100 protein-coding genes and 2 pseudogenes (2 of these 102 cut by a window edge) are annotated in these 115,343 nt (G+C 57.6%); 54 read left to right on the top strand and 48 right to left on the bottom strand.

Going from position 1 to position 115,343, the window contains the following annotated elements:
- The 3 genes in view from ACR0DJ_RS10600 to ACR0DJ_RS10590 are tightly spaced (at most 57 nt apart) and all read right to left on the bottom strand, a layout consistent with a single transcriptional unit that may run on beyond the window.
- On the bottom strand, positions 1-1,273 hold the 5' portion of the coding sequence (locus tag ACR0DJ_RS10600; RefSeq protein WP_480684895.1) for an ABC transporter permease. 944 nt of this gene lie to the left of the window's left edge; 1,273 of the gene's 2,217 nt are visible here — the first part of the coding sequence; it begins with the start codon at positions 1,271-1,273; its stop codon lies beyond the left edge, outside the window.
- Positions 1,274-2,299, bottom strand: a complete 1,026-nt coding sequence (locus ACR0DJ_RS10595) for an ABC transporter substrate-binding protein (protein WP_425079612.1) — start codon at positions 2,297-2,299, stop codon at positions 1,274-1,276. It lies immediately after the preceding gene.
- A gap of 57 nt (positions 2,300-2,356) precedes the next feature.
- Positions 2,357-2,821: an NUDIX hydrolase gene (locus ACR0DJ_RS10590; protein WP_480684893.1), complete on the bottom strand. Its 465-nt coding sequence runs from the start codon at positions 2,819-2,821 to the stop codon at positions 2,357-2,359.
- Between the two features lie 11 nt (positions 2,822-2,832).
- Between ACR0DJ_RS10590 and ACR0DJ_RS10585 the strand changes: the two genes are divergently transcribed.
- The 6 genes from ACR0DJ_RS10585 to ACR0DJ_RS10560 are packed head-to-tail and all read left to right on the top strand — an operon-like array spanning position 2,833 to position 8,293.
- Positions 2,833-3,876, top strand: coding sequence for a DeoR/GlpR family DNA-binding transcription regulator (locus tag ACR0DJ_RS10585; protein WP_480684892.1), 1,044 nt, complete (start codon positions 2,833-2,835; stop codon positions 3,874-3,876).
- A gap of 58 nt (positions 3,877-3,934) precedes the next feature.
- Positions 3,935-4,909, top strand: a complete 975-nt coding sequence (gene phnD / locus ACR0DJ_RS10580; protein WP_170345390.1) for a phosphate/phosphite/phosphonate ABC transporter substrate-binding protein — start codon at positions 3,935-3,937, stop codon at positions 4,907-4,909.
- 60 nt (positions 4,910-4,969) lie between these two features.
- Positions 4,970-5,764, top strand: a complete 795-nt coding sequence (phnC, locus tag ACR0DJ_RS10575) for a phosphonate ABC transporter ATP-binding protein (RefSeq protein WP_170345391.1) — start codon at positions 4,970-4,972, stop codon at positions 5,762-5,764.
- Positions 5,761-6,576 carry a phosphonate ABC transporter, permease protein PhnE gene (phnE, locus tag ACR0DJ_RS10570; RefSeq protein WP_152457392.1) on the top strand — a complete coding sequence of 272 codons (816 nt, stop codon included), beginning with the start codon at positions 5,761-5,763 and terminating at the stop codon, positions 6,574-6,576. Before phnC ends, phnE (ACR0DJ_RS10570) begins: the two co-directional genes overlap by 4 nt.
- On the top strand, positions 6,576-7,391 hold the full coding sequence (phnE, locus tag ACR0DJ_RS10565) for a phosphonate ABC transporter, permease protein PhnE (RefSeq protein WP_480684891.1): 816 nt from the start codon (positions 6,576-6,578) through the stop codon (positions 7,389-7,391). Before phnE (ACR0DJ_RS10570) ends, phnE (ACR0DJ_RS10565) begins: the two co-directional genes overlap by 1 nt.
- Positions 7,355-8,293, top strand: a complete 939-nt coding sequence (locus tag ACR0DJ_RS10560; RefSeq protein WP_480684890.1) for an HAD-IIA family hydrolase — start codon at positions 7,355-7,357, stop codon at positions 8,291-8,293. Before phnE (ACR0DJ_RS10565) ends, ACR0DJ_RS10560 begins: the two co-directional genes overlap by 37 nt.
- Before the next feature lie 175 nt (positions 8,294-8,468).
- Here ACR0DJ_RS10560 and ACR0DJ_RS10555 read toward each other — a convergent pair whose 3' ends face one another.
- The 3 genes from ACR0DJ_RS10555 to ACR0DJ_RS10545 all read right to left on the bottom strand — a co-directional run bounded on the left by ACR0DJ_RS10555 (position 8,469) and on the right by ACR0DJ_RS10545 (position 11,232).
- Entirely contained in the window at positions 8,469-9,647 is a 1,179-nt protein-coding gene (locus ACR0DJ_RS10555) for an acyl-CoA dehydrogenase family protein (RefSeq protein WP_480684889.1), read from the bottom strand.
- 194 nt (positions 9,648-9,841) lie between these two features.
- Positions 9,842-10,861, bottom strand: coding sequence for an AraC family transcriptional regulator (locus tag ACR0DJ_RS10550; protein WP_480685234.1), 1,020 nt, complete (start codon positions 10,859-10,861; stop codon positions 9,842-9,844).
- Positions 10,862-10,998: 137 nt separating this feature from the next.
- Positions 10,999-11,232 (bottom strand): hypothetical protein, encoded by a 234-nt coding sequence (locus ACR0DJ_RS10545; protein ID WP_480686258.1) that lies wholly within the window; start codon positions 11,230-11,232, stop codon positions 10,999-11,001.
- Between the two features lie 24 nt (positions 11,233-11,256).
- On the opposite strand from ACR0DJ_RS10545, the gene ACR0DJ_RS10540 reads away from it, so the two are divergent.
- The 6 genes from ACR0DJ_RS10540 to ACR0DJ_RS10515 are packed head-to-tail and all read left to right on the top strand — an operon-like array spanning position 11,257 to position 18,444.
- Positions 11,257-12,570, top strand: coding sequence for an amidohydrolase family protein (locus ACR0DJ_RS10540; protein WP_480684887.1), 1,314 nt, complete (start codon positions 11,257-11,259; stop codon positions 12,568-12,570).
- A 27-nt stretch (positions 12,571-12,597) separates the two neighbouring features.
- A complete protein-coding gene (locus ACR0DJ_RS10535; RefSeq protein WP_480684886.1) occupies positions 12,598-13,581 on the top strand; it encodes a BMP family protein in 984 nt (327 codons plus the stop codon).
- A 16-nt stretch (positions 13,582-13,597) separates the two neighbouring features.
- Complete coding sequence (locus ACR0DJ_RS10530) at positions 13,598-14,956, top strand: amidase (protein WP_480684885.1); 1,359 nt, start codon at positions 13,598-13,600, stop codon at positions 14,954-14,956.
- A complete protein-coding gene (locus ACR0DJ_RS10525) occupies positions 14,953-16,473 on the top strand; it encodes an ABC transporter ATP-binding protein (protein WP_480684884.1) in 1,521 nt (506 codons plus the stop codon). Before ACR0DJ_RS10530 ends, ACR0DJ_RS10525 begins: the two co-directional genes overlap by 4 nt.
- Positions 16,463-17,506 carry an ABC transporter permease gene (locus tag ACR0DJ_RS10520; protein ID WP_480684882.1) on the top strand — a complete coding sequence of 348 codons (1,044 nt, stop codon included), beginning with the start codon at positions 16,463-16,465 and terminating at the stop codon, positions 17,504-17,506. The genes ACR0DJ_RS10525 and ACR0DJ_RS10520 overlap by 11 nt, the downstream gene beginning before the upstream one ends.
- Positions 17,503-18,444, top strand: coding sequence for an ABC transporter permease (locus tag ACR0DJ_RS10515; protein ID WP_171205143.1), 942 nt, complete (start codon positions 17,503-17,505; stop codon positions 18,442-18,444). The genes ACR0DJ_RS10520 and ACR0DJ_RS10515 overlap by 4 nt, the downstream gene beginning before the upstream one ends.
- 257 nt (positions 18,445-18,701) lie before the next feature.
- On the opposite strand, the gene ACR0DJ_RS10510 is transcribed toward ACR0DJ_RS10515, so the two are convergent.
- The 4 genes from ACR0DJ_RS10510 to ACR0DJ_RS10495 form a co-directional block, all read right to left on the bottom strand.
- On the bottom strand, positions 18,702-19,538 hold the full coding sequence (locus ACR0DJ_RS10510; RefSeq protein WP_216597847.1) for a hypothetical protein: 837 nt from the start codon (positions 19,536-19,538) through the stop codon (positions 18,702-18,704).
- A 169-nt stretch (positions 19,539-19,707) separates the two neighbouring features.
- Positions 19,708-20,598, bottom strand: coding sequence for a cation diffusion facilitator family transporter (locus ACR0DJ_RS10505; protein ID WP_174818418.1), 891 nt, complete (start codon positions 20,596-20,598; stop codon positions 19,708-19,710).
- Between the two features lie 164 nt (positions 20,599-20,762).
- Complete coding sequence (locus ACR0DJ_RS10500) at positions 20,763-21,671, bottom strand: c-type cytochrome (protein WP_480684880.1); 909 nt, start codon at positions 21,669-21,671, stop codon at positions 20,763-20,765.
- 13 nt (positions 21,672-21,684) lie between these two features.
- Positions 21,685-22,152: a c-type cytochrome gene (locus ACR0DJ_RS10495; protein ID WP_170345402.1), complete on the bottom strand. Its 468-nt coding sequence runs from the start codon at positions 22,150-22,152 to the stop codon at positions 21,685-21,687.
- An 86-nt stretch (positions 22,153-22,238) separates the two neighbouring features.
- Here ACR0DJ_RS10495 and ACR0DJ_RS10490 point away from each other — a divergent pair, with 86 nt between their 5' ends.
- From ACR0DJ_RS10490 to ACR0DJ_RS10480, 3 genes are all read left to right on the top strand, one after another.
- On the top strand, positions 22,239-23,084 hold the full coding sequence (locus ACR0DJ_RS10490; protein WP_480684878.1) for a LysR family transcriptional regulator: 846 nt from the start codon (positions 22,239-22,241) through the stop codon (positions 23,082-23,084).
- Positions 23,085-23,596: 512 nt separating this feature from the next.
- Positions 23,597-24,739 carry a sensor histidine kinase gene (locus ACR0DJ_RS10485; RefSeq protein WP_171615240.1) on the top strand — a complete coding sequence of 381 codons (1,143 nt, stop codon included), beginning with the start codon at positions 23,597-23,599 and terminating at the stop codon, positions 24,737-24,739.
- The gene (locus ACR0DJ_RS10480; protein ID WP_170345405.1) at positions 24,736-25,383 is read left to right on the top strand and encodes a response regulator; all 648 of its coding nucleotides are present in this window, start codon (positions 24,736-24,738) and stop codon (positions 25,381-25,383) included. Before ACR0DJ_RS10485 ends, ACR0DJ_RS10480 begins: the two co-directional genes overlap by 4 nt.
- Positions 25,384-25,623: 240 nt before the next feature.
- Here ACR0DJ_RS10480 and ACR0DJ_RS10475 read toward each other — a convergent pair whose 3' ends face one another.
- On the bottom strand, positions 25,624-26,547 hold the full coding sequence (locus tag ACR0DJ_RS10475; RefSeq protein WP_480684877.1) for a LysR family transcriptional regulator: 924 nt from the start codon (positions 26,545-26,547) through the stop codon (positions 25,624-25,626).
- A 117-nt stretch (positions 26,548-26,664) separates the two neighbouring features.
- On the opposite strand from ACR0DJ_RS10475, the gene ACR0DJ_RS10470 reads away from it, so the two are divergent.
- The 3 genes from ACR0DJ_RS10470 to ACR0DJ_RS10460 are packed head-to-tail and all read left to right on the top strand — an operon-like array spanning position 26,665 to position 29,298.
- The gene (locus ACR0DJ_RS10470) at positions 26,665-27,291 is read left to right on the top strand and encodes a pyridoxamine 5'-phosphate oxidase family protein (RefSeq protein WP_480684876.1); all 627 of its coding nucleotides are present in this window, start codon (positions 26,665-26,667) and stop codon (positions 27,289-27,291) included.
- A 59-nt stretch (positions 27,292-27,350) separates the two neighbouring features.
- The gene (locus tag ACR0DJ_RS10465; protein ID WP_480684875.1) at positions 27,351-28,331 is read left to right on the top strand and encodes an alpha/beta fold hydrolase; all 981 of its coding nucleotides are present in this window, start codon (positions 27,351-27,353) and stop codon (positions 28,329-28,331) included.
- A gap of 55 nt (positions 28,332-28,386) precedes the next feature.
- Positions 28,387-29,298: a PhzF family phenazine biosynthesis protein gene (locus ACR0DJ_RS10460; RefSeq protein ID WP_480684873.1), complete on the top strand. Its 912-nt coding sequence runs from the start codon at positions 28,387-28,389 to the stop codon at positions 29,296-29,298.
- Between the two features lie 227 nt (positions 29,299-29,525).
- Here the strand turns inward: ACR0DJ_RS10460 and ACR0DJ_RS10455 are convergent, their stop codons facing one another.
- The gene (locus tag ACR0DJ_RS10455) at positions 29,526-30,746 is read right to left on the bottom strand and encodes an adenylate/guanylate cyclase domain-containing protein (RefSeq protein WP_480684872.1); all 1,221 of its coding nucleotides are present in this window, start codon (positions 30,744-30,746) and stop codon (positions 29,526-29,528) included.
- Positions 30,747-31,094: 348 nt separating this feature from the next.
- On the opposite strand from ACR0DJ_RS10455, the gene ACR0DJ_RS10450 reads away from it, so the two are divergent.
- The 8 genes from ACR0DJ_RS10450 (at position 31,095) to ACR0DJ_RS10415 (ending at position 42,034) form a co-directional block, all read left to right on the top strand.
- On the top strand, positions 31,095-32,120 hold the full coding sequence (locus ACR0DJ_RS10450; RefSeq protein ID WP_170345410.1) for a LacI family DNA-binding transcriptional regulator: 1,026 nt from the start codon (positions 31,095-31,097) through the stop codon (positions 32,118-32,120).
- Positions 32,121-32,214: 94 nt separating this feature from the next.
- Entirely contained in the window at positions 32,215-33,519 is a 1,305-nt protein-coding gene (locus ACR0DJ_RS10445) for an ABC transporter substrate-binding protein (protein WP_257600941.1), read from the top strand.
- A 107-nt stretch (positions 33,520-33,626) separates the two neighbouring features.
- Complete coding sequence (locus tag ACR0DJ_RS10440; RefSeq protein ID WP_480684870.1) at positions 33,627-34,493, top strand: carbohydrate ABC transporter permease; 867 nt, start codon at positions 33,627-33,629, stop codon at positions 34,491-34,493.
- Positions 34,494-34,505: 12 nt separating this feature from the next.
- Positions 34,506-35,336 carry a carbohydrate ABC transporter permease gene (locus tag ACR0DJ_RS10435; RefSeq protein WP_170345413.1) on the top strand — a complete coding sequence of 277 codons (831 nt, stop codon included), beginning with the start codon at positions 34,506-34,508 and terminating at the stop codon, positions 35,334-35,336.
- A gap of 12 nt (positions 35,337-35,348) precedes the next feature.
- Positions 35,349-36,353: an ABC transporter ATP-binding protein gene (locus ACR0DJ_RS10430; protein WP_170345414.1), complete on the top strand. Its 1,005-nt coding sequence runs from the start codon at positions 35,349-35,351 to the stop codon at positions 36,351-36,353.
- Positions 36,350-37,123: an L-iditol 2-dehydrogenase gene (locus tag ACR0DJ_RS10425; protein ID WP_480684869.1), complete on the top strand. Its 774-nt coding sequence runs from the start codon at positions 36,350-36,352 to the stop codon at positions 37,121-37,123. The genes ACR0DJ_RS10430 and ACR0DJ_RS10425 overlap by 4 nt, the downstream gene beginning before the upstream one ends.
- Positions 37,123-38,628 carry a mannitol dehydrogenase family protein gene (locus ACR0DJ_RS10420; protein WP_480684867.1) on the top strand — a complete coding sequence of 502 codons (1,506 nt, stop codon included), beginning with the start codon at positions 37,123-37,125 and terminating at the stop codon, positions 38,626-38,628. The genes ACR0DJ_RS10425 and ACR0DJ_RS10420 overlap by 1 nt, the downstream gene beginning before the upstream one ends.
- A 490-nt stretch (positions 38,629-39,118) precedes the next feature.
- Positions 39,119-42,034, top strand: a complete 2,916-nt coding sequence (locus tag ACR0DJ_RS10415; protein WP_480684865.1) for a M10 family metallopeptidase C-terminal domain-containing protein — start codon at positions 39,119-39,121, stop codon at positions 42,032-42,034.
- 364 nt (positions 42,035-42,398) lie between these two features.
- Here ACR0DJ_RS10415 and ACR0DJ_RS10410 read toward each other — a convergent pair whose 3' ends face one another.
- Complete coding sequence (locus ACR0DJ_RS10410) at positions 42,399-43,082, bottom strand: GntR family transcriptional regulator (RefSeq protein ID WP_480686257.1); 684 nt, start codon at positions 43,080-43,082, stop codon at positions 42,399-42,401.
- Positions 43,083-43,147: 65 nt separating this feature from the next.
- Between ACR0DJ_RS10410 and ACR0DJ_RS10405 the strand changes: the two genes are divergently transcribed.
- From ACR0DJ_RS10405 to ACR0DJ_RS10395, 3 genes are all read left to right on the top strand, one after another.
- A complete protein-coding gene (locus tag ACR0DJ_RS10405) occupies positions 43,148-44,221 on the top strand; it encodes an AbrB family transcriptional regulator (RefSeq protein WP_480684864.1) in 1,074 nt (357 codons plus the stop codon).
- A gap of 211 nt (positions 44,222-44,432) precedes the next feature.
- Entirely contained in the window at positions 44,433-46,172 is a 1,740-nt protein-coding gene (locus tag ACR0DJ_RS10400; protein WP_425079587.1) for a type I secretion system permease/ATPase, read from the top strand.
- Entirely contained in the window at positions 46,172-47,488 is a 1,317-nt protein-coding gene (locus tag ACR0DJ_RS10395; protein ID WP_425079586.1) for an HlyD family type I secretion periplasmic adaptor subunit, read from the top strand. The genes ACR0DJ_RS10400 and ACR0DJ_RS10395 overlap by 1 nt, the downstream gene beginning before the upstream one ends.
- An 11-nt stretch (positions 47,489-47,499) precedes the next feature.
- Here the strand turns inward: ACR0DJ_RS10395 and ACR0DJ_RS10390 are convergent, their stop codons facing one another.
- From ACR0DJ_RS10390 to ACR0DJ_RS10380, 3 genes are read right to left on the bottom strand one after another with little or no spacing between them, the layout of a single operon-like run.
- The gene (locus ACR0DJ_RS10390) at positions 47,500-48,507 is read right to left on the bottom strand and encodes an ABC transporter substrate-binding protein (protein ID WP_170345420.1); all 1,008 of its coding nucleotides are present in this window, start codon (positions 48,505-48,507) and stop codon (positions 47,500-47,502) included.
- A complete protein-coding gene (locus ACR0DJ_RS10385; protein WP_170345421.1) occupies positions 48,486-49,853 on the bottom strand; it encodes a sensor histidine kinase in 1,368 nt (455 codons plus the stop codon). Before ACR0DJ_RS10385 ends, ACR0DJ_RS10390 begins: the two co-directional genes overlap by 22 nt.
- The gene (locus tag ACR0DJ_RS10380; RefSeq protein ID WP_257600934.1) at positions 49,843-50,511 is read right to left on the bottom strand and encodes a response regulator transcription factor; all 669 of its coding nucleotides are present in this window, start codon (positions 50,509-50,511) and stop codon (positions 49,843-49,845) included. Before ACR0DJ_RS10380 ends, ACR0DJ_RS10385 begins: the two co-directional genes overlap by 11 nt.
- 107 nt (positions 50,512-50,618) lie before the next feature.
- Here ACR0DJ_RS10380 and ACR0DJ_RS10375 point away from each other — a divergent pair, with 107 nt between their 5' ends.
- From ACR0DJ_RS10375 to ACR0DJ_RS10355, 5 genes are all read left to right on the top strand, one after another.
- Complete coding sequence (locus ACR0DJ_RS10375; RefSeq protein ID WP_257600933.1) at positions 50,619-51,602, top strand: Bug family tripartite tricarboxylate transporter substrate binding protein; 984 nt, start codon at positions 50,619-50,621, stop codon at positions 51,600-51,602.
- Between the two features lie 66 nt (positions 51,603-51,668).
- Positions 51,669-52,151 (top strand): tripartite tricarboxylate transporter TctB family protein, encoded by a 483-nt coding sequence (locus ACR0DJ_RS10370; RefSeq protein WP_480684862.1) that lies wholly within the window; start codon positions 51,669-51,671, stop codon positions 52,149-52,151.
- 1 nt (position 52,152) lies between these two features.
- Positions 52,153-53,664, top strand: coding sequence for a tripartite tricarboxylate transporter permease (locus ACR0DJ_RS10365; RefSeq protein WP_480684861.1), 1,512 nt, complete (start codon positions 52,153-52,155; stop codon positions 53,662-53,664).
- Entirely contained in the window at positions 53,657-54,841 is a 1,185-nt protein-coding gene (locus ACR0DJ_RS10360; RefSeq protein WP_480684859.1) for a CaiB/BaiF CoA transferase family protein, read from the top strand. The genes ACR0DJ_RS10365 and ACR0DJ_RS10360 overlap by 8 nt, the downstream gene beginning before the upstream one ends.
- On the top strand, positions 54,838-55,605 hold the full coding sequence (locus ACR0DJ_RS10355; protein ID WP_425079581.1) for a citryl-CoA lyase: 768 nt from the start codon (positions 54,838-54,840) through the stop codon (positions 55,603-55,605). The genes ACR0DJ_RS10360 and ACR0DJ_RS10355 overlap by 4 nt, the downstream gene beginning before the upstream one ends.
- A gap of 4 nt (positions 55,606-55,609) precedes the next feature.
- On the opposite strand, the gene ACR0DJ_RS10350 is transcribed toward ACR0DJ_RS10355, so the two are convergent.
- The 7 genes from ACR0DJ_RS10350 to ACR0DJ_RS10320 all read right to left on the bottom strand — a co-directional run bounded on the left by ACR0DJ_RS10350 (position 55,610) and on the right by ACR0DJ_RS10320 (position 66,024).
- Positions 55,610-56,806 carry an acetate/propionate family kinase gene (locus ACR0DJ_RS10350; RefSeq protein WP_257600928.1) on the bottom strand — a complete coding sequence of 399 codons (1,197 nt, stop codon included), beginning with the start codon at positions 56,804-56,806 and terminating at the stop codon, positions 55,610-55,612.
- Complete coding sequence (locus ACR0DJ_RS10345) at positions 56,803-58,200, bottom strand: bifunctional enoyl-CoA hydratase/phosphate acetyltransferase (protein WP_480684858.1); 1,398 nt, start codon at positions 58,198-58,200, stop codon at positions 56,803-56,805. Before ACR0DJ_RS10345 ends, ACR0DJ_RS10350 begins: the two co-directional genes overlap by 4 nt.
- Before the next feature lie 172 nt (positions 58,201-58,372).
- Entirely contained in the window at positions 58,373-60,550 is a 2,178-nt protein-coding gene (locus tag ACR0DJ_RS10340; RefSeq protein ID WP_480684857.1) for a Tex family protein, read from the bottom strand.
- A gap of 153 nt (positions 60,551-60,703) precedes the next feature.
- Positions 60,704-61,444, bottom strand: a complete 741-nt coding sequence (locus ACR0DJ_RS10335; protein WP_425079579.1) for an aspartate/glutamate racemase family protein — start codon at positions 61,442-61,444, stop codon at positions 60,704-60,706.
- A gap of 39 nt (positions 61,445-61,483) precedes the next feature.
- Complete coding sequence (locus ACR0DJ_RS10330) at positions 61,484-62,722, bottom strand: NAD(P)/FAD-dependent oxidoreductase (RefSeq protein ID WP_425079578.1); 1,239 nt, start codon at positions 62,720-62,722, stop codon at positions 61,484-61,486.
- A gap of 1 nt (position 62,723) precedes the next feature.
- A complete protein-coding gene (locus ACR0DJ_RS10325) occupies positions 62,724-64,937 on the bottom strand; it encodes a TRAP transporter permease (RefSeq protein WP_480684855.1) in 2,214 nt (737 codons plus the stop codon).
- Positions 64,938-65,016: 79 nt separating this feature from the next.
- A complete protein-coding gene (locus ACR0DJ_RS10320; protein WP_171119318.1) occupies positions 65,017-66,024 on the bottom strand; it encodes a TAXI family TRAP transporter solute-binding subunit in 1,008 nt (335 codons plus the stop codon).
- 129 nt (positions 66,025-66,153) lie between these two features.
- Here ACR0DJ_RS10320 and ACR0DJ_RS10315 point away from each other — a divergent pair, with 129 nt between their 5' ends.
- The gene (locus ACR0DJ_RS10315; protein ID WP_170345435.1) at positions 66,154-67,098 is read left to right on the top strand and encodes a LysR family transcriptional regulator; all 945 of its coding nucleotides are present in this window, start codon (positions 66,154-66,156) and stop codon (positions 67,096-67,098) included.
- 44 nt (positions 67,099-67,142) lie between these two features.
- Here the strand turns inward: ACR0DJ_RS10315 and ACR0DJ_RS10310 are convergent, their stop codons facing one another.
- The 6 genes and pseudogenes from ACR0DJ_RS10310 to ACR0DJ_RS10285 all read right to left on the bottom strand — a co-directional run bounded on the left by ACR0DJ_RS10310 (position 67,143) and on the right by ACR0DJ_RS10285 (position 74,838).
- Complete coding sequence (locus ACR0DJ_RS10310) at positions 67,143-69,356, bottom strand: hybrid sensor histidine kinase/response regulator (RefSeq protein ID WP_480684854.1); 2,214 nt, start codon at positions 69,354-69,356, stop codon at positions 67,143-67,145.
- 3 nt (positions 69,357-69,359) lie between these two features.
- Complete coding sequence (locus ACR0DJ_RS10305) at positions 69,360-70,529, bottom strand: FIST N-terminal domain-containing protein (RefSeq protein ID WP_480684853.1); 1,170 nt, start codon at positions 70,527-70,529, stop codon at positions 69,360-69,362.
- Between the two features lie 46 nt (positions 70,530-70,575).
- Positions 70,576-71,259, bottom strand: a complete 684-nt coding sequence (locus ACR0DJ_RS10300) for a response regulator (RefSeq protein WP_425079575.1) — start codon at positions 71,257-71,259, stop codon at positions 70,576-70,578.
- Positions 71,260-71,389: 130 nt separating this feature from the next.
- A pseudogene (locus tag ACR0DJ_RS10295) lies at positions 71,390-72,688 on the bottom strand (outer membrane protein assembly factor BamB family protein).
- Positions 72,689-73,126: 438 nt separating this feature from the next.
- Positions 73,127-73,711, bottom strand: a pseudogene (locus tag ACR0DJ_RS10290) (PQQ-dependent catabolism-associated beta-propeller protein); the annotation flags it as partial.
- 155 nt (positions 73,712-73,866) lie between these two features.
- Complete coding sequence (locus tag ACR0DJ_RS10285; RefSeq protein ID WP_480686256.1) at positions 73,867-74,838, bottom strand: type 1 periplasmic-binding domain-containing protein; 972 nt, start codon at positions 74,836-74,838, stop codon at positions 73,867-73,869.
- Between the two features lie 212 nt (positions 74,839-75,050).
- Between ACR0DJ_RS10285 and pedF the strand changes: the two genes are divergently transcribed.
- The 6 genes from pedF to ACR0DJ_RS10255 all read left to right on the top strand — a co-directional run bounded on the left by pedF (position 75,051) and on the right by ACR0DJ_RS10255 (position 81,074).
- Entirely contained in the window at positions 75,051-75,722 is a 672-nt protein-coding gene (pedF, locus tag ACR0DJ_RS10280; protein ID WP_480685233.1) for a cytochrome c-550 PedF, read from the top strand.
- A gap of 72 nt (positions 75,723-75,794) precedes the next feature.
- Positions 75,795-76,637, top strand: coding sequence for a substrate-binding periplasmic protein (locus tag ACR0DJ_RS10275; RefSeq protein WP_480686255.1), 843 nt, complete (start codon positions 75,795-75,797; stop codon positions 76,635-76,637).
- Between the two features lie 73 nt (positions 76,638-76,710).
- Complete coding sequence (locus tag ACR0DJ_RS10270; protein WP_425079571.1) at positions 76,711-77,235, top strand: SRPBCC family protein; 525 nt, start codon at positions 76,711-76,713, stop codon at positions 77,233-77,235.
- A 28-nt stretch (positions 77,236-77,263) separates the two neighbouring features.
- The gene (locus ACR0DJ_RS10265) at positions 77,264-77,746 is read left to right on the top strand and encodes a (2Fe-2S)-binding protein (RefSeq protein WP_170345443.1); all 483 of its coding nucleotides are present in this window, start codon (positions 77,264-77,266) and stop codon (positions 77,744-77,746) included.
- 80 nt (positions 77,747-77,826) lie between these two features.
- Entirely contained in the window at positions 77,827-80,187 is a 2,361-nt protein-coding gene (locus ACR0DJ_RS10260; protein ID WP_480684849.1) for a xanthine dehydrogenase family protein molybdopterin-binding subunit, read from the top strand.
- Between the two features lie 95 nt (positions 80,188-80,282).
- Entirely contained in the window at positions 80,283-81,074 is a 792-nt protein-coding gene (locus ACR0DJ_RS10255) for an FAD binding domain-containing protein (protein WP_480684848.1), read from the top strand.
- Between the two features lie 6 nt (positions 81,075-81,080).
- Here ACR0DJ_RS10255 and ACR0DJ_RS10250 read toward each other — a convergent pair whose 3' ends face one another.
- From ACR0DJ_RS10250 to ACR0DJ_RS10235, 4 genes are all read right to left on the bottom strand, one after another.
- Positions 81,081-81,506: an FAD:protein FMN transferase gene (locus tag ACR0DJ_RS10250; protein WP_480686254.1), complete on the bottom strand. Its 426-nt coding sequence runs from the start codon at positions 81,504-81,506 to the stop codon at positions 81,081-81,083.
- 16 nt (positions 81,507-81,522) lie between these two features.
- Entirely contained in the window at positions 81,523-82,083 is a 561-nt protein-coding gene (locus ACR0DJ_RS10245) for a hypothetical protein (protein ID WP_425079567.1), read from the bottom strand.
- A gap of 348 nt (positions 82,084-82,431) precedes the next feature.
- On the bottom strand, positions 82,432-84,258 hold the full coding sequence (locus tag ACR0DJ_RS10240) for a BCCT family transporter (protein ID WP_425079566.1): 1,827 nt from the start codon (positions 84,256-84,258) through the stop codon (positions 82,432-82,434).
- Between the two features lie 425 nt (positions 84,259-84,683).
- The gene (locus ACR0DJ_RS10235; RefSeq protein ID WP_480684845.1) at positions 84,684-85,628 is read right to left on the bottom strand and encodes a PDR/VanB family oxidoreductase; all 945 of its coding nucleotides are present in this window, start codon (positions 85,626-85,628) and stop codon (positions 84,684-84,686) included.
- Between the two features lie 99 nt (positions 85,629-85,727).
- Between ACR0DJ_RS10235 and ACR0DJ_RS10230 the strand changes: the two genes are divergently transcribed.
- The 4 genes from ACR0DJ_RS10230 (at position 85,728) to ACR0DJ_RS10215 (ending at position 89,509) form a co-directional block, all read left to right on the top strand.
- Positions 85,728-86,675, top strand: a complete 948-nt coding sequence (locus ACR0DJ_RS10230; protein ID WP_480686253.1) for a LysR substrate-binding domain-containing protein — start codon at positions 85,728-85,730, stop codon at positions 86,673-86,675.
- A gap of 103 nt (positions 86,676-86,778) precedes the next feature.
- Complete coding sequence (locus ACR0DJ_RS10225) at positions 86,779-87,936, top strand: aromatic ring-hydroxylating oxygenase subunit alpha (RefSeq protein WP_480684842.1); 1,158 nt, start codon at positions 86,779-86,781, stop codon at positions 87,934-87,936.
- 256 nt (positions 87,937-88,192) lie between these two features.
- The gene (locus ACR0DJ_RS10220) at positions 88,193-88,432 is read left to right on the top strand and encodes a hypothetical protein (protein ID WP_480684841.1); all 240 of its coding nucleotides are present in this window, start codon (positions 88,193-88,195) and stop codon (positions 88,430-88,432) included.
- Between the two features lie 45 nt (positions 88,433-88,477).
- A complete protein-coding gene (locus ACR0DJ_RS10215) occupies positions 88,478-89,509 on the top strand; it encodes a GlxA family transcriptional regulator (RefSeq protein WP_257601384.1) in 1,032 nt (343 codons plus the stop codon).
- On the opposite strand, the gene ACR0DJ_RS10210 is transcribed toward ACR0DJ_RS10215, so the two are convergent.
- The 9 genes from ACR0DJ_RS10210 to ACR0DJ_RS10170 all read right to left on the bottom strand — a co-directional run bounded on the left by ACR0DJ_RS10210 (position 89,468) and on the right by ACR0DJ_RS10170 (position 99,983).
- Positions 89,468-90,031, bottom strand: coding sequence for a sarcosine oxidase subunit gamma (locus tag ACR0DJ_RS10210; RefSeq protein ID WP_425079561.1), 564 nt, complete (start codon positions 90,029-90,031; stop codon positions 89,468-89,470). The two genes, ACR0DJ_RS10215 and ACR0DJ_RS10210, sit on opposite strands and share 42 nt — an antisense overlap.
- Positions 90,024-92,978: a sarcosine oxidase subunit alpha family protein gene (locus ACR0DJ_RS10205; protein WP_480684839.1), complete on the bottom strand. Its 2,955-nt coding sequence runs from the start codon at positions 92,976-92,978 to the stop codon at positions 90,024-90,026. The genes ACR0DJ_RS10210 and ACR0DJ_RS10205 overlap by 8 nt, the downstream gene beginning before the upstream one ends.
- A complete protein-coding gene (locus ACR0DJ_RS10200; protein WP_171119335.1) occupies positions 92,975-93,262 on the bottom strand; it encodes a sarcosine oxidase subunit delta in 288 nt (95 codons plus the stop codon). Before ACR0DJ_RS10200 ends, ACR0DJ_RS10205 begins: the two co-directional genes overlap by 4 nt.
- 12 nt (positions 93,263-93,274) lie before the next feature.
- A complete protein-coding gene (locus ACR0DJ_RS10195; protein ID WP_170345456.1) occupies positions 93,275-94,525 on the bottom strand; it encodes a sarcosine oxidase subunit beta family protein in 1,251 nt (416 codons plus the stop codon).
- A 284-nt stretch (positions 94,526-94,809) separates the two neighbouring features.
- A complete protein-coding gene (locus tag ACR0DJ_RS10190) occupies positions 94,810-96,054 on the bottom strand; it encodes a molybdopterin molybdotransferase MoeA (protein WP_480684837.1) in 1,245 nt (414 codons plus the stop codon).
- On the bottom strand, positions 96,047-96,394 hold the full coding sequence (locus tag ACR0DJ_RS10185; RefSeq protein WP_480684836.1) for a hypothetical protein: 348 nt from the start codon (positions 96,392-96,394) through the stop codon (positions 96,047-96,049). Before ACR0DJ_RS10185 ends, ACR0DJ_RS10190 begins: the two co-directional genes overlap by 8 nt.
- A 334-nt stretch (positions 96,395-96,728) precedes the next feature.
- Positions 96,729-98,159 (bottom strand): NAD-dependent succinate-semialdehyde dehydrogenase, encoded by a 1,431-nt coding sequence (locus tag ACR0DJ_RS10180; RefSeq protein WP_480684835.1) that lies wholly within the window; start codon positions 98,157-98,159, stop codon positions 96,729-96,731.
- 82 nt (positions 98,160-98,241) lie between these two features.
- The gene (locus ACR0DJ_RS10175; protein WP_480684834.1) at positions 98,242-99,207 is read right to left on the bottom strand and encodes a LysR substrate-binding domain-containing protein; all 966 of its coding nucleotides are present in this window, start codon (positions 99,205-99,207) and stop codon (positions 98,242-98,244) included.
- 2 nt (positions 99,208-99,209) lie between these two features.
- Entirely contained in the window at positions 99,210-99,983 is a 774-nt protein-coding gene (locus ACR0DJ_RS10170; RefSeq protein ID WP_480684833.1) for an aspartate dehydrogenase, read from the bottom strand.
- Between the two features lie 146 nt (positions 99,984-100,129).
- Here ACR0DJ_RS10170 and ACR0DJ_RS10165 point away from each other — a divergent pair, with 146 nt between their 5' ends.
- From ACR0DJ_RS10165 to ACR0DJ_RS10130, 8 genes are all read left to right on the top strand, one after another.
- Positions 100,130-101,083, top strand: a complete 954-nt coding sequence (locus ACR0DJ_RS10165) for a dihydrodipicolinate synthase family protein (protein WP_170345461.1) — start codon at positions 100,130-100,132, stop codon at positions 101,081-101,083.
- A 105-nt stretch (positions 101,084-101,188) separates the two neighbouring features.
- A complete protein-coding gene (locus ACR0DJ_RS10160; protein ID WP_152460347.1) occupies positions 101,189-101,731 on the top strand; it encodes a 3-hydroxyanthranilate 3,4-dioxygenase in 543 nt (180 codons plus the stop codon).
- 23 nt (positions 101,732-101,754) lie between these two features.
- Complete coding sequence (locus ACR0DJ_RS10155) at positions 101,755-102,729, top strand: TRAP transporter substrate-binding protein (RefSeq protein ID WP_170345462.1); 975 nt, start codon at positions 101,755-101,757, stop codon at positions 102,727-102,729.
- 63 nt (positions 102,730-102,792) lie between these two features.
- A complete protein-coding gene (locus ACR0DJ_RS10150) occupies positions 102,793-103,326 on the top strand; it encodes a TRAP transporter small permease (protein ID WP_480684832.1) in 534 nt (177 codons plus the stop codon).
- Positions 103,323-104,582 carry a TRAP transporter large permease gene (locus tag ACR0DJ_RS10145; protein ID WP_480684831.1) on the top strand — a complete coding sequence of 420 codons (1,260 nt, stop codon included), beginning with the start codon at positions 103,323-103,325 and terminating at the stop codon, positions 104,580-104,582. Before ACR0DJ_RS10150 ends, ACR0DJ_RS10145 begins: the two co-directional genes overlap by 4 nt.
- Before the next feature lie 121 nt (positions 104,583-104,703).
- The gene (locus ACR0DJ_RS10140; RefSeq protein WP_480684830.1) at positions 104,704-105,252 is read left to right on the top strand and encodes a thioredoxin family protein; all 549 of its coding nucleotides are present in this window, start codon (positions 104,704-104,706) and stop codon (positions 105,250-105,252) included.
- 3 nt (positions 105,253-105,255) lie between these two features.
- Complete coding sequence (locus tag ACR0DJ_RS10135; RefSeq protein ID WP_480684829.1) at positions 105,256-105,633, top strand: VOC family protein; 378 nt, start codon at positions 105,256-105,258, stop codon at positions 105,631-105,633.
- Between the two features lie 187 nt (positions 105,634-105,820).
- A complete protein-coding gene (locus ACR0DJ_RS10130; RefSeq protein ID WP_480684827.1) occupies positions 105,821-109,141 on the top strand; it encodes an ATP-binding protein in 3,321 nt (1,106 codons plus the stop codon).
- A gap of 85 nt (positions 109,142-109,226) precedes the next feature.
- On the opposite strand, the gene ACR0DJ_RS10125 is transcribed toward ACR0DJ_RS10130, so the two are convergent.
- On the bottom strand, positions 109,227-110,234 hold the full coding sequence (locus ACR0DJ_RS10125) for a D-cysteine desulfhydrase family protein (RefSeq protein ID WP_480686252.1): 1,008 nt from the start codon (positions 110,232-110,234) through the stop codon (positions 109,227-109,229).
- Between the two features lie 173 nt (positions 110,235-110,407).
- Positions 110,408-111,100, bottom strand: coding sequence for a Crp/Fnr family transcriptional regulator (locus tag ACR0DJ_RS10120; RefSeq protein ID WP_480684824.1), 693 nt, complete (start codon positions 111,098-111,100; stop codon positions 110,408-110,410).
- 187 nt (positions 111,101-111,287) lie between these two features.
- Here ACR0DJ_RS10120 and hemA point away from each other — a divergent pair, with 187 nt between their 5' ends.
- Positions 111,288-112,511, top strand: a complete 1,224-nt coding sequence (gene hemA, locus ACR0DJ_RS10115; RefSeq protein ID WP_170345469.1) for a 5-aminolevulinate synthase — start codon at positions 111,288-111,290, stop codon at positions 112,509-112,511.
- Positions 112,512-112,566: 55 nt separating this feature from the next.
- Here hemA and ACR0DJ_RS10110 read toward each other — a convergent pair whose 3' ends face one another.
- The 4 genes in view from ACR0DJ_RS10110 to ACR0DJ_RS10095 are tightly spaced (at most 8 nt apart) and all read right to left on the bottom strand, a layout consistent with a single transcriptional unit that may run on beyond the window.
- Positions 112,567-112,854, bottom strand: a complete 288-nt coding sequence (locus ACR0DJ_RS10110; protein ID WP_170345470.1) for a cytochrome C oxidase subunit IV family protein — start codon at positions 112,852-112,854, stop codon at positions 112,567-112,569.
- A gap of 4 nt (positions 112,855-112,858) precedes the next feature.
- Positions 112,859-113,407 carry a cytochrome c oxidase subunit 3 gene (locus tag ACR0DJ_RS10105; RefSeq protein WP_480684822.1) on the bottom strand — a complete coding sequence of 183 codons (549 nt, stop codon included), beginning with the start codon at positions 113,405-113,407 and terminating at the stop codon, positions 112,859-112,861.
- Positions 113,404-115,326 carry a nitric oxide reductase activation protein NorD gene (locus ACR0DJ_RS10100; RefSeq protein ID WP_480684820.1) on the bottom strand — a complete coding sequence of 641 codons (1,923 nt, stop codon included), beginning with the start codon at positions 115,324-115,326 and terminating at the stop codon, positions 113,404-113,406. Before ACR0DJ_RS10100 ends, ACR0DJ_RS10105 begins: the two co-directional genes overlap by 4 nt.
- A gap of 8 nt (positions 115,327-115,334) precedes the next feature.
- Positions 115,335-115,343: the final stretch of an AAA family ATPase gene (locus ACR0DJ_RS10095; protein ID WP_480684819.1), read on the bottom strand. 801 nt of this gene lie beyond the right edge of the window; the window shows 9 of its 810 coding nt (coding positions 802-810); its start codon lies off the right edge, out of view; it ends in the stop codon at positions 115,335-115,337.

Below are 115,343 nucleotides of genomic sequence, written 5' to 3'. Positions count from 1 at the left end.
ACAGAAGCACCATGGCCAGAACCGCGGCCCTGCCCTGATCGTACTGAGCGCCGACGATGGCAAAGAATATCTCGGTCGAAAGCACGTCGAAATTCCCGCCCAATACAAGCGGATTTCCGAAATCGGCCATGCTTTCGATGAAGCCCAGAAGAAATGCGTTCGCAAGACCCGGCCGCATCAGGGGCAAGGAAACCGTCTTGAATGTCTGCCATCTGCTGGCGCGGAGCGTTTGCGCCGCTTCTTCCATCGACGGAGAGACACCTTCAACCACACCGATCAGAACAAGAAACGCAATTGGCGTAAACGCGAGTGTCTGCGCGATCAGGATGCCCGGCATTCCGTAAAGCCAGCGTGTCGGTTGCGTGCCGAACAGTTCGGCAAAGAACCGGGTGACAGAGCCGGACAGGCCAAAAAGCAGGATCAGCGCCAGGCCGATCACGAATGGCGGGGTGATTATTGGCAGAACGGTCAGAGCCCGCAACGCGCGCTTGTAGCGGAAACCCGAACGCGTCACGACCAACGCGAAACATAGGCCGAGGATCGTTGTGATGAAGCCAACGAGGATGGCAAGGAAAAGTGAGTTCCAGGCCGCACCGCATCGGGCGCCATGAAAACACCCCAGGCCCCACAGTCGATCATCGAAAAACTTCGAGAAGAAAACCGCGATGGAATACGCGCCGTCTTCGGTGATGAAAGCAGCGAAAAGCATCTTGGCGATGGGGAAGAAGACAAACGCGGTAACGATTGTAATCACGCCGCCGATGGCGCTTACGACAAAGACGTCACCGTTAATGGCACCCCTTGCCGCGATCCCCTGAGTCAGCAGGAACAAAAAGCTCGAGGCGCATATCATCGCGCCATAGCCCATGCCGAACTGACGGTCGCCCAGTTCGCCAAACATCGCCTCCAACCAGTTGAAGTTGAAACCTCTGATGCCAATGCTGAACCCCTGAGCGATCAGCCAGCCAAAGCCAAGCGCCCCTGACAGGATCAGTATGCGGGCGTAAACTGGATCAGATTTGGTGCGCTTCAACACCAGAAGCGGCAGGGCCAGTGCGATCAGGAGCGGCGCGAGCCAAAGTTTTTCGCCCTGCCCGATCAAAAATGCAGCGGGCGCGTAATCCTCATCGAATGGGTAGCCGTCCAAAAGCCACTCGAACGACCAAAGGCCGCCGTCGACCATATACCAAGGCAACAGGCAGAATCCGACCCACCCGGCCGTGATCCAGAAGATCAGGACCGGATGGGTCGTTTTTGAAGTCCGGTCAGTCATTTACTGCGGCAGAGTCGAAACCTCTTCATCCCATTTCTGCAACAGACGCTTCCGTTCGTCTGAGGAACCATACTTTTTGAAGTCATAATCAATCAGCTTGATCTGGCTCATGTCTGGCGCGCTCTCCGAAGTTTTTGCGTTCTTGTTCGACGGTACCTGAAACGCGTTGACCTGAAGAGCAAGGTTCTGAGCTTCTGGAGACAGCGCCCAGTCATAGAACTTTTTCGCCTCTTCTTCGTTGCGCGCCCCTTTGATAATCGACATCGAGCCGATTTCGTATCCCGTGCCCTCGCATGGCGCGACGACCTTAATCGGGAATCCTGAAACGGCCTGCTTCACGGCGTCATGCATGAAGACGATACCAATGGTGTTCTCACCCCGACCGGCGGCCTTGATCGGCGCGGACCCGGACTTGGTATATTGGTTGATGTTCGAATGCAGACCTTTCATGAACTCAAAACCTTCATCCTCGCCGAAGATCTGCACCATCGACGCCAGCGTGGTATAGGCCGTACCCGATGAGTTCGGGTTCGCCATCTGAACGTGGCCCTTGTATTCGGGCTTCAGCAGATCTTTCCAGCAGGCCGGTTCGGGCAGGTTGTTGGCAGCGATAAGATCGGAATTGTAGCCGTAGCCAAGTGCGCCCGAATAGATGCCGATCGTTCGGTTTCCCGCGCTTTCTGCCTGGGATATCGCCCAATCATGAAGCTGGTCGCGCATCGGCGAAATGTATTCCATCGTCAGGCCTTCTTCGGCGGACTGCAAATGCGGATCACCCGTACCGCCCCACCAAACGTCCCCTTTCGGGTTCGAGCTTTCGGCGCGTATTTGTGCAAAAGTTTCACCTGACGACTTCCGCGTCATGTTGACGTCGATGCCCGTGGCATCTTCAAAGCTGCGCGCCATCAGTTGGCACCAATCTTCTTGCGCCGAACAGTAAAGTGTCAGTTTATCGGCCTGTGCCGCCGACAGTGACGCAGCCAGAGCGATCACCGATCCAACCGTGGTGGATATCAATTTCCTCATTTTTTCCTCCCTTTGAGCTTGATGCGTCCGGGTTTCCCGGTTCTTTCATGCCCTTCCTCATGCAGCCTTTCGAAGTTTCTTTATGACAACTTTGACTTCTGGATCGTCTGTCAGATTGTTCAGCAAGTCTGACAGGTCTCTTTCTTGAACCAACTTTGCGGCCTTTGCCGGCGAAAACCAGTGACGTGTGCGTTCACTTTCTTCCTTCCAGTGTCGCTTCAGCTTTTCGACGACCAGGGGATAAAGAGTAACGCGGCAGCGAACGCTGCTTCGCCCCTCGTATCGTTTATCATAGTAAAAATGACCGATGGGCTGTTTCGAAATGGTGCCGACAGCGCCTGCTTCTTCTTGCGCTTCGATTTCGGCGGCATGCCATGGTTCTTTACCGTCCATTAGCCATCCTTTCGGGATAACCCACCGGCCGGTATCCCGCGAAGTGACCATAAGAACGCGCAACTTGCCAGTCTTGTCCCAGCGCATCGGAAGCGCCGCAATCTGATCTGCCGTTTCGCTGTCACCCATGCTGCTCCTCAATGCCACACGACCAGAAACCAAAAGAAAGCTGCCTTATTGGCAAATTTGGCCGGTTAACGCTTTGCCTTGGCTCGTATTCTGAATTTGGTCAGTCTGTGCACCTTTGCTTTGCGCTTGGAAATACTTGTGTTCGCTCGAATTCTCACAACCTTCCGTGGGTTATGCAACAAAAAATATTGCATTATGACCGAAAGCCCACAAAAGTAGGTTTCGAAGCCAAGTCGGGTCGTCGGATGTCCAAAACTAAAACGCGCGGCAGAATGTCTGAAAAGAACCAAAGCCGGGTAAAGAAGTCCGACCGGCGCCAACAGATATTGCTGGAACTGAAGCTGCGCCCGCACGTTCGCATCAATGAACTTGCACAGCGGTTCAACGTCTCCACCGAGACGGTACGCAGAGATTTCGATGCGCTGTCGAATGACGGTTTGATAGCGCGGGCACACGGGGGGGCGTCGGCCGCCGCGCAAGGGCACTATCCGGGTCTGGATGAACGAACAAACGCTCAGGTTGAGGAACGCGAACGGATAGGCGCCACAGCGGCGGAACTGATCCAGAGCGGTGAAACGGTCATGATCGATTCCGGCTCGACCACAATCGAAATGGCACGTGAACTGGCTTATATTGATACCCCTTGCACGGTAATCACCAATTCCATTCCCGTAGCTATGACCCTTGGCCATGGGGCTGCACAAGTGCTGTTATGCCCAGGGGAATTTTTGGCTACTGAGTCCGCAACGATCGGAACCGAGACGCTGGAGTTTCTGTCCCGTTTCAACGTCGACAGGTGCATGATCGGTTCCTCGGGGTTTTCGACGGATGGCCCTTCAGAAACAGTGCGGGGCTTTGCGGCAGTAAAAAGGGTGATGCTGACGCGAGCCGAGAAACGGCACCTTCTTGTTGATTCCGGGAAATTCGGCCGGAAAGGCCTGTCTCAGGTAGGAGGCCTTAGTGACCTGGATTCGATAATCACCGACAAAAAACCAACAGGAGAATTGCGTAACGCTATTGAGGGCGCTGGGGTCGACGTTCTCGTTGCCGGGTAGATGTGAAATGACTGATTAACGGCGGACAAAAAGCACCGCACATGACTGGGAGGAAAACATGAAGATTGATATCAAACTATTGCTTGGGGCATCTGCAATCGCGCTCATGTCGATAAGTGGAACGGCGTCGGCGCAGGATTGTCCACGCGGTGACTTGGACGAGCGTTTTTGTGATGCCGACGGTGATTTGATCGCGGATATCCCAACGGACCCTTCCGAGCAGATAGATCCGGACACTTTGATTTTTGCCTATACGCCGGTTGAAGACCCCGCCGTATACAAAACTGCTTGGTCCGACTTTCTTGACCATTTGAAAGCGGAAACTGGCAAGGACGTTGTCTTTTTCCCCGTTCAAAACAACGCGGCCCAGATCGAGGCGATGCGTTCGGGCCGTTTGCATATTGCAGGCTTCAACACCGGGTCCAACCCACTTGCGGTAAACTGCGCCGGGTTCCGTCCGTTCACGATCATGGCTTCGAAGGACGGAAATTTTGGTTACGAGATGGAGATCATCACCTATCCGGGTTCGGGCATCGAAAAGGTCGAAGACATCAAGGGGAAGCAACTGGCTTTCACATCGCCTACATCCAACTCGGGATTCAAAGCGCCCTCGGCGATCCTGAAAAGCGATTTTGATCTTCTGCCCGAACGCGATTTCGAACCTGTCTACTCGGGCAAGCACGACAACTCGATCCTGGGTGTCGCCAACAAGGATTACCTGGCGGCCTCAATTGCGAATTCCGTCAAGTCCCGGATGATCTCGCGCGATGTGATCAAGGAAGATGATGTCATTACGATCTACAAGTCGCAGACCTTCCCGACCACAGGGTTTGGCACCGTCTACAACCTGACGCCCGAGTTGCAGGAAAAGATCCGCAATGCGTTTTTCAGTTTCGACTGGGAAGGCACGACTCTGGAGGCGGAGTTCTCGAAATCGAACGAAGGCCAATTCCTCGAGATGACCTATCAGGAATTCTGGGACGTCATTCGTAAAATTGACGCAGCAAATGGCGTCTCTTACGCCTGCCAGTAACTTCCGGCTCATCCGGCGGGCCTGAAAGGGCCCGCTCTTCACCCTAATCTGGGGCATTTCATGCTGCGTCTTCAAAAGCTGACAAAAACATACAAGACCGGAGATCAGGCGCTGAAGGCGATTGATCTTGAGGTTCCAAAAGGTCAGGTTCTTGCGTTGATCGGGCCCTCGGGCGCGGGCAAATCGACCATGATCCGCTGTGTCAACCGGTTGGTTGAACCGACCAGCGGCGGTGTCCTTCTGGATGACGTAGACGTGACCAAACTCGGCTCGGGTGCGCTGCGGAAAGTGCGCCGCCAAATGGGCATGATCTTTCAGGAATATGCTTTGGTCGAACGCCTTACGGTGATGGAAAACGTATTGTCCGGCAGGCTGGGTTATGTAGGGTTCTGGCGCAGTTTTCTGCGGCGGTATCCGCAGTCGGATGTGGACGAAGCCTTCCGCTTGCTCGACCGGGTGGGGCTGTTGCACATGGCGGATAAACGGGCGGATGAACTGTCGGGTGGTCAACGCCAGAGGGTGGGCATCTGCCGCGCCTTGATACAGAACCCGAAACTGTTGCTGGTCGATGAGCCAACTGCGTCGCTGGACCCAAAGACCAGCCGTCAAATCATGCGGCTGATCACCGAGTTATGTCAGGAACGCGGATTGGCGGCCATCATCAATATCCATGATGTGGCGCTCGCTCAGATGTTTGTTCCCCGCGTCGTGGGACTCCGCTTTGGCGAAATTGTGTATGATGGACTTCCCACCGGCCTTACCCCTGAGAAGCTGACCGAGATCTATGGGGAAGAGGACTGGGAAGCAACCATCGAAAAAGTGGACGAAGATGAAGATGTCGAGGCCGCAGAATGAGCCATCGAGAACTGGACGACATGCTGGGAAAAGGCTGGCGTAAGCCTGCCTTTGTCAAGAACCCAGTGCTCCGCTGGGCATTGCTTCTTGGTTTTTTCGCCTATCTGATCGCAGCCTTTATGACCATCGAAGTCGATTGGGGCCGTGTCTATGAAGGGCTGGATCGGGGTTGGGCGTTTGTGCTTGCATTCACCAGCCCGGACTTCATTTCACGGTGGTCAGATATTTGGAGCGGCCTTCTGGAAAGTATCGTCATGACCGTGGCCGCGTCGGTCGTAGGTATCCTGATATCGATCCCGATTGGGCTGGGGGCTGCACGCAATATCGCGCCATTGCCAATCTACATGATTTGCCGAGGCATTGTTGCGATAAGTCGGGCATTGCAAGAGATTATCGTTGCCATATTGCTTGTGGCGATCTTCGGCTTTGGCCCGCTCGCTGGATTTCTGACGCTTTCCTTCGCCACCATCGGATTTCTCTCGAAACTGCTGGCAGAAGATATCGAAGCCATGGACAAGGTTCAGGCCGAGGCGATCAAGGCCTCTGGAGCGCGTTGGCCACAATGGATCAACTATGGAGTTCAGCCGCAGGTGATGCCGCGACTTGTGGGCCTTTCCATGTATCGGATCGACATCAACTTCCGGGAAAGCGCGATCCTCGGGCTTGTGGGGGCTGGTGGAATTGGCGCGACTTTGAACACCGCATTCGACCGCTATGAATACGACACCGCGGCAGCCATTCTCATTCTTATCATCGGCATCGTGATGGCTCTTGAATACCTTTCGGGAATTATACGAGCGAGGGTTCAGTAATGCCGATACTTGAACGCGACGATGCGCAAATCTGGCGTCGCCGGACAACAGGTCAGAGCTTGGTCCGTTGGTTCGGCTGGCTGTTGGGCGCGGCGATCTTTGTTTACTGCTGGCAGCTGATCTCGGAATCGACCACTTGGTTTTTCGTCTGGGACGCGCCCCGCATCGCCAATGATATATGGACCCGGGCAACGCCTCCTAAATGGGAGTACATCACCCAGTTGGGTCGCCCGATTTGGGACACGCTAAATATCGCCACCCTGGGTACAATCATCGCCCTGTGCATGGCAGTCCCCGTCGCCTTTTTGGCGGCCCGCAACACCACGCCGTCCGCTCTGTTCATCCGGCCGATTGCGCTATTGGTCATTGTCTCGACCCGCTCCATCAACTCGTTGATCTGGGCGCTTCTTCTGATCGCGATTATTGGTCCCGGTGTGTTCGCCGGTGTCATAGCAATCGCCATTCGTTCAATCGGGTTTTGCGCAAAGCTTCTTTACGAAGCGATTGAGGAAATTGATCACGCGCAGGTCGAAGCAATCGCGGCGACCGGTGCTTCACGCTGGCAGGTCATGGCCTATGGGATCGTACCGCAAATCCTGCCCGCGTTTGCAGGCATTGCCGTTTTCCGTTGGGATATCAACATCCGCGAATCCACGGTGCTTGGGCTGGTTGGAGCTGGAGGCATCGGGTTGCAACTTTCAGCTTCGCTCAACGTTCTGGCATGGCCGCAAGTCAGCCTGATCCTGATTGTAATTCTGGGCGCCGTTATGATCAGCGAATGGGTTTCGGCGAAAGTACGAGGGGCCATCATTTGACCGGTTTCTCTGTGCAAGATGCTTTTGACGCCTACGAGGCTGTACGACATCGCTTGCCGCAAACCAGATCTACTGAATTGAGCTATCGCCAGGCGGACACGCTGGAGGACATAGCTCATGAGTTTGAGGTGTTCCTCCTCGATGCTTTCGGGGTTCTCAATATTGGTGATACGGCAATCCCGGGCACGCCGGATCGGGTCAGGTCGCTGAAAGCCGCCGGAAAACGTGTTCTGGTTGTGTCGAATGCCGCTGGGTTTCCCCACGCAACTCTACTGGAGAAGTACACGAGGCTTGGTTACGATTTCGCCCCACAAGACGTGATCACCAGCCGGGTCACATTGTTGTCTGAACTAAACGGCCAAAGTGAGTTGCATTGGGGATTGATGGCGACCCCCAGTGCCGGCCTTCGCGATCTGGAGGGGCTGAAACTATCCTATCTGGAGGACGATCCGAAGCCCTACGAAACCGTCGACGGTTTTTTGCTGATCGGGTCGGCGGTTTGGACTGAATCGCGACAAGCCATGTTGGAGGCCGCTTTGCTGGAGCGCCCCCGCCCGGTATTGGTCGGCAACCCTGACATTGTCGCTCCGCGCGAGTATGGTTTTTCCAAGGAACCCGGTCTTTACGCGCATCGGCTGGCAGACCGGACAGGCGTCGCCCCTCAGTTTTTTGGAAAGCCTTTCGCCAATATCTATGATATTGCTTTCCAACGTCTCGGGCACATCGACAAGCCCCGGGTTCTGATGGTTGGCGACAGCCTTCACACCGACATACTGGGCGCACGAGAAGCCGGCATAGCTTCCGCTCTCATCTCGGGATACGGTTTCTTCGCAGGGCATGATGTTGAAGCAGCGATCATGAAGGCAGGGATAGCGCCGAACTTTGTTTTGAACCGGCCTTGATGTCAGTGTCGTCAGAAAGCAAATCCTCTTACGCTTTGCGCGACATTGCTCAGGGCGAGCTAGCACCACGGTCAACCATTCAGGCAACCGGCCGCACTTATGCGGCTGGCCTTTCGATCTTGCTGAAGTCTGCGCAGAATCTCCGATTGGCGCCGTTCTGCCAGATGTGGGACATTCAGTCGGTCTCGCCAAAGCCTTTAGGTACCGGCAGATCAGGCAGAGTTGCCGCACGTTTTTGCAAGGCTCGCCCGATAACCACGCGGCTGATTTCCGTCGTCCCGTCCACGATCCGCAGCATTTGCGCAAGGCGGGACAAACGATCCAGACCGTAGGGCTGCAACAGCCCCGCACCACCCAACACTTGCGTACAGGTGTTCGCAGCCTTCACGGCGGCATCGGGCACGAACCTTTTCGCATGAGCGGCCATCAATGGACCTTCGGGCGTGCCAAGGGATTCTGCCGCCTTTCGGTAGAGAAGCTTTGAGGCTTCAAGGTCTGTTGCAACCTCGCCCAGCATCCACTGGATCCCGTCCAGATCGAGGTTCTTGCCACCAAACATCTTGCGGTTCTTGGAATAGGACAACGCCGTATCCAGCGCAGCTTGCATCAATCCACAGCATCCTGACGCAATCGAAACGCGGGCAATATCAATCGCCATGAGCGAGCCTTGCAGGCCCTGGCCAATGGGCAGGATGATGTTGTCTTCGCTCACCACCACTTTGTCCATGTACATCTCGGCCAAGGGCAGGAAGTTGTAGGATGGGGTATCATAAAGCGGGCCAAAGCTGAGGCCCGGTGCGTCGGCCGGGATGGCGATCATCGCCATATCCTTGTGGCCGGGAGCGTCACTGGTCTTAACCACGGTGAAATAGATATCAGCCTCGGTCGCCAGGCTGACCCATGCCTTCGCGCCGCGGATCGTCCATGTGCCGTCACCATTGATCACGGCGCGCGAATACATGTTTGTTGCGTCCGACCCCGATTGCGGTTCGGTCAGGGCAAAGTTCGCCAGCTTGCGGCCCGAGGTCAGATCCCGCGCCCACTTTTCCTTGAAGGCATCCGTGCCATAGCCGCAGCCCGCGAAGGTACAGATGTTGTGCATCGACAAGGCAAAGGCATAAGCGCCATCTCCGAGCCCCAGCTGTTCGTAGACCTGAATGCCCTCGGACAGCGGCAAGGCCTGCCCGCCAAACTCTTCGGGGGCGTAGAGCCCCGTCAGGCCAGCGGCCCCGGCCTTGTCAGACGCATCACGGGGCCATGTCTTTGCGGCGTTCCAGGCGTCCACATTGGGCAGGATGACTTGCTCGGCGTGGTCGCGTGCGGCTTGGAGTATGGTGGCGAGTTTGTCTGACATTGGTCGGTCCTTTTGTGAGCGGCTCTTTTCACATGACGCCACACTTCAGCACCTGCTGAGCAGGCAGCCGGTCAAGCTTCCAGAGGAGAGTCAGGTGAGAACGCCATGTATTGAGCAATATTTAGCAGGAGAAACTTCTTTGCTCTATCTCGCGTGGTGACAGGGTATTGTCCAAAAGTGACAAAAAGCGCGTCTCAGATATTCGTCCTGCGATACGAGCTGGGGGTGCTGCCGGTCCAGCGTTGAAAGGCTCGGTGAAAGTTTGCGGCCGAGGAAAATCCGACACCATGGGCGATGGCCTCAACGCTTTTGCGCCCCGCCTGAAGATCACGGATTGCGATGTCACGCCGCAGGGCATCCTTGATGGCCTGAAACGATGTTCCATCCGCATGCAGCCTGCGGATCAGGGTGCGCGGGGTCATGTGCATCGCGGACGCTGTCTGGGTCAGGGTTGCCGCGCCCCAGCCCGTTTGACCCAGATATGTGCGCACCCGCAGCGATTGGGTGTGCTCTCGCGAACTGGTGAAGATCCAGTCTCGGGGCGCGTTTTGCAAAAACCGGTCAAGATCAGATGTGCTGCGCGCCTGCACTGGACCCAGTGCATTCGGATCGAACGAAATCGCGGTGGCGCCTTGGCCAAACCGTAGCGGCGCCGGAAAGATGACCGCGTAATCCTGATCGAAGTCGGGGCGGTCAAACACGAAATCGACGCCCCTGACCGGAACTTCATGCCCCGCCAGCCAAGACATGAGCCCGTGGGCAAGTTTGAGTATCAGCATGTGCCCGAACCGCTGAACTTGAGCCGCGCCCCGTGGCTTCAGGGTAAGCACCAACATGTTATCGGCGTCATCCAGATCAAACTGGTAGTCATCCAGCAACAAGTTCCAGAAGGTCGAAAAGCGATAAAGTGCCGATGAAAGTGACGTGGCTTCCCGGACTGTCGTCAAAAGATGTTGCAGGGCCCTCGGCCGGATTGGGCGGCTCCAAAGCCCCATCATCTCATCACCGGTCTCAACTGCGGCAAGTTGATAGAGACATACGATCTGATCCAGCGTGACGCGACCATGAGGGTGACGCGTATCCGCGACCAAACCCGACCGGCCGAGAAGCGACGTCATCTGCGCCTCGGGGCACAGCGTATGCAGCGCCGTCAGCCAGTCATCGATAAACTGGCTGGAAACCGTGGAAAGGATCGTTGGTGCGACATTGGTCATGACGTGCAAGGAGGTATCACCAATTCCGGTCGAGATAAAACACGGCGCGTGCAGATGGTGGATTGTCGATGTCTTCATCAAACAACGCTCTGCTTGAACTCAATTCAGAGGGCTAGCGCCCCTGTTCGCCGCACCGGTCATCGAATATCGCTGTGCGGTGGCGGGCGGAGCTTTTGTTTGCATCGGCAAACAATCTCGCGGATGAACCGGGCGCTCTTTGGCTCGGGCCGCCACTGCCCCAAATCCCGGGCTATAGATGGCCAAAATTTAATCAGTCGCGCTTTGATAATGAGCAGCTGAGAGGCTGTCAAAGGCGCCGATTCCAAAACATCGCAAAAATAAATGGCAATTTTTTTGAATACTTTTACCATGTGGTCAAATTAGGGGGCAGATGAATGTTTGACATCATCATCAGAAAGGCCAGCTTGCCGGATGGCCGCGAACCGGTGGATATTGCGATCAAGGGCGACAGTGTTGCGGAAATTGCCGCTGACATCTTGGGTGAAGCGCGCGAAGAAATCGATGCAAAGGGCCGCCTGGTTTCACCTCCGTTCGTCGACCCGCACTTCCATATGGACGCCACCCTGAGCCTGGGGACGCCACGTATGAATGTCTCGGGCACGCTTTTGGAGGGCATCGCGCTTTGGGGAGAACTGAAGCCCCTGCTGACGCCCGAAGCGGTGATCGAGCGGGCCATGCGATATTGCGATCTGGCCGTGTCGCAGGGGTTGCTGGCCATCCGTTCGCATGTGGATGTTTCGTCAACTCCGTTGGTGGGTGTCGAAGCTTTGCTGGAAGTGCGCAAGCTGGTTGCCCCGTATATTGATTTGCAATTGGTGGCATTCCCGCAAGATGGACTGTATCGCGCAGAAAATGCAGAGAAAAACCTGATCCGGGCGCTCGATATGGGGGTCGACGTGGTGGGCGGTATCCCGCATTTTGAACGCACGATGTCGGAAGGCGCCCGATCGGTCACGAGGCTGGCCGAGATTGCCGCAGATCGTGGGCTGATGCTGGACCTGCACTGTGATGAAAGCGACGATCCGATGTCGCGCCATGTGGAAACCCTCGCCTATGAAACCACGCGCCTTGGGCTCGGGGGTCGTGTGACTGCAAGCCATGTCACCGCGATGCATTCATACGACAACTACTATGCCTCGAAGCTTGTTCCGCTGATCGCGGAAAGCGGCATGAACGTCGTACCGAACCCGCTTATCAATATCACGCTGCAAGGCCGCTCGGACACTTATCCGCGCCGCCGTGGCCTGACCCGTGTACCAGAATTGCGTGCAGCAGGTGTGAACGTTTCCTTCGGGCAGGATTGCACCATGGATCCATGGTATTCTCTTGGGTCCGCCGACATGCTGGAAGTGGCCCATATGGGCGTGCATGCGGTGCCGATGACATCCCGCGAGGCGATGGAATGGGCTTTCACATCCGTTACCCAGAACGGTGCCAAGACCATGGGTCTGCCTGACCCGACAATTCGCAAAGGTGGCCCGGCCAACATGGTTGTGCTGCAAGCGCGTGACCCGATTGAAGCTGTTCGCATGAAGGCCACACGTCTTGCCGTCATCAAAAACGGCAAGGTGCTGGCGCGTACCGAACCAAGACTGGCCGCGCTTTCTTTGCCCGGCCGCCCCTCGACCCTGGATCCAGCGGATTACGCGCCCAGGCCCAATACTCAGGAAGCTCAAAAACAAGAATAGTTGCCACCAACAGAAGAGGATACTCCGATGAAATTCACCACAACACGTCGTCAACTGATGGTCGGCGCTGCGGCCACGCTGGCCCTGCCGGCTTATGTCCGCCGCGCCAATGCACAATCTGCGATCCGCGTCGCTGGCGTGCATATGTCTCCGGTCGAAAACGCATGGAACAGCCGGATCCATGTGGCGATGCAGGAAGCCGCCGAGGCTGGTCTGATCGAATATGAGTTTTCCGAGGGTGTAGCTCCGACCGACTATCCCCGTGCGATGCGCGAATATGCCGAAGGCGGTGCGCAAATCATTTGGGGCGAGTCCTACGCGGTGGAACGCGAAGCACGCGAAGTGGCGGGTGACTACCCCGATACCGCGTTTCTGATGGGGTCTTCCGGCGGACCGGAGGGCGACAATTTCGGTGTCTTCGGCACCCGCAACCACGAGGCGGCCTATTTGGCCGGAATGCTTGCCGGCCGAATGTCGGAAAGCAATGTCTATGGTTCGGTCGGCGGTTATCCGATCCCCGAGGTGAACCTGCTGATCAATGCTTTCCGGATGGGCGTCAGTGAAGTGAACCCTGACGCCACTTTCCTCAACGGTTTCATCGGAGCATGGTTTGATCCCGCCCGCGCGCAGGAAGCCGCGATTGCCCAGATCGATGCGGGCGCGGACATCCTGTTTGGTGAACGGATCGGTACGGCGGATGCGGCTCAGGCGCGTGGTGTGAAAGCCATCGGTTCACTTATCGATTATACACCGCGCTATCCCGGTACGGTCTTTGCCAACGCGATATGGAACTATGGGCCAACCATCGAAGCCATCGTGGCGGATGTTCAGGCCGGCAAACCCACCGGGCGCAACTATACTGAATATTCCTTCATGGCCCATGGCGGCAATGAGCTGATCTATGTCGCTGACGAAGTGCCAGCCGACGCCATCCCTGCGATGGAGGCCAAACAGGCCGCGATCCAATCCGGCGAATGGGACGTTCCGATCGACGAAAGCGAGCCCTCCTGATCCCGGGGGTTTTGACGTGACCGATGCCACGGCTCTTGCAGCTGCCGTTTCGGCAGGGCAGATCACTGCCGCCGACGCGATGGAAGCAAGCCTTTCCGCCTGCCACGCGCAGGCGGATCTGGGCGCCGTGGTGTTTCTGGACGAAGACATGGCCCGCGCCGGCGCGAGGGCAGCAGATGCAGCGCCATCGGACCAGCGCGGGCCCTTTCACGGGGTTCCGTTCCTGGTCAAAGACCTCGGCGGTTCCGCCAAAGGGCTGCCCGCTGCTGCCGGGTCTGCGGCAATCCGCGCGCAAGGGCGAAAATCCGAAACTGACAGCTGCCTGCTGCATGAATTGCGCCAGACCGGCCTGATCCCTTTTGGCGTGTCGGCAACACCGCCATTCGGCCTTTCCCTGACATGTGAACCAGATGGCATGGTTGCGGCCCGCAATCCGTGGAATCCCGCGTTGACGCCCGGTGGCTCATCTGGCGGCGCCGCGGCTGCGGTTGCAGGCGGCATCGTCGCCATTGCTCATGCCACGGACGCGGCCGGATCTATCAGAGTACCTGCCGCGTGCTGCGGCTTGACCGGGCTCAAGCCGTCACGTGGTGCGGTGCCCGGAGGCCCTGATTTTACCAATCACCTGATGGGGATAGCGTCAGAACTGGTTCTGGCACGGTCCGTTCGCGATGTGGAAACCGCCTTTCAAGCCGTAGCCCAGCCCATGGCCCCGGTATATCCGGCGGACCTCCCCCGCATCGCATTGGCATTGCCCGAGCGTTGCGGAACTGACCAGTGCGAAGCCGCCAAAGATGCGGCTGACGCTCTGCGCGATGCAGGTTGCGAAGTGCATGACATTTGCGCCCCGGACGAGATGGGGGCCGAGGCTCATGCAATTGCCCGCACGATACTGGCTGTTTCGCTGGCCGAGTGGCTCATTGCACTCAGGATCCGCGATGACCAGGTTCCACCGCTTGCCGCCGCCATGGCCGCCGAAGGCCGTGCCACATCTGCCACCGCGCTTTTTGCGGCCTCACGGCAGCTTGCGCGTCTGACATATCGTGCTCGCAAGACTTTAAGTTCTGCCGATGCCGTGCTGATGCCGGTCTTATCGTCTGCGCCGCCCGTTATTGGCACTTTGGATCTGTCTGGCGCCTCCGCAGATGAACACATGGCGCGGCTGGAGGCCTTTGCCCCGAACGCGGCACTTGCCAATGTCGCAGGCTTGCCGGCTTTGGCATTGCCGTTTGGCATGGCAAATGGCCTGCCAATCGGTGTGCAACTGATGGGACCACCCGGTTCGGATGTTGCGCTGCTGAAACTTGGCGCTCTGATCGAGGCGCGTGCGCCCGAACTAACCTTTCCGTCTCCAATCGCAGGCCTGCCCACATGAACAAGGTTCTGGAACTTCACGGCATAACAAAGCGTTTTGGAACGCTTACCGCCAATGATGATGTGACCCTGACACTGGCCGAGGGTGAAATCCTTGCATTGTTGGGTGAAAATGGCGCGGGAAAAACGACGCTGATGAACATCCTGTTCGGTCATTACGCAGCCGATGAAGGCACTGTCAGGGTGTTCGGCGAAGAGCTGCCACCTGGCCTGCCCCGCGCAGCGATCGAGGTGGGTGTGGGCATGGTACACCAGCACTTTACGCTTGCGGGCAACCTCACGGTTCTTGAAAACGTCATGCTTGGTTCAGAACCCCTGACACGCGCACGGTCCGCACGTGGCGAGGCGCGCGCAAAGTTGTTGCAGATCGCAAATCGGTTTGGTCTGCCCGTGAACCCCGACGACAGGATCAAGTCCCTTTCCGTAGGTGAGCGTCAACGCGTCGAAATTCTGAAAGCGCTGTATCGAGACGCGCGCATACTGATCTTGGATGAACCCACGGCCGTTCTGGCCCGGCCCGAGGCAATGCGCCTGTTCGAGACGCTGCGCGACATGACGAAAGAGGGTCTGTCGCTTATCTTCATCAGTCACAAACTGCATGAGGTCATGGCGGCCTCTGACCGTGTGGCCGTTCTTCGTGGCGGCAGGTTGGTTGCGGAACGCAGGACCTCTGAAACAACCCCCGGAGAGTTGGCGGAACTGATGGTTGGCCGCAAAGTGGAACGGCCTGTTCGTCAAGACCACGAGATTGGCGCGCCGGTTCTGGTCGCAAACGATGTGCGCGTGGAAGAAGACGGTGAATTGCGGCTGGATGACGTGTCATTCACCGTCCACGCTGGCGAGATCCTTGGTATCGTTGGCGTATCAGGCAACGGTCAGGCCTCGCTTGGCGGGCTGTTGTCCGGATTGATCCACCCAAGCGCCGGGCAGTTGACACTACTGAATCAGGATATAGGCCATCTGGGCCCGCGTGGCATGATCCGGGCTGGCGCCGGCAGGGTTCCGGAAGACCGCCATGCAGAAGGTGTCGTGGGTGAATTGAGCCTGTGGGAAAATGCAGTTCTTGAACGTCTGCGCACACCGGAGTTTTCGCGCCGAGGCTTTGTCCGACAACGCGCCGCCCGAGAATACACCGCAGGTCTTATCGAACGATTTGACATCCGAGGGGCCAGTCCCGACACGCGAACACGGCTGCTGTCTGGCGGCAACATGCAAAAGCTGATCCTGGGGCGAGTCCTGACCAACGGACCGCGTTTTGTACTCGCCAACCAGCCGACGCGGGGCCTTGATGAAGGGGCAATTGCCGCTGTTCATGCCGAGCTTTTGACCGCGCGGGCCGAGGGTGCCGCGATTCTGCTTATTTCAGAGGAACTGGAAGAAGCCGTGGCCCTGTCCGATCGGATACAGGCCATCGTAAAGGGTCGATTGTCGAAACCGATATCCGCTGATGAGGCTGATCCGCAACGCCTTGGCCTGATGATGGCAGGAGTCTGGAAGGAAGATGATGATGCGGCTTGAACGACGCACACATGTACCGCTGTACCTTGTGGTCATTGCGCCGCTGGCCGCGATCATTACCGCCTTGTTATTGGCTGCGGGACTAATCGCAGCGGCGGGTGTGAACCCGCTGACTGCTTATGGTGAAATGCTGACCGGCGCCCTTGGTTCGCGCCTTTCGATCACCGAGATGCTGACCCGCGCCACGCCACTGATACTCACCGGGCTTGCCGCGGCCGTCGCTTTTCGTGCGCGGCTTTGGAACATCGGCGGCGAGGGGCAGTTTTTCGTTGGCGCGTTGATCACCGCGTGGATCGGGCATTCACTCGGGGTTCCCGGGTGGATCGGTATTCCGATTTTGATGCTGGCGGGCATGGCGGCGGGCGCGGCCCTGTTGGCAGGCCCCGCATTTTTGCGCCTGCGTTTCGGGGTGGATGAGGTGGTGACGACCCTGCTGCTCAACTTCATTGTGATCCTTTTCGTCGGCCTCATGATCGAAGGCCCGATGCGCGATCCGATGGCCTTTGGCTGGCCTTCCTCCGTGCCAGTGAGCGGAGAGTACCGCCTGCCGGATCTTATCCCCCGCACGCGCCTTCATATCGGGCTGCTTTTTGCCATCGCGGCAGCAGGTGTTGTTTGGCTGATCCTGGCCCGCACGGTTTTTGGCGCTGAAACACGCGCCGCAGGCTTGAACGCCAGTGCCGCTGCCTTTGCCGGAGTTTCTCTACCCCGAACGATCATGGGTGTGGCTCTGCTTTCCGGTGCTTTGGCGGGTCTGGCAGGTTCCGTCGAAGTCATGGGTGTTACAGCCGGGGTCACCACGACCATGAGCCCCGGATTCGGCTATGCCGGCATCGTCGTCGCAATGCTTGCCGCATTGCATCCGGCCGGTGTGGTCGCCGCCGCCGTATTCGTTGCCACAGTTTTTGTCGGGGCCGACGCCATGAGCCGCGCAACCGGCGTTCCCAGCTTCATTGCCGATGTGATCGTGGCGCTCTGCCTGCTCACCATGATCGTGGCCCTTCTCTTCACAACTTACCGGGTGCGCCGATGAGTGATGCAATTGATCTGCTGCTGAATACCAGCCTCTGGGCGTCCGTGCTGCGCATTGCAACGCCGCTTATTTTCGGAGTCCTCGGCGCGTTGCTCTGTGAACGTTCGGGTGTTCTCAATCTGGGGATCGAGGGGATCATGACCATGGGCGCGATGAGCGGTTGGCTTGCCGTCTACATGGGCGCACCTTTGCTGGTGGGCCTGATGATTGCCGCGCTTTGCGGCGCGGTGATGGGATTGCTGCACGCCATGCTGACGGTCCCGCTTGGTTTGTCGCAACATGTCTCGGGGCTTGGCATTACGCTGTTTGCGTCCGCGCTGGCCTACTACCTTTACCGGTTGCTTGTTGAAGTGGGCGATCTGCCCCCGACGATAGAACCTTTCCAGCCACTCGATGTTCCGGGTGTTTCCGACATCCCCATTCTGGGTCCGATCCTGTTTTCCCAGGCCCTGCCGACCTATCTGGCGCTGTTTGCGGTGGCTGTGATGGCTTACGTCCTTGCCCGGACACCGTTGGGGCTGGCCATTCGCATGACAGGTGAAAACCCGCACGCGGTCGAGGCGCAGGGGCTGAACCCCATTCGCATTCGCATTGGTGCAGTGGTTGTCGGATCAGCGTTGATGGCAGTGGGTGGCGCGTTCCTGACGACAACGGCGTTCAACAGTTTTTTTCCGGGCATGGTTCAAGGACGCGGCTGGATCTGCATCGCGCTGGTTGTGTTTGCAAGTTGGCGGCCCGGCAAGGCGTTGATTGGCGCCGTGTTGTTTGCCTTTTTCGATGCATACCAATTGCGGCTGCAAACGGCGATTGAAGGCGTGCCATATCAACTCTTCCTGATGGCGCCCTATGTGCTTTCCATCGTCGCGCTCGTTCTCGTCGCCCGCAGGGCCGAGGTGCCTGCTGCGCTGATGGCACCCTATCGGCGCGGTGAACGCTAGGATCAGGGTTCACAACCAGTGGATGGGTTGTTGTTGCAAGCGCGAAAGGGGCAGGACATACATGAAACTTCGGGTCATGGCGGGTTGCGACATTTAAACCCGTGCCTGTCGTATTAGGCGGGATCTTGCGTCAGCACTTTGGGCAAGAAGCCCTTGATCGCAATGCAGTACGCCAATAACCGGCGGCAATGACGATAGGAAAAGGCGGCCTCTGACGATGAGAAGCCGCCTTTTGTCTTTCGACCTGTTATTGTTGCCTAGTTGGCTGCCGCCTGCAATCTCCGGCGGTCAGCGGCGGTTGCATTTCTCTCGACAACGGTCCGGTTGAACGGGTCCTTCAATTCGTAACGGCCAAACTCGATCTCTTCTTTCCAGCCATTGGCATAGTTTACTTCGATATTGTTGCCCTGACGTTCAACCTTCGTCGGGCGGCTTCCCGCAGAACCTCCTTGGCCGGACGCGCGCACGTTGTCGATGGAGATACCATCTGCCAATGACCGGAGCCTTGAGACATCGGCGCCTGTCGCCAGCCGTTCTTCCACAGTGCGGTTCTGAGCATTCTTTCTTTCATACCGACCGTTTTCGATTTCTTCTTTGGTTCCATCGGCATAACGCACTTCGATGCCGTTGGCGTTCGTCTCAACCTTGGTTACGCCGGCAGTGCGCGATGACCCGCCTCCTGACCGGGATTGATCCTTTTTGCCGCTGCCTCGGTTCGACCGCTTCGAGTCATCATCATCGTCGTCGTCATCATCGTCATCATCGTCGCGACCACCTTTGCCGGATCCGGAATTGTCGTCGCGATCATCGTCCCTGTCGTCGTCGCGGTCATCGTCCCTGTCGTCGTCGCGATCACCCCCGCGACCACTGTTGCCCGACCCCGAGTTGTCGTCCCGTTCGCCGCCACGATCATCCCCCCGATCGTCATCGCCGCCATCCCCATCTTTTCCGCTGCCGCTTTTGGCAAAGGCATAGGCTGGTTCAAGGTGCAAGCGTCCTTCCGCGTCAAACTTCGGCGCGTAAGGCGTTGCGGCAATCAACGAAGCCAGTGCTGCGGTGCTGAGAAGCTGGCCCAGTTTTCCTTGAAGTTTCATTCTTTCGCCTCCAGTTCTGTTCGACCCATCTCATGGTGTCGGTGACAGATTACCCGGGGCGTTGCTTCCCGACATCGGGCTTAGGTCTGATGAATTGCAGGCCGAACGTCCCGGCCAAAACCACGACTTCCGTCGTAATCGATTGCACCGAGTGGTTTAGGAGAGTGGTTTAGGAGACTTGGCTCGGTTTTGCTCCGTTGCCCTTCAACTCATCATCGGGCTCCAGATGAATGACAAAGACAGAACCAGGATAAATGCGTTCCAATGCGTGTTCGACTTCGTTGCAGATGTCATGCGCTGCGCTGACCGACATCGCGCCGTCCACAACGAGGTGAAACTCGACGAAGATGATATTTGCGGATCTGCGTCCCTTGAGGTCGTGATACTCCAGCGCAGCGCCAAGATTGTTTTCAATGGTGTCGGAAACAACTTCCAGGTCATGGTCGGAAAGGCTCACATCCATCAGGCCGTCAACGGACGCTCGAATGACTTTCCATCCTTCCCACAGGATGTTCAGCGCGACCAGAATTGCAAGGATCGGGTCAAGGATCAGCCAGCCGGTGACAAGTGCAAGCATGAGTCCCGCGATGACACCCGCTGACGTCATGACATCTGTAAAAATATGCCGCGAGCTTGCCTCCAATGCAGGCGACCCCTCGCGCCTACCGATTCTGAGCAATAAGTAGGCCCATGCGCCATTCACGCCCGTTGCAATGACATTGACGGCGATTCCAAGAAAAGGCGCGTCCTCAAGATGCGGATTTGGAAGTGCCAGCACGGCCTCTCTGATGATCAGGAACGCCGCCAACACAATCAATACGCCCTCGACGACGGCGGAAAGATATTCGGCCTTCTTGTGACCAAAAGGGTGGTTTTCATCAGGGGGTTTGTTTGCAACCCGAACCGCGAAATAAGCCAGCATCGCCGCTAGGACATTGACGGTGGATTCCATCGCGTCCGACAACAAAGCCACAGAACCCGTCAGCCACCAGGCCAGCAGCTTCAGGGCCAGTACCGCCAGGGATATCGGAATGGACCAAAGCGCTATTTTTTGTGTCATTCGGCCACGACCCTCAATCAATCACGAACAGAAACTCGGGCGAGTGCTGCGCTCCGGTGCCCAGAACGTAAAACAGGAGTTTGGCGAAAAGGGAATAGGCCTTGCGGCTTCGTGCTGGCAGCTGACCGGGGCATCTGGCATCCGATGCATGGCGCCAAAGAGGGTTACTCTGATGGCGCGCCTGTCGGTGACGCGGGCACGGCCTTGAGATAGGCCGCAATCGCCAAACGGTCCTCATCCGTAAGGCGTGATGTATTCTCGATGACTTCCACCATCTCGCCACCCGCGCTGTCATAATCCGGCGTGAAGCCAGATTTCAGATACTCGGCAATATCAGCCTCGGACCAATCCAACTGGGCGGAAGTCAGCCCGGGGATGCGGCCCTTTCCGCTGGGGTTTGGTGCACCTGTCAGCCAGAGGTCGCGTTTCAGGCCCCCTAGCCCGTTGCGCGGTGTGTGGCATTCTGCGCAATGTCCCAACGCCTCTACCAGATAACGGCCTTGCATTTGCTGGTCAGTCAGATCGCCTTCCACAACCCAGCCCGGTTTCAGATACAACAGCTTCCACCCGCCCAGCCCGCGTCGAATGTTGAAGGGAAAGCCAACCTCGTGCGCTGCGCTTTGGGTTGGAACCGCCGGCAAAGTGCCGAGGAAGGCATGCAGCGAAACAACGTCCTCGACTGACATGTTGGCGTAAGTCGAATAGGGAAACGCAGGAAAATAGTGCTGCCCTTCGGGCCCGGTCCCGTGAAGCAGGGCATTGGCCAGATCCAATGCGGACCACGATCCGATGCCGGCAACCGGATCACTGGATATGTTCGGGGCTATGAAGGTGCCGAAATCCGTCTCAAACCGACGGCCGCCAGCCAGTACCAGCTTTTCCTCACCCGTTGCTTTCGGTGCAGAATGACAGGACGCGCACCCAGCCGCGTAAAACACTGCCTCACCTCGACTGAGATCAGGGACAATCCCGTTCAGTTGTGTCTGATCAACTCTTTTCGGACGGGTCAGCACCAAACCGACCAGCCCGACCAGTACAGCAATACCTGCGGCGAAAATGAAAAAACGCCGCATGGCCAGCGCTCCTTTAGTCTTTGGGCGCCCTGTAGACTTTGTGACATGCCGAGCATGATCCGCCCAGATCACCCATCGCCGCCTTCAGAGCATCGACATCCTGACCTGCCGCCGCCTGCATCGCAACCGCGGCTTCGGCCATGGCCTGACCTTTTGCGCTTACATCCGGGAAGTTTTCCCAGATGGCTGGCAAGGCTCGGGTGGACGGGTCGGACGCATTGTCGGACCCGGCAGGCCACATCGCGGATTGATCTATCTGAGTCAGAACAACCAGGTTGTTCGCGGCCCGGGTTGCCGCCTCGGAATCATATTCAACCTCTCCCTTGGCCATGCCGCCCAATGTGCCAAGGTTGAAGGCATAAAGCTGCATGATTGAGGTCCGAGCCTTCACCGCCGGGTTTTCGCTTTCATGGGCGATGGCTGATCCAATAACGGCTACCGACAACAAACCTGCCGCAATGGCCGGAATTTTCTTCATCATTGTGCGTCTCCCTGTTCAATGCGTCGAATACTAGCCTGAACAATTTTTCTTGTAATTGTTTGTTATTCGTCGTTCTTTGTTAATTTATGCACAACCAAAACTGGGATGATTTTCGGTACGCGCTGGCCGTAAGGAAACACGGATCGCTGAATGCGGCTGCCGGGGCGCTGGGTGTTACTCATGCAACGGTGCTGCGCAGAGTCGCCGCGCTTGAAGACCGGTTTGGATGCGTGATCTTTCAAAAACACCCGTCAGGGTACACCGCCCTGCCCGAGGCCAGTGCAATTCTTTCGGCGATGGAAAGCGTTGAAGAGGCGGTACTTTCCGTAGAGCGGGCAATTGTGGGTGCAAACCGGTCCCCCGTGGGTCAGGTCCGCATTGCGTCCACGGACAGCCTTTGTCAGCTTGTACTGCCCCAAATATTGACTGAGATATCGCGGCTTTACCCCGGCTTGGAACTGACTTTGTTAAGTGGCAACAGCCATCATGATCTGTCGAGGTTGACCGCGGACATCGCGGTGCGACCCTCGATCAAACTTGAAGAAGGGCTTGTCAGCGAACGAGCGGGAACATTGTCATTCGGCGTTTTTGACGATGGTTCCCCAAACCGAAAATGGATGAGGCTTGATGGGGCGTTGAGCCGCTCGCTTCCTGCCAAATGGTTGGCCGAACATGTCAGCGCCGATGAGATGACCAACGGGGCAGACAGCTTTTTGGTGCTTCAGCAGATGGCGGCATCCGGGGTGGGCAAAGCGTTTCTGCCCTCGTTTATCGGGAATGCGGATCCTCGGCTTCATCGGTCGTCAGAAATTGATCCCGGAATAGACGTTCCGCTGTGGGTGGCGACACTGGACGAGATAGCGCGCACTCCGAGATTTGCCATCGTACAAAGAGCTTTGGTCGAACGCCTGTCCATTGCTCTGCCCGGGTGACATATCAAAAAACTCGCCAGTAGGCTTGGCCCCTCCGAGAAACGCTCCGGGGCCGAGGCGCTGATCGTCTGGACGGAGTTCGGGCGAACTCCGTTTAGCTCCTGCAAGGCCACGCGTGCCTTCTGTCCGCCGTCTGCGCGATTGCGCGAACAAGGGTTCTGACAGGGGCCAAGTTCTGAAACCGAACGCTGATGAGTTCAGACCAAGGTCGGTGGCGCGGACAGGGATTGTCGTTCATAGTTGAACGTGAAATGAGACCCGAGACTTCCGATCTGTCAGTTCGCAATTGGTCATTGTCGCGAGTTTTTCTTGCGGCCTGCATTGTCGTGATGGGAACGGCCACCGCGATAGTTGGCGTGTGGGTGTCAAATCGGATCGAGAATGCAGTTGTCCAAAACTCCGCCAACTCCGCGGCGCTGTATATGGAGAGCATCGTATCCCCTCTCAGCCAGGAACTTGCATACGGGGATCGTCTTTCCGATCAAGCAAGGCGGGCACTGGACGAAATATTCATGACCCAGCCACTGCGTGACCGCATTGTGTCCTTCAAGTTTTGGAAGCAAGGCGGCGTGATCGCGCACGCGTCGGATCCGACCATCATTGGAAGCCGTTTCGATCCGACTGACGATCTGAGCCGAGCCTGGAGTGGAGAGATTTCGGGTTCGTTCGAAGATCTCGACCATGCCGAAAGCGCCGCAGAAGCAGCACTTGGGATCCCGCTGCTTGAAGTGTACAGCCCGATCCGAGAACTCTGGTCGGGCGATATCATTGCAGTTGCAGAGTTTTATGAAAAAGCGGAACAGCTGGAAGTTGATATGGCCAGAGCCCGGCGGACAAGCTGGCTGGTCGTCGGATCAGCGTTTACGGCAAGTACAATCGTTCTGTTTTCCATCGTGGCAATCGGTGACAACACCATTCGACGCCAGGGGCGCCTGTTGGAGCGGCGCCTGAAAGAGAGCGAGCAGATGGCAGAGCAGAACGCCAGGCTACGGTCGCGCGTGGTCGAAGCGTCGGAACGATATGCCACGCAAACGGATCGCTTTCTGAAGAAACTTGGTTCCGAGCTTCATGACGGCCCAGCTCAATACCTGTCCCTTGCGGCCCTCAGGTTGGAGGCGGCGTTCTCGGACAGGCCAGAAAAGCCTGCGGAAGCTGAGGAAATACAACAGTCTTTGCAGAAGTCCCTGGCCGAAATTCGTGCGTTGTCGCGGGGCTTGTCCGCTCCGGACATCGACAATCTGGCGCTGATTGATGTGGTGAAAAGAGCCATAGAAGATCACTCGGAACACAGCCCGCTGCGGCCAGAAGTTTCACTTCAGGGAAGCCAGACGATCGAGTTGTCCGTCTCCGACAAGTTGTGTGTTTTTCGGTTCCTTCAGGAAACGCTTTCCAATGCCGCCAGGTATGCTCCGAATTCTCGATGCACCGTCATTTGCAAGGCGCATGACGATCGGGTCGTCATTCATGTCGACGATGACGGGCCCGGATTTGACCCCTCGGACGGAAAAGTACTGCGCGACGATGGAGGCCAGGGGCTTCTGGGTTTGCGAGATCGTGTTGAGAGTATCGGTGGCAGGTTCGAAGTCTGGTCAAGCCCTGGCAAAGGCACCTCTGTCACAATGACATTATTTCCCAGAAAGATGAGTACGTCATGACAACATCTGTCGTAATAGCGGATGATCACCCGATTTTCAGGGACGGTTTGCACCGGACATTGGACGAAGCCGATGGTTTCGAAGTTCTCGCTGCCGGCTCGAGCGCGGATGAGGCAGTTTCACTTGTCGGCATTCATCAACCTGACATCGCCATCCTCGATCTTTCGATGCCCGGGGGCGGCATAAATGCGACGCGAAAAATCGCGGCTATGGCAAACCCGCCATTCATCGCGATATTGACGGTCTCGGAAAACAACAGTGACGTTGCGGATGCTTTGGAAGCCGGGGCAATCGGCTACATCGTCAAAGGTGTGACAGCCAGCGAATTGACCGCCTCACTGCGCAGCATCGCCGCGGGCGAAGGATTCGTGTCGCCCGGGCTGGCCTCGCGCGTGCTGCTTCAGATCAACAGAGAGGCGGAGAATTCCAAGGATAGTGATGTCCTGGATGATCTTACGCATCGCGAGGAAGAAATTCTTCGACGTGTGGCGAAGGGGATGAGCAATCGGGAGATCGCAGATCAACTGGATCTTCAGGAAAAAACCGTGAAACACTACATGACGGCAATCCTGTCCAAGCTCCACGCCCGAAACCGGGTCGAGGCCGCGCTGATCGCGCACGATGCCTGGGGCAAGACGGACTAAGCCGTCAGTCAAACGTGATGGTATGCTCAATGCTGGCTCCATCGCTTCGAAAGGCGTGTGTACCCGGGACCTGAAATTTCAGTTTCGTGCCCGCAAATCCGGTCAGTGGCAAGCTGTGTTGCGCATGTTCGCAGGCTTCGCGCGGACTCACCTCAAAGGGCATGCCCAGAGTGATCTGTCGGTCAGGACCCTGGCGACCCTGGCCGCGACCGGATGGCGTGGTTCGGCGGATCTTTTGGCCTAACCCTCAGGTCTGTGTTGGAATCCATCTAAATAGGGGTCGGATTTGAGACGCTTGGCCGCAAAATCGACAAAGGCGCGCACTTTTGCAGACACGGTACGGCCCTCTTGATGCACAAGATGGATGGGGATCTCGGGTGGTTCATACGAATTCAGAACGGTCCTGAGCCGCCCGTCCGCAAGGTAGGGTGCCACCTGATAGGACAAGAGCCGCCCGATGCCATGCCCTTGCAGGGCCAGCTCGATCACCGCATCATTGGTGTTCATGCTGATGCGCGGACTTACACGTTTTGTCACGACCGTCTCGCTCTCTTGAAAATGCCATTGGGCCGAGGGGTGCAGGGCAGTTGAATTAATGATGGCGTGATTGGCCAGGTCGTCGGGTGTGTCAGGTTCGCCGCGCGTATCGAGATATGCCGGAGCGGCAAACACGACCTGCCTCACCGCACCGCATCTCACGGCCATCAGGCTTGAATCTGCAAGGTTTCCAATCCTGATGCCGACGTCGAGGCCCTCATCAATCAGATTGACCACACGGTCCACATAAAGAGTGCGCGCGGAGAGCTTTGGATGCAGTTCCAGAAATTCTCCCAGAATCGGATTGACGAACATTCGGCCGAACAACACCGATGCGGTCACACTGAGTTCCCCGGTCGGTTCGGCATAGGATCCGACGGCGGCACGCTCTGCCTCCTCGAGATCCATCAGAATGCGTCTGGCATCTTCAAGGAATCTTCGCCCGCTGTCTGTCAGCATGACTGATCGCGTGGTGCGCACAAAAAGGCGAAGCCCCAGGCTGTCCTCCAGCATGGAGACCAGTCGGGTTACCGTTGGTGGCGACATATTGAGGTGGCGCGCTGCGGCAGCGAAGCCTTTCAACTCGGCCACCTTCACAAAAACGCTCAGAGCGTGAAATCTATCCAAACGACTATTCCATATTTCGGAATAATATATTGCCGAAAAGGGATATTCTGCAACACCAAAGCTTTGACTAGCTTCACCTCAACCCCAGGGCTCTGCCCGGCTGAGATGGAGAATTCAATGTCACGTCCTTTTGCAGAAATCAGTTTTACGCCTTCCGTACGAGCAACACAGGCCAGGAACGGATCGGCTGAAGGCTATGCAAAGTTTCTGGCCGGCGCCGCACAGGAAGACCTCATCAGCCCGGTCGAAGCCAGCTTCATCGCACAAAGGGACGGCTTCTATCAGGCGACCGTCTCTGAAACCGGCTGGCCTTATGTCCAATTCCGCGGCGGACCGGCAGGCTTTCTGAAAGTGCTGGATGAACGGACGCTGGCCTACGCGGATTTTCGCGGCAACCGGCAATATCTGAGCGCGGGTAACCTGCTGAACAACGACCGCGTTTCTCTGATCCTGATGGACTATCCCAACCGGAGACGCCTCAAGATCTGGGGCCGGGCGAAACTTGTTGATGGCGCGGATGATCCGGCCCTGATGCAACATTTGAGTGACCCGAACTACAGGGGCCACCCAGAGCGGGCCATTGTGATCAAGCTTGAAGCGATGGACTGGAACTGCCCGCAGCACATTCCCCAGCGCCTGACCCTGGAAGAGTTTGAAGAGTATCTGGCGCCGCTTCGCGATGAACTGGCGGAACTGAAAGCTCGAAACGCAGATCAAAAAGAAAAGCCCGGCCAGCAACGCTGACCGATGCTGAACCCCGCGCGTCCAGACGCGCCCCAAGAACCACAAGAAAGGAAATACCCATGTCGCGCAATCTGAAATCCACCCTGAGCGCCAGTCTGCTCGCGCTTACCATCGCGGTGCCATTCGCTCCGGCCCCTGCAATCGCCAATGAGACCGGCATTGAAGCCACCCAAGCGGTCAATTTCCGCGCAGAAAAAATCGGCGAGGTCAATATCGCCTATCGTGAGGCCGGAGACCCGAACAGGCCAACCGTCCTGTTGCTTCATGGTTTTCCGACCTCGTCACATATGTTCCGCAACCTTATCCCCGAGCTGGCCAGGCATTATCACGTGATCGCGCCCGACTTTCCCGGATTTGGGGCGTCGGACATGCCGCAAGCCGAAGACTTCGAGTATTCCTTTGCGAATATCGCCGAAATCATGACGTCCCTGCTGGATCGAAAGGGTGTCGATCAATACGCGGTCTATCTGATGGACTATGGTGCCCCGGTTGGATTCCGGATGTTTGCGGAACAGCCCGAACGGGTTACCGGCTTCGTCATTCAGAACGGCAATGCGTATGAGGAAGGGCTGCGAGAATTCTGGGACCCGATCAAAGCCTATTGGGCCGACCCCTCGAAAGAGAATGGCGACCAGCTTCGTGGATTTCTTACTCTGGATGCGACCAAGTGGCAGTTCACCCACGGTGTACAGAGTCCGGAACGGATCAGCCCGGACAACTATTGGCACGTCCAATACCTGCTTGATCGCGATGGCAATCAGGAGGTTCAGCTTGAACTTTTCCTGGATTACGGCACCAACGTTGCCGAGTACCCGAAATGGCAGGCGTTGTTTCGCGAGCATCAACCCCCGGCGCTGCTGATGTGGGGTAAGAACGATCACATCTTTCCGGCCGAAGGCGCCCTGCCCTATCAGCGCGACCTGAAAGACCTTGAGTTTCATCTGCTGGATACCGGACACTTCGCGCTGGAAGAATACGGGCCCGAGATTGCGGAACAGATGTCTGCATTCCTGAACCGTATAACCGCCGCCGGCAACTGATGCGCAACTGGCCGCGCCTCGATCAAGGGCGCGGCCTCATGTTTGGAGACGATCAATGAACACGCAAGCAAACACTGCCAAGGAAGTAACGGTTGAAATCGTGCACGGGTTTGTCGACGGTGGCACCGGAGGAAATCCCGCAGGTGTCGTCCTGGACGCTGATGATCTGAGCGAACGAGATATGCAAACCGTGGCGGCAAGGGTTGGATTGTCCGAGACGGCGTTTGTCTCTCGCTCCGAAACGGAAGGCTTCAAGCTGGATTTCTTCACACCGAACCGGCGCATCGCTCATTGCGGTCATGCAACAATCGCGGCCTTCTCTCACCTCGATGCGCTAGGCCGGATTCCGAAACCCGATACGTCCAAGGAAACTGTTGATGGCCCCAGGCGCATACTCGTGAAAGACGGCGCCGCCTATATGGAACAATTGGCCCCACGCTATTGGGGGGCTCAGGAATGGATCGAAAAGGGCGTGAAATTCGACGATGTACTGTGCTCTCTCGGGATCGACAATGCTGATCTGGATCAGAGGTTTGCTCCGGTTCTGGTCAATACCGGCAACAGCTTCATCGTTGTCGGTCTTTCTGATGCGGCAGGCCTTGCCAAGGTCAGACCGGATTTCGCCAAAATCAAGCAAATCAGCGAGCAACTGGATCTGATAGGTTACTATGTCTTCACAAAGGACCCCTCAGCAACAAGCCGAGACGCCACAACCCGTATGTTCGCACCCAGATACGCGATAGATGAAGAAGCCGCCACGGGGATGGCGGCCGGGCCACTGGCATGCGTGTTGCATGATTTCGGCGGCACGTCTCAGCGATCATTTGAAATTGAACAAGGGGTGTTTATGAAGCCGGCGAGCCCGAGCCTGATAAAGGTCGATCTGGACATCGAGAACGGTGCAATCACGGGCCTCATGGCCGGTGGTTACGGAAAAGCCATGACCTCGGCCCGGATTGCCTTGTGACGCGAAAATGCCAGGTGTGTCCGCAGCACCGGTCTCGGTTGCACCCAGATCCTTGAACTCGAATACGTCTCGTCCAAGGGTCCAGCGACGGCACCATACTCAGCGGAGGGCGAGGCCCGATTCCATGGACCGGACTGCGCGCTGCCGATCTTTGCAGTGCGCATGCCTGGCCGCCCTCACCCCAAATCGAAACCGGCCTTTGCGGACAAGGTAGAAGCTTACCGCTCTCAATCCGTGTTGTCCGGGTCAATGCGGCGATCTGGCATGGGGCTGCCTTGATGCTCCTTCTCGACGAGCGAATACAACTCGATGGATCCGGCAAGCCCTCGCACTTCGTGAAACCCACAAGCCGTGAACAGGTCGGGCGAAGCAGCGGCAACCGCTGACGTCGCCAGAACTCTGTGACCCAGGGATTTCGTCAACCCCTCGATGCGGCTTGCAAGGTTGACCGCTCTACCCAGAACAGTGAAATCCAGCCTGCCGGGACTGCCGATATTGCCATAGCTGACCTGCCCGACATTGATTCCGATGCCTATGTCCAACGGCGGCTTCTGAGCCTCATCGCGGCGATGGTTCAGTGCGGCCAAGCCTGTCAAAACGCTTTGAGCGGCCCGTGCTGCCCTTTTGCATTGGTCGTTCAAATCTTCCTGTGTCGCGACAGTGAATATCGACAGAATGCCGTCTCCCATGAACTTGAGAATGTCGCCGCCATTCTCTTCGACAGACTGTACAACCAGATCGAAGTATCCACTCAACATGTCGAAAACGTCTTCTTCGGATGCCCTGTCCGAAAGAGCGGTGAAACCACGAAGGTCAGAAAACATGACAACTGCATCCAGGGTCGTGCGTTCCCCTCGCTTGATCCGCCCGTTCCACACAGCATCAGAAGGCCCATCGCCAAGATAGGTTCTCAGAAGGCCTTTGGACGACTTGCGCATCGTGACAGGTTCAAGAGCAGAGGACAGAGCGGGCAGTGCATCCTCTATCATTTTCAGATTCTGGGGCGAGAACCCGTCTGGCGACCGGGTGACAAAAGTACAGCCGTGCAGCGATCCGTCTCCGTAATAAAGCAACGTAGCATAGTAATCGGTGCCACCCAGCTCAGCGAAATCAAGATATGATGAGTGCTCAGTCCTGGGGTTCAATTGCCGCAGACTTTTGTGAAGTGGCTTCCGATGTTCAAGAATGTACTCGAATGAGCTGCCGACATACCCATCCGTCAGCATGGTCTCATGTGTCACGTCATAGCTTTCGGTGCCATCCGGTGTCCAGACGATCCCCCATGCGATGAGCAGCGGATTGGCGAAACGCTGACCGATATTGACCCGCCAGAGCGGCACACCCGCCTCGGTCAGAGACGAACAGAAATATGACACCACTTTTTCCGGGTCATCCGAACGACGCCCCTCGGCAATCATCCAATTGGTCAGTTGGGCAATAGCATCCATAGTTTAAAACCAATCGCTTAGATAAGATCGTCAAGAATTTGGGTTTAGTGTTCGATCATAATATTCTAGCCTTTTTCTTACCCCGTCCAAGCCTGCTGTTCAGTCCACAGTTCTCGGCCGTAAGCGCCGGCCAAGCTACACACAGACCTTCCTGGATACGTTTCGCCAGCCTTGTCATCAATTTGAATGAATCTTGCCAAAAGACCGGCGTCGCTCTCGAAACCCTTTGAACGCCTTGTCGCACGCTGGTAGCACGAGGCCGCTCTGGCTATTGATTTATTAGCGCGCGCAAAGAATATGTAAATCTATGATAAGTTCACGACGAACAATACCAGCAGGCAGACTGGCATGACCAAGATAAAGAACATGGAAGAGTTTGCAGCGCTCAGCGGCATCTCGCGCCCTACGGTTTCCAAATACTTTCACGATCCCGACAGCGTTCGCCCCACGACGCGGGCCCGAATTGAAGAGGCGCTGGAACGGTTCGACTATCGCCCCAACATTTACGCGGTGAACCAGAACCGGAAGCTTACCAAGAATATCGGAATCGTCGTGCCCTATCTGGCGGACCCGTTCTTTGTCGAGATTGCACGCTATCTGGAACAAAGTTGCATTGCGGCAGGTTATCGGCCGTCCCTGTTCAGCTCTCATGGCGAGCAGAAGCTGGAGAACGAAATTCTGGACGGCTTGCAATCGATGAAACCCGCCGGTGTTCTTTTGGCCCCTTTGGGCCGAATTTCGGACAGATCTGCGATCGAGAAATTCTGTGCCAATGTGCCGACCGTTCTGTTCGACAGCAATCTTGATGGTCTGGGAGCAGCCTTTGTCGGATCGGATAACTTTAGCTTTGTGTCGCAAACCGTCGAATACATGACCCGCACTGGTGAACCCCCGTCCTTCTTCGAAATGCGAACACCCGCAAACCCCAATGCCAACAAACGGCGCAAGGCGTATGTCGAAATCATGGAGCGCCTCGGACATGAGCCGCATATTCTCAAGGTTGATGGCAAAGGTTGGGCGTTTGAAGAAATTGGACACAGAGGCACGATGAAGATCTTGGAGGAAGGTCAATTGAGGACGAACTCGGTTCTGTGTAGCAATGACCGGCTCGCCATCGGCTTTCTTGCCGCTTGCTACGAACAGGGGATTCGGGTCGGTCGGAAAGAGGATTGCACGTTGCGTGTAGCTTCGAATGATGGGCACCCGTTCGCAAAATTTACATGTCCATCCCTGACAACGGCAGCGCATGACTATGATAATGTAGCGGCGCGCAGTGTTGAAACCCTGTTCCAACTCATTGAAAGTGGCGGGAAACTTCAGGCGCGATCGGAAACGTTATTCCCCGCACGACTGGTTTTGAGGGATTCTGCGTAGCTTCATTTTTTAACGCGCGTAAAGTTTTTATTGACGCCGCGACAAATTACGCACTACTTTCCGAGTACGGCATCCAAGCTCAGGGAGGACAAGGATGTATTTGAAGAACGCACTTCGTGCGGCGACGGCACTGACCTTAGTCGCAACGGCCGCGGCCCATGCAGAAACGATCACGATCGCAACCGTCAATAATGGCGACATGATCCGGATGCAGGGCTATACCGACAACTTCACCGAGGCGACCGGTATTGACGTGGAATGGGTGACGCTGGAGGAAAACGTCCTGCGTCAGCGTGTTACCACCGACATCACCACCAAGGGTGGTCAGTTCGATATCATGACCATCGGCATGTACGAAACGCCGATTTGGGGCGCGAATGGCTGGTTGGTTCCTTTGGATGGACTGTCAGAGGAATATGATGTCGGCGATCTGCTTCCTGCGATGGCGGGTGGCCTGAGCCATGAGGGTACGCTGTATGCGGCACCGTTCTATGGCGAAAGCTCGATGATCATGTATCGCACCGACCTGATGGAAAAGGCCGGGATGGAGATGCCTGAGGCGCCAACATGGCAGTTCATCCGCGAGGCGGCGGCTGCGATGACGGACCGTGACAACGATATCAACGGCATCTGCCTGCGTGGCAAGGCGGGTTGGGGTGAAGGCGGTGCCTTTATCACCGTGACCGCGAATTCCTTCGGCGCACGATGGTTTGATGAGGACTGGAAGCCTCAGTTCGACCAGCCTGAGTGGAAAGAGGCGCTGACTTTCTTTGTCGACATGATGAATGAATCAGGCCCTGCCGGCTACGCGACCAACGGTTTCAACGAAAACCTGTCTCTGTTCCAGCAAGGCAAGTGCGGTATGTGGATCGACGCCACCGTTGCGGCGTCCTTCGTGACAAACCCGGATGATTCAACCGTCGCAGACAAGGTCGGGTTTGCACTGGCGCCAAATTCGGAAGGCATCGACAAACGCGCCAACTGGTTGTGGGCCTGGGCACTGGCCATTCCGGCGGGCACCCAAAAAGAGGATGCGGCCAAGCAGTTCATCGAATGGGCAACCTCGAAGGACTACATCGAACTGGTGGCGGAAAACGAAGGTTGGGCCAATGTCCCTCCGGGTGCGCGCAGCTCGCTCTATGAGAACGCCAACTACAAGGACATTCCTTTCGCGCAAATGACGCTGAAGTCGATCCTTGCGGCCGACCCGCAGAACTGTTGTGTCAAACCAACGCCCTATACCGGCATCCAGTTTGTTGCGATCCCCGAGTTCGCTGGCATTGCCACGCAGGTCAGCCAGGAATTCTCGGCGGTTTATGCCGGACAGCAGACCGTAGAAGAAGCGCTTGAAAAGGCGCAGGCCTTTACGGCCGAAGAAATGGAAGCCGCAGGATACTGAGGCTTCCCTCCCGGTGGGGGACAGGTGATCTGTCCCCCGCTCACCACTTCCACAATTCGCGTTTTTCCCGCAGGCTGAGTTACGCCTGAACAGAGAGGGTTTGCGTAATGGCTACTCAACATTCCCGATCCGTTGCTCGCCTGATGATGGCACCCGCGGTGGTCCTGCTGCTTGGCTGGATGCTCGTGCCGCTGACGATGACGCTGTACTTTTCTTTCAAAAAATATCTGCCTCTGCGGGGGGGTGATCTGGGCTGGGTCGGGTTCGACAACTATGTCCGCTTTGTCTCGTCCAGCACGTTCTGGCCCGCGGTGCAGGCAACGCTGGTCATTGTTGGCGGTGTTCTGATCATCACAGTCGTTCTTGGCATTCTGCTTGCGATGCTGCTGGATCAGCCGATGTTGGGGCAAGGCGTTGTTCGTATCCTTGTCATCGCACCTTTCTTTGTCATGCCGACCGTATCTGCGCTGGTCTGGAAGAACATGTTCATGGATCCCGTGAACGGGTTGCTCGCGCATCTGTGGCGCTTTTTCGGCGCCGAGCCGATCTCGTGGTTGTCCGAGGCGTCGATGACTTCGATCATCATGATCGTTTCGTGGCAATGGCTGCCCTTTGCGACGCTGATCCTGCTGACCGCGATTCAGTCGCTGGACAGTGAACAACTGGAAGCCGCCGAGATGGATGGCGCGCCGCCGTTGAAGCGCTTTTATCACATCATCCTGCCGCATCTGGGCCGTGCGATCACCATTGTGATCCTGATCCAGACAATCTTTCTTTTGTCGATCTTCGCCGAGATCTTCGTGACCACCGGCGGCGCCTTCGGCACCCGTACACTCACCTACCTGATCTTCCAGCGCGTGCTAGAAAGCCAGAATGTCGGCCTTGGATCAGCCGGAGGTGTCTACGCCATCATCCTTGCCAATATCGTTGCGATCTTCCTGATGCGCATCGTCGGCAAGAACCTGGACGCGTGAGGAGATAAGTTCATGGCCCGCTCCGTCACATCCCGCCGTAAATCGCTGAACACTGTCCTTGCATGGGCCGTTGGTCTGCTGATCTTTTTCCCGATCCTCTGGACGATCCTGACCAGCTTCAAAACCGAGGCGCAGGCCATTGCCAGCCCTCCGCTGTTTCTGAACTTCGACTGGACGCTTGAGAATTACGCCATCGTGCAAGAGCGCTCGGATTACATGCGGTTCCTGTGGAACTCGGTCATCCTTGCCGGAGGCTCGACTCTTCTGGGCGTCATCATCGCCGTACCGGCCGCATGGGCGATGGCCTTTGTCCCTTCCAAACGCACAAAGGATATACTGCTCTGGATGCTGTCCACAAAGATGCTGCCCGCGGTTGGTGTCCTGTATCCGATTTATCTGCTGTTCATTCAACTCGGCCTGCTGGACAGTCGGGGCGGGCTGGTCGTGGTTCTGATGCTGATCAACCTGCCGATCATTGTCTGGATGCTCTACACGTATTTCCGCGAAATTCCCGGAGAGATCTTGGAAGCGGCGCGCATGGACGGCGCGACTTTGAAAGAGGAAATCCTCTATGTCCTGACCCCAATGGCCATTCCCGGCATCGCTTCGACCGTGCTGTTGAACTTCATTCTGGCCTGGAACGAGGCATTCTGGACGCTCAACCTGACTGCCGTTGATGCTGCACCGCTCACGGCCTTCATCGCCAGTTATTCCAGCCCGGAAGGTTTGTTCTTTGCCAAGCTCAGCGCGGCCTCGACCATGGCGATTGCACCCATCCTGATCCTTGGCTGGTTCAGCCAGAAACAACTTGTCCGCGGCCTGACCTTCGGCGCTGTGAAATAAGGAACACGACTCATGGGACGTATACAACTCAAGTCTGTGACCAAGAAATTTGGCGATGTTGAGGTTATTCCACCCTTGGACCTGACCATTGAAGATGGCGAGTTCACCGTTTTCGTCGGCCCTTCGGGCTGCGGTAAATCCACGCTGCTGCGCCTGATCGCGGGGCTGGAGGATATCACCAGCGGCCACATAGAAATCGATGGCGCAGATGCAACAGATGTGCCGCCCGCCAAACGAGGGCTGGCAATGGTGTTCCAGTCTTATGCGCTTTACCCGCATATGACCGTGCGCAAGAACATCGCATTTCCGCTGCGCATGGCGAAACTGGATCAGGCTGAAATCGACAAGCGGGTTGAGGGCGCGGCAAGCGTTTTGAACCTGACCGACTACCTGGATCGCCGCCCGGGCCAGTTGTCCGGCGGTCAGCGTCAGCGCGTCGCCATTGGTCGGGCCATCGTTCGTGAACCGGCCGCGTTCCTGTTCGATGAGCCGCTTTCAAACCTCGACGCAGCACTTCGGGTCGGCATGCGGTTGGAGATCAGCGAGCTGCACGAGCGCCTCGCGACAACGATGATCTACGTCACCCACGATCAGGTCGAGGCCATGACGATGGCGGACAAGATCGTTGTGCTTCAGGCGGGCGTGATCGAACAGGTTGGCAGCCCGCTGGAACTGTACCGAACGCCACGCAACCTGTTTGTTGCAGGTTTCATTGGTTCGCCCAAGATGAACTTCATCGAAGGGCCGGAAGCAGCAAAGCGCGGCGCCCAAACGATCGGCATACGACCGGAACACATTGCAGTTTCGGAAACCGAAGGAGAATGGTCCGGGGTCGTCAGCGTCTCGGAACACCTTGGTTCGGACACATTTTTCCATATCCACGAAACCGGATTGGCTGAAACGATTACCGTACGTGCAGACGGCGAGGTTGGTTTCCGCCATGGGGATCGCATTCATCTGACCCCACGCGCCGATGTGATCCACAGATTTGACGCAGACGGTCTGCGGATCGAATGAAACGTCTGACGGGCAAAACCGCCCTGATTACCGGGGCTGCGCGGGGCATTGGATTGGCATTTGCCAAGGCCTATGTGGCAGAGGGCGCGCGAGTCGCCGTCGCCGACATCGACTTCCAGCGCGCGCAGGACGCGGTCGCCGGGGTCGGCGCGACGGCTTTCGCTGTCGAGATGGACGTGACCGACCAGCAGAGCATCGATCAGGCCATAGCGATAACCGCGACCCATTTCGGCCCGATCGACATTCTGATCAACAACGCAGCCATCTTCACCGCCGCACCAATCGTCGAGATTGAACGCGCCGACTACAATCGCGTTTTTGACATCAACGTCGCGGGTGCGCTGTTTACGATGCAGGCCGTTGCCAAACATATGATCGAGCACGGAACCAAAGGCCGAATTATCAATATGGCCTCGCAGGCCGGGCGAAGGGGTGAACCTTTGGTCGCTGTCTACTGCGCCAGCAAGGCGGCGATCATATCCCTGACCCAATCGGCGGGGCTGAACCTGATTTCTCATGGAATCAATGTAAACGCGATTGCCCCCGGTGTCGTCGATGGCGAACATTGGGATGGCGTGGACGCCTTTTTTGCAAAGCATGAAGGCAAGCCCATTGGCCAGAAAAAGCGTGAAGTGGCGGCAGCTGTTCCATATGGCCGCATGGGACGCGCGGAAGACCTGACAGGCATGGCGGTTTTTCTGGCCTCTGAAGAGGCCAGGTATATCGTCGCGCAGACTTACAACGTCGACGGTGGAAACTGGATGAGCTGATGGACCCTGTGGCGAACGCAAAATCCCCGACACGGCTGCGGCAAGAGAGCCTCTCTGAGCTGCCATCCACCGTGAAGACCCCGTTGTACGAACGTTCGGATCTGACTCCGGGCATCGTTCATATTGGATTGGGTAATTTCCATCGCGCGCATCAGGCTTGGTATGTTCACCAGCTCATGCAGCAGGGGCTGGCCCATGACTGGGCAATCGTCGGGGCGGGTGTGCGAAGCTATGACGCTGCTATGCGAGAGCGACTGCTTGCACAGGACTGCCTTACAACCCTGATCGAGTTGGGACCAAACGGAATGTCTGCTGAGGTGATTGGTCCAATGATCGATTACCTGCCGATCGAGGAAAACAACACCGCCCTCATCCAGGCGATGGCCGACCCGGCCACCCGGATCGTTTCGCTGACCGTTACCGAAGGTGGGTATTTTCTGGATGCCAACAGCGGTGCATTCGATTCCGATCACGCAGATATCCGTCATGATGCAGAAAATCCCAATCAGCCACGTACGGCCTTCGGCGCGATGGTTGCGGCGCTCAGACGGCGGCGCGCCGAGGGTTCGAAGCCGTTTACGGCGCTCAGCTGCGACAATCTTCAAGGCAACGGAACGATTTTGCGGAACTGTGTTGTGGGATTGGCGCGCATGTCCGACCCGGAACTGGCCAGCTGGATCGACAGGCATGGCGCGTTTCCGAACTCGATGGTGGATTGCATCGTGCCTGCGACGACCGACCAACTGGTATCGCAATGCCACGCCCTTGGCGTCGATGACAGAGCGCCCGTCTCGCATGAAAACTTTCGCCAATGGGTCATCGAGGATGCCTTCTGTGCCGGGCGCCCGCCTCTCGAAAAGGTCGGCGTAACACTGACCCACACCGTTCATGGTTACGAGAAAATGAAGTTGCGCATTTTGAACGGAGGTCATCAACTGCTGGCAAATGTCGGAGAAATACTGAATGTTCCGACGATTGCCGACTGCATGAAGGACCCGGACATCGTGGCATTCCTTGGCAAAGTGCAAGCTGAAGAAATCCTGCCTCATGTCGAAGCCGTTCCCGAAACAACAGCGCAAGAATACCTTGAGTTGGTTGAGAGGCGATTTGCAAACACTGCGATTCACGATACCACACGCAGGGTCGCGTTCGACGGATCGGCACGACATCCGGGATTTTTGCTGCCGTCGCTGCGCGATGCACTTGCATCAGGTTCTTCTGTAAGTGGGCTCGCGCTTGCCGAAGCGTTCTGGTGCCGGATGTGTGCGGGTGTTCGTGAAGATGGCTCCGAGATCGCTCCTAATGACCCCCAGTGGGAAAGCCTGAACAGCACTGCGCGGGCGTCCAAAACCGAACCTGAGCTTTGGCTGGAGCAGGGTTTCTACAGCGGTGACTTTGGAATCAGTGCACAGTTTTCCAACGCCTTTGCCCGCTGGCTGACGCTGATATGGCAACGTGGCAGCCGGGCGGCCATCGCTGAGTATGTCGCCAACGGTTCAACGTAGCAAATCGCTCTCGGCGCTCCGTTCGATCGGTGTCCATGCGGCGCGGTTATTGGGCTTTTGGAACTTTGCCTGACATTGGCGCAAATCGGGGCCTGCAATCTGGCGAAAGTGGCGTGGATGTCATCCTCGGCGACGCTGACCGGTTCATCACTTTGGGCATATCCACACAACAGAGCCCATCGAACAAGCCCGGGCAGGAATTAGCAAAAGCTTGCGGCGGGATCAAAAGCTTCGAAAACGGGTCCAAAAAAGTGGAACAAAACTGGGCAGAACGCCCAAACCATATTCGGTCGCAGATGCCCGGTTCAGCCAAGGATCGCGGGCTTCTGTTGCACTTATGAGACGGTTCTGCCGTTGAAAGAAAGTGTCATTTGAAACATGGTGTCACCTACTGTTTCAAAAGGGTCGGTGCATCGTAGTTTGTCATAAAAAGAACAATTTGAGCGTGCATCCGAGTGCAATCTAATCTTCCGAGGTACAGGGCTGAGCAATGGCTACTACGACTATAATTCCAAGACCTTCCGCTTCTTCTCCGCTCAGCTCGATACAAGGTTATGTTGCCTACGTTGACGGCAATCCTTCGACCACTACAATTTCTTATCACTTCGAACAATACGCGGGCACACAAGCGTGGACTGCGGAATACAAGGCAGAATTCCGGGCCGCTCTCTCTGCTATCGAGGCCGTCGCAAATGTGAGCTTTGTCGAGTCCGGCAGTGCTTCAGCCGACTTGGTTGAGGTTATTGCGCCCACAAGCTTTTTTTCAGATCCCAGAACGCTTGGCTACCACTATACGCCATCAAGTCGTCCCTCCGAAGGCGCTTTCAACACCGCTTATTGGACTGCCGGAGCAAATGGAAACGGCGATCCGGGCGGGTTTTTCTTTACAACATTGATACATGAGTTGGGCCACGCGCTTGGGTTGGGCCACCCCCACGACACCGGTTTGGGTACAACCGTGATGAATGGTGTCACATCACCATTTAATTCATTCGGGGCCGGCAACCTGAATCAGGGTGTCTACACGGTGATGTCGTATAATGACGGCTGGACCGAACAGAACGGAATTCTCTCGGTCAACGCGACTTATGGTGGTTCAACGGGTCTTGGCGCTTTGGACATTGCTGCGTTGCAGGCGATGTATGGCGCCAATACCAGCCACAACTCAGCCAACAATACCTACACGCTCCCCTCGGCAAACGTTGCGGGTACCGGCTATCAGTCTATTTGGGATACTGGTGGAAACGATACCATCCAGCATGTCGGCAGTTCCAAGGCGCGGATCGACCTGCGGGCCGCAACACTGGATTATTCCGAGACCGGCGGCGGCGTAGTGTCTTACGCAGAGGGCATAAAGGGCGGCTTCACAATCGCGCATGGCGTTGTGATCGAAAACGCGACCGGAGGGACCGGTGATGATGTGATCGTCGGGAATACCGCTCAGAATGTACTGAATGGCAATCATGGCCACGACAAAATCTATTCAGTCTCCGACGGAACCAACAACAACACCGTTTATGGCGGCTTTGGGAACGACACCATTTATCTGGCGAACGGTTCCGGCGCTGACCAGGTTTTCGGTGGCCAGGGCGACGATTGGGCCATTGTGACCAACAATGCCGGCTCGTTTTCCGGAGGAAGCGGTACTGACACCGTCCGATTTGTCAGCGCCATCAGCAGTTATCTGTTCATCAAAAACGGCACGAAATACGAATTTATCGATGCCGTGTCACGTATTACCTTCACGGTGGAAGATGATGTCGAGGCCATTCAGTTCCTGAATGGATCACAGACGTATACTCGTTCGAATATCGAGGCTGCCATGCAGCTTTCGGATATCGAAACGACCGGTACGACGCTGAAACATGCAAGTCAGGGCATTTACGTACTGGATGCAGGCAGTTCGAACGTGACGCTGATATTCAATGGTCAGGCTGTTGGTCAAAACACGATCGCTGGCTGGCAGGCCATTCAGGCCGAGGCTTCGGGCGGCGATTACAAAGTGCTGTGGAAAAACGTGGATGGGACATATGGGGAATGGACCGTCAACTCCAATGGTCAGTTCCTCAGCAGCAGCAGCATCGGCAATGTGGCAGATGTTGAGGCCTTCTATGGCGCTGATTTGAACAATGACGGGCTGACGGGTCACGGCACGGTCACGGTTGAAACCAATGGCTCCACGACGCTCGTTTCTTCAAGCCTGGGTTCGTATTTGATTAACGGCACCATTGAACTGACCCTCAACGGTGCCAAGGCCGGCCCGAACAGTTTCCCCGGCTGGCAGGCCATCCAGGCCGAGGCTTCTGGCGGCGGCTACAGGGTGCTGTGGAAGAATACGGACGGCACGTTTGGGGAATGGGTGACCGATGCCAGTGGTCGTTTTGTCAGCAGCAGCACCATAGACGACGTTCGGGATGTCGAGGTCTTCTATGGCGCCAACCTGAACAATGATGCACAAATCGGTCATATCACGACAAGCATCGAGTCCAGCGGTTCCACGGCGCTGGGATGGTCAACCAATGGCGCATATGTAATCGGCGGCAGCATCGACTTGAAGCTCAACCAGGTTATTGCCGGCCCGAACAGTTTCCCCGGCTGGCAGGCCATTCAGGCCGAGGCTTCGGGCGGCGGTTATCGGGTGTTGTGGAAGAATTCGGATGGGTCCTACGGTGAATGGACCACGAATGCGGCTGGTGAATTCCAGAGCAGTGCAACGATCGACAATGTTGCGGATGTAGAGGTCTTCTATGGCGTTGATCTGAACAATGACGGGTTGACGGGTCATGGAACGATCAACGTTGAATCCAACGGCGGGACAACGCTGGGGGCGTCAACCCGGGGTGAGTATCTGATTGACGGCACCACGACTTTGACATTCAACAACGCCACTGTCGGCCCGAACAGTTTCCCCGGCTGGCAGGCCATCCAGGCCGAGGCTTCGGGCGGCGGCTACCGGGTGCTGTGGAAGAATGCGGATGGGTCCTACGGGGAATGGGTCACGGATTCCAATGGTGTATATGTCGGTTCCAACACCATCCCTGACGTTGCGGCAGTCGAAACCTTCTATGGCTTTGATATCGACGGCAGTGGGACAGTAGGAAACGGACTGCCCAAACTCGCTCGAGTTGCGACAGATGATCAGAACACACCGACAGGCGAAGAAAACCTGGGAATGTCTGATTGGGATGAAACGGTCGATTATCTGAAGTTCGCCCCTGATCTTGACGGTCACGAAGACGCAGAAGACGACTACACGCTGGTAAGCTTGCATCAGGCTCAGGACGCGGTGCTCTCTGTTTCCGAAGAGCCATTGGCCGCGTTGTTGAGTGGAAACACGGACATCGAGGGCGACGAGCAAAGTCTGACGCATATGCCCCTTTTGGACGAAGACAGCTTTTGGATATAGATGTGCTTTGGCGCTGGCGGCGGCCCGTTCTGTCAAACTGACGGTGCCGTTTCTGGCTCAGTGCGCTGAATAGGCTTGCGATTTCGATCAGCCCCCCGGCCTTCCGGGGCCGCGTTGTCAGCCCTGGAAACGAAACAGCAGGGTGAAAGCAAAAACGCTATCCCAAGCAGGCGGTTCGCCAGGATTTGGGTTGGGCTTTTGCCAGAGCGGAGCCGCGGCAACACAAGCTGCCACCGTCAAAGCACCACCGGAGTTTCCGGGCAGGTCTGGCAACGTCCAAAACCCATAGGGTGCTGCGCGAATTGCCGCCATCGATCACGGTGATTTTCCAAGCAACGTTACGAGGAGAAACAATCTGTTTGTCCTATCGGCCCTGATCGGTTGTGCGGTCGCGCTCCTGAAGTGCGCGAATGCGCATCCTCTGGCCGGCTTGAATATGTGTTCGCATTTCCATCTCGGCCGCAGCGCTGTCTCGCGATTTGAGGGCTGCCATAATGCGCCTGTGTTCCGCGACTGCGGCATCCGCCCGTTCATTGTCCAACAGTTGCGACGGCCCGAGTATCAGCAGCGCCTTTTGCAATGAAAGCATGGATTTCGCCAGAAACCGGTTCTTGGCTACATCCAGCAGGGTGGCGTGAAACACCCTGTTGATCCGGGCGGCCTCCGGCCCCGTACCTGCCTGGGCAAGTTGGTCGTTCAGCACCTCCAGTTCGTCCAATTCGATATCTGACGCGGCTCGGGCCGCCAGGCGGGCCGCAGTGCCTTCAAGCACGGCACGCATCTCATAAAGCTCCATCACCTCGGCATAACTCAGGCTTCGGACCGTTGCGCCCTGCCTTGGCACATGCGTGACAAGCCCATCCGCCTCAAGCTGCCGGATCGCTTCGCGCACAGGAGTCCGGCTGACGCCCAACCGATTGGACAGGTCAATCTCTCTCAAGCGATCGCCGGGCAAAAGCGCCCCTTCGCGAATCTCGTCCAGCAACCGTTGATACACGGAATTGCCTTGGGGGCCTGGCTGAATTGGGTCGTCCTGAAAGGTCATCATGTTCTTGCTTGCACTTTGTATCCAAGTGAATACAATTGAACACATTGCGGGTCAATGGCAATGGAATGCAGGTTTTGCCCATCTTGAAGGACCACCCTTCCCCCCTTGTGAAAAGGTCGGTGACGATTGGGATTGCAGCGCTTGGCACAGCGGTCTTCGGGGTATTGGACCTGCCGTTGCCGTTCTTGTTCGGCCCCATGGCAGCTTGCCTGATCGCTGCGCTTGCTCAGGCGCCAATGCAAGGGTTTGGGCAAGTTTCCGTCGCCGCCAGAACGATTCTGGGCGTAGCAGTTGGTGCCTCGATCACGCCGGCACTTTTCGTCGAACTGCCCAAGATGGCCGCATCGATCCTGCTGGTTCCCGTCTTCATAATCCTGATTGCTTTTGTTGGTGTGCCGTTTTTTCGAAAAATCTGGGGGTTTGACGAAAAAACTGCCTTTTACGCAGCGATGCCGGGCGGTTTGCAGGACATGATCATTTTCGGCACCGAGGCCGGAGCCGACCCAAGAACCCTTTCCCTGATCCACGGTACGCGCGTGTTGATCATCGTCACTTTGGCGCCATTGTTTCTGACGCTTTTCTACGATGCGGAACTCACCAATCCCATAGGACAGCCGGCGCGTGAGCTACCTGTTCATGAACTGCTGCTGATGGTTCTGGCGGCTTTCATCGGCTGGAAGGGAGGAGAGAGAATAGGGCTTTTCGGCGCGTCCATCCTTGGGCCGATGATTCTAACAGCCGCCTTGTCGCTGGGGGATTTCATCCATTCTCGCCCGCCGCGCGAAGCCGTGCTGGTCGCGCAGTTTTTCATTGGTTGCGCGATTGGAGAAAAATTTGTTGGCGTAACCTGGGGGGAACTGCGCCGGGTTGTAGCTGCGGGCGTTGCATATGTTGTCGTACTTGCAGTTCTGGCGGCGGGTTTCACTGCCCTTGTCACCTCTGTTGGTTTGGGGCGGCCCGTCGAAGCCTTTCTGGCTTTCGCACCCGGAGGGCAGGCCGAGATGACGGTTCTGGCCATCGTCTCGGGCGCTGATCTGGGCTTTGTAATCAGTCATCACCTGACGCGGATCGTGCTTGTCATCATCGGCGCACCCGTCGCAGCCAACCTGATCTTGCGTTGGTCCGGACCTCGGAATTAGCCAAATGCTTTTGGCCGCGGCCGCATAGTTTCCATGCGCCGGAACCACCGAGTTCAAAGGTTAAGACATTCTTTGTGGCGTTGGCCGAAAAGTGCTTCTTCCAGCCCGCTGTCTGCGGTTTCTTGCTCAAAAAAACATGTGCAAACTTGGCAATGCTGAACTAACTTTCTAAATGCGGCGATGCCTGTCCGAATGATGTGGATTGTAAACTGTGAAACCTCAACACCGCCTATCAGCGGCCCCTCGCCATGAATTGCGCAACGTGCGCAATCAGGGCATTGCCTTTCTGGCCTTGGCGTTTTTGTTCAGCATCTTCGTCAACCTGCTCATGCTGACAGGTCCGCTGTTCATGCTGCAAGTATATGATCGGGTTCTTGGTTCACGGGCAGTTGAAACTCTGACAGCACTGTTTTTGCTTGTTGCGTTGCTTTATGCGCTGATGGCTATGCTGGACTATGCACGCGGTCGCATCGTTGCCCGCTTTGGTGCACGGTTCCAGTCACAGCTGGATGAACGTGTTTTCGAAGCGACAATGCGCCGGTCTCTGGTGCCCCAGGTGCGATCGGCTCCGGCAACTGCACTGCGGGATCTCGAGGCCATTCGCACCTTGTGCTCTTCGCCCGTGTTGCTTGCAGTAATGGATATTCCGTGGACGCCCGTCTTCCTGGGGGCAATTTTCATTTTTCATCCTCTGCTTGGCTGGTTGGCCGTTGCAAGTGGCGTACTGCTTGTGGTGATTGCTTTGCTCAACCAGGCCCTGACCAGCCGTAAGGTGGCCGAAGCACAATCCGCGGCGGCGCGGGCGAATGCCTTTTCCGAACACGCGAGGCAGGCAGCAGAGGTTGTACGGTCTCAGGGAATGCAGGCGGACGTGACCAAGCGGTGGTTGAACCAGCGTACGGAAGCTTTGCGTCAAAGCATTTCCGCCAGTGACTGGACTGGTAGCTTCACGTCGCTGACGAAATCGCTTCGGCTTTTTCTGCAATCGGCCATGCTGGCTTTGGGCGCGTGGCTGGTACTGCAAAACGAAATGACGCCAGGGGCGATGATTGCGGGCTCGATACTCTTGGGGCGGGCTTTGGCCCCGGTGGAACAGGCTGTCGGCCAATGGAGTTTGGTCGAACGGGCACGCACGGCCTGGAATTCGCTGAACCGGTTTCTGGACCAGACACCGCCAGAGGAACAGCGGATTCGTTTGCCGATCCCCAAATCCCAATTGGAAGCCAAATCCCTGACGGTAATCCCTCCGGGTGCTACTGCGCCAACGTTGCGGAACGTTAACCTGAAACTGGAACCGGGAAAGGCGCTTGGTGTGATCGGGAAAAGTGGGTCGGGCAAGACGACCCTGGCCAAGGCTCTGCTTGGGCTTTGGAGACCGGCGGCGGGCGAGATCCGGTTGGGCGGCGCCACGTTGGACCAATACAATCCAAACGACTTGGGCAGCCATATCGGGTACTTGCCACAGCAGGTCACTCTGTTCAACGGAACCGTTGCTGAGAATATTGCACGGATGTCTGAAAACCCGGATTCAGAAGCGGTGGTTGCGGCGGCCAAGAAGGCCAAGGCACATGAACTGATCCTGTCATTGGAAAAAGGTTATGGCACGTTCCTGGAAGGCAATGACAGTCAGTTGTCGGGCGGTCAGAAACAGCGCATTGCGTTGGCCCGTGCGCTGTATGGCGACCCGGTCCTTCTCATTTTGGACGAGCCGAACTCGGCCCTTGACGCAGATGGCACCGAAGCTTTGAACGCAGCCGTGCGTGGCCTCAAGGAAGCGGGAAAGGCCGCCATCATCATGACGCACCGCCCGCAGGCCATTTCGGAATGTGACGATCTTGCTGTTGTGGAAAAAGGCCAGGTCGTAAGGTTCGGCAGCCGCGACGAGGTTCTGAACGCAATGGTCCAGAATGCGGGCGCGATTAAGCGCAAGCTTAGCCCCGTAGGTGAATAATGGCGAAAAAATCAACCAAGAAACCCGTGCCCGTCTGGGGCATCAAAATACCTGCGCTGGTGGGATTTATTGCCCTTGGCATTCTGGTCGGCGGATTGGGTCTTTGGGCCGTGAAAACGCGGCTGGCCGGGGCGATTGTATCTTCGGGTGTTATCGAAGTTCAAAGCAACCGTCAGGTCGTTGAACATCCTGACGGCGGCGTGGTTGGCGAGATTTTCGTGCGCGACGGTGATACGGTTGCCTCGGGCGATTTGCTTTTGCGGTTGGATGACACATTTCTGTCTTCGGAACAGACGATTGTAGAATCTCAACTCTTTGATCTGCTGGCCCGCCGTGCCCGGCTTGAGGCCGAACGGGATGGTTTGACATCCGAAGACTTGGCGGAACGCCTGGCCGAGGTTCAAAAAGAGTACAACATTGATCCCGACCTGATTGAGGGACAGCAGAATCTGTTTGATGCCCGGCTGGAAACGCTGTCCAAGCAGGACGAACAACTGCGCAAACAGTTGGTTCAGATAGAAAGCGAGATCGCAGGCACGCAGGCTCAGTTGGTCTCGTTGCGCCGCCAGACCGAGTTGATCGAGGCGGAGTTGAAGGATCAGCAAAGCCTGTTGAGCAGGGGTCTGACACAAAACAGCCGCGTGCTGGCGCTGCAACGCGAAGAAGCCAGCCTGACAGGTGAAATCGGCAAGTTGGAAGCGGCCGTCGCGCGCCTGAAGGGACAGATTGCATCAACCGAGATCAAGATTGTCGAACTGACCGCGACCCGGCGGGAAGAAGCGATCACCACTTTGCGGGACGTTCAGGCGCAGGTGGCAGAACTGTGGGAACGGCGCCTGTCCCTGGCGGAACGACTCGCCAGGCTTGAAATTCGCGCACCTGTCAGCGGAACGGTTTACGGCAGTCAGGTCTTTGCCCTGCAATCGGTCATTCAGCCGGGCGAACCCATGATGTACGTGGTTCCGCAGGACACGCCGCTGTTGGTGGCAACTCGGGTGGATGCGATCCATGTGGATCAGTTGCATGTCGGGCAACCCGTTGCCCTGCGGTTCCCGGCGTTCAATCAACGCGAAACGCCCGAACTCGAAGGACAGGTCAACAACGTTTCAGCGGACACGTTCACGGATGAGCAGTCCGGTTTCACCTTTTACCGTGCCGAAGTGGTGCTGAATGACGGTGAGATCGACCGGCTCAATGGCCAGGAACTTTTGCCGGGTATGCCTGTTGAAACACTGATCAAGACCGATGAACGCACGCCGTTGTCCTATCTCGTGAAACCAATGGCGGACTACTTCAACCGCGCGTTTCGCGAATGATGCGGGCGCGGTTATCGCTGGATGACCGCGTTTTCCCATTCAGCTAGAAAACGGCGGCGTTTCAGCCTGTCCAGAAAGGTCATGAGGGCCGGGTCCAGCCCAATCGTTTCGCGATCGGTGCCGGTTTCGTGTGTTGCCAAGGGCGGCAAGGTAACGGGGTCGCCTACCCGCTTGGTTTGGTTGGAAATCAGATGTTTTAGAAAAGACGTGGCCGCGTCCGGTTGCGGGGTGCCGTTCAGCACCATGGCCGTGCGCATCATGGTCGTCTGAAAATCCGACGGCAGAATGATTTCCACAGTGTCCTTGCTTCCGGCGCGGGCTTCGGCATAGCTGCCCAGAACGTTGTAAGCCACAGCAATCTCACCCTTGACGAGGTCATCGATCATATCCGCCGAACAACAGTACAGGCGCACGTCCAATCCACCCATCACCTCCATGAGCCGCCAATACGTCTCGGACGCGCGGGCATCCTGCGTTGCGAACAGATACCCCAGACCGGATTGACGGATGTCATAGGTACCCACACGGCCCCTGAAATCATCGGGACGCAAACGAAGGATTTCGATCAGTTGTTGCCGGGTCTCGGGGATGGGGCCACCGGCAAAGGCCGCGCGGTTAATCACGATTGTCGCCGGTTCCGAGGTGAAAGCAAAAAGGCTTTGATGCCATTGCGCCCAGGATGGCAGCGGTATGTCGTCGATGATGCGCCCGAAACCGTCGTTTGCCAGCTTCAGTTGCAGGTCCATCGCGCTGGATATGACGACATCAAAATCGTCCGGCGCGGCACGGACTATTCGGTCAATATCTGCGGTGCCTGTCACCAGGTATTCGACAGAGATACCGGGGTTTTCTTCGATGAAACCCGCAATCAAGGGTTCGAACAGAAAGGTGTCCGTGCTTGAGATCACGCGTAGATGCGCCTCATCCGCCGAGGCGTTGAAAACCTGCCTGTCCTCCCAGGTTTGGGTGGCAGCAACGACAGGAAGGCTGAAGAAAATCAAAGCGATAAGATAACGCACGCGCCGCCCCCCTGCCGGTTGGTCAATTCCAGTGTGCCACCATGCGCAGAAGCAACGTCCTGAACGATTGTAAGGCCCAATCCGGATCCGATGGTTCCGCTTGCATTCTTCCCGCGCTCGAAACGGCGTGTCAAAGTGTCGATCTCGTTTGGAGGAAACCCCGGCCCACGGTCTTTGACAATTATCTGAATGCGTGGTTCCGAAACAACCTCGATGCGTACGAAACTGTCGGCAGGCGCATATTTCAGTGCGTTGTCGATCATGTTGCGCACAGCGTTCTGAATAAGAATGGGGTCACCCGAGTAGGAAACCTTTGGATCGCCGCTCAGGGAAAGCGACAAGTCCTTCATTTCGGCGATTGGTGTCAAACGCTGCACCAGATCACGGACCAAAGCATTGAGATCAATGTCTTCGCGCTCCAGATGATCGGCGCGGAACGTGATCATCGCATGATCCAGCAATTGCCCCGCCGCGCGCGAGCTTTCATCAATGGCCCGCACCATTGAGCGTAACGCTTCACGGTTTTCTTCCTTTTCGACCCTCTGCAATGTGGCATCGGCATAAGATCGAACGGTTGCCAAAGGGGTGCGCACCCGGTGGGCCGCCTCGGCGATGAAATCTTCCGATTGGCTCAGTGACTGATCCAGTCGCCCCATCAAAGAGTTCAACGAGGCCACCAAAGGAGCCATTTCGCGGGGTACGGGCTTTTTGAACGGGCTCAGGTCCTGCGGGCCGCGCCGGGTGACAGAGGTCGTAAGCCTGTTCAATTGGCCAATCGTCGAAGAGGTGGCCCAGAACGACAGCGCAGCGGCAAGAGCAAAGAACCCGATGCCCAAGATCGCCGCGTTGCGTGAAATCTGGTCCAGAGTTTCCGCAAGGGCGTCCTGCGTTTGGCCCAAAGCGACCTCGATGACGGTTTGTTTGTTCAGGCCCACCAGGGTTCGCCGCGCACTGACCTGACGTATGGTTTCACCCCGTATCCGACGGGTTTGAAAGCTCCACTTGCCGTCGAATTGCCCTTTGGCCGGCGGCAGATCTTCATATCCTGACAGAAACGCGCCATCCTGAAAAATCGCGTAAAAAACCCGGTCGTCGGACGGTGTGCTGAGCATGGCGAAGGCTGCATAGGGAATATCAACCTCCAACTGCCCGTCGCGCAAGGCGGCCGCGTCCAGAATCGAGGTGGCTGCCGCCCCCAGGATGTTGTCCTGCCCTTGTTGCGCGACCTGTGCGGCATAGTTGCGAACCGCGATAAACAGAAGAAACGCCAATATCGCGGCACCACCGATCAAAGTCAGGACCAGCCTGTTCCGAAGCGACCCTGAAACATAGGGGTCAGGAGGCATGATCCAACCTGTATCCAAGACCGCGAAGCGTGGTGATCTTCAGGTCCGAAGGTTCAAGATGTTTGCGAAGGCGACCAACGTAAACCTCGATGGCATTGTCCGAGACATCGTCATCATAAGAAAAAAGCCGGTCCGTGAGCTTTTGTTTCGAAAACACCTGTCCCGGCGCACTGATGAACAGTTCCAGAAGACGCAGTTCACGGTTGCGCAAGGAAACAGTCTCATCCCCAACGGTCAGATGACCTGCCAAAGGGTCAAAGATTATTCCGCCCACTTCGATCGTTGTCCTTGCATTCCCGGATTTGCGGCGCAGAACGGCACGGCAGCGGGCCTCAAGTTCAGCATGATCGAAAGGCTTGGTGACGTAATCGTCGGCCCCCAGATCCAACGAGCCGATTCGATCCGAGACCTGGCTGCGTGCTGTCAAAACGATCACGGGGGTGTCCAGATGACCAGCGCGATGCCGTTTGAGAAAGTCGCGCCCGTCCCCATCCGGCAACATGATATCCAACAGAATAAGGTCGTATTCCTGAGTTTCGGCAAAGGCCGTTGCATCATCCAATTTAGACGCATGATCAACCACATGGCCGTCTAACCTCATGCGCGAGCAGATGGCGTTCGCCAGATCAAGATTGTCTTCCACAAGAAGGAATTTCATGGGATTTTTGCTGTTTTTCGTGCGTGACAGGTTGATGTCAGGTTGATGTGTTTTTGTTCCACCCAATCTGAGCCGCCATGCGGCTGGTTGTCAAATGGGAGGACATCATGACGACATTCACACTGGGCCGTCGCGCCCTGATCGCAGCTGTGGCCGCAATTGGCCTGACAGGGCCGGCCTTGGCTGATGGCCATCAGGTCGTGGACAGCATTCACTTTCTGATTCCCGGTGGTGCCGGTGGCGGTTGGGACGGAACCGCGCGCGGCACGGGCGAAGCGCTGACAAAAGCTGGTCTGGTCGGCACGGCGTCATACGAAAACATGTCCGGCGGCGGTGGCGGCAAAGCCATTGGATATCTGATCGAAAATGCCGACAGTAACCATGGTACGCTGATGGTGAATTCGACGCCGATCGTGATCCGCTCTTTGACCGGTGTATTCCCTCACAACTTCCGCGATCTGACGCTGGTTTCGGGCACTATCGGCGACTATGCCGCGATCGTTGTCGGGAAAGACAGCCCGATCAACTCGATGGCGGATCTGCTTGCCGCTTTTGATGCCGACCCAAGCGGTACTGCGATCGGTGGCGGCTCGGTTCCCGGCGGCATGGACCATCTGGTCGCCGCGATGGTGATGGAAGCAGCGGGCAAGGATGCGCTTGGCGTGAAGTACATCCCCTATGATGCTGGCGGTAAAGCCATGGCGGCCCTGCTGTCGGGTGAGATCGCCGCCCTATCCACCGGTTTCTCGGAAGCGGTCGATCTGGCAAACGCGGGTGAAGTCAAGATTATCGGCGTGACATCCGAAGAGCGCGTTGACGCGGCTCCTGACGCGATGACGATGAAGGAACAGGGTATTGATACCACCTTCGTGAACTGGCGCGGCTTTTTCGCGGCTCCCGGTCTGCCCGAAGACAAGCTGGCCGCCTACCAGGAAGCGATTGCCAAGATGTATGACACCCCGGAATGGGAAGAGGTTCGGGCACGCAATGGTTGGGTCAACATCCACAACTCGGGCGCTGACTTCCAGACGTTCCTGGAGCAGCAGGAACAGCAGATCGGCGATCTGATGAAAAAGCTGGGCTTCCTCTAAGTCCGATTTCGGCAGAGCGGGTCCGCCGCTCTGCCTTCCCACGAACAAGAACAAGGAGGGGGTCTCATGGCGCTGGATCGCTGGATCGCACTCATTCTTCTGGGTGTGTGTTTGACATATGGCTATGCCGCTTGGTTCACGATGGACGGCAGCCTGCCCCCTTTCATGCAGAGAAACCCAATTTGGCCCAGTACGTTCCCCAAAGTGCTGTCGGTTCTGGGTATCATCACCACCACGATCATTTTGCTGGGCTTTGAAAAGACGGAACCAAAGGAAGCCGATATCGATTATCGGCGGTTGGGAGAATACCATCTTGATCAGGCGATTATGCTACTGGCCTTGATGGTCGTCTACGCGCTTTGCCTGCGCCCCGTCGGGTTTCTGATCTCGACTTCGGCCTTTCTGATCCTCGGGTCTTTCATTCTGGGTGAGCGCAAATGGCACGTCATGCTGCTCGTCGCGCTGATCGCCACCGGCGCGGTCTGGTATCTGGTTCAGGAAGTTCTTGGCATCTACATGCGCCCATTGCCAGGCATTTTCGGAGGCTGACATGCTCGAAGGACTTCTGATCGGCCTGCAAACGGCCTTCTCAATTCAAAACCTGCTGATGGTGATCGCAGGGTGCCTGATCGGCACGTTCATCGGCATGCTTCCGGGACTTGGACCGATGTCGATCATTGCCATCATGATCCCGGTCGCGATTTCCATGGGCGACCCGTCCGCGGCTCTGATCCTGCTGGCCGGTGTGTATTACGGCGCCATCTTTGGCGGTTCGACTTCTTCGATCCTTCTCAATGCGCCGGGGGTCGCGGGCACTGTTGCGTCCAGTTTCGACGGCTATCCGATGGCCCGCCAGGGCAAAGCGGGCAAAGCATTGACTGTTGCAGCTATTGCAAGTTTTGCCGGCGGTACAATCGGGGCCATTTTGTTGATGGTCTTTGCCCCTGCTCTGTCTTCGGTGGCACTGCTGTTCCACTCGGCCGAGTATTTCGCGCTTATGGTCGTGGGCCTGTCCGCTATCGCTGCCTTCGCAGGCACCGGCCAAGTGGCCAAAGCCGTCATCATGACGCTTCTTGGATTGATCATGGCAACGGTCGGTGAAGGTGCATTGTTCAACCTGCCGCGTTTCACCATGGGTATCATGGATCTGCAATCGGGCTTTGGCTTTATCACGCTTGCCATGGCCATGTTCGCCTTGCCCGAAGCGCTGTTTCTGGTGCTCAAACCAAAGAACCTTCAGGGGGATGACGGTGAGATCAAGGACCTGCGCATCACAGGCCGTGAAGCCAAGGCCATCGCGCCGGTGATCGGCCGCCAATCTGTACAGGGCTTCTTCATCGGGGTTCTGCCCGGTGCGGGGGCAACGATTGCCAGCTTCCTCGGCTACGCGGTCGAGCGCAACATTGCCCCGAAAGAGGAACAGGAAGAATTCGGCAAAGGATCAATAAAAGGTCTGGCTGCGCCCGAAACGGCGAACAATGCGGCATGTACCGGGTCTTTCGTGCCGCTGCTGACGCTGGGCATTCCCGGGTCCGGCACCACCGCGATCCTGCTTGGCGCTTTGATCGCCCTGAACGTGACACCTGGCCCACGCCTGATGCTGGACGAGCCACAGATTTTCTGGGCCGTGATCATGTCAATGTTCATCGGCAACTTTGTCCTGCTGATCCTGAACCTGCCGCTGATCCCATATATCGCCAAGGTTCTCTCGGTTCCGCGCAATTACCTGATCCCCTTCATTTTGTTCTTCACCCTGATGGGGGCCTATATCGGGCAGAACAATGCGACCGAGCTTTTGATACTTGTTGGCTTCGGTGTTTGCGCCACGGCGTTGAAATTTGCCGACTACCCGCTGGCGCCGCTGCTGATCGGTTTCATCCTTGGTGGCATGATGGAGGACAACTTCGCCCGGTCGATGCAGCTTTATGACGGCATCGCCTTTATCTGGGAGCGTCCAATGACGCTGGGTCTTCTGGTTATCGCAGCGCTATTGGTGCTTCTTCCCAGCTATCGCGCACGCCGCGCGCGTGCCCGGGCCGCAGGGGTCGCCGAAGGTGACTGAGCCGCTGGCCGGAATACGGGTTCTCGATCTGACGAATGTCCTCGCAGGTCCGTATTGCTGTTATCAACTGGCGCTCATGGGCGCTGAAGTGATCAAGGTCGAGCGCCCTGATGGCGGCGACCTTGCCCGCGTCCTGGGTGCTGATCCTGCCAGAAACAAGGCCGGTATGGGCGTCAGTTTTCTCGCGCAGAATGCTGAAAAAAAGTCCATCACGCTCAACATGAAATCAGAACAGGGCAAGGCGCTTCTGAAACGCCTTGTCCAGACCGCGGATGTTTTGGTGGAGAATTTTCGCCCCGGTGTGATGGATCGGCTTGGACTTGGATATTGCGTCCTGCGCGACGTGAACCCCAACCTGATTTACTGCGCCATAAGCGGGTTTGGACAGGATGGTCCCCGCCGAGGCGATCCGGCATATGACCAGATCGTGCAGGGCATCAGTGGCCTCATGTCCGTCACCGGGGGACCAGACACTGCGCCCTATCGCGTTGGCTATCCATTGGCGGACACGGTCGGAGGGATGACGGCCGCGTTCGCGGTTTCTGCCGCCCTGAACGCAGACCCTCGCGGTGCCTATCTGGATGTGGCGATGTCCGAGGCTGTGATCTCGACAATGGGTTGGGTCGTGTCGAACTATCTGGTCGGTGGTGTCACTCCGGAAGCCCATGGCAACGAAAACACGACGTCAGCGCCATCAGGAACATTTGCAACCTCTGACGCGCCCATCAACATTGCCGCCAACCGCGACGAGCAGTGGCAGGCGCTGGCCCGGCATCTGGGACGACAAGACCTGCTGGATCACCCGGACTACGAAACACGCGAAGACCGCAAGCGCAATCGCCACGCCCTGCGTGCGGCGCTGGAGGAAACCCTGCTGACCAGAGCGGCATCAGACTGGGTACGCGAACTCAACGCAATCGGAGTGCCAACCGGGCAGGTATTAACCGTGCCCGAGGCGCTTGATGACGAACAGCTTGCTGATCGCGGCCTGATCGGGTCTTTGAAGGTGCAGGGCGAAGACATGAAACTTGCAGGCAGCCCCATTGTCATGGACGGCGAACGGCACATGCCGCGCACCGCACCACCACAGCTCGGGGCGGACAACAGTGCGATCTGGTCTGAAATTGGTCTATCCGGCGCGGAAATTGACGCCTTGAGCAAGGAAGGCATCATATGAGCGATGTATCCGATTGGTGGACGACTTCCATCATCGATATGGAACCTGGACGGATCGACCTGCGCGGAGAGCCGATCCAGAATCTGATCGGACATCTCAGCTTCGCGGAAATGATCTGGTTCATGGTTCGTGGCGACCGACCATCTGGCCCGCAGGCCCGGTTGTTCGAGGCCGCGTTGGTCGCCGCCGTGGACCATGGACCTCAGGCGCCCTCCATCGCAACGGCGCGCATGGCCGTGACTTGTGGGCTGCCGCTGAACAATGCGATGGCGAGTGCCGTGAACATGTTGGGGGATATTCACGGCGGGGCTGGTGAGCAAGCAGTTACGCTGTACCATTTCGTGGCGCAACATCCTGGCCGGTTGGATCAAACGCTGGACGAGTGGATCAAGAGCGAAGGAAAGATCTTGCCGGGTTTTGGCCATCGTTTCCACACGCCAACGGATCCGCGCGCACCACGTCTGATGGCGTTGGTCCGTGATGCTGTGAAGGACGGGGCTTGTGATGGTCAGTTTATGCGGATCGGGCAGGCGATCGAGGCAGAACTGGCCCGGCGCAAGGGGAAGCCCGTTCCTATGAACATTGATGGTGCCACCGCGGTGATCTATGCCGAGTTGGGCTTTGCGCCCCCATTGGCACGCGGTCTCTTCTGCCTATCCAGATCTGTTGGCATTCTGGCCCATGCGTGGGAACAGATGCAGCAAGGCGGCCGGAACAAGGGACCGACTCCGCCGGCCTACCGCTGGACCTATGTCGAGACGTAGGTCGCTAGGCAGTTCTGAGCCGTGGGCGTTTGGCCAACAGGTCAGCCGCCGCACGGGCAATGACCAGTTCTTCATTGGTCGGGATTGCCATGACCACGACGCGGGACAGATCGGTTGAAATGATCCGGTCATTGTCCGCATTTGCGTCGGGATTCAGCTCGATGCCCAGCCATCCCATCCCGGAGCAAACCCGGTCACGCACAAGACGCGAGTTTTCCCCGATCCCACCGGTGAACACCAAGGCATCGATTCCCCCGAGAATGGCCGCCATGGCGCCAAGCTCGCGCCGAATACGGAAAGTGAAATAGCTGATCGCCTGACGGCTTTCGCGTGTGTCCGCCTTTTCCAGGGTACGCATGTCGTTGGACAGCCCGGACAGGCCCAACAACCCTGACTTCCGGAACAACAGGTCTGAGATTTCGTCAGCGCTCAGCCCTTCCTGGTCCATCAGATACAGGACCACGCCGGGATCCAGTTGACCACAGCGCGAACCCATCGGCAGCCCGTCCAGGGCCGAAAACCCCATGGTCGAGCCCACTGACCGCCCTCCGATCATCGCACACATCGATGCACCATTGCCCAGATGGGCCACGACCACGCGCCCTTCGTGCAGAAGCGGCGCTGTTTTTGCCATGTGATCCGATATGTATTCATAGCTGAGCCCGTGAAAGCCATAACGCCGAACACCTTTGTCGTAATACTCGCGCGGCAAGGCGAAAACGTCGTTCTCCCAGGGGTGGTTGCGGTGAAAGGCCGTATCGAAACAGGCAATCTGAACCGCGTTCGGAAAACGTTCCATCGCCGCCCTGGCCCCGGCCAGATTGTGCGGCTGATGCAAAGGCGCGAACGGGGACAGCTTGTCCAGTTCTTGAATGGAAGCCTTGGTCAATGGCACAGGAGCGTCAATGTCAGGTCCACCATGGACAACACGATGCCCGACCGCAGTCACGTCGCTGTTAGGAAATGAGCGCGCAAGCAGGTTCAATACCCAGTCCAGGGCTGCGGCGTGATCACTGATTTCTCCGGCGGTGCCGCTGGCAAGGACACTTCCGTCGGAAGACTTTGCTTTGACAAGCGGTTCTTGTTCTCCAATCCGCTCGACCGCCCCGGTGCACACCATGATCGGATCGTCATCGGTTAGTTCAAACAGGCCAAATTTCATCGAAGACGATCCAGCGTTCAGTGTCACGACATGTGTCATGCGGGTGCTCCGGTGCGTGAAAGTGAGAAGGCGTCGTGCAGGGCTGCCACGGCGCAGGAAGCCAGCCGGGCTTTGTCGTCATCGGCACGGCTGGTCAATATGATGGGCGCTTTGGCCCCCATGACCACACCGGCCCCTTCTGCATTGGCGATGTAGGTCAGTTGCTTGGCCATCATGTTCCCGGCATCCAGATTCGGCACCACCAGAATATCGGTTTTGCCCGCGACATCCGACACAATCCCTTTGGAACGTGCAGCCGCAAGGCTGACGGCATTGTCCATGGCCAGAGGGCCGTCAACAAGCCCGCCCGTGATCTGACCGCGCTCAGCCATTTTCGACAGCAAAGCCGCATCAACCGAGGATCGGATCGCCGGATTGACGGTTTCGATTGCAGAAAGAATACCCGCCCTGGGGTTTTCGATCCCCAGCGACAGGGCCAGGTCGATTGCGTTCTGGACAATATCAATCTTGGTTTCCAGATCGGGTTCGATATTGATCGCAGCATCCGTCACCAAGAGTGGTCTGGGTTGTCCGGGCACATCCATGACAAAGACATGGGTAAAGCGGCGACCGGTGCGCAGGCCTTTCTCGCGCCTGAGCGCGGCTTTTAACAGTTCGTCGGTATGCAGATGCCCTTTCATCAGCGCCTTTGCTCGACCTTCCGCAACAAGATCGACCGCCGTGTTGGCCGCGCTGAAATGATCGCTCTGCGGTATGATTTCGATCCCATCCAACGATGCTCCGATTTCGGCGGCAGCGTTCGCGATCTTGTCCGGGTCACCGATCAGAATGGGTGTGATGATCGTCTCATGCGCGGCCAACAGCGCCCCACCCAGGGCATTGGGCTCTTCCGGAGCCACAACAGCAGTCGGCATAGGCGGCAGCGGGCGTACCTTTTCCAGCATGGCATCAAAATGACGATGACGTTTCACCACCAGTCCAGGCAAATCCAACTCGGCAAACACCATCTCTTTCTCCGGCGCGATCACGACGGCCTGCCCGCTGACGATCACGGCACCGTCCGATGGGCGCGTAACGACCGTGTCAAAGACAACCTCCCGGTTTGGTCGCTTTTCCAGAACGGTGACTTTGGAGACCAGTTCATCACCGGCATGCGCCCTTTCCACAAAGTCAAAGCATTGCGATTTGTAAAGCGTCCCTGCCCCCGGCAAAACGTTCCCCAAAACGGCCGAGATCAGGGCCCCCACGAACATGGCAGGGGCAACCGCTTCGTTGATGTGGTCGCCGTCGCCGTCTTCGCTGGCCAGATGGAGAGGATTGTGATTGCCCGAATTGTTGGCGAACACATAGAAATCATCGACCGAGCACGTGCGGACCAACTCGGCGGTATCACCGACCTGAAGCTTGTTGTATGGCTTGTTGTGGTACTGCATAAGCTTTCGTTTCTGTTTTGATCGGTTTGGCGACGCTGTGAACTCTCTTGCTGATACCGAGTTCAGCGCACAATGAAAACAACGCATGCTGGCTGCCCGTATCGGTCTGCACGCTATTTCCGGTGGGTAACGCCTTCATGTCGTGACGCCCGGATAATGTGCAGATCGCAGATCAGGCGCGCCGCTTTCCGCCGCCGCCCTGTTTGCGCATCGAAAGACCGATCCGCTTTCTGGGCACATCCACCTCGACCACGCGCACTTTCACGACTTGCCCGGCCTTGACGACCTCATGCGGATCCTTGACGAAGCGGTCCGCCAGCTGGCTGACATGAACCAGACCGTCCTGATGAACGCCCACATCCACAAATGCCCCAAAGGCCGCCACGTTTGTCACGGTGCCCTCAAGAACCATTCCGGGCTTCAGATCGGTTATCTCTTCGATGCCATCCGCGAAACTGGCCGTGACAAAACTGGGTCGCGGATCCCGTCCGGGTTTCTCGAGCTCGGCAAAGATATCCAGAACCGTGGGCAGGCCGAAATCTTCGGTTACGAATTGTTGTGCCCGCACCCCTTTCAAGGACCCTTCATGGCCCATGATGTGCCTGATATCCCGCCCGCAGGCGGACACGACGCGGCGGGCGACTTCATAGGCTTCGGGGTGCACCGACGACGCATCAAGCGGTTCGGCGCCGTCCCTTATGCGAAGAAACCCGGCGCATTGTTCGAAGGCACGCGGACCCAAGCCTGCGACGGACAACAGGTCCTTGCGCGATTGGAACGGTCCGTTCAGATCGCGATGGGCGACGATGGCTTCGGCTTGCGCCGGGCCCAGCCCCGACACACGCGCAAGCAAAGGTGCAGAGGCTGTGTTCAGGTCAACCCCGACCGCGTTCACGACATCCTCGATCGCGGAATCCAGGGATTGCGACAAGCGGTGCTGGTCAACGTCATGCTGGTATTGACCGACGCCAATGGATTTCGGTTCGATTTTGACCAGTTCCGCCAATGGGTCCTGCAATCGCCGGGCGATGGACACCGCCCCGCGCAGCGAGACATCCAGATCGGGAAACTCTCGCGCTGCCAGTTCAGACGCGGAATAGACCGAGGCACCGGCTTCGGACACAACCACCTTGGTTGGCGCTTTTACCGTCTTGGGCAGCAGAGCCAGCGTATCTGCAACCAACCGTTCGGTTTCTCGGCTCGCGGTTCCGTTTCCGATGGCGATCAGCTCGATCTGGTGGGCCGAGATCAGATTGAGGATGGTCGCCTGCGCCCCGCGCAAATCGTTTTTGGGTTGAAAGGGATAGAGCGTATCAGTGGCCACGACCTTGCCCGTTGCGTCAACCACCGCCGCTTTCACGCCGGTGCGGATGCCGGGATCAAGACCCAAAGTGGCCTTGGCACCCGCCGGAGCAGCAAACAGCAAGTCCTTGAGGTTGCGTGAAAAGACCTGAATTGCCTCGTCCTGCGCACGGCTGCGCAGATCGGCCATCAGTTCGACCATCATGGACAGCGAAAGCTTGACCCGCCAAGTCCACCCGGCAACTTTGCGCAACCAGGCATCACCCGGCCCATTGCCGCGTGTCTGCAAATGTGCGGCCACGATGGTCTCGGCCCGGGCTGCCCCGAACTCCGGTTCCGGCGCGATATCAAGTGAAACAATGCCCTCTTTTGACGCCCGTAGCATTGCCAATGCCCTGTGCGATGGAACATCCGCCCAACGCTCGGAATGGTCAAAGTAATCGCTGAACTTGGCGCCTTCCTTTTCCTTCCCGTCGATAACCCTGGCGCTGAGCAGCGCCTCGCGCTGCATGAAGGCCCGCAATTCACCCAGCAATGTCGCGTTTTCCGTCAATCGTTCGGTCAGAATGTCGCGCGCGCCGTTCAGCGCGTCACGAGGGGTGGCAACGGTTTCGCTCAGGTATGCCCCGGCCAGTGTTTCCGGGTCCGCATCGCGATCGGCCAGAATGGCTTCGATCAGGGGTTCCAGCCCGTTTTCGCGCGCGATCATCGCCTTGGTGCGCCGCTTGGGCTTGTAAGGCAGATAGATGTCTTCCAGCTGTGCCTTGGTTTCGGCCCGAGCTATCGAATTGCTTAGATCTTCGGTCAGCTTACCCTGTTCTTTTATCGACTTCAGGATGGTTTCCCGCCGTGCCTCAAGCTCACGCAGATAGGTCAATCGCTCGGACAGAAGGCGCAACTGGGTGTCGTCCAACCCACCGGTTGCTTCCTTCCGATAGCGGGCGACGAAGGGAACTGTCGCTCCGTCATCCAATAGATTGATCGCAGCACCGACCTGATCGGAACGTGCGTTGATCTCGGTGGCTATGGTGCGGGCGATACGGTCCAAGGGGGCCTCCTGAAACGGCAGTGGAAGGGCTTCTTAACGAGCCGTTTCAGCAAGGGGAAGTCCCTTGTACCGGTCCGTCGAAAGGCATCAGCAGGTAGCCACTGTTTTTGCGGCTATTTGGCATTTCTTGGACACTACCAGCGTGCGACGGCCTCAACTCCACGGCATCAACCCGCAATACCCGGTGCGCGCGCTTGCGTTATGCGCCATTTGCGCCAGCGTCGTCAGGTCAAAGACCGGCAGTTTCAGGTCTTCCTGAATGCGGTTTGCATAAGGCGGAAGATCCGTGCATTCCAATACCACCGAGCGTATTTCAGGCGTATCGCGCTTCAGCCTGCGCGCAGCGTCCAGCACTTCGGCCTCGATCAGATCTGTATCCATACGGGTGCGCGTGTTGCGCAGGATGACTTCGGCAAACTCGCTGGTGTGTTCCAGACCCTGCACGGCCACCGGAACGCCCCCCGCCCCAACGCCTTCGAAATGGCGTTGCGTCAGCGCTGATGAATCCGCTGTAATCACCCCGACCGGTGCGCTGGCCCCGGTCATGTGAAAAGCCAATGGCACCTGTATCAGGCTCGAAGCGAAGACTGGCACCGATACGGCCGAGGCCAACTCTTTTTGGAACAGGGCGAGAAACCCGCAACTTCCAGTAATGGCGCGAACGCCTTCAGCCTCAAGCCGTTGCGCGCCTTGTATGAATGGGTTCAGCAGATCAGGTGTCGGGTTGTTCAGCAGCGTTGGCACCGTGACGCCATCTATCATCTCGTACAGCACCGGGAACGGCAGGCTGGATGGGTTCTTGATATGCCCGGGCGGTTTGGGGAAATAGCTTTCCAGACACAAAACGCCGATAGAGGCTCCGCAGATATTCTGTCCACCCTGGTAGATCGGCATAATGGGGCAATCCTTCTTAGAAACGGTGGTTGTTGCGCGTCAAAATCGCGACAAGGCAAATGAATCCAATGAGATGTTGAGGCGTTGCCCTGACACCAAATCAGCCACCAGCTCACCTGTTTTGGGGGCCATCATCAAACCGTAATGGGAATGACCAAAGGCGGTGAACAGGCCCTTGTGCCCCTCAACCGGACCAATCGCAGGCAAACTGTCGGGAAAAGACGGGCGTCGACCCATCCAGAACTGCGTGTCCGAGGTGTTCAGATCCGGCATCATTGCGCGGGCCTGTGCGGTCAGAAGCGACTGTTTGCGTGGATCTGGCGGCGCGTCGATGCCGCCGAATTCGGCCGTGCCCGCCACACGCAAACCGTCCTGCATCGAACTGGCCACCACCTTGGCGTCCACGTCCATCACCGAGTTTTCCAGGCTGGCAGAGGGGGTCGGGAATTGGACATGGTATCCACGCTCGGCCACCAGTGGCACGGGCAAACCCAAGGGTTTCAGCAACCCGGCAGACCAAACCCCGGCGGCCAACACGACAGTATCGGCGTGAAGCGCACCGGCCGGCGAGGTCAAATGCCATTGTCCGTCTTCGGTGCGCTTTATTTCATTGACTTCTGTCCTCACGAATTCAGCGCCTTGTCGACGGGCCTTGTCGGCTAAAACCTCGCCAACCCGGCCGGGTGAGGTAACCCGCGCCTGCCCTTTGATCAGGATCGCTGCTTTGAAATCCCTGGATAAAGCGGGTTCGATCCGGCGCAGCTCTGGCCCGCCGATCCGCTCAAGCCGTCCGCCTTTTTCCTGCCGGATCAGATATCCAAGTTCTTTCAGGTCAGCCTGATCCGGGTTGCGAAACGCGTGGATATAATTGGAATCAACAATAAGGTCTTCGTGCCCGGTATTTTGCAGATGCCTTCGGTACAGATCTACCGATGGGCGGCACAATAACTCCATTGCGTCCGAGATATTGCGTACGGATTTCTCGCTCGAAGTCTTCAGGAACCTTAGGCCCCAGGGTATCATCCTGGGCCAGAACGCAGGCCTGACGGTCAACGCGCTTTTCGGATCCAGCAGCATCCGAGGGATCGTTTTCCAGATGCCGGGCGTGGCCTGTGGAATGACCGACCAGGGCGAGACGACACCGGCATTGCCGAACGAAGTCTCCTGCCCCGGTTCTCCACGGTCGATCAGACGCACGGCAATACCGCGCTCCTGCAACGAGAGCGCACAGCACAGGCCGACGATCCCGGCGCCGATGATGGTCACTTGTTCAGGCATGTCAGATCGTTGCTTGAATTCGGCTGCGGGCGATCAACTGTGTGACGATGACAGGAGACGCCACCGCCAGAGCGATCAGGTCAGCCGTCAGCGTGGGCGCAACGAAGATAATCCCGGCAACGACCATCAGGATGCGCGACACGAGGTTGAGTGGCTGCAACCAATACCCCACGACCGCCGCCGAAAGCGCGATGACACCGGCAATACAGCTGGCGGCGGTATAGGTGAATTCCCAAAGATCGAACCCTGTGGAAGACACGAACAGCAAAACCGGCGCATAGACGAAGGCCATCGGCGCGATCACCTTGCCCAGTCCCAGCGTAAAGGCGGACAGACCGGTGCGGAACGGGTTGGAATTCGCAATCGCTGCGGCGGCATAGGCCGACGTGCAGACCGGAGGTGTGATCTCGGAGACCACGCCGTAATACAGCACGAACAGATGGCTGGCGATGGGTGGAACCCCCAACTGCGCCAGCGCAGGCTGCGCGACCGAAACGAGCATGATGTACAGTGCGGTGGTCGGAATGCCGGCCCCCATCAGAATGCAGACGATGGCAATGAAAACCAGCGAGATAAACAGTTGCAGGTCTTCCATTGCAAACAGTTGGAAACTGCCGAACGAGATCATGTTGTAGAGATCGGATGCCAGATTGCCCGCACCCTGTGTCACCATGAATCCGATGCGGAAACCGATACCGGTGGTGTTGATCACACCCACCACGATACCCACCGCGGCGGCAGCGGCCCCCACGGCCAGCGAGTACTTTACCCCAAGTTCGACCGCGGCCAGCATCTCGGGTACTTCGACCCGTTTCTGCGGGTTCAGCGTGGCGATAACCGACAATCCGCACAGAATCGCGGTCATGGACAGGTCGAACCCACCGTCGGAGAACTTCCAAAGCACGAACGCAAGAAACGCCGCTGCGTAGATCAGAGTTGGCGGCTGTTTGATCCGCGACATGCCCGCGATCACCGCCAGCGATATGCCACAGAAGGCCGACATGAAGGGCGTGTATCCAGTGAACAAAACTACCAGCAGACCGATCAGCGGCACGATATTGGCCCAGCCTTCGGCCCAGACGGCCTTGAGTTGCGGCAGTTGCTCTTTCGCCAGACCTTGCAGGTTCAGCTTGCGTGCCATCAGGTGCACCACCGCGAAGACTCCAACATAGTGAAGGATCGCGGGGAAGATCGCGGCGATGACGATGGTGGTGTAGGGCACCTCAAGGAACTCAGCCATGATGAAGGCGGCTGCCCCCATGATGGGTGGTGTGATCTGGCCACCGGCAGAGGACGCAGCCTCAACCCCGCCCGCAAAATGGCCCGGGTATCCAAGGCGCTTCATGTTGGGAATCGTCAGCGCGCCGGTCGAAACTGTATTGGCCACCGATGAACCCGAGATCGTGCCGAAGAAGGCCGAGGATACCACCGACACTTTTGCAGGCCCGCCGGTATAGCGGCCCGCCAAAATGGTTGCGTTGTCAATGAACAGTTGCCCAAGCCCCGTTCGCTGAGCGATCACGCCGAACAGGACAAAATGGAACACGATGGTCGAAACGACCCAAAGCGTCACGCCATAGATTCCTTCCTGCGGGAAGTACATTGACGATACGAAGGTTTTGAAGTTCACGCCCGGATGTTGAAGCAACCCGGGAAAATAGGGGCCCAGCAGCGCGTATGAAATGAATACGCAGATAATCAGCGGCAGCACCCAACCCAGCGTGCGGCGCGCGATGTCCAGTACCAGAAGGATGATGATGACGCCGAGGATTACATCATAGCTGTTTGGGTTGCCCATGCGGAAGGTTTGTTCCTCGATCCCCAGGAACGGTATGCCGCGCCAGGCGAAACCCACGTAAAGCGCGGCGATGATGCCAAGCGCCATGAAGACCAGATCATAGAGAGGGACGTTGCCAACGCGGAAACGACTGACTTTGAGAGCATAGAGGCTTTTGGCTCCGACAATCGGGATCGTGGCGTAGACCAGAATGAACAGCAGAGCCAGATAGATGCCCATATGCCAGTGGTCGGCAGGCAGGCCGAAACCAGCCGTGAAGAATTCGTAGAATGCAAAGATCAGGGCGACGACACGCAACACCTTGCCTGCCGTGGGCGTGACCTGCCGGACAGCGGCGCCTTCGTCGAACTGTTCTTCGATGGCCGCAAGTTCCTCGGCCGTCAGTTCGTGGTCATCAAGTTTCTGGGTCTCGGACATGATGGCCCCCCGATTTCGCATGATTCCAGAGTGCGGTGCCCCGACCGGGGCACCGACGACAGGTTTCAGTCAGGTGTGGTTATTGAAGAAGACCGGCTTCTTTATAGAATTTCTCGGCACCCGGATGCAGCGGAACACCCAGCGCCTCGACACCGTCGAGGGCGGTATCAGGCGTGATCTGCTTGCCCTTTGCGTGGCCGTTGTCCAGCAGTTTGCGCGTGTTGTCGTTCCACAGGGCCTTGGTCAGCTGATAGACCAGGTCTTCGGACAGATCCGATGACACGACCAGCATCGCGCTTACCGCGGGGGTCTTGGTTTCGGAATCGATGCCTTCATATACACCCCCCGGGATAGCGGACGGGATATAGGCAGGAATGATCTCGTTGATCTTTGCCAAGTCTTCATCGCTGAAGGAATGCAGGTTCATGCCCTTGGTCGAAGACAGCTGCACCATTGCGGCAACCGGCCAGCCCGCCGCGTAGAAATAGGCGTCAAGTTGGCCATCGGCCAGACGTTCGGCGCTCTGACTGTTGTTCAACTCGGCCTCATCCATATTGTCACGGTTGACGCCCCATGCTTCCAGCATTTGCAACACGGCCACCTGCGTGCCCGAACCGGCCTGCGCGATACCAACGCGCTTGCCTTTGAGGTCACTCAGATCGTTGATCGTCTGGCCTGCGGGAAGAACCAGGTGCAGGTCTTCGGGGAACAGGTTTGCGACGATGCGCAGCTTCGGGTGGGGTTTGCCTTCAAACTTGCCCTCACCCAGATACATCGAACGGGTTACATCAGCCGCGGCCAGACCGGCCTCAAGCTCGCCGTTTTGCACGGCGGCATTGTTGAAGACCGACGCAGTTGTCGACTGCGCGATCGCGATCAGCCCGGGCACACCGCATTGGCCGCCCTCTTCGCAGGGGCGTGAGCCCGGAGGGGCCGAAATTCCGTTGGCGATGGTCCCGCCGATCGGGAAATAAGTGCCGCCCGCACCGCCGGTGCCGATGCGGAAAAAGGTTGGGTCCTGTGCAAGCGCCGGTGCAGCCAATGCACCCGCCAAAGCCAAACCCGTCAGGCATTTCATCAATCTCATCGTAAGCTCCCAGTTGTGGATTATTGGATTCGGTTTGTCCGAATTCTGATCCGTTCAGCCTATGCAATTTTAACATAAAAACAAATTTGTTATATTTAACAAAACGAAAGTTTAGCTTATGCTTTGGACATGAACCTTGCTCAATTGACTGTTTTTCGTGAGGTGATGGAAACCGGGTCCATCTCTCAGACCGCAAAGAAGCTGAACCGGACACAACCGGCGATCAGCCTGGCAATCAAGAACCTGGAAAGAAGTCTTGGACTGACCCTGTTCGAACGAAAAGGCCGGCGTTTGATCCCGGTGCCCGAGGCGCATTACCTGTTGGCGGAAACCACTGGGATACTGGACAGATTATCAACGGTTTCCAGCACGATGCACGGGCTTCTTAAAGGAAGTTCAGGCAACCTGAACATTGCCGCCATGCCGGGACCGTCCATTTTTGCCTTTCCGAATTTCATCAGCCGCTCGGTTGGCGGAAATCCGGACATTCGGGTTACGCTGTCAACCCGCAGCTCGCCCCAGATAATGGAACTTGCTGGCACTCAGAACATTGATTTCGGGTTTGCTGATTTCGAACACCCGGTCGGAAAGAAGCCGCAATTCACGGCAGAGATCATCAGCGGAGATTGCTTTTGCGCAATGGATCGGGACAATCCGTTGGCGCAAGAAAAGGCTTTGACGATTTCGGATCTCGATGATGTGCCAATGGGTGGACTGTACGACACCCACCCTTTCCAGAAAAAAGTTCAGCGCGCTTTTCAGATGGTTTCAGCCACTTACAAACCAAGTGTGACGTGCCAGTATTTTCTTCCGCTCATTCCGTTTGTTGGATCGGGGCAGTGCTGCTCGATTGTCGATCCGTTGACCGTTGCGACGGAACGGAAACTGAACATCTCGCATGGCCGTGTGGTATTCCTGCCTTTCAAGGACCCCCTCAGATACGAATACGCCATCCTGTCGCCGGATCACCGCCCTCCGTCGCAATTGGCGCTGAAAATAAAAGCGGGGTGGAAGGCGGAAGTTGTATCGATGCTGGATCAGACCAACGCGAACCCGCGGACGGAAGATTTCTGAAAGACACAGGACGGCACTGTGACGCAGGCGACAACCGGAAGAACTCAGATGCTGCGCGCAACAGAGGCCTCCAGCGTCGATTTGAGCTGTTGCGCATCTATCGGTTTGTAGAACAGCGGCAGCTTTGCTTGTTTGCACTGCTGGACAAGCTCTTGTGATCGATTGGCTGAAATAATGCAGCCGGGCAAATGCCCGAATTCATCCGTCAGGGCACGCATGGCGTCCGTCCCTGTTTTCCCGTTGTTCAATTGATAGTCTGCGACAACAAAATCCGGCAGGATACCTATTTCGCGCAGAAGGCCAATCGCTTCGCTTTCGCTTTCGCATTCAAGAACTTCGACGCCCCAGGATTCGATGGTCATGGTCAAGGCGCCGCGCAGGTTTTCATCGTTTTCGATCAACAGGGCGACGGTGTTGCCCAGCACATTCGAGTTTGGTTTTTGTGGCACTGAAGAGCAGAGAGAAACCTCTGGTTTTGCCCGGGCCAAAGGTATTTCGACCGAAAACCCCGTTCCCTTTCCAACTTCGGAAAACAGCTGGATGGGATGTTGAAGCAACCCACAGGCCCGCTCGACAATCGCAAGACCCAACCCCATGCCTTCGGCGGCGCTGGCATCTGAATGCAAACGCTGAAATTCCTGAAACACGATATCTCTTTGATCTGAAGCTATACCGATGCCCGTGTCCCAGACTTCCAATGCAATTGCGTTCTTGCGATGCCTGACACCAACAAGAACTTTGCCGGTCTCGGTGTACCGGATCGCGTTTGACAGCAGATTCTGCAATATCCGCCGAAGATAACTGGCATCGCTTGTGACCAGAGCCTTTGTGTCGACAAAACGCAATTTCAGACCTTTGGCCTGGGCGACGGGCTTGAACGCGTCTTCCATCTGCAAGAAAAGCTCGCCCACCGACACCGTGGACAGATGCGCCTTGGCCCGCCCGGAATCCAGCTTTGAGATGTCCAGCAGGGCTTCGAGAATGTGTTCGACACTGTTCAGGGCGCTTTCTGCTTTTGCTGCGACGGTCTGCGCTGTGTCTTTGTCCAAACCGCTGCCCAGTGACGCAACATAGAGTTTTGCCGCAGACAGAGGTTGCAACAGGTCATGGCTGGCGGCAGCCACAAAACGCGATTTTGACGCGTTCGCCCGTTCAGCCTCGTTCAGCGCATCCGCAAGTTCCATTGTGCGAGACGCCACACGTTGTTCCAGCATTTCCTTGGCTTCGTACAAAGCCTCGGCAGACTTCCGCTCCGCAGTTACATCGGTAAAGGAAATCACAAAGCCCCGGTCCGGCATTTCCTGGGCAAAGACCGACAGGATTTTCGTTCGCCCCCGATGCATCTGGAACTGAAGGGGGCGGCGATAGGTTGGTCGGCTGACCCAATCCAGCAGATCCGCCTCGGTTATGCCTTTCTGAAAGCTGATGTTGTCGCCCAGGCGATTGGACAGGGTTTCAAACCGCGTGCCCATCTGAAACTGCGTGATCGGAATGGCCAAAAGCTCGCTTGCGCGGGTGTTCCACCCGATCATGCGGTGCTTGTTGTCAAAGATGCAGACGCCCTGATCGATATGTTCAAGCGTGGCGCGGATCAACCGCGCCTTGTCATCCAGAATGCGATCCCTTTCTTGCCGTTCGATCCGCATGATGTCTGTCACGTCGGTTTGCAAGATCACGGTGCCCCCGTCTGGCGCGCGGTGTTCGGAAACTTGCGACCACCGATTGCCTGAAAGGCGAACATTGAACACCACGTGGTCATCTGCGTGACGATCCAGGCGGCTTTTGGCCCAGTCCCCCGGGGTCATTGTCTCTGGCAAGGACAGAAACCCGGATTGGCTGACCAGTTCCACGTAGTCGGCAAAGCGCAAGCCGGGGTTCAGCTGTTCCTGAATGTCGGGCATATGCATCCCGAACCGGCTGTTGCACAGCACCAGTTCTTCGTCACGATTGAACAGGGCGAATCCTTCCTGCACCGTTTCGATCGCATTTGCCAAATCTGCGCGCGCTGCTTCGGTTTCCTTGTTGGCCTGCGCCAACCTGGCGTTGGAGTCATTCAGAAGCTCAAGCGCGCGCTCAAGATCATCCGTTCGGGCGCGGACCTCTTGTTCAAGCACCGCCGCCCGTTGGAACTGAGCATAAGCCGCGCCAGAGGCATTGGTGGATTCTTCCACGCGCCGCATCAGGGCTTCGACGATTTTCCTGAGCTTCTCGTTCTGACGATCAAGTGAGTCCGAGGGATCTGTGAGATGCTCGATCATGCCTTACTCTTTCTCGGGCGGGTATATCGCCACACCGGTCAGGGTCTGGTTCACATGGATCGAATTGAATTGCTCTCCATAGGTCGAGAAACCGACCACGTGATTGCGAGACAGAATGTTCGAGATCGCGCGCGTCTTCTGCTTTTGCTGGGCCTCCAGCCGGCGAAGAATGCAGTCACAACCCAAAATGGTGTCGGGTTGCTGCTTCTCGGTCAACAGGCTGATTTCTTCCTGTAGGTGTTCAACCATGTCCCGAGGTTCGGCCAGCGTCAGGACCAAGCCTTCGTCAATCGCCGAAAAAAAGACAAGATCGCCGTTTCCCGCCACCTGCTGGATCGCACGGACATGGTGTTGCCCGCCTATTTGCACAACGACCGGATGGGCTGCGAATGTGAATGTAGTGAGCTGTTCCGGGTCTTTGCCGAGAATGCGGGCGTATTCGCGGGCAGCGGGTTCGGCATTGATTTCCTGAACGATGCGTTTGGCCGGGTCCGCCTTGGTCACCACCATGCGGCGAGCGGTGGGCAGAAGGTGATCGGTCTTGAACACCTTGATCGGACACCGCGTGCGAACCTGGGTCAGTATGGCGGCATTGCTTCTTGCCTGTCCCTGATACAGAACATATGTGCGCCCGAATTTGGTTCCATCCCCCGCCGATCCACCGAACAATGGTACCGGCCCAAGCCCCACAGCCAATTCCGACGTCAGTTCATCTTCTTTTGTCGACAGCCCGTCAATCATCAGGAACGTGAATTCGTGGCTCCATTCGGGCGCGCTTGCCATCATCGCGTTCCTGTTGTGGATCATCTCTTTGATGATGCTGTCGGAATCGAATTCGTTCAGGTCCGGAACAAGAACCGTGCGTGTTTCGAAATGGGATTGCGGCAGGCCGATCGCGACGATCTGATCTTCGCAATACCCACTATCCGCCAGCTCTCCGGCGGTGGTGCATCCAACAATCGGGGTCGGTGCAAAGGCGCGCGCGGCATCCGCGATCACCACGGGTGCATCAGCGTTCGGGCTGACAAAAAGAATGACAAGCGCAAGTGGGTCATCACCCAACTGGCGTCTGAGTTTCTCGATCGACTGCCCGGTGTCGTGGCGTGCAAAAGCCGTTTTGACGATGCCTGGCGTACGGGCCCGGGCTGTTGCCCGCCCGACTGCTTGGTCCATCGTGCCTCCTCCCTAAAAGCGCGACGATGACGTGAGAGTATGACGCCTAGCCTTGATCTTGCAAGACACTGGCAAAGGACGCTTTCTTGGCGATCAGAACCGCCTGCGTGCGGCTTTGGACACCCAGTTTTCGCATTATTGCGGTCACATGCGCTTTGACGGTCGTTTCCGCAATCGACAGGTCATAGGCGATTTGCTTGTTCAGTTTACCTTCGCAGATCAGTTGCAGGATACGCGCCTGCTGGTTTGTCAGTGTCGCCAGTCGTTTGACCGCTTCGCCGTGTTCGTCGTCTTCCTCTGTGTCGATCAAAACGCAGCCTTCCGGCACGAAGACGTCACCGGCATGCACGGTCTCGAATGCAGTACGGAACACGTCGCGCTGACTGTGCTTGGGGACATAGCCCGATGCGCCGGCCTGTATCACCTGGCTGACGACGCGGTTGTCGGTCAGCGACGACACCACGATTACCGGTGCGTTTGCGGCAGCCTTCAAGCGGACAAGGCCATCCAGCCCGTCCACATCCGGTAAATTGAGATCCAGCATGACAGCATCAGGTTTCAGCCCACTTGCCAGCAGATCCAATGCGTCTTCCAGCCGGTCTGCCGTATGGATTTCCCGAATCTGAGCCACACTTTGCAGGGTCATCGACAAGGCGTCGCAAAACAATGGATGGTCATCAACGATCAGCACGTTTTCGAAATCATTGCGTGCGGCGGATTCAGCAAGCATCTGGTATAGCCTTTTGCATTCAAATAGTCTCCAGCCTAACCAATCCTAGCAACGAATGAAATCCACGCATACTGGCGGAAAGTCGTATAGCAACGCGCACCCCGGATCAGGGGCACGCGTCAGGATTTTGTTACGTCCTAGGGCAGTTAGCCGAAGCCAGTTCCTTCGGCAGGCGGAAAGTCCACAAGGTGCCGCCCTGGTTCAGGTAGTTGACCTTCTTGGCCACCTTATCACCCCACAGAGGAACCGCGCCGCCCCAGCCCGAAACGATCGAGACATATTGTTCGCCGTCCTGTTCCCAGGTCACAGGCTGCCCGACGATGCCCCAGCCGGTCTGGAACGACCGCAGTTTCTCGCCGGTTTCGTCATCCAGCGCGATAAACTCACCTTCGGGCGTGCCGAAGGACACCAGCCCGCCAGCCGTCGTCATCACGCCTGACCACAGCGGCGCGTCGTTCTTGTATTCCCATTTCCATTCGCCGGTATCCGGGTCGATGGCCTTGAGCGAGCCGATGTGATCTTCTTAGTTTGGTTTGATCGTAAAGCCTGCGCCCTGATAGGCGGCACCCTTTTTGTACGAGATCGGCTCGTTCCAGATATCCATGCCCCATTCGTTCGATGGCACATAGAAGTTACCGGTACGCTGCGAGAAGGCCATCGGCATCCAGTTCTTGCCGCCAAGGAAAGAAGGCGATGCAAAGATCACTTCACCCTTCTTGCCATCAGCCGCTGACGCCGGATCGCCAGGGCGGTTGTCTTCGACAAAGACCGGGCGGCCGGTCCCATCCACGCCGGACGCCCATGTTATGTCTTTGACAAACGGATTGGCCGGCACAAAGGCGCCGTCTTCGCGGTTCAGAACATAGAAATACCCGCCGGGATTTCCGGTGATCACCAGCCCGTCGACGATCAGCGGAGCCGCGGTGTAAGAGCACCCCGCCTTGTAATCCGCGATCTTGTCACGCCACACAACGTCACCGGTGTCTTTGTCCAGGGCCACGATCCGGGCATCAAGTGTCCCGAAAATCACCTTGTCACCGTAGATGGCGGCACCCCGGTTCACCACGTCACAGCAAGGCAGGATGCCCTCGGGCAGGCGCGCATCGTATTGCCAGACCTCTTTGCCGGTCTCCAGATCAATCGCATACAGGCGCGAATACGATCCGGTGATGTACATCATGCCGTCATAGATCAGCGCCTGGGTTTCCTGCCCGCGCTGTTTTTCGCCACCAAGGCTGAACGCCCAGGCCGGCAACAGGTTCTTGACGTTGTCCTTGTTCAGCATGTCTAACGGGCTGTAGCGCTGCAAGTGGCGTCCCATCCCGTTTGTCATGACCTGGGTCGTAATTGACTGGTCGTTGGCCAGATCGTCCTCGGTAACTTCTGCATGGGCCGTGCCCACTGCAATCACGCTTGCGACCACCGTCATTGTGAACCGGTTCATCGGTGTCCTCCCTAGACTTGAGTCTTCCCTCCACGCCGAATCCCCGACAGGTCGGAGCTGTTGGCATGGCAACGATTCGCAGGCGGGTCTGTCGGCGAAATTGCACAATGGTCGTGGGGGCAATTCGCGCATTTCATCCGGGCTCCACACTCATGGTTTCGGCGGCACCAGCGGTGACTTATCGGACCACTTTCGGGCATCTGTCGCAACGGATTGCGACGCGGCGCCGATCCTTCTCCCGGACGAACATGATCTTGATACGGTTGCGCCATTTGGCCCTGCGCGCGTCGTTCGGAACGGGTCTGTCCCGCGACGTCCCGCCCAGAATGCCGGGATATGTTTCCTTGACCTTTCAGGCCGCCCAAAAATCTGCAGACCACCAATGCCGCTGAAATTCAGGAGCTTGGTTCAGTTTCCAGCGTCGATTTCAGGGCTGACCCAAAGTTCGGTTCCGCCCTTGACGAATTTCGCGTGGCGCGGGCGCGAATCCACCAGGGTGTTGGCGAACAACTCCTGTGTTTCGGTATCGATCCAATGAGCCATGTTGGTGGTCTCGGATGTGGTGACAGCGATCTTTCCATCGAGTGAAACCGCCATTCCTTCCGGTTCGATACCCACGTCAATCTGGGCAATCACGCTCCGCGACACCGTATCGACGACAGTTGTGATCGCGTCATCTTCGTTGGCGATGTAGAGATGCCGATCATTCGGGTGCAAAACGAACTGTTCGGGGTCTTCGCCGGACGGCAGATCATAAAGGGTTTCTCCGGTTTCGGGATCCATGACCTGCACCGAGTCATTGTCTGACGCGCAGATGTAGAGAACCGAGAAGTCCTTGGTAAGAGTAATCCCGCGTGGTCGTTCACCGGTTTCAAGGGTGCGGATCACTTCAAACGTTTCGATGTCGATCACACTGAGCGTGTCGTCTTTTTCGTTGCTTACCCAGATTTCATCTGCGGCCGCCGGGGCGCAAAGTGCCGTCGCAGCCAAAAGGGTGGCTACCTTCATCTTCATTCCTCCTTGAAGGCCGTGCACTGGCTTTCGGGCTCATCAATGCCAAGCGTATCCAGTTCCGTTCGTTGGTGCAGGAAACCCTGAAGCGGTGCGAGGGCCACGACAGCCCGTCCCGTCACCAAAGGGATTGGTTGGCGCAACTGGCCGTTCTAGGCGCGGAAACTCATCGCCCGGCCCTTGAAGCCTGCCAGTTCAAATCTGTCCGACAGAATGTAGTCCGGCAGAACAGAAGGATCGCCAGATTGCGTTCGGGTCACAGCCTCGCCCAATGACCGAAACGCAGCCCATGCCGCATAGTCGATTGACCTCATCGACCGTCCTGCTTGATCGGCGAACCGGCTCTGCAACTGAACCGCCCCCCATTGCTCGACCGCGGGCGACCACGCCACCGGTCGCAACCCTTCCGAACCTGCAACCGGTCTGGGTTCCCATGTGTTGAACGGTATGGACCGGGCAAAGTCGTTCAGTTCATCAGCTACCAGCAAGACATCGTAATCTCCGAAATCCTGAGTGAAAACTGGAACTACCTGGGCCGCATTACGTCTCAGGTCAGCATCAAAACGCCAGATCTTTTCTGCACGAAACTCCAGTCCGAACTTGGTCAGCGACTGTCTCAAGGCGTCTGCAAAGGCCACGTCCGACACGTGCTCTCCGGTGATCAGAACCAGATCGTCCCAGCGTCTTTTGACCAGAAACTGTGCCAGTGCGTCCGTGCGCATCGCGTCTGATGGCACAGTGTGCAGCAGGTTGGCGCGGCCGGTGATATCTCTTACGTCGCGTTCAGGTGCAGACGCGTTGAACAAGATGGCGTCGGCGGCCTCGGGAAGATCAGCGACCGCCAGTTGCGCCTGCGCAGGTGCGTCCAATATCAGGAAGCTTGTCTGGGACAGGGCCCGGCGCGCCGTTTGAAGCCAATCCCCGTCTTGCGGGGCTGTCGCAACTGTCAGTTCGTACTTGTGACCCAGAAACTTGGCCGTTGTCAGATTGTCTGTCTGTGCCAGTTTCGCACCCGCCGCACCAAGGTCTTCGGGCAATGGGTCAAGGTTCGACAAAACCGGTGGTCGCCTGACCTGTTGCTGAAGGTAGACAACAGATACAGAGACCTCGGCCGCAGCAACCATTGGCAACAGAACAAGGGTTGCTAAGACGCGAAAAACATGGCCGTGGTTGCTCCTCCTCCGATGCGCCTCCACTAAAATGAGTCCTTGGGTGGCATGCCATTCGACCTTTGTCGCACGCGGCGGATCATCTGCAACCAAGGTCGAATTTCACGATGGTTTTCCCTGAGCTATGACCGGGGCAAGCATCAGAAGGAGGAAACGATGCGTCTTGTATTTTTTTTCACACAGCGCTGGCTGGCCTGACCGCAGGCGGCATGGCGTTTGCGCACGGAGATGTCGCCCCGCAGCCGGTGAATACAGATGCCCTGCCGGATGTGGGTGAGGAATGGTTGATCGAAAATCCCTATCGCGATCAGGGTGATGAGGTTTGGCAAGCCGCCGTCGAAATTGGCGATTCCGGTTACAATCAAAACTGTGCGCGCTGCCGTGGGTTGGGCGTGGTTTCCGGCGGTTTGGCGCCTGACCTGCGCTACCTCGAGGCTGAAGAATATGGTGACGAATGGTACGTGGAACGGTTCCGCGAAGGCTATACCCAGAACGGGATCACCAAGATGCCGGCCTTCGGAGAGTTATTGGGCCAAAAGGCCGCCTGGGCCATTCGCACCTATATCGAAACGCGCCCCGACGATGGAGCGCTGGACGATCATACGGATCGGCTGAAAGAAATCCGTGACCTTCTGGCCTCGATGGCCGACGGTGGTGAAGGCGATGCCGCGGCGCTTCGGTCGGAACTCAGCGAGATTGCAAGCGCCGTGGAAACAGGATCGGGCGCCCCAGTGGCTGACAGCGTGGCCTTCCGCGCCGCTGTTCTGATCTCGGGCGACAGTCCTGATTTCGCGGAAGCCGCAGAACAACTGACAATTGGATTGTCTGCCGCGCAATAGGACGGCAGACTGAAGCACATGATCGGACGCTCACTTTTTCTCCTCCTGTTGGCTGCCACCCTTTCCACCGGAATGGCGATGGCCCGATGCGAGGATCATGTGCCTCAACCCAAACCACAAAACGCCGGTCGGGATATCGTTGGCGCCGATCTCGATACCATTGTCGAGCGTGGCTATATCGAATTCGCCGCCTATGACGATTTCCCACCGTGGTCCTATGAGAGGGACGGCAAGATACTTGGCGTGGACATCGACATAGGCAGGTTGATTGCCGAGGAGCTGGATGTTGAAGCGCGTTTCAATCTGGTGGCTGCCGGAGAAAACCTTGAGGCCGACCTGCGCAACTGGATCTGGAAGGGACCCCTGATCAATGGGCGGGTCGCAAATGTGATGTTGCACGTTCCCTATGACAGCGAATTCGCCTGCCGGGTCGAACAGGTGGTCTTCACCGGGCAATACCATGACGAGGAAATCGCCATCGCGTATGGCCGCGATACCTATCCCGATGACCCGCCAGTTCCTGCGTATTTCCGGATCGACACTGTCGCCGTCGAGAACGATTCGATTGCCGATTTCTATTTGTCGGCATTTCCCGGCGGTCAATTGGCACGAAACATGCGCAGATATCCCACTGTCGCCAAGGCAATGCAGGCGCTTGCCGGTGGTGCGACGATGGCGGCCATGGGACCGCGTGCCCAACTTGAGGCCGGGCGGACGCCAGAGCTGGACACCCATACCCCACCCCTGCCCGGTTTTGCCGTCAGTTCATGGACCACTGGCGTGGCCGTTCATTTCGCCTATCGCGGCCTCGGCTATGCTGTGGACGATGCCATTTTTGCGGCGTTGCAGGACGGGCGCATCACCGAAATCTTCAATCGTCACGGCCTTGCACATTCGCCGCCCGCGCTGCGGTGACTACACCCAAGGTCTTATAGGCAAGGCGGCGAACACCGCGTAGCGTAACAAAAAATATACTTGGAGAAGTGAAATGGAACTCAATGACAGCCGCGTCATCGCCGCGCCGCGATCCAAAGTCTGGGACTCGCTTTTGTCGGCAGAAGTTCTAAAGGAATGCGTGCCGGGATGTCAGGAGATGACAGGTTCGATCGAAGACGGGTTCGAGGCCACCGTCGTGCAGAAAGTAGGCCCGGTCAAAGCGACTTTCAAAGGCTCTGTGACCCTTTCTGATCTCGTGGAGCTTGAAAGCGTAAAGTTATCGGGTGAAGGTAAGGGAGGAGCCGCCGGATTTGCCAAGGGTGCGGCCGATGTCACCTTGTCGGACGCCCCCGAAGGTACGCTGCTGACCTACAAGGTCGATGCGCGCGTCGGTGGCAAGCTGGCTCAGTTGGGGGGGCGCGTGATTGATGGGGTTGCCAGAAAGATGGCCGACCAGTTCTTTGAGAACTTCCAGAATGCGGTCGAACCTCAGGATGCGCCCGAACCCGAAACCTCGGAAGAAGGCGAGACCGGGGAAGAAAAGAAAGGTTGGATCAAGCGCGTGTTAGGCGGTTGATCCTTTGGAATTCAGGGAGGAGAAAGTCATGAAAATTTCCATGACCGTGAACGGCAAAGCCGTAAGCGGAGACGTCGAGGGCCGGACATTGCTGTCCGGTTTTCTGCGCGATCATCTGTCTTTGACGGGCACGCATGTGGGGTGCGACACAGCGCAATGCGGTGCTTGCGTGGTGCATGTGAATGGCGAAGCGGTGAAATCGTGCAACATGCTGGCTGCCGAAGCAGATGGGGCTGATGTCGGCACGATCGAAGGTCAGGCCAATTCGGATGGGTCGTTGAACGTGATCCAGCAGGCGTTTCAGGATCACCACGGGCTTCAGTGTGGGTTCTGCACTCCGGGCATGGTGATGAGCGCGGCGGCTCTGCTGAAAGAGAACCCGCGGCCGTCAGAGGCCGAAATCCGGAAGTATCTGGAGGGCAACCTGTGCCGCTGTACCGGGTACCACAACATCGTCAAAGCGATAATGGCCGCATCCGGTCAGGACGTGGGCAGCATCGCTGCCGAATGATGCCGCTGCGGGCGTGATCTTAACGCCCGTGGGATGAGTAAGGGATGCAACAGCATCCGTTTATGGGAGGAGAACAAGCAATGCCCAAAGACAGTGGCATCGGAGCCAGTTCCAAGCGACGCGAGGACGTGCGCTTTCTGACCGGAGCAGGCAATTACACCGACGATATCAACGTACATGGTCAGGCCTATGTGCATTTTCTGCGGTCTGATATCGCGCATGGCCGGATCAAATCCCTGGACACTTCGGCGGCCGAAGGCATGCCGGGCGTGGTCAAGGTTTTTACCGGCAAGGATTTCGAAGGCGTGGGCGGCATGCCCTGCGGCTGGGAAGTCACCGACAAGCACGGCGCGCCGATGCAAGAGCCCCCTCACCCCATTCTGGCGCAGGGCAAAGTGCGCCATGTGGGCGACCCGATCGCGGCCGTTGTGGCCGACAGCCTTGAGCAGGCCCGCGACGCGGCCGAGGCCATCGAGATGGATATCGAGGAACTGCCCGCGGTGATCGACATGAAAGCCGCCGCGCAGGATGGCGCGACGCTGGTCCATGACGATCTGAAAAACAACATTTGCTATGACTGGCAGCTGGGCGAGGCGGACGACGCCAAGGTGAACGAGGTGTTTGCCAACGCGGCGCATGTCACCACGCTGGAACTGGTGAACAACCGTCTGGTTGCCAACCCGATGGAACCGCGCGTGGCTGTTGCGCAATACAGCCGTGGCACGGATGAATACACGCTCTATACCACGTCGCAGAACCCGCATGTGATCCGGCTGCTGATGTGCGCCTTCGTGCTGGGCCTGCCCGAGCACAAGGTCCGCGTCGTGGCGCCGGATGTGGGCGGCGGTTTCGGCACCAAGATTTTCCACTATGCGGAAGAGGCGTTCTGTACCTTTGCCGCCAAGGCCTGCAACCGTCCGGTCAAGTGGACGGCCAGCCGGTCCGAGGCGTTCATGTCGGATGCACAGGGCCGCGACCATGTCAGCAAGATCGAGCTGGCGCTGGATGCCGACAACAATTTCGTCGGGCTGCGCACCAACACATACGCCAATCTGGGCGCCTATCTGTCCACCTTCTCCAGCTCGGTCCCGACCTGGCTGCACGGTACGCTGATGGCAGGCAACTACAAGACGCCGGTCATTCAGGTGAACGTGAAGGCGATGTTCACCAATACAGTGCCGGTGGACGCCTATCGCGGCGCAGGCCGCCCCGAGGCGACGTACCAGCTGGAGCGCGTGATCGACAAGGCCGCGCGCGAACTGGGCGTGGATCCGATCGCGCTGCGTCGGCAGAACTTCATCACGCAGTTCCCCTACGACACGCCGGTGGCGCTGACCTATGATACCGGGGATTACAACGGAACTATGGACAAGCTTGAGGCCGCCGCCGATCTGGCAGGTTTTGCAGCGCGGCGCGCGCAAAGCGAAGCCAACGGCAAGCTTCGGGGCTTGGGCATCAACTGCTATATCGAGGCCTGTGGCATCGCACCTTCCAACATTGTCGGCATGCTTGGGGCCCGGGCGGGCCTTTATGATGCAGCAACGGTTCGGGTGAACGCTACCGGTTCGATCAGCGTCATGGTCGGCGCGCACAGCCACGGGCAAGGGCACGAGACGGCCTTTCCGCAAGTGGTGGCCGACATGATCGGCATCGACGAGTCGATGGTCGAGATCGTGCATGGCGATACATCGAAAATCCCGTTCGGCATGGGCACATATGGTTCGCGTTCGCTGGCGGTCTGTGGCTCGGCCATGGTCAAGGCGACCGAAAAGGTGATCGACAAGGCCAAGAAGATCGCCGCCCACCTGCTGGAAGCGTCCGAGGCCGATATCGAGCTGAAGGATGGTCAGTTCAGCGTTGCGGGCACTGATAAGTCAGTGGCCTGGGGCGATGTGACCCTGACGGCCTATGTCCCGCACAACTATCCACTGGAAGTGGAGCCCGGGTTGGAGGAAACCGCGTTCTATGATCCGGCCAACTTTACCTTCCCGGCAGGCGCCTATGCCTGCGAAGTCGAGGTTGATCCGGAAACCGGTCAGGTCAGCATCGAGAAATTCACTGCGGCGGATGATTTCGGCAACATCGTTAACCCGATGATCGTGGATGGTCAGGTCCATGGCGGTATCGGTCAGGGTATCGGTCAGGCGCTTCTGGAAAACTGCGCCTACGATGAAAACGGTCAGCTTCTAAGCGCGTCCTTCATGGACTACGCGATACCGCGTGCGGATGACGTGCCATTCTACGGTGTCGACCATTCCAGCCAGACGCCGTGTACCCACAACCCCTTGGGCGTGAAAGGCTGCGGCGAAGCCGGCGCGATTGGCTCGCCACCCGCAGTGGTGAACGCGGTTCTTGATGCGCTGAACTCGGGCGGCAAGGCGGTGGACCACATCGACATGCCGGTCAGCCCATCGCGCGTCTGGGCGGCGATGAACAGCTGAGAGGAGAGGGCGGACCGGGGGCCAGCCCCCGGACCCCCGAGATATTTACAGCCAGATGAAGGGCGGATCCGCGCCTTTCGGAAAGGAAAAACGAAATGTACAGTTTCGAGTTTGAGAAACCCTCGACCATTGCTGACGCGGTTGCAGCACTGACGGTTGAGGATGCGCAGGCGTTGGGGGGCGGACAGACGCTGATCCCAACATTGAAGCAACGGTTGGCGGCCCCGTCCAAGTTGGTGTCGGTCAGCGGAATTCCCGAGATGCAAGGCGTTTGCGTCGAGGATGACGGATCGGTTTCGATCGGTGGCGCGACGCCCCACGCTGTCGTCGCCCGCGAGGCCGCGGGATCATATCCAGCGCTTGCAGCGCTGGCCGGTCAGATCGGCGATCCGGCAGTCCGCAACCGCGGGACGATTGGCGGTTCGGTTGCCAACAATGACCCTGCGGCCTGTTATCCGGCAGGGGTATTGGGATCAGGGGCGACAGTGGTGACCAATACCCGCCAGATTGCCGCCGATGACTTTTTCCAGGGAATGTTCACGACGGCGCTGGATGAGGGTGAAATCATCACATCGGTCCGTTTCCCGGTACCGCAAGCGGCGAGCTATCAAAAGTTCCTTCAGCCAGCGTCGCGATTTGCGCTTGTCGGGGTCTATCTGGCCCGTTTCGCCGATGGAGTACGTGTCGCGGTAACCGGCGCGAGCGAGGACGGCGTTTTCCGGTGGTCAGAGGCTGAACAGGCGCTGAACAAGGAGTTTCGCCCTGATGCCCTTATGGACCTGCGCGTGAACCCGGCGAACATGATTGCAGATCTGCATGGCAGCAAGGAGTATCGAGCCCATCTTGTTTCCGTCATGACCAAACGCGCGGTTGCAGACTGCCAATAGGCCATCTTAGAGAACTCGAAAAGCCTCGGTGTGATCCGGGGCTTTTTGACCCTGAAGCACGACCACTTTCCCGTTGGGGCGAACACAGATTGCGATGCAATCGCCGGCTGCCCGCGCAAGGGCCGCTGCTATTTCAGTCTCGGAAGCATGACAGAATGCCGTTGAAAGCGCGCCTGCTGTCGCAGCATCCGGGGCCTGGACACTGACCGTTGACCGAAGCGGTGCGTTTTCGCCCATCGGGTCGATGATGTGAGCACCGCCGGACCGCAGGCGCATGACGCCGGGGCTGGACGTAGCGATGGCGCGGTCTTTCAAATGCGTGGCTTCGTCAAGCCCGTGCACTGGATCCGTGACACCCAGCAGCCACTGACGGCCACTTGCATAATACTCTCCGATATTGACCAGAACCTTTTCCCACCCGGCCTTGCGCAAGGCGCGAACGACCAGATCAGTAGCAAAACCCTGAGCGGTGCGGTTCCAATCCCTGCATTTTCTCACGCGCGACTGCCAAAGCAGCACCCATGACGGATTCATGCGCGATCCGCACCATTGCCGTCGCCTTTGTAACCCCGTCCAAATACACCAATGACGACCCGCTTGCTGTATCGCCGTACGGGGTTCCGACAACGATGGAATCCGAGAACGAAAGGCCCCTGTATTGCTCGAGGAATTTGTGGAAGGGGGCCTTTCCCAGCCCTGAAACAAAAATCGGTTCGTTATGTTCGATCAACTGCACGTCAAGAAAACGCCCTTCAAGATCCAGCACGATCAACATGTTGATCGGTGCGCCGGAAAAACCGGGCAATGGCGCCAGGGGCTCCGATTCAAAGACATAGCCTGCATCGGCCCCGCCGGAGTTCAGCAGACTGTAGACGCCGTTCTCGTTCAACGCCGGCCCCAAAGAGAAAGGCGCGCGAATATGGGATTCGATATCTTCGCGCGACAAAGGTTCGGCCAAAGCCGCCAGGCCACTGAAAAGCAGCATCAGAATGCCTGCGAGTACGCGCATGTTCGAAAGACTAGCTTTCCGCCCTTCGCTGGAACATTCGATGAAAGTCCTAAGTTCCTGCCGCGGCCCTGTGACAGCCTTTTATCCAAAGTTGCAACAGCAAGGAAATTGACCCTGGCGGGTGATGCGGCCCTCGCCGGTCCGGTGAGCAAACTGTCACCACAGCAGCCAGAGGTGGCGGAAGTACGGGGTATGCGGGCAGTCGATAGGAGACAGACTTGGTTCTCCGTTCAGTACGGCATCGACCCCGGGGTAATATTGGGGTTTTTCATTTCAAAGGCTACGGTCTGAAAAAAGAACAGGCCGCCCAGTAGGGGCGGCCTGACCTGTTTTTTTTGAGCTTATGCCTTATTCAGCAGCCTGCGTGCTGCTGGCAGAGTGCTTGTCACGCTGACTGTCGCGGAACAGCGCCTTGGCCAGCGATACGCACATCAGACCCATCACCACGGTGAACGGAAGCGCACCGATGATCATGGCATTGCGCAGCGCGTCCATCGGGTTGTTTTCACCGGCCGCCAGGATCAGCGCGCCGATTACCGCCGTCAGGATCACACCCCAGATGATGCGGTGCTTGATACCGGTTTCCTGGCTACCACCCGACATGATGGTGTTCATCACCAGAATACCCGAGTCAGCCGAGGTCACCAGGAAGGTCATGATCAGGATCACGCACATGATGTTCAGCATGGACAGAAGCCCACTGTCGATCATGTAGGACAGGGTTACGAACAGCTTGTTGGTGTTCGATGCTCCAATGATCGCACCTTCCGCCGCGCCTGCCAGTTCCAGATCGATCGCTGTGCCGCCCAGAACGGTCATCCAGGCAAAGCATACCAGCGCAGGTGCGAACACGCAGCCCAGAATGAACTCACGAACGCTGCGCCCCTTGGAGATACGCGCCAGGAACAGACCCACGAAGGGCGAGAATGCGATCCACCATGCCCAGTAGAAGGTAGTCCAGCCTGATTGCCAGCCGAACTGACGACCTTGCTCACCCGCAGCATAGGCCGCAGCCAAGGTTGCTTCGTCCAACTCGGCAGCTGCACCTTCCAGACCGCTTTTGAAGCCGTCGAAGCTGCCCCAGGCATTGGTCGCGCCTGCCATCAGGTCTGCGGCATGTGCTTGCGCCTCGGCCGGCAGGGCCGCTGCGAATGCTTCGGCCGACAGCGGGCCATAGGCGTTAAAGCTGAGCGACACGAAGTGCAAAATGTAGTCGATCATCGCAGTGCCATAAGTGGTCATGGCAAAGACAAACGAACCGAAGACCACGAAAGTGCCCAGCAAGATGATCGACAACACCAGGTTCAGGTTGGACAGGTACTTGACACCTCGGCCAACACCGGAAACCGCCGAAATGATCGACAGACCCATGATGACGACCAAGCCTGCAATCAGACCAACCTTGCTGGGGGTCGGCACCTCGCCGCCCAGATCCATGATCCACTGCATGCCGGTGATGGCATAGAGGCCGTCGATGAACTGGCTGACGCCAAAACCGATGGTTACGGACACGCCGAGGATCGTTGCGACAACGCCCAGAACGTCGACCACGTGGCCGAAAAAACCATTGACGAAACGGCCAAACAGCGGAGTCAGCGCCGAGCGGATCGTCAGAGGCATGTCGCGTGTATAAGCGTAATACGCCAACGACAGACCGGTCACCACGTAGATCGCCCAGGCGTGGAAACCATAGTGCAGGAAAGTGAAACGGTAGGCCGATTGCAGTGCCTCAGGCGTGTTACCTTCGACCTCACCAGAAACGACAACCGGGTTAGATCCCCAGAGACCCAGCGGTTCTGCTGTCGCAAAGACCATGAGACCGACACCAAGACCGGCACCGAACATCATGGAAAACCACGAGAAGTTCGAAAACTCGGGCTTTTCCCCCGGCGTTCCCATGATCCGGCGACCCGTGGACGGAATGATCGCAACAACGGCCAGGAAAAAGAAGAAAAAACCGACAATGACGATGTAGAAGCTGTTGAAGACTTCCAGCAACTGGCTGTTCAGGCTGCCCAACGTGCTGTTTGCATTCGCAGGGAAAACCAGGGCCCACAGGACCAGCCCGACCATGATGGCCTTGCTGATCAGGGCAATTGGGACGCTGTAGTTTTCATAGAATCCGGAATCAGCCGTTTCTATTTCAACGTCCGTGAAAGGTTCGGGTATCGACATATCGCGCGTTCCTCCTCGAGTGTGTCGTTTTTGTTCTTCTGGAAAAAGTGCTGGAAACCATCGCGTTGCACGACGCGGACAATCATGCACGATGCGCAAACCGATGGTGAGTTGTGTTCAGCCCAAACTTGGGCTTGCAGTAACAACGCGTGCTCCCATTACGTTTCTTACTGCAGATCTCCTCCGGGTTATTCGCTGCCAGCCGACATCCCTGGTCCTAGTTATAAGTCAGCATGTCTTTAAACATGATCTCAGCGTCGTAAGTGGTTATTGGGCTTCCAGTTTCGAAACACCTATAGCATGGGTTAAGTGTTCTAATTTGAGAATCCGACACTTCGATTACGTGAAACGACTAAAAAACTCACTCGTTTTCCATGTTAGCGAGAACAGTGCAATGCTATGAATTGCGGTAGCCATCATACTGTCTATAGCTTCAGGACCAGTTTCTCGGACTTGGCCCGTGAAACGCAGGTGCACAGGAATTCGTGGCTTTCCCGCTCTTGCGGTGTCAGTATTCCGTCGCGGTGGTCGACCTGACCTGACACTACGTCAACAATGCATGACCCGCACAACCCTTCAGAGCAGCCGAAATCGACCTGCACGCCGTTGTTTTGCAATACTTCGAGAATGGTTTCCTCCTTTCCGACCGGGTAGACCGCGCCGGTTGACTGAATTTCGATCCGGAATTCGGCGTTTGTGTCGTGCTCGATATCAGATGCGGCTGCAAATCGTTCAAAATGGATGGCACCGCCGCGCAAGGATGCACTTGCTTCGAGAACAGCATTCAGCATCGGTTCAGGTCCGCAGGTATACACATCCGCACCCATCGGCGTCGATTGCATGACCGATGCAAAATCAAACTGACCGTCAGTATCATCGCAGTGCAAATGATACCATTCATCCAATCCAAGCGAACGAAACTGCGCATCCATCGCGGCATATTCCCTTGACCGTACCAGGTAATAAACCCGAAAATCCTGCCCTCGGTTCAACAGTTCCCGCGCCATTGCCACCAGCGGCGTCGCCCCAATACCGCCTGCAATCAACGTGACGTGCCGATCGTGACTTTCGAGTTTGAAGTGATTACGCGGCCCACCGATTTCGACCATCGACCCATCTTGCAGCGCGTGCATCGCCACCGAGCCGCCACGCCCTTCATCTTCGCGTTTGACGGCGACATTGAGTACGCGGCCGTCCTGGCTCCAGCTCCACAGTGAATACTGCCGCACCAGATCGTCGGCCAGATGGATATCGACATGTGCGCCGGGTTGAAGACTTGTGAAGCGGCCGTTTTCGATTTCAAAGCAAAAATCGGACGTGTCCGGGCTCAGCTGTGTTTTGCGCACGAGGCGGGCAACTTGTGTATCCATCACACATCCTGTTCGTTCTCGGTCGACTTTGGTCCTGTACCCGATCGCAAACAGCAGGAAAAAAACATAGATTTCAATTGCAAAATTTCTCACATTCGGATGAATGTAGCTCACCTCTATCTCTTGAGCAACGCAGCAGCCATGTCACGACGCCACTATAATCTTCCACCCCTTACGACTTTGTCGGCCTTCGAGGCCGCCGCGCGGCATCTCAGTTTCAAAGAAGCGGCCGGCGAACTGTCGGTTACGCCGGGTGCTGTCAGCCACCAGATAAAAGCGCTGGAAAGTGAACTGGGTTCAGCGCTGTTCGTCAGAAAACACAGGGGCGTGGAACTGACCGAAGACGGCCAGGACCTGTTCGAAGTGCTCGGCTCGTCGTTCCGGCAGATATCGAAGATGCTTGAAAAGATTCGCAGCGGGGATTCCGAAAATCCGGTGACGGTCGGGTCAACTACCGCTGTGGCGGCGTTGTGGCTTTCCCCGTCGGTCATCCGGTTCTGGCAGGACTACCCGCACGTAAAAGTGAACCAGATGGCACAGGACAAGCCATTCTCGGACAGACCGGATATCGACTTTTTCATCCGCTACGGTCGCGACGTGAACTCGCAGTTGAACCATACCAAACTGTACCGTGATACTCTGACGCCGGTCTGTAGCCCTGAGATGGCCCTGGAACTGAAGGGGGCAAGCCTGGACGACCTGGTCGAACGTCGCCTGATCCACCTTGAAACGCAGGACAACACCTGGACCACCTGGCCATCTTGGTTTCACGACCTTGGATACACCGGAGTTGTACCGGTGCAGTCGCGCGTGAACAGCTATGCGTTGGCGTTGCAGGTGGCCCGGAAAGGCGCCGGGCTTGCATTGGGGTGGAAACGCTTGATCCAGCCCATGCTGGCATCAGGAAAACTTGTTGCGCTGGCAGAATTCAGCCTCCCTGCCCCGAACAATTTTTACCTCGTCGGTCGCCCGGACGACCAGCTGACAGAAGGTGCCCTGGCGCTGAAAAACTGGTTGCTGGATGAATTGTCCGGGGGTTCGGTTTAGTCTGCCTCAATCGGCCATTAGGTTTTTTGATATTGAATGAAGCCGGCTCGACCGGCCAATGGGGGAAACGTTCAACCCATTCCGAATTACTCAGGAGCAACCGATGAACAAGCATTCAGCGCTTTCGTCTGTTCTGACCCCGGTAAACACCGCCAAGGGCCTGCCGAACGAGCACTATGTCGATCCCGATGTCTTTGCCGAGGAACGGGAGGCGGTCCTGTTCGCGAACTGGTCGGGCATCGGTTTTGGCAAGGACATTCCCGAAGCAGGTGATGCCTTTCCGATCGACTTTCTCGGCATGCCGCTTCTGATGGTGCGCGACCGTGACGGACAGATCGGCGTTTTCCAGAACACCTGCCGCCATCGCGGAATGATTTTGGTCGACAAGCCACAGAAAATCCGCGGCGCGATCCGCTGCCCCTATCACAGCTGGTGTTATGGCCTGAATGGCGAGCTGCGCACTGCGCCCCACGTTGGCGGCCCCGGACGGAACACGCATGAAGATCTGGACTTTGCTGAACTGGGCCTAATCCGCATTCGTTCCTATGTCTGGCGCGATGTCGTCTTCGTGAATGTGGATGGCAACGCCCCGGACTTCGAGGAGGTTCATGGCGAACTGATGGAACGCTGGAAAGATTTCGATCAGCCGATGTATCATGGCGGTGCGGGCGCGTCTGTCCGGCTGAAGCTGGAGTCGAACTGGAAACTGGCGGTCGAAAACTTCTGCGAAAGCTATCACCTGCCTTGGGTTCACCCGGGCCTTAACAGCTATTCGCGTCTGGAAGACCACTACAACATCAATGAACTGGGCAAGTACTCGGGTCAGGGCACCTACGTCTATCGTCAGTTCGAAGGTCAGAACGGCGAGAAACTGGATGACTTCCGGAATCTGGGCGAAAAGTGGAATGAAGGGGCGGAATACATCGTCGTGTACCCGAACACCTTGCTGGGTGTTCAACGCGACCATGGCTTTGCGTTCATCATCGATCCGATCACCCATGAGCGGTCGAACGAAAGGATCGAGCTGTACTACGCCAAAAAACCGGAAGACGCACCCGAGCACGAAGCGTTGCGCGCAAAGAACGCGCAGCTTTGGAAAACCGTTTTCGAAGAGGATGTGTTCGTGGTCGAGGGCATGCAGAAAGGCCGTCATGGCGTCAAATTCGACGGTGGTCGCTTTTCGCCCGCGATGGATGGCCCAACGCATTGTTTCCACCACTGGGTGGCCACTCAGATCGAAAAAGCCCGTGCCGAGGCATGAGCGGCTTTCCGGCCGGACCATGGGTTGAGGGCGCCACGGATGCGCCCTGCTCTGTCATTTGCAATCAGGAACATCGCAGATGCGGGCGATGTTCCGCGATTGCGGAAAGACGCATGCGGCTGCGTGTGATGGGGTCATCAAGGGACGGTTCGCATCGTTGATGGCGTCAAAAAATCAGGATTCAGGCGCAAAAAGGTAGAAAGCGTATGATTGCGTACAACCCAACACACTTCGCGTTTCCGGTAAGAGGCTGACCTTGGATCTGCAAGAACTCGACAAGCAACTTTTGCAGGCTCATGCGGATAATTATGTGCCTGCGCTGATCCGGCTGTACCACGAAGCAGCCGACAGGGCCGAACAAAATCAGGATCTCGACGCTGCTTGTTTTTACCTTACACATGCGTTTGTGTTCGCGCTGGAATACGGTGCGCCCGAAGCGGATGAGTTGAACCGAAAACTGTACGAGCGCGGCCGCGCCCATCGTTTGGTGTTCTGACGAAATCGGTGTAGTTGGGGTATCGTGCTGGCAAAGAGACAAAGCATGACCCATTTCACCTTTCTGTGCCTCGAAGATTTCCCGCTTGCGGCCCTGTCCATGGCCATCGACCCGCTGCGCGTGGCCAATGAGATCAGCCGCAGCGATGGTCTTGGCTGGACTGTCGTATCGGAAGATGGACAACAGGTCATGTCCAGCTCACGCCTCAGCATCAACCCTGACAAGGCATTGTCCGAGGTGGAGGAAACCGACGTCGTGCTGGTCTTTGCCGGGGCCTCGGCCCGGTTGAAGGATCGCAAGGCTTCGGGCGGAGCGCTGCGGCGGCTTTTGTCCCGTGGCGCGCGGATCGGTTCGGTCAGCGGCTCACTTTTTGCGCTGGCGGAAGAAAAGTTCTTCGATGGTTACAGTTGTAGCGCGCATTTCTGCTATACCGCTGCTTTGAAGGAACAATTCGACAGGGTGAACCTGTGTGACACGCTCTATACGATAGATCGCAACCGAATGTCCTTTGCTGGGACTTCAGCGGTGTTTGAATTCATGCTGGGCGTGATTTCGGACGAGGTGTCTGATGCAGTTGCCGTCGAAACCGCCTGCTGGTTCCAATACGCGACTTTGCGCGATGCGGATACGTTGCAGGTTTTGCCGGGCTACAGCAAAAATCAGACCCGCAATGCCCTGCCGCGCCCGGTTCGACGGGCCATCGAGTTGTTTGCAAACAACATCGAAAACAAGATCTCGATCGAGCAGGTTTCGAAACGCGTTGGCATGTCCATCCGGCAATTGGAACGGCATTTCAAGAAGGAAACCGGGATCAGTCCCGGAGGGTACTATCGCAGGCTGCGACTGGATGCGGCGCGGCAGAAGCTGCTTTACACCGACCAGTCTTTGCAGGAAATCGCGCTTTCGGTCGGGTATGACAGCGCCAGTTCGTTTTCAAGCAACTATCGGCGCGAATTCGGTCTGCCGCCGACACAGGAACGCAAGGAACGAAGCCGCGGCGCCAGACACGCGGCTTTGTCCTTTGGGCACCGTCCTTCACAGGGCCTTGGCCACCTCGATCAGCATGTGGTGAACTGAAATCGCATAGCTGCGTGGCGCGTAGACCGAGAAATCCGTTCCCGCCTCATTGCAGCGCAGCAGGCACCCCACATGGTGGATTGCAGTGCGGTTGAAAGCTCCGACCTGCATCTGCTCGACATCCAGAACGGTCAGGCGTTGCAACAAGCCTGTGGCACCCTGCCCGGTCATGTCGATGCGTGTGAACGCGTCAGACTGATCGGTCACCGACGCCATGCCGGCCAGCTCGGCTTCCATACGCCTGGCCAACTCCAACGGGCCTGCAAAAGCTTCCTCGCAAAGATACTGATCCGGGCCCAGCCAGTGCAGGTTTCTGGTTTCGCCCTTTTCCCATTGCCCCGCCTCAGGCGCAGGGGTTCCGCAAACGGTTTGAAGTTTGGCTTTGACGGCTTCCTCCTGTCCCAGCCGGGCCGAGACGGATGCCAGTGCCACATCCCCTCGTTCCTGAAAGGTCAGAGGTCCGACCACGTTCCGTTTTGGTTCGGTGCCGCCAATGGCGGTCTTGGCAACAAAATCACGCACGGAGCCGTTCTCCTTCGGGGTCAAGGAAATGCGCGCTGACAAGCGTCGCTTTGATGTTGGTGTCATCCACCGGGCTGACAATCTGTACGGTGTCGCCCAATCGCTGCGCCCCGCGTTTTACAAAGGCCAGGCCGATGCTGCTGGACAGGTGCGGCGAATAGGCAGCCGATGTGACATAGCCCAGATCGTTTTCCGGCACGTGCGGCGCATCTTCGTCGAACACATGGCCACCGGCCAGCACGGTATCGGCAGTGTTGACCGGCTGAATGCCGACCAAAGCCAGGCCATCCGGATCCGTCAGAGCTTCGCGAGCGCTGAGCGTCGCACCGATACAGTCTTTCCTGGACGAGACCATGCGCCCCATGCCCAGGTTGTGGGCGCTGGTGATTCCGTTCAGTTCGTTTCCGGTGGCGTGCCCCTTTTCGATACGCAGAACACCAAGCGCTTCGGTGCCATACGGCGTTACGCCAAAGGGTTCCCCAAGCGCCATCAAATGTCGGATCAGCGCGTCACCGTAACGGGTTGGCACGGCCAGCTCATAGGCCAGTTCACCCGAGAACGAGATACGGAACAGCCGCGCCGGGATCCCCCCGGCAATGGTCACCTCGCCACACGCCATGAAGGGGAAACCTTCGTTGCTGATGTCATAGCCGTCATCAACGACCTTTTGCAGCAACTCACGGGATTTCGGGCCCGCTATGGCATATTGTGCCCAGGCGTCGGTGGTCGAGATCATTTGCACATCCATGTCCGGAAACAGGCATTGGCGCACGAACTCCATGTGGCGATAGACACCAACCGCGTTTGCGGTTGTCGTGGTGACCACAAAGTGATCCTCGGCCAGGCGGGCGGCGGTGCCGTCATCCATGGCTATACCGTCTTCGCGCAGCATCAGACCATAACGGGTCTTGCCCACCGGCAGTTTGGCAAAGCCGTTGCAATAGATCTTGTTGAGGAACTCTGCCGCATCCGCGCCCTGCACGTCGATTTTGCCCAGCGTGGTCACGTCGCAGACGCCGACACCGCTGCGTACGGCCAGAACTTCGCGATCCACGGATTCGCGCCAATGGGTCTCACCAGCCTTGGGGAACCACTGCGCACGCAACCAGGGGCCCACCTCGACGAATACCGCGCCCTGTTCTTCGGCCCATTGGTGGCTGGGCGTCAGTCGCGTCGGTTTGAATTCTTTCCCGACCGAGCGCCCGGCCCAGGCCCCCATCGCCACCGGCGTGTAAGGTGGCCGGAAGATGGTTGTGCCGGTTTCGGGAATGCTCTTGCCGGTGATCTCGGCCATCACGGCCAGCGCGCCGACATTCGCGGTTTTGCCCTGATCGGTCGCCATGCCAAGAGTGGTATAGCGTTTCAGATGCTCGACACTGCGGAAGCCTTCCTGTTCGGCCAGTTTGACGTCCTTGACGGTCACGTCATTTTGGAAATCCAGCCAGGCGCGGCCTTTGCCGGGCACGTGCCACAGCGGGGTGATACGGATCTCATCATCCTCGGCTTTCGGCAGGTCGACCGGGCAGGCCCTGATCCCCAGCCCGTCAAGCGCCGCAAGTGCCGCATTAGTGCCCGAGGCGACCGCCCCGTGGCTGGTCAGGTTGCCAGCGGCGGCACCGGCGACAACCATACCCTTGGGCAGTTCAGCCGGCGGGATGAAGGTTGCAAGCGGTTCGAACCATTGCGGGCGACCGCGTTGGTGGCATGTCAGTTGCACATTCGGATTCCACCCACCCGAAACGCCCAGACCGCTGACTTCGATAGGGCGGGTCTGACCATCGGCCATCTGCACGGTGATCGATTTCAGCCCCAGACGACCCTGCGCGTTGGTCACATGCGCCCCGGCCAGCAATTCACACTCGGCGATGCGCGGAGCATCGTGGCGCGGGTCGATCACGGCAACAACCTTGATCCCGGCTTTGATCAGATCCTGAGCGGCGCGGTGTCCTTCATCGTTGTTGGTGAAGATCGCCACGCGCTGGCCCGGCGTCACAGCCCAGCGGTTTGCATAGGCCCGCATCGCGCCCGCCAGCATTATGCCCGGTCGGTCGTTGTTTTCGAAAGCAATCGGACGTTCGGTAGAGCCGGCACAAAGCACCGAGTGTTTCGCGTAAATGCGCCACAGAATCTGGCGTGGTTTCCCCGCCTCGGGCACCGCAAGGTGATCCGAGACCCGCTCAAGCGCGCCGTGAATGCCGTGATCATAGGCGCCGAACACGGTGGTGCGCGTCAGAAGGCGCACATTGTCCATCGACGCCAGCTCTCCCAGTGTCTGCGCGACCCAATCCGCATTCGATATGCCCTCGAACCGGTCACAATCAGCCAACAGACGCCCGCCCATCCGGCTGTCTTCGTCGGCCAGAATGACCCGCGCGCCAGACCGCGCCGCCGTCAACGCCGCGATCAGGCCGGAAGGACCGGCACCGATAACCAGGACATCGCAATGCAAATAGCCTTTGTCGTAGATATCCGGGTCAGCCTCCTGCGTCAGGCTGCCCAGACCGGCCGCCTTGCGGATCATCGGTTCATAGAGCTTTTCCCAGAACGCCTTGGGCCACATGAAGGTCTTGTAATAGAAACCCGCCGTCAAAAACGGTGAGAGCCGATCATTGATCGACAGCGCATCGAAGGCGAGCGAGGGCCAGCGGTTCTGCGATGTCGCCTCGAGCCCGTCGAACAGTTCGACCGTGGTCGCGCGTGTGTTGGGTTCCTGCCGGTTGCCCGTGCGCAGCTCGACCAGCGCGTTGGGCTCTTCCGAACCCGAGGCCAGCACACCGCGTGGACGGTGGTACTTGAACGAGCGGCCAACCAACCGCACGTCATTGGCCAGCAGAGCCGAGGCCAGCGTATCACCCTGATAGCCTTCGTAGGATTTGCCATCGAAGGTAAAGCGCAGCTTTTTGGACCGGTCGATCAGACCGCCCTGCAAACGATTGTTCTGGGTCATTTTCCCCGCCCCGTCTTGCGGGCTACATCCCGCGCCAGTTCTGTTGCCAGAATTTCATGGGTCAGCGTGTCGCGTGTCACAACAAGCCACGAGCGGTCGCCCTGCTCGTGAAACCACAACTCGCGGTGGGTTCCTGCCGGGTTGTCGCGCAGGTAGAGATAGTCGTGAAACTCAGCGGCGGCCGTGTCGGATTGCCAGTCGGGCCGATTGATCAGGCTCGCGTCGCCCAGATAGGTGAATTCGGACGCGTCTCGCGGGCCAAGCAGTGGATGATTGATGATCATGTGCGGGCCTCCTCAGTGCAGGTTGGGCTGTGCGCCCACACCTTTTTCATCAATCATCCGGCCGGTTCTGAACCGGTCCAGCCGATAGGCAGTTGCAACGTCATGCGGTCGGTCGGTGGCCATCAGATGCGCGAAACAAAAACCAGATGCCGGCGTTGCCTTGAACCCGCCATAGCACCAGCCACCATTGAAGTAGAGCCCGTCAATTCCGGTGTGATCTATGAATGGCGAGCCATCCATCGACATATCCATCACGCCGCCCCACATTCGCAGCAGACGCGCGCGACCGATCATCGGCATAAGGGACATACCGCCTTCGGCCACGTCCTCGACCACAGGCAGGTTGCCGCGTTGCGCATAGGTGTTGTAGCCATCGATATCGCCGCCAAAGACCAGACCGCCCTTGTCCGATTGGCTGACATAGAAATGTCCGGCACCATAAGTGATCACCCCGTCAAGCACCGGTTTCAGCCCTTCGGTCACAAAGGCCTGGAGCACGTGGCTTTCGATCGGCAGGCGCATCCCTGCCTTTGCCATCACGCGCCCGGAAGACCCGGCAACCGCCACGCCCACCTTCTTGGCGCCGATGTAACCCCGTGTGGTTTCAACGCCCAGCAGTTTTCCGTTTTCGATGCGGAACCCGGTGACTTCGCAATTCTGGATGATGTCGACCCCCCGTTGATCCGCGGCACGGGCATAGCCCCAGGCCACACCGTCATGACGCGCCGTACCACCGCGGCGATGCAACAGACCGCCCTTGATCGGAAACCGCGCATCGTCAAAGTTCAGGAACGGATACATCGCGCGAACGCCCTCTGCATCCAGCAGTTCCGCCCCAGAGCCGGTGAACATCATCGCGTTGCCGCGGCGACGATACGCGTCACGCTGCGCGTCCGTATGACAGAGGTTCAGAATACCGCGCTGACTGACCATCGCATTGTAGTTCAGGTCCTGTTCAAGGTTTTCCCACAGCTTCAGCGACAGCTCATAGAATGGCTGGTTCCCATCCAACAGGTAATTGGCGCGAATGATCGTTGTGTTCCGCCCGACGTTGCCGCCACCGATCCAGCCTTTTTCCAGAACCGCCACCCTGGCGGCGTTGTGTTCCTTGGCCAGATAGTATGCCGTCGCAAGGCCATGACCGCCGCCGCCGATCACGATGAAATCATAGCTTGATTGAGGCTCGGGATCGCGCCATGCCGGTTTCCAGCCCCGATGCCCGTTCAAAACCTGCCGCATAATCGCGAGTGCCGAATACCGCATGAATTTGTGTCCTTAACCCTCAGTGCGCCGAAGTATCATGTGCCGCCGGGAAAGCCCCAGTCACGACGTAATCCGTCACGGAGTTTATCGGTTGCGACAATTTTCAGGCCGGTATTCGGTTTGATTGTCGCGCCACCTGACGGTTTTCCGGTGCATGCATCACGGGCCGGCACAGCCATCGCGCGAAGAACGCGATGCCAACCATCCGGCCGATCTCCGGTTGCCCACCATGACCGCGGCGTTGCAGTTGCAGGAAAAAAGGCAACGCACCTGTTTAGCGGGGATCAGAACCTCAACAATTCAAGCGTATGCCCGGCGGGCAGGTCCTCGATCTCAGCCGGTATGATCGCCAACCCGTCTGCCTGCGCCAGCAAGGCAACACGGCCGCTATAGGAGGGTGCCATCAGACGCACTTTGGGAAGGCCATCGGGAGAGGTGCCGTCAATCTGGACCGGACGATACTCCTGCCGGCCCGCGTGGCGCTGCGCGGGTTCAGCCAGCACGGCCTGAACAGGTATCTGAGGCCTGTGGCGCAGACCCGCACGGCGCGCCATCATCTGCGATCCGATTATCTGCCATGTCACATAGGCCGAAACCGGGTTGCCCGGCAGACCGACATAGAGAGCATGCCCGCGCCTCCCGAACATGACCGGTTTACCCGGTTTCATCGCCACTTTCATGACATCGGTTTCGCCGCCGATCTCACTGAACAGTCTGGGCATGTGGTCTTCATCCCCAACAGACACCCCCCCGGTTGTAACGATCAGATCCGAGGCATCGCACGCCTCGCGCAGAACCTGTTCCAGACGGGTCGGGTCATCCACGACCGGCCCCCGGTCGGTCAGTTCGATCCAGGGTTTTTGCAACAGCGCCAGCAGCATATATCGATTCGAGTTGTAGATTTGGCCGGGGCCAAGGGGCTCACCCGGTTGGCGCAGTTCGCTGCCTGTCGAAAAGATCGTGACCTTCAGTTTTCGGAACACCAGGACCTCGCCGTACCCGGCGGATGCCAGGGCTGCCACCTCACGCGGTCCAATTTCACAGCCGCCTTGCAGGACCAGCCCCCCGGCACAAAGATCTTCTCCCGCGCGCCGGATATGCTGGCCGGGTTTCGGGCGTCGGCTGAAGCGAATCCTGTCGTTCAGAAGATCGCAATCTTCCTGCATCAACACGGCATCGAATTCAGGCGGCACCGGAGCGCCCGTGAAAATGCGCAAAGCGCTGCATTCAGGAGCATCATGGTCGCCGCAGTCACCCGCAGCCACGCGCCCGGCGATGGGCAGTTCGAACACCGGCCCATCGCCCAGATCACCGGTGCGGATGGCATAGCCATCCATGGCCGAGTTGTCGAAGGCAGGCATGTCGACCTTGCTGGCGCAATCCTCGGCCAGAACCCGGCCTATCGCCTGTTCCAGCGGCAAAATCTCGGTTTCGGCAACAGGATCGGCGACGGAAAGACCGCGCTGAAGGGCGTCATCTACAGTCAGATACATGTGGGCGCGGCGGTCACAGGCGCATCCATCAGCCATTTTGAGTCTCCGAAAACATAAAGGGTCCTGCGAATCCCGGCTGTTCGGCCGGATCGAGATTGGGCAGGCCGGCCTTGACCGCTTCCAAATCCGAGTTGGGATCACCAACGACCGGCAGCGTACCCATGTTATGCAGACCATGCGCGGCGCGACCTATGCCGTCGCCGCCTTCTTTTCCGGACGACAAATCCGGCTCGGATTGGCCGCAAAGCTCAAATACGCGCGCGCAGACAGAGCCCATGCCAAGGGTGGACGTTACGGTGGGCCCTCTCGACGACCTCTTGAAGCCCACGGTATCCCAGGCAGGGATTGCTGCAGATAGCGTCAGCCAAGTGTTCATCCGTCCCTCCGGAGTTCAGGCCGCCCGGCGGGACCCCCCCAGCAGGTCAGCCGAAACGCTGATCATCACCGGCAAAAGGAAGCGATGGCTTTTGTCGCACAGTCCGGCCGGAAATTCCCGGCCAATGGACAGCACGGCGGGTTAACTGTCATTGACATAGGTCATGATCCGCTGTTCGGGCGCTCCATCAGGAAGGGTACATTGCCGCCTCTGTTGGTTCCGCAGGTATTGAAATCACACCCGCAGCGTTGCGCTGGCCCTTTGGTCGGTTTCGAAAGGAAATAGGCTGGCTTGGCCGCAAAAAAGTCGACAAGTGCAGATGTCGGGATCTTTTTCAGCAGATCCCGGCCGAATGCCAGACGTTCTTGACCGTCATGTAATTCTCAAGGCCTTCGGTTCCGCCTTCCCGGCCGTAACCACTGGATTTCACGCCCCCAAAAGGCGTTTCAGGCATGGATGCTTCAAGTGTGTTGATCGACAGATTGCCGACCTCGACCTCGTCGATCAGACGGTCGATGTAATCCGCCCGGTTGGTGAAAGCGTAACCCGCCAGCCCGTAGGGAACTGAATTCGCCAGATCGATCGCCTCATCCAGCGAAGCCACCGAATTGATCACCGCAACCGGTCCAAACGGCTCTTCGCGCATGATCCGCGCCGTTTCGGGAACGTTCAATAGAACCGTGGGTTCAAAGAAATATCCCCGTTCACCAAGCCGCGATCCGCCTGTGGCAAGCGTTGCCCCCTGTGCCACCGCGTCTTCAACCAGATCTGACAAGGCCGGCACGCGCCGGTCGTTGGCCGTTGGGCCCATTTCAACGGTTGCGTCAAGCCCATTGCCGACGACCGTGGCTTTGGCCCTTGCAACAAACCCGGCCGCATAGGCGTCAAAAATACTCTCATGCGCGAAGAAACGGGTTGGCGACGTGCAGACCTGACCGGCATTGCGCATTTTGCGGACCGCGCCTGAAACAGCCGCCGATTGCACATCCGTATCTTCGCAAACAATGACCGGCGCGTGGCCGCCCAACTCCATGAGCACACGGGTGTCGTGCCGGGCCGCCAAAGTGGTCAAATGGCGCCCGACGGTTGTCGAGCCCGTGAAGGCCACCAAGCGAACGGGGTCCTGCGGGATCAGGTGGCCGGATATCTCGGACGGTTCACCGAACACCAAATTCAGAACCCCTGCTGGCAGACCGGCATCTTCGAACGCTTTTGCTATGTGCAAAGCTCCGGCTGGCGTTTCTTCCGCAGCTTTCAGGATCACCGAACAGCCAGAGGCCAAAGCACCGGCGATTTTCCGGGCAGGTTGGCTCATGGGGAAGTTCCACGGCGAAAATGCCGCAACAACGCCGACGGGCTGGTGATGAACTGCAAACTTGTGACCCTGAGCGGCCGGAATGATCCGTCCATAGGTCCGCATCGCCTCGCCCGCATCCCATTCAAAAAACTCGGCGCCGCGAATGACCTCCAGCCGGGCCTGTTTCAGGGGCTTGCCATGTTCGAGAGTTATAGACTGCGAGATCTCTTCCTGTCGCTGGCGCATGAGGGCTGCCGCCCGCATAATCGTATCCGCGCGTTCCCGCGGCGATGTGCGGCGCCACAGCCGAAAGCCTTCGACAGCCGATTGCAGAGCGTCATCCAGGTCTTTTACCGATGCGTAAGGCAATCGGCCGAGTTCTTCCTCGGTCGCCGGGTTGACAACCGGGATATCGCGCCCGGTTTTTCGCCACGTGCCACCAATGAACAGCTTGAGTTCTGGATACATGAAACCGGCGCCTCCGTTTGCCTTGCTTTTTTGATCGCGCGATGCCTCGTATGAGTTCAAGCGCATTGCGCGAATACGGATATCAAATCGGTGAATATCTGGTCTGTCTGCTCTGTGCCGCCCGATGCAGAGCCGTTTTGAAAGCGCGCCCCGCAGGCGACAGATCGTCGTCGGCGCGGAAGGACACTCCAATTGGCCCCTGCCCGAACGGAACCTCCCAGGCCAGCTGGGCAAGATGGTTGTTTTCGATATCCTGGGCGACGACCTCGGCAGGCATAAGGCCGATCAGGTCGCGGGATTGCAGCAGCGCCCGGTTCGTCAGGTAGGACACGGATTCAATCGCGACCGGTGGCACATATTGCTGCTGGCCGACAAAAAAATGATCCGCCTGACGTCGCAACGTGGTCTCTTGCGGGGGTAGGATCCAGCCAAACGGCTTGGTTTGCGCAAAGGTCACTGTGTCCCGCCCCGCCAAGGGGTGCCGAGGGCCGACAATGGCCAATATCCGATCCTCGAACAGTTTTTCCTGCCGTATCTTGTCGCGATGCCGGTGCGACGGCAGGCGTCCCACAACCATGTCGATCTCACCCGACAGCAGCCGGGGCATGAGCACCTCGTTGGTCCCTTCGCTGATCTTGACTGCAACGTTCGGGCGGTCTTCCAGCAGCAGTTCGATGGCGGCAGGCAACAGGCTGGTTGACGCCGCAAGCAGTGTTCCCACCACGACGCGGCCGGAATTTCCTTCGTTCAGATCGTCCAGTTCCTGCGCGGCATTAGACACCTGCGCAAATATCAGCTTTCCGTGACGTATGAGAGTTTCGCCAAAAACCGTTGGCACGACGCCTCGGTTGGTGCGCGTGAACAGCTTGACTTCGAAGTCCAGTTCAAGATCTTGAATCATCTTGGTTGCCGCTGGCTGAGATATTCCCAGCTCACGCGCGGCATTCTGAATGTTTCCATGCGCACCCACGGCAACCAGCAAACGCAGCTGTCGCAGTTTCAGGCGGGTCAAGGCGCGGTCCACGATGCGAGAATGACGCCCCACCATGGCTACAGCACAATCGGCTTGCAAAGCTGATCCAGCTTGGACAACACGCTCATGGCCGCAAGCGCCGAGCTTCGCGGGTTGTCGGGCAGCGCGGTGCCGCTGATCCGGAACTGAAACGTGCCGAAATCTCCTTCGGCCTCGACCTCGTGAATGTTCTTGTGGATCGTCGGATCAGCGATCAGACGAACCTGTGTGTTATCGAACCCCACACCCGCCAAGGCGACGGCGGCAGCGACATTTGCGTTCTTGGGGTAGGCAAGCGCCGCCTCTCGCGCGGAACCCTGAAAATGAGTTTCAGCCGCGGTGATACTGCCGAGGTCAAGACTGTGTTCGGCAAGTGACCCCTTCCACCCCGCCGGCGGCTTGCGCCCCACATATGTGACGGATTTGAGCGGACCGACCGCTGCGGCGCTGAGGCAGTCCAGCCCGCCTATGGCACCGCTTGCCAGATGCAGCCGCCCCCCACCCTTTCGCGCGGCCCTGTCCAGCCGGTCACTGACCTGCTGATCCGCAAGTGCCCCGGCAGAGACACTGATGATATCCAGCCCTCGCGCCAGAATGTCCGGACCCAACCCGGCCAATGCCTCGTGCCCCGCGCAATCCAGAACCAATTCGATTCCGGCCGGCAGGTCATCAACCGAACCAACTGACTTGGGCGATTTAGGATCAACGCGCTTTGGCCTGACCAGAATGGCTGCCAACTCATGCCCATGTTCTGGCAACATGCGCTGCACATATTGCGCGATTGCGCCGGTTCCGATGACTGCGATCTTCATGTCTGGACCCTAGACCAGCATTAAAGAAATCTGAATTGGTAACTTGGTGGTATATTTTTTTCCGATAACCATTTCCCTGAAATGACACTGGACCGACCCGCCTGGTGTGTTTTGTTCCTGATGAAGCCACGGGGACCACGTTGGAAATGAAATACTCAAAACACGACGCGAAGGCCTATGCCCGCGAACATATGACGGGGATATGGGCCGCGGCACTGAACCCGTTCAAAGATGATCTGACTCTGGATGAATCGGGACTGCGCGCCAACATCCGCCATTGGATCGACGATCTGGATATTCAGGGCCTCTTCGTCGCCGGCAAACAGGGCGAGTTTTTTTCAATGAGCATCGAAGAGCGCAAACGCAACTTCGAAATTGCCGTTGACGAATGCGCGGGCAAAGCCGGAGTAATTGTCTCGGTTTCGGATCAGAACATGAATACGGCCTTGGAACTGGCCCATCACGCTCAGAATTGCGGTGCCGATTACATCGTACTTCACGCCCCGGTTCTGAGTTTCGTACAGGATCGTGGCGAGGTCTTGTACCAGTATTACAAGCGCTTCTGCGATGAGTTGGATATCGGCATCGCCATGTGGAGCCATCCTGACAGCGGCTATTTGATGCAACCTGAAGAATGCGCCCGCATTGCTGATTTGCCGAATATCGTCGCCATTAAGTACTCGGTTCCGCGTGAGATGTACGTGAAGCTGACCCATATGGTGGGCGACAGGATCCACGTCTCGACCTCGGCCGAACATGAATGGCTGGACAACATACTGGAACTGGACTGGAAGCTGTATCTCTGTTCGTCCCCGCCCTATCAGTTGCAAAGCAAGGTCGATCAGCGGATGAACGAATACACGCGCCTGGCCTTTGCGGGACAGGCCGATGAAGCACGACGTGTCTTTGACAGCCTGAACCCTGTCCGCGATGCGATGAAACGCGCGCGTCCCGCGGGCAAACCCACTGCATTCGGAAAATACTGGCAAGAGTTGCTGGGTCAGGTCGGTGGCCGTGTGCGTCCGCCGATGCTGGAACTGACCGACGCGGAAAAAGCGATCATTCGCAAAGCATTTGATGAAAGCGGGCTGCGCGTCTGAGCCGGGTGAGGCCCGGCAGTATAAGGAAATCGGATAGCGAGATGCTGATAATTTCTTTGCGGTTGTGGAAAAACGCGCCAAACTTTCCGGGATAGGGAGTGGGACATGTCAAAACTGAAAGCGTTCAACTTTAAGGCCTGGATCGACGAGCATCGCCATCTGCTCAAGCCGCCCGTAGGGAATCGTCAGGTTTGGGAAGACGCCGATCTGATGGTCACTGTTGTGGGTGGTCCGAACAAGAGAACCGACTATCACGATGATCCGGTGGAAGAATTCTTCTACCAGCTTGAAGGCGACATGGTGCTGAAAATCTATGACGGAGAGGAGTTCTATGATGTTCCGATCCGTGAAGGCGAGGTTTTCCTGCTGCCTCCGCATGTGCGCCATTCACCACAGCGCCCTCAGGAAGGCTCGATCGGGCTTGTAATTGAACCCAAGCGCCAGACCGGAGAGCTGGATGCCATCGAATGGTATTGTTTCGAATGCGGATCACTGGTGCATCGTGCAGAAATGCAGCTAAAGTCCATCGTTGATGACCTGCCTCCGGTTTATCAGAAGTTCTATGCCTCGGAACAAGACCGCACCTGCCCCAATTGTCAGGCTGTGCACCCGGGAAAGGAACCGCCCGAGGGTTGGGTCACGTTGTAAAACAAGATCAAACAGGGGAAGTAATGAAACATTTCGCAAAAACCGCCGCCGCTGCGGCTGCGTTGGCACTGTCGGCTGTGGCCGTTCACGCCGAAGAGTTTCGGTTGGGTCTGATCACGCCGCCACCGCATATCTGGACCAAGGCCGCCGAAGCGTTCGGGGCAGAGTTGAATGAGGCCAGTGGTGGCGCGCATTCGGTATCGGTTTTCCCGGCCCGCCAGTTGGGGAACGAGGCTGAAATGCTGCAACAATTGCAGACCGGCGCGTTGGACATGGCCTTCATGACTGTGGCCGAGGTCTCCAACCGCGCGCCCGAGTTGGGGGCGTTTTATGCGCCCTATCTGGCAGATGACATAGGGCACGCAGGGCGCATTCTGCGGTCTGACACCGCCAAATCCATGCTGGAACCCTTGCCGGGGCAGGTAGGCGTCGTTGGGCTGGGATACGGGATGGCCGGATTGCGCCAGATCGTCAGCCGGGGCGAGGTATCATCCGCCGAAGACTTGGCGGGCCTGAAACTGCGGATCACACCCTTCACGCCGATCCTGGATTTCTACAACGCGGTGGGCGCAGCTCCCACGCCCATGCCCTTGCCTGCCGTCTATGATGCGCTGGCCAATGGTCAGGTCGACGCCATCGACATGGACGCCGAACTGATCTGGGTACTGAAATATTATGAACACGCCGACACGATCGTGCAGTCGGATCACATGATGTTCCCGATGGTCGGTCTGGTTTCGGCCAAGGTCTGGGCTGGTTTGTCCGAAGAAGACCGCGCGATGATTGCGGACCTTATGGCCAAGCATGTCGACAGCACCATTGATGCCTACGTTGAAAACGATGCCAAATGGCTGGAGCAGATCGAGGGCACTGGCAAAGCCTACAAAAAGGTCGACGCCTCGTTCTTCGGCGACGCAATCGAAGAATGGAACGGGATCTGGTCCCAGAAGACCTCTTCCCTTGACGCTTTGCGGCAGACTGCGGCAGAAACAAAATAACGAAAACGGCATGACGAAAGGGGCGCAGCTCGATCCTGCGCCCTTTTTCGCGGGAGAACAGCGATGTTGTATCGGCTGTCGGCAGGCTTGGCGCGGGTCGAGTTGTGGGGCGCTGCCTTTCTGGCGGTTTGCATAACGGTTCTGATTTTGCTGAATGTCGTGACGCGCACGGCGGGAAACGCCCTGTTCTGGGTCGATGAGCTGGCGATCTACGCGATGGTCTGGATGACTTTTCTGGGCGCGTCTTCCGCATTGCATCATCGCAGTTCGGTGTCGATCTCCATCGTTTCCGACAACGTGCCGGAGCGCGCGAAACGACTGATCCGCAAGAGTGTGGACGTGGTCGTGTTTGCTTTTTCCCTTGCGATGCTGTGGTTCTGCTGGCGCTGGTTCCTTCCGCTGGACATCGCCAGTAGCGGATTTGATGTGGCGGCGTTTCAAGGTCAGACATTCAATTTCATCTATGCCGAGCCGACATTGACCCTGGGCCTGCCGAAGTACCTGTTCTGGTTGGTGATGTGGCTTTTCGCTCTGGGTGCAACGCTGCATTCCACCATGCATCTGCTGAGCACCCCAGAGCAAGAGGCACAGCCATGAGCCCCATCGTCTTTCTGGCCACTTTACTTCTGTCCGTGCCCGTGGCGATCGTGCTGGCAATCACGGCCATCTGGTACATCTGGGAAAGCGGCAACACGGTTCTTTATGACAGCTTCGCGCAGAAGATGTTCGGCGGTCTTGAGAATTACGGCCTGCTGGCAATTCCTCTGTTCATGTTGACCGGGGAATTGATGAACGAAGGCGGCATGACCCGGCGCCTTGTCGCGCTGGCGCGGGTGTTTGTCGGCGGGTTTCGCGGCGGGCTGGCCTTTATCAACTTGCTGGCAAACATGTTCATGGCGGCAATCATCGGGTCTGCGACGGCGCAGATCGCGGTGATGTCGCGCGCCATGGTCCCCGCGATGGAGGAAGAAGGCTATGACAAGGGTTTCGCCGCTGCCACGACGGCCGCGGGCGGACTGCTGGCTCCGGTCATCCCGCCGTCGATGATGTTTGTCATCTTCGGTGTTCTGGCTCAGATCCCGATTGGTGACATGTTCATTGCAGGAATCCTGCCCGGTTTTATCTTGGCTGCTTCATTTGCTTTGGTCATTACCTTGATTGGGTGGCGGCAGCAGTTCCCAAAGGGGAACTGGATGACACGCAGCGAAACCATCAAGGCCGTGATCAGCGCCGCCCCTGCCCTGCTGATCCCGATGTCGATCATAGGCGGTATTCTGTTCGGGATCGCCACACCGACCGAATCCGCCGCAATCGCGTCCCTGATCGCGTTTCTGGTGGGCTGGTTGGTCTACGGGGATCTGAAGCCGAGCAACCTGGCACAGATGTTCAAACGCACGGCGGCCAATGCCTCGATGATCCTGTTCATGATCGCGGCCGCCAGCGTGTTCGGCTGGGTCATCATCTATGAGGAAATACCACAGCAACTGGCAGGGCTGATCACCTCGGTCACTTCGGACCCGTTCGTTTTCCTGCTGATCGTGAACCTTGCGCTTTTGCTGGTTGGAATGGTGATCGATGGCATCGCCGCGATCATCCTGATCACGCCGATCCTGCTGCCGATTGCAACCGGTTCATACGATATCAGCCCCTATCAGTTCGGCATTGTTGCCTGCCTGAACCTTGTGCTTGGGCTGCTGACGCCCCCGGTCGGGATCGGATTGTACATCGCCTCATCCATGAGCGGCACATCGCCCGGTTCAATCCTGAAATCGCTTTGGCCTTTCCTGATCGCGGTAACTTTGGTGTTGCTTCTGCTCAGCTATTACCCAAGCCTGTCAACGCTGCTGATCTGAGTCAGATGCGTTTGCAGGCGCATTCCGTCGCAGACATGGCGCCGGAAATCACGCTCTACTTATCGGTGCCCGTCAGCTAAGCTGGTCTGAACACGCAAATTGGTCACAAAAAAGGATAATCATGCTGCTCGACACTCCAGTCTGCGATTTCGGTTGGAAAGCCCCGGACTTCACGCTCAAAGACCCGAACGGTCAGGCGTTCACGATGTCCGATCACCTGCAAAACGGGTTGCTGATCGCCTTCATCTGCAATCATTGCCCCTATGTCAAAACGATCACGGATCGGCTTGCGCAGGACACGGATCTGCTGATGTCCAAAGGGATCGGCGTGGTGGCGGTCATGTCGAACGACTATCGCGATTACGCCGAAGATTCACCGCAGAACATGCTGGAATTCGCAAGGCAGAATGGCTTCAACTTTCCCTATCTCGTGGACGAAGATCAATCCGTAGGCAAGGCTTATGGTGCTGTTTGCACACCCGATTTCTTTGGGTTGAATGCGGATGGAAAGTTGCAGTACCGGGGCCGTCTGGACAATCTCGGCCGCGGCCAGACAGGCGAGCGCGAACCGGAGCTGGTCAATGCGATGCTGCAAATTGCCAAGACCGGGCAAGGCCCCCAGGACCAGATTCCATCAATGGGATGTTCGATCAAGTGGACCCGAGGTTAGGTCATGGGGATCGCTTCACTGGATCATGTCAACCTGCGCACCACGCGTTTGGATGAGATGATCGAATGGTACTGCAACATGCTGGGGATGCAGGTCGGCCCACGCCCGCCCTTCCCCTTTCCCGGAGCCTGGCTCTATGTCGGTGAACACGCGTACGTGCATCTGGTCGGTGTCGAGACCGCAGCCGCGGGATCGGAGACCGAGTTGAAGCTCGAGCATTTCGCCTTTTCGGCGAACGGTTTGAACAGTTTCGAAGCTCACCTCAAAACAAACGATGTTCGCTATCATCGTGCGGATCTGACGGCAGTCGATATAGTGCAGTTGAATGTCTGGGATCCGGACGGCAATCATGTCCACATCGATTTTCCGGCTGACGAATAAGGGCGATAGCCGCCGGTATTTCTGGCCAGTAAACAGTTTCTCTCTCAATTTGAAGACTTGACCCGAATTGCTGGGTCGTCCTTGATAGGGTTTGATTTCTCCTGACTACTCCCGGGTAAATTGTACTGGCCAAAAAGAAATGGGGGCTGCATGGCATCGCGCCACCGCCGACATGCATGGCAGTCGAATGACTGATATTAAGGACTGGCTGGCCAGGCACGGCTTGTCCAAATATGTCGATGCCTTTTCTCGGCACGAGATCGAGCTGGGCGATCTTCCGGAACTGAGTGACGATGACCTCGTCACGATCGGCCTGCCCCTGGGACCCAGACGCCGCTTTCTGAAAGCCATGCGGGAAGAAAACCAAGGGCCCGCAGCAACACAACGCGCAAGTCAGGAACCCAACATCGTTGCCGAGCGCAGACAGCTGACGGTCATGTTCATCGATCTTGTTGGGTCGACAGCGATATCGCAGAAGCTGGACCCTGAAGATCTGGCCGACGTTCTGAGACTGTTCAAGGAAACCTGCGCCGCCGCGGTCGCCGCTTTTGACGGGCATATCGCCAGTTACTATGGCGATGGCATCATGGTGTTTTTTGGCTTTCCGCACGCGCACGAGGACGATCCGGAACGCGCCATTCATGCAGGTCTTCGGATCGTTCGCGAAATTCCGGAAATCCGCACGCATGCACATCTTGAAGTCCGCATCGGGGTCGCGACCGGCTTGGTTGTCGTCGGTGACCTGCGGGGAGAGAAAATGTTCGAGGATGGCACCGCCATGGGCGAGACCCCGAACCTGGCCGCACGGCTCCAGTCGATGGCTGATCCGGGGACTATGATCGTCGCGCCGACGACACGGGAACTGGCGGGTGATGCGTTCGAATATGTGCGCCGTGGCACGTTTCAATTGAAAGGCTTTGCCAAAGAGGTCGAAGCCTGGCAGGTCACCGGCACGCGCCAGACTCTCAGCCGCTTCCTCGCGGCAGACGACGCCCGGATGAGTTCATTGGTCGGGCGCGCGCAGGAGCACGAAACCCTTCAAAGCAAGTGGAGGCTGGCCCGCCAGGGTCAAGGTCAGGTGGTGCTGGTCTCGGGCGAGGCGGGCATAGGAAAGTCCAGGCTGATCGAAGAGCTTTGCCGTACGATCCCGGACGCAAAACACCGACAGCTTCGATTTCAGTGTTCACCCTTCCATGACGCAAGTGCGCTCTACCCGATCATTCGCCAGCTTGAAAGCGCGGCCGACCTGCGGGCCGGTGACAGTGCGAACGAAAAACTGGACAAGATCCACAGCGTCCCGGGCGATCCTTCTGAAGGGTCACTGAAACTGGCTGCGGCACTGTTGTCGATCCCGTTTGAAGACAGGCTTGGTCCACTGGATCTGACGCCTGAGCAGATCATGAAGCAGACGCTGGACATGCTGGTCAATCATGTGATCGGCTTGGCGCAGGAAACCCCGACCCTCTTGCTGTTTGAAGATGCACATTGGATCGATCCAACGACAAAGACTTTGCTTGATCAGCTTGTGACCCGGATAGAGGACGCGCGCCTGCTGATGGTCACGAGTTTTCGGACAGGCTTTGATCCGGGCTGGCCACAATCACACAACCTGGTGCACGTCGCACTCCAACAACTGGACTTTGCGCAGGTCAAAGAGATCGTGAACGACGTTGCCAAAGGCAAAACCGTCCCGGACGAAGTTCACCATCTGATTGCTGCCAGATCCAACGGTGTCCCGCTTTTCGTAGAAGAGGTGACGAAAGATCTGCTGGAATCCGATCTTCTGACTGAACGCGCCGACGCCTATACGATCGACCGGTCCACGCCATCACCAACTGTGCCGAAAACACTGCATGACGCGTTGATGGCTCGTCTTGACCGACTGAGCTCGGCCAAGGAAGTCGCACAGATTGGTGCTGTCATTGGCCCCCAATTCTCTTATCCGATGATTGCAAGCGTTTCCCGTTTCGATGAGGGGGCGTTACGTTCCGGCCTGGATTCACTGGTGGATGCCGGGATCGTGATTGTCTCAGCTTCAGAGCCCGAGGAAACGTTCAGTTACCGTCACGCACTCATTCGTGACACCGCTTACAACAGCCTGCTGAAACGCGAGAGGCGAACGCTTCATGCGCGCGTGGTCGAAGCACTGAACTCTTCGTCATTGCATGACAATTTCGCCGAACCGGAAATTCTGGCTCATCACTACACGATGGCAGATTTGCCGGATGAAGCGATTGAACAATGGTATCAGGCCGGGCAACGTGCCGTAGAACGCTCGGCCGGGATCGAAGCGGCCACTCAACTGGGGCGTGCCATCGCGCTGTTGGAACGGCAGGAAGACTCGGTTGACCGCGATCGCAAGGAAACCAGAATTCAAACGTTGCGGGCTGGCGTTCTTCGTTCGACCGCTGGCATCGCGGCCGACGAAACGGGGGCCGTATATGCCCGGATCCGCGACTTGTGCAATCGGCTGGGTGAAACGGAACAATTGTTTCCTGTGCTCAATGGGCTCTACGCGTATCATCTTGTCCGCGGTGAATACGACCTTGCCAAGGACGTCGCGGCGCAGTTGTTGGAGCTGGCCAATCTGACCGGGGAAACGCATCACACTATGATTGCGCTCCGGGCCATGGGTGCCGTCTTGTTGCATATCGGACATCTGGACGCGGCCCACGATCATCTGCTGCAAGCGCTGCACTTGTATGATCCACAGCAGCACAGCCGCCTCGCCTATGTCTATGGAACGGATCATGCCGCCATTACATCCTGTTTCCTGAGCATAACGGCCTGGTTGCGCGGAGAACCGGACCGCGCGCTCGAAATCCAGCAGCAGGCGATCTCGGCGGCGCGGAAACTCAATCATGCGCATAGTCTGGCCCAGACCCTGACGTATCTGTGTATGCTGCACCTTTTGCGGCGTGAACCGGAACAGGTTTACGACGTTGTCGCCCGCCTTGAAGAAGTGGCGACCAAACACACTTTCCCCTTCATGATACTGACGGCGAATGTCTGGCGATGCTGGGCAGACGCGCAGATCACGCCTGGCCCGGAAACGATCCGAGCAATGCGCGAGGCGTCCGAAGCCTGGTGGGCCAGCGGGGCTGGAAACTACAAGCCGGTGTTCCTGACGGCCCTTGCCGAAGCGTCACTGAAAGCGGGCGAACCGAAGGCCGCGCAGCGCCTGCTGGATGAAGCACGTGAACAGCAGGCACTGACCCATGAAGGGTGGGCTCAAGCGGAAACAGATCGGATACAGGCGTTGGCGCGGTCCATGGAAACTGCCGCAGATGATCTGTTCGCGGAGGCTCTGGAAACCGCGCGCAAACAGCGGGCAAGAATGTTCGAACTGCGCACAGCGGTGGATTACGTGCAAACCTGCGGCCAACTTGGCTGCACACCGGCCTCGCCGCCTGATCTTGGAAAGATTCTGGCCACGATCGTTGATGGCGCGCAATCCCGCGATGTCGTGCAAGCCATGTCTTTGCTCAATCACTCGAAAGCGTCGTAGAGTACTTTCCCGGCCAGTTCAGCGGGCAACAGCCTTTCATCCATCCCGTCGCCCCGTAGGACCACACGCGCAATGCTTCGCTGCGTCAACTCGGTTGCAACTCGTCCTGATATCCGAATAACGCCGGTTGGCCACCTGTGTGCAGCAGAACAACTTTCTGGCCTTTTTCGATGACGCCTTGTTCAAGCAGCCCAAGAAGCCCTGCAAAGGTTTTGGCGGAATAAACAGGGTCAAGAAAGATGCCCTCGGAGCGCGCCATCAGGGTCAACGCCTCGCGGGCTGCCGGACCGATCCGCCCATATCCGGGAGCCAAGGCGCCGCCCCAGGTACAAATGTCTTCCATGACCAAGGCAGGGTCGAAACCCATCATGGTTGCCAATCGCCCCAGGACCTTTTGCAGACGCGCTTTCTGCTGGTTCTGATCGCGACGCACGCATATGCCGTAGACAGGCGCAGACTGCCCGACCAAACGCAATCCGGCCAGAAACCCCGCATAGGTAGACCCGCTGCCAGACGGAACCACCGCCGCGTCGAAATCGCTGATCTGAGTATGCAACTCGGCCGCCCCCGCCACATAGCCCAACGCTCCCAGCGGAGGGTGATCGATGCCCAGATGGATCACGTATGGTTTTCGGCCCTCAGCCACCAGTTGGTCGGCGCGTTCGTGAAGAGCGTTGTCGGCGCCCGCCTCGTCCTCACCCTTGGGGTAGCTCATGTGTTCAGCCCCCAAAAGCTGGGCCAGAAGAACATTCCCGGATCGATGGTAGAATTCTCCCATATGCGCCACGCGGTCTTCCAATTGAAGAACGGATGACATTCCCAGTTTTGCCGCCGCTGCCGCCGCAGTGCGCACGAAATTGGATTGCACGGCACCCGTGATCAGGATGGTGTCCGCCCCCTGCCTCAGCGCCTCCCCCATGTAAAATTCCAGCTGACGGGTCTTGTTTCCGCCGAAGCTGAGACCGGTCAGGTCGTCGCGCTTGATCCACAAATCCAGCCCCAATTGGTCAGAAAGTCGCTCTAGCCGTTCGACCGGTGTGACCGATGTCATCAACCTTGCGCGGGGATAGTTTGAAAGCGCTGCGTCTATCATGGACCAGGTGCCCTTCATTTTCATGCAAACGACTCGTGCCGATGGATGGCACTGCTGATCAGGATAATGAGGTTTTGGAAAGCGTGGAAGACAGCCGGTCACGCGCAAAAGCGCCCGACTGAACCCCTTGCTGAAGCGGGCCGGCGCCGAAGAGTCCGGCCGCCGGTGATCAATCACCTCTCGCTGGTGTCGCTTTCGGCGTAGTTGCGCAAATCGTCCATGTCGGCGATATCCGCGTGGTTCCTGTCGATCTTGACGCCAACGGGTTTCAATCGCGAAAACGCGCGGCTCAGGCTTTCGGGCTTCATCCCCAGACGTCCGGCGATCAGCATCTTGTCGTAGGGCAGTTCCACCTCGCACCGACCGGATTCACAATCGCACAGGTTCAACAGAAACTCTGCAACGCGTTGCGCCCCGGTTTGCGCTTTCAATTGCTCCAGCTGCGCCACCAGAGCATGCAGATGCGTGAACGTCGCAGCCAGAATTGAAACGCCGATTTCCGGGTCTTCCTTCATAAGGGACAACAGCACAGGGCTGGGAATATGCATCACTTCACAGGCTGAAACGGCTTCGGCTGAAACGGGATATGGCACATTACGCAGCGCAACGGCCTCACCAAAGCTTTCTCCGCGGGTGAAAACGCTCACCACCGCTTCCGCCCCGGTCGGAGAGATGCGGAACAGCTTGACCCATCCGGCCAGGACAACGTGTACAGCCTTGGCTTCTTCCTCTTGCAGAAAGATCGTCTCGCCACGGTCATATTGCCGCCAAATCGCTTGCCGCAGCAAAGTATCCACATGCTGATCCGGCAGGCTGCGCAGAAGCAGAGACTGCCGCGCAATCGCCTTTTGTGCCTCGTGTGGCATGAAGGCACTCCCTTCTTCATCCAGTCCGGGCGATGGCCCGGGTAATCATCCCCAATGCCCTGCTATGCCAAAGTCGGCGTGTCAGGGCCAGTCTTTTTCTTGAAGATCAACTTGACAATTGTCATGTCGTAGCGCCTGTCGCTGCCCTAGGGTCGGTTCACAGCCAGTTATCCGGGGAGCATGTCAGATGGATTTCGAGCGATTTTTCAGCCAGAGCCTCGACGCTTTGAAAGAGGAAGGGAACTATCGGGTTTTCATCGACTTGCAGCGACGTTGCGGAGCTTTCCCGAACGCACGCCAGACCGATGGGTCAATCCAGCGGGATGTTCGCATCTGGTGCTCGAATGACTACCTGGGAATGGGGCAACACCCTGCGGTCATCAACGCCATGCACGATGCGCTGGAACGTTGTGGCGCCGGTGCAGGCGGAACGCGCAACATCTCGGGCACGACGCATGACCACGTTCTGCTTGAGGCAGAGTTGGCAGATCTCCATGGCAAGGAGGCCGCTCTGCTGTTCACCTCGGGCTATGTGTCCAACTGGGCCGCTCTGGGAACGCTGGCTGCGAAGATCCCCGGTCTGATCGTTTTCTCTGATGCGCTGAACCATGCCTCGATGATCGAAGGCATCCGCCACTCACGGGCGCAGAAGGTGATATGGAAACACAACGACCTTGCGGATCTGGAGGCCAAGCTGGCCGCCGCCGACCCCGACGCGCCCAAGATGATCGCCTTTGAATCCGTGTATTCCATGGATGGTGATATCGCGCCGATCAGGGAAATCTGCGACCTGGCCGACAAATACGGCGCGATGACCTACCTGGACGAAGTTCACGCCGTCGGCCTCTATGGCCCGCGCGGCGGTGGCATTGCCGAGCGCGAGGGCTTGATGGATCGCCTGACCGTGATCGAGGGCACGTTGGGCAAGGCCTTCGGCGTGGTTGGTGGCTACATCGCAGCCTCGGCAGCGCTGTGCGATTTCGTTCGCAGCTTTGCCAGCGGCTTCATCTTCACCACTGCCCTGCCGCCTTCGATCGCCGCAGGTGCCGCCGCATCCATCCAACATCTGAAGCAGTCAAGCGCCGAGCGTGATCTGCAAAAGGCCCGTGTGGAACAAGTGCGCACCCGTCTGGATGCGGAAGGGATACCGCATCTGCCGAACCCCAGCCATATCATTCCGGTGATGGTGGGCGACCCGGTGAAGTGCAAGTTTATCTCGGATACGCTTCTTGAAGAATTCGGCATCTACATCCAACCGATCAACTATCCCACTGTTCCCAAGGGCACCGAGCGTTTGCGGATCACGCCGTCCCCGGTCCACACGGATGAGGATATCGATCATCTGGTCGGTGCCTTGTCGGCGCTCTGGCAGCGTTGTCAGATCGCGCGGATCCCACAGGCCGCTCAGTAATCAGGACCCCCCTTTGCTTGAATACTGCCGCCTCTCGGGGCGGCATTTTTTTTCTTCAGACCAGATAGAGCGCAAAAACCACAACCGAAAACCCGGTCAACACCATGGTGAACCCACGCAGCCAGCTTTGGCTGTTTTCCAAATCCAGGTAGTGTTTCAGGATCACGCGGGCCTTGATCAGCGCCAGCAACAGGATACCGCCAGCAATGATCGCGCTTGGCGCCCCAATCAGGGTCAGCAGCGCGGATCCCACGCTGAGGCCCAAGAGCGCAAGCCACGCCTGGATCAAAGGGTTCGACGACCTCTGACGTGAAATGTTGGTCAAAGATGAAGGTTGGGCCATCTGACTATCCCAGCAGATAGATCACTGGAAACAGCATGATCCAGACCAGGTCCACCATGTGCCAGAACTGCGCGCCCGCTTCGACGCTACTGGGGTCGTCGCGCCAGGCCACCAGCAACAGAATACCAACCCCGGCCAGGACATGCGCGGCATGAAAGCCGGTCAGCATATAGTAGAACAGGAAGAATGGATGCGTTTCATATCCTATCCCCTGAGACGCCTTGTCGGAATATTCCGCACCCTTGATGATCAGGAACACGACACCCAGAAGCGCGGCAAGGATCAACGCCAAACGGGCCCGCAAGCGTTGCATGTTCCGCCGCCATTGCAGCGCCTGTGCGGCCAGATAGCCGGATGTCACCAAAACCGCCGTGTTCAAGGCCGCACCCGTGCGATGCAGATGCGACTGCGCCTCGGCAAAACCTGCCGGATCCGTCAGGCGCACCCCCATGAAAGCGATCATCCCCGCGCCAAAAACCAGCAGTTCCGAAATGATCAGAACCCACATCAGGAACTCGCCCGGCAGTTCGTCTATCAGAGAGGTATCACTCATGCGCCGACCAACTGGCGATAGATCTGCGGCAGGGCCATGGTCAGGCGATGCGGATCTGGAATGACGGCGAAACCGCCCTGCCCGAACATGCGAGGAAACCAGCTTTTGCCGGTTTTATCGATGGTGACGCCGAACACTGACTGTCCGGCCCGACGCGCCTCGCGTATGGCCATGCAGGTATCTTCGATGCCGTGGCGCCCCTCGTAGTGATCCAGGTCGTTTGGTTTGCCGTCCGTTATGACCAGCAGCAATCGGCGCTTGCGGGACTGGCTTGCCAGATCTGCGGAACAGTGCCGGATTGCCGCGCCCAACCTTGTGTAATGTCCGGGGCGCAGCGACGCGATGCGCTGTTCAACTTTGGTTCCCATCGGTTCGTCAAACCGTTTGCAACGTTGCACATAGACGCGCTGACGCTTGAGGGAGCTGAATGCATGAATGGCGAAATCGTCGCCACAAGCGTTCAGGCCCCAGGCCAAGGCCGCCAGCGCCTCGCGTTCGATATCGATCACGGCGCGACCAGTAACGGCGCTTTCAGTCGAGCGGCTGACATCCAGCAGGATCGAGACCGCCAGATCGCGGGCCTCGGGGCGGGATTGCATCCAGACGCGTTCCGTCCCTTCACCATTTGCGCAGCGGTCAACCTGCGCCCGAACGGCGGCTTCCACATCCAGCTGGTCTCCGTCCAGATGGCCCCGGGTCATCACACGCCCCGGGCGCAACGCCTCGAATTGGCGCTTGACGGCACGAATGCGCCGCGCAGTGGCCGGATCCTTGCCGAACTCGGCGGCATCGTCGCGGATATCGGCATCCGAAAGCAGAACGTTCACATGATCCGGCAGGTACTGACCCGTCCGCACATCCCATTCGGGATATAGAATACGGCCTGACAGGCGTTCGCGGTTGACGTCTTCGGGCGCCAGGTCAAGGTGAAGCTTCAACTTGGTAGGCGGCGCTTTTGAGATCTGGCCAAGACCGATCTCTTCCTGATCGTCAGCCGCCTTCTTGGCGTTGTCGGGATCGTCGTCATCGATGCGACGGTTGATATTCAGGAATTCGGCCCAGCTGAGGATGGCTTCGAACTTGTGCAGAATGAAACTGTCGCTGCGCTCGGCCTGATCCGATTTGCGGCGTCGGGCGCGGTGTGTCTTTTCGCCGGATTCCTCTGGCGGGCCTTCAGTATCGGGGTTTTCAACCTCGTTGTGTTCCGAGAACCCGACGGCCCGCAATTCCGGCCACAGGGGAACCGGGCGCATCGGCTGATAGCCGCGCGGAGCGATCAGGTCGTCGTCAAGTGCCAGAAGTTGCTCGGCCTGATCCGACAAGGGTTTGGGATCGCCCAGCATATGACGGATCAGTTCTTCGACCGCAGCCTCGGCAGGCGGCAGACTGGGGATGTCGCGCTGATACAGCACGCCCTTGCAAAGTTCGGTGTAAAGCGGACGCAAGCCAGGCGCGTCGTCCAGAGTCACCTCGACCATGTGCCGGGCGGCAACCAAGGCACGCAGGTCGGCACGCAGTGGATCGTCTTCGTCAATTCGGGTTCCGGCATGGGCAGCGGCGGCGGCCAACCAGACATAGAGCGCGCCATTAGCTTCGCGCGCCGGGAATACAGCCAGACGGTCGGGCAGGCGCAAAACCTCGCCATCGAACGAGGCGCGCGGCATCATTTCCACTTCGGTTGCAAGTTTGCGACGCCAACTCAGGCGGTGACGCGAAACCTCGGGTGAGACCGGGCGCAATTCAACGCCCGGACTACCCCCAAGCCCCCGAAAGAGGACTGCCAGCCGCCCCGCGACCTCGGAAAGGTCGACCGCGGCTCCAACATGCACCTGGGGTGCATCGAGGCGGCTGGCAAGGGTGTGCCACAGTTTCCCGATCGTTTCTTCGGGTTCCCATGGCTCAAAGTCGATCCTGACCATCACCGGCCTCACCCAAA

It is taken from the genome of Ruegeria sp. BF10, assembly GCF_056538725.1.
Note: the sequence above shows the minus strand (reverse complement) of the source record. Positions and strands in the feature narration are given on the sequence as shown.

Bases quoted from the DNA above. Each gene is read 5' to 3' on its own strand.
- ACR0DJ_RS10595 (WP_425079612.1), bottom strand. From the start codon at position 2,299: ATGAGGAAATTGATATCCACCACGGTTGGATCGGTGATCGCTCTGGCT.
- ACR0DJ_RS10590 (WP_480684893.1), bottom strand. From the start codon at position 2,821: ATGGGTGACAGCGAAACGGCAGATCAGATTGCGGCGCTTCCGATGCGC.
- ACR0DJ_RS10585 (WP_480684892.1), top strand. From the start codon at position 2,833: ATGCCACACGACCAGAAACCAAAAGAAAGCTGCCTTATTGGCAAATTT.
- phnD (WP_170345390.1), top strand. From the start codon at position 3,935: ATGAAGATTGATATCAAACTATTGCTTGGGGCATCTGCAATCGCGCTC.
- phnC (WP_170345391.1), top strand. From the start codon at position 4,970: ATGCTGCGTCTTCAAAAGCTGACAAAAACATACAAGACCGGAGATCAG.
- phnE (WP_152457392.1), top strand. From the start codon at position 5,761: ATGAGCCATCGAGAACTGGACGACATGCTGGGAAAAGGCTGGCGTAAG.
- phnE (WP_480684891.1), top strand. From the start codon at position 6,576: ATGCCGATACTTGAACGCGACGATGCGCAAATCTGGCGTCGCCGGACA.
- ACR0DJ_RS10560 (WP_480684890.1), top strand. From the start codon at position 7,355: ATGGGTTTCGGCGAAAGTACGAGGGGCCATCATTTGACCGGTTTCTCT.
- ACR0DJ_RS10555 (WP_480684889.1), bottom strand. From the start codon at position 9,647: ATGTCAGACAAACTCGCCACCATACTCCAAGCCGCACGCGACCACGCC.
- ACR0DJ_RS10550 (WP_480685234.1), bottom strand. From the start codon at position 10,861: ATGACCAATGTCGCACCAACGATCCTTTCCACGGTTTCCAGCCAGTTT.
- ACR0DJ_RS10545 (WP_480686258.1), bottom strand. From the start codon at position 11,232: ATGGTAAAAGTATTCAAAAAAATTGCCATTTATTTTTGCGATGTTTTG.
- ACR0DJ_RS10540 (WP_480684887.1), top strand. From the start codon at position 11,257: ATGTTTGACATCATCATCAGAAAGGCCAGCTTGCCGGATGGCCGCGAA.
- ACR0DJ_RS10535 (WP_480684886.1), top strand. From the start codon at position 12,598: ATGAAATTCACCACAACACGTCGTCAACTGATGGTCGGCGCTGCGGCC.
- ACR0DJ_RS10525 (WP_480684884.1), top strand. From the start codon at position 14,953: ATGAACAAGGTTCTGGAACTTCACGGCATAACAAAGCGTTTTGGAACG.
- ACR0DJ_RS10520 (WP_480684882.1), top strand. From the start codon at position 16,463: ATGCGGCTTGAACGACGCACACATGTACCGCTGTACCTTGTGGTCATT.
- ACR0DJ_RS10515 (WP_171205143.1), top strand. From the start codon at position 17,503: ATGAGTGATGCAATTGATCTGCTGCTGAATACCAGCCTCTGGGCGTCC.
- ACR0DJ_RS10510 (WP_216597847.1), bottom strand. From the start codon at position 19,538: ATGAAACTTCAAGGAAAACTGGGCCAGCTTCTCAGCACCGCAGCACTG.
- ACR0DJ_RS10505 (WP_174818418.1), bottom strand. From the start codon at position 20,598: ATGACACAAAAAATAGCGCTTTGGTCCATTCCGATATCCCTGGCGGTA.
- ACR0DJ_RS10500 (WP_480684880.1), bottom strand. From the start codon at position 21,671: ATGCGGCGTTTTTTCATTTTCGCCGCAGGTATTGCTGTACTGGTCGGG.
- ACR0DJ_RS10495 (WP_170345402.1), bottom strand. From the start codon at position 22,152: ATGATGAAGAAAATTCCGGCCATTGCGGCAGGTTTGTTGTCGGTAGCC.
- ACR0DJ_RS10490 (WP_480684878.1), top strand. From the start codon at position 22,239: ATGCACAACCAAAACTGGGATGATTTTCGGTACGCGCTGGCCGTAAGG.
- ACR0DJ_RS10485 (WP_171615240.1), top strand. From the start codon at position 23,597: ATGACCCAGCCACTGCGTGACCGCATTGTGTCCTTCAAGTTTTGGAAG.
- ACR0DJ_RS10480 (WP_170345405.1), top strand. From the start codon at position 24,736: ATGACAACATCTGTCGTAATAGCGGATGATCACCCGATTTTCAGGGAC.
- ACR0DJ_RS10470 (WP_480684876.1), top strand. From the start codon at position 26,665: ATGTCACGTCCTTTTGCAGAAATCAGTTTTACGCCTTCCGTACGAGCA.
- ACR0DJ_RS10465 (WP_480684875.1), top strand. From the start codon at position 27,351: ATGTCGCGCAATCTGAAATCCACCCTGAGCGCCAGTCTGCTCGCGCTT.
- ACR0DJ_RS10460 (WP_480684873.1), top strand. From the start codon at position 28,387: ATGAACACGCAAGCAAACACTGCCAAGGAAGTAACGGTTGAAATCGTG.
- ACR0DJ_RS10455 (WP_480684872.1), bottom strand. From the start codon at position 30,746: ATGGATGCTATTGCCCAACTGACCAATTGGATGATTGCCGAGGGGCGT.
- ACR0DJ_RS10450 (WP_170345410.1), top strand. From the start codon at position 31,095: ATGACCAAGATAAAGAACATGGAAGAGTTTGCAGCGCTCAGCGGCATC.
- ACR0DJ_RS10445 (WP_257600941.1), top strand. From the start codon at position 32,215: ATGTATTTGAAGAACGCACTTCGTGCGGCGACGGCACTGACCTTAGTC.
- ACR0DJ_RS10440 (WP_480684870.1), top strand. From the start codon at position 33,627: ATGGCTACTCAACATTCCCGATCCGTTGCTCGCCTGATGATGGCACCC.
- ACR0DJ_RS10435 (WP_170345413.1), top strand. From the start codon at position 34,506: ATGGCCCGCTCCGTCACATCCCGCCGTAAATCGCTGAACACTGTCCTT.
- ACR0DJ_RS10430 (WP_170345414.1), top strand. From the start codon at position 35,349: ATGGGACGTATACAACTCAAGTCTGTGACCAAGAAATTTGGCGATGTT.
- ACR0DJ_RS10425 (WP_480684869.1), top strand. From the start codon at position 36,350: ATGAAACGTCTGACGGGCAAAACCGCCCTGATTACCGGGGCTGCGCGG.
- ACR0DJ_RS10420 (WP_480684867.1), top strand. From the start codon at position 37,123: ATGGACCCTGTGGCGAACGCAAAATCCCCGACACGGCTGCGGCAAGAG.
- ACR0DJ_RS10415 (WP_480684865.1), top strand. From the start codon at position 39,119: ATGGCTACTACGACTATAATTCCAAGACCTTCCGCTTCTTCTCCGCTC.
- ACR0DJ_RS10410 (WP_480686257.1), bottom strand. From the start codon at position 43,082: ATGATGACCTTTCAGGACGACCCAATTCAGCCAGGCCCCCAAGGCAAT.
- ACR0DJ_RS10405 (WP_480684864.1), top strand. From the start codon at position 43,148: ATGCAGGTTTTGCCCATCTTGAAGGACCACCCTTCCCCCCTTGTGAAA.
- ACR0DJ_RS10395 (WP_425079586.1), top strand. From the start codon at position 46,172: ATGGCGAAAAAATCAACCAAGAAACCCGTGCCCGTCTGGGGCATCAAA.
- ACR0DJ_RS10385 (WP_170345421.1), bottom strand. From the start codon at position 49,853: ATGCCTCCTGACCCCTATGTTTCAGGGTCGCTTCGGAACAGGCTGGTC.
- ACR0DJ_RS10380 (WP_257600934.1), bottom strand. From the start codon at position 50,511: ATGAAATTCCTTCTTGTGGAAGACAATCTTGATCTGGCGAACGCCATC.
- ACR0DJ_RS10375 (WP_257600933.1), top strand. From the start codon at position 50,619: ATGACGACATTCACACTGGGCCGTCGCGCCCTGATCGCAGCTGTGGCC.
- ACR0DJ_RS10370 (WP_480684862.1), top strand. From the start codon at position 51,669: ATGGCGCTGGATCGCTGGATCGCACTCATTCTTCTGGGTGTGTGTTTG.
- ACR0DJ_RS10365 (WP_480684861.1), top strand. From the start codon at position 52,153: ATGCTCGAAGGACTTCTGATCGGCCTGCAAACGGCCTTCTCAATTCAA.
- ACR0DJ_RS10355 (WP_425079581.1), top strand. From the start codon at position 54,838: ATGAGCGATGTATCCGATTGGTGGACGACTTCCATCATCGATATGGAA.
- ACR0DJ_RS10350 (WP_257600928.1), bottom strand. From the start codon at position 56,806: ATGACACATGTCGTGACACTGAACGCTGGATCGTCTTCGATGAAATTT.
- ACR0DJ_RS10345 (WP_480684858.1), bottom strand. From the start codon at position 58,200: ATGCAGTACCACAACAAGCCATACAACAAGCTTCAGGTCGGTGATACC.
- ACR0DJ_RS10335 (WP_425079579.1), bottom strand. From the start codon at position 61,444: ATGCCGATCTACCAGGGTGGACAGAATATCTGCGGAGCCTCTATCGGC.
- ACR0DJ_RS10330 (WP_425079578.1), bottom strand. From the start codon at position 62,722: ATGCCTGAACAAGTGACCATCATCGGCGCCGGGATCGTCGGCCTGTGC.
- ACR0DJ_RS10325 (WP_480684855.1), bottom strand. From the start codon at position 64,937: ATGTCCGAGACCCAGAAACTTGATGACCACGAACTGACGGCCGAGGAA.
- ACR0DJ_RS10320 (WP_171119318.1), bottom strand. From the start codon at position 66,024: ATGAGATTGATGAAATGCCTGACGGGTTTGGCTTTGGCGGGTGCATTG.
- ACR0DJ_RS10315 (WP_170345435.1), top strand. From the start codon at position 66,154: ATGAACCTTGCTCAATTGACTGTTTTTCGTGAGGTGATGGAAACCGGG.
- ACR0DJ_RS10310 (WP_480684854.1), bottom strand. From the start codon at position 69,356: ATGATCGAGCATCTCACAGATCCCTCGGACTCACTTGATCGTCAGAAC.
- ACR0DJ_RS10305 (WP_480684853.1), bottom strand. From the start codon at position 70,529: ATGGACCAAGCAGTCGGGCGGGCAACAGCCCGGGCCCGTACGCCAGGC.
- ACR0DJ_RS10300 (WP_425079575.1), bottom strand. From the start codon at position 71,259: ATGCTTGCTGAATCCGCCGCACGCAATGATTTCGAAAACGTGCTGATC.
- ACR0DJ_RS10285 (WP_480686256.1), bottom strand. From the start codon at position 74,838: ATGGTTGCTGCGGCCGAGGTCTCTGTATCTGTTGTCTACCTTCAGCAA.
- ACR0DJ_RS10275 (WP_480686255.1), top strand. From the start codon at position 75,795: ATGGCGATGGCCCGATGCGAGGATCATGTGCCTCAACCCAAACCACAA.
- ACR0DJ_RS10270 (WP_425079571.1), top strand. From the start codon at position 76,711: ATGGAACTCAATGACAGCCGCGTCATCGCCGCGCCGCGATCCAAAGTC.
- ACR0DJ_RS10265 (WP_170345443.1), top strand. From the start codon at position 77,264: ATGAAAATTTCCATGACCGTGAACGGCAAAGCCGTAAGCGGAGACGTC.
- ACR0DJ_RS10260 (WP_480684849.1), top strand. From the start codon at position 77,827: ATGCCCAAAGACAGTGGCATCGGAGCCAGTTCCAAGCGACGCGAGGAC.
- ACR0DJ_RS10255 (WP_480684848.1), top strand. From the start codon at position 80,283: ATGTACAGTTTCGAGTTTGAGAAACCCTCGACCATTGCTGACGCGGTT.
- ACR0DJ_RS10245 (WP_425079567.1), bottom strand. From the start codon at position 82,083: ATGCGCGTACTCGCAGGCATTCTGATGCTGCTTTTCAGTGGCCTGGCG.
- ACR0DJ_RS10240 (WP_425079566.1), bottom strand. From the start codon at position 84,258: ATGTCGATACCCGAACCTTTCACGGACGTTGAAATAGAAACGGCTGAT.
- ACR0DJ_RS10235 (WP_480684845.1), bottom strand. From the start codon at position 85,628: ATGGATACACAAGTTGCCCGCCTCGTGCGCAAAACACAGCTGAGCCCG.
- ACR0DJ_RS10230 (WP_480686253.1), top strand. From the start codon at position 85,728: ATGAATGTAGCTCACCTCTATCTCTTGAGCAACGCAGCAGCCATGTCA.
- ACR0DJ_RS10225 (WP_480684842.1), top strand. From the start codon at position 86,779: ATGAACAAGCATTCAGCGCTTTCGTCTGTTCTGACCCCGGTAAACACC.
- ACR0DJ_RS10215 (WP_257601384.1), top strand. From the start codon at position 88,478: ATGACCCATTTCACCTTTCTGTGCCTCGAAGATTTCCCGCTTGCGGCC.
- ACR0DJ_RS10205 (WP_480684839.1), bottom strand. From the start codon at position 92,978: ATGACCCAGAACAATCGTTTGCAGGGCGGTCTGATCGACCGGTCCAAA.
- ACR0DJ_RS10200 (WP_171119335.1), bottom strand. From the start codon at position 93,262: ATGATCATCAATCATCCACTGCTTGGCCCGCGAGACGCGTCCGAATTC.
- ACR0DJ_RS10195 (WP_170345456.1), bottom strand. From the start codon at position 94,525: ATGCGGTATTCGGCACTCGCGATTATGCGGCAGGTTTTGAACGGGCAT.
- ACR0DJ_RS10190 (WP_480684837.1), bottom strand. From the start codon at position 96,054: ATGGCTGATGGATGCGCCTGTGACCGCCGCGCCCACATGTATCTGACT.
- ACR0DJ_RS10185 (WP_480684836.1), bottom strand. From the start codon at position 96,394: ATGAACACTTGGCTGACGCTATCTGCAGCAATCCCTGCCTGGGATACC.
- ACR0DJ_RS10180 (WP_480684835.1), bottom strand. From the start codon at position 98,159: ATGTATCCAGAACTCAAGCTGTTCATTGGTGGCACGTGGCGAAAAACC.
- ACR0DJ_RS10175 (WP_480684834.1), bottom strand. From the start codon at position 99,207: ATGGTGGGGCGTCATTCTCGCATCGTGGACCGCGCCTTGACCCGCCTG.
- ACR0DJ_RS10170 (WP_480684833.1), bottom strand. From the start codon at position 99,983: ATGAAGATCGCAGTCATCGGAACCGGCGCAATCGCGCAATATGTGCAG.
- ACR0DJ_RS10165 (WP_170345461.1), top strand. From the start codon at position 100,130: ATGAAATACTCAAAACACGACGCGAAGGCCTATGCCCGCGAACATATG.
- ACR0DJ_RS10160 (WP_152460347.1), top strand. From the start codon at position 101,189: ATGTCAAAACTGAAAGCGTTCAACTTTAAGGCCTGGATCGACGAGCAT.
- ACR0DJ_RS10155 (WP_170345462.1), top strand. From the start codon at position 101,755: ATGAAACATTTCGCAAAAACCGCCGCCGCTGCGGCTGCGTTGGCACTG.
- ACR0DJ_RS10150 (WP_480684832.1), top strand. From the start codon at position 102,793: ATGTTGTATCGGCTGTCGGCAGGCTTGGCGCGGGTCGAGTTGTGGGGC.
- ACR0DJ_RS10145 (WP_480684831.1), top strand. From the start codon at position 103,323: ATGAGCCCCATCGTCTTTCTGGCCACTTTACTTCTGTCCGTGCCCGTG.
- ACR0DJ_RS10140 (WP_480684830.1), top strand. From the start codon at position 104,704: ATGCTGCTCGACACTCCAGTCTGCGATTTCGGTTGGAAAGCCCCGGAC.
- ACR0DJ_RS10135 (WP_480684829.1), top strand. From the start codon at position 105,256: ATGGGGATCGCTTCACTGGATCATGTCAACCTGCGCACCACGCGTTTG.
- ACR0DJ_RS10130 (WP_480684827.1), top strand. From the start codon at position 105,821: ATGACTGATATTAAGGACTGGCTGGCCAGGCACGGCTTGTCCAAATAT.
- ACR0DJ_RS10125 (WP_480686252.1), bottom strand. From the start codon at position 110,234: ATGATAGACGCAGCGCTTTCAAACTATCCCCGCGCAAGGTTGATGACA.
- ACR0DJ_RS10120 (WP_480684824.1), bottom strand. From the start codon at position 111,100: ATGCCACACGAGGCACAAAAGGCGATTGCGCGGCAGTCTCTGCTTCTG.
- hemA (WP_170345469.1), top strand. From the start codon at position 111,288: ATGGATTTCGAGCGATTTTTCAGCCAGAGCCTCGACGCTTTGAAAGAG.
- ACR0DJ_RS10110 (WP_170345470.1), bottom strand. From the start codon at position 112,854: ATGGCCCAACCTTCATCTTTGACCAACATTTCACGTCAGAGGTCGTCG.
- ACR0DJ_RS10105 (WP_480684822.1), bottom strand. From the start codon at position 113,407: ATGAGTGATACCTCTCTGATAGACGAACTGCCGGGCGAGTTCCTGATG.
- ACR0DJ_RS10100 (WP_480684820.1), bottom strand. From the start codon at position 115,326: ATGGTCAGGATCGACTTTGAGCCATGGGAACCCGAAGAAACGATCGGG.